Here is a 115,343-nt window from a genome sequence, read left to right as displayed (position 1 = left end):
AACGGCTATACAACTGGAATCACAGCGGCGAAGAGACCTCAACAATTGTCGTTAGTGACATTTCACCAGACAACAACTTTGCCCTCACCGCAGACCCTGCGACTCTAGTCCTGTGGGACACCAAAACGGGGGAAGGGCTTCGCTACTGGACAGCCCCTGGTGAGATTCTGTCCGCAAAACTCAGCCCCAATGCACGCACAGCACTACTCGGCCTAAGCGATCACTCCGCGGTTTTATTTGATATTCAACGCGGCGGCGTGATCCACACATTCAAACACGGCAATCGTGTTCGCAGCGTAGATTTAAGCCGCAACGGCAGGCTGGCACTCACAGGCTCAGAAGACGGTACCTCGATACTCTGGGATGTTGCTTCAGGCAAGGAGCTCGCCCGACATAAATTTGATGCCGAAGTGAAGCTGGTGAAACTCTCACCCGACGGCAGCCTTGCTCTTTCAATGAGCAAGTTCGACAGAGCTCTACTCTGGCGCACACGCAGCGGCGAAGCCCTAGGGGAAATCCCCCTCGGCTCAGAGCGCCTGAAACGCGGGATCAGTTTTAGCACGGCAAACTTCAGTCGCGATAACAGACTGCTGCTGACCGGCCGCCCCGATCAAGTTGTGCAACTCTGGGATTTAGCTTCCCTAACTGAGATTACGCGCTGGAAGATGCCAAAACGCAGCGCATGGAAACCTACCAGCACCGCCGTGCTCGCAGTATCTTTTGGTGAAAACGAAGGCGAATACAACGCCATTGCTTCAAACGGTTTTATTCATCAACTAAAACTGGCCGAAACGCCCCCCTAGGACACACATAAAAAAACCCCCTGGCAGCAAAAGATGACAGGGGGTTTTTATTGGTCCAGCTTAGCGAATTATTCCGCTGCTGGCGCTTCAGGCTTTTTAGCGGCCGATTTAATTTCCAGCAACTCAAGATCAAAAACTAGAACAGCGTTTGGCTCAATATCATATTCACCCGTTTGACGGTTCATCTTGCCGCCAACGCCGTAGGCTAATTCACCAGGAATATAAAGCTTCCACTTTGAGCCTACTGGCATCAACTGGAGAGCTTCAACCCAACCAGGAATCAAGCTACCTACTGGGAATTCAGCTGGCTCACCGCGCTCGTAGGAGCTATCAAACTCATCACCCGCTAAATTCGCGCCGCGATAATGTGCAACAACCTTGTCTTTCGCTGTTGGGATTGCGCCATCACCGGCCGTGATAATTTCGTACTGCAAGCCAGACTCGGTTTGTATTACACCCTCTTTCTTAGCATTTTCTTCCAAGAACGCTTTGCCATCCACGAGATTTTTTTCGCCTAGCGCAACGGTCTTTTCTTGACGCTTAGCATTTTGCTCTGTTTGGAATGCGCGCATAGTCGCCTGCATTTCCTCATCGGAATAACGCTGCTCAGTTCCAGCGTTAACCTCAGTTACCGCAAGAGCAATCAGCTCGGGATTAATAGCAAAATCAAACTGCTTAGCCTGTCGAGCCATATTGAAACCCAACATATAGCTGACCTGATCATCCAAACTGGAAATTTCAATTGCTTTGCTTTCTTTCTTAGCGGCATCTTCATTACAGCCCGCCAGCAATACTGCCGTTGCAACGGCTGCAAATATAAGCTTCTTCTTCATGGTCCATACCTATAGTTATACGAATATTTCTTGTAAGCGAAACACCTAAACTTCCGTAAGGCGCTACTACTGGGCGATCCTACAAGCCAAGGCCGTCGAGTATACCTAAGCACCGCGTCAGTCACCAGCGCGCCACCTCACATCCAGAGGAATTTGGCCCCGCCAAATAGACAGCTATTTTTACGACAATATCCACAAAAACACACTTTTTTATATCAACGACAATCAGCTAGGCGCAGACAAGCTAAAATAACAACACTCATACCGCAGCATACGCCAAAAGTTGTACAATTTTTCCCCGAACGCGGTTATTATTTTCAACGCTTTCGCCCGTCAACGCTCAACTTACACCTCAGGACTTCATCATGGCAGCCAAAAAGAAAAACTCGGTATCCATCGCGGATATAGAAAAGCAAATTGCCAAAGCCACAGCCCAGCTCGAAAAAGCTCGCGCTAGTGCGCTCACCAAAGCCGATAAAACCGTAAAACAAAGTGTTACCGCACTATCCAAAGCCAAAACAGCACTCGCTAGTCAGCAAAAGAAAGCGGTCGCAGCTACTAGTGCATACGCTAAAAAGAAAACTGCAGCAAACGCCAAAAAGGTAACCGCAACAAAAGCGGCTGTGTCCCTCCAAAAAACTCAGGTCGCGAAACTAACGGCTGAGCTCAATGATGCCAAAGCCGCTCTAGCGACGGTCAAGCAAAACCTTAATTCAGCAAAAATGCTGACTTCTATCGCCGCCAAGGCAACTAAAGTTTTCCTAACTAAAAGCAAGACGAAAAAGAAGTCCAACCCTAAAAAGGCACCTGTCAGCCAAGCAACTGGGGAAAAAGGACCGTCGAAAAAACTGCCCGCAAAAAAAGTGACGGCTAAAAAGGCCAGCGCGGCATTAGCTGCGAAGCCGGTAAAAAGCCCCACTAAAAAATCTACGGCTAAAAAGGCTACTGCTTCAAAAGCAACCAAAAATAATGCCGCGATTCAGACTGAGGCCGTAAAAAAAAGCCCCGCAAAGAAAAAGACCGTTAAGAAAATTATTAGTGCTCCGCAAACAAGTGCGCCCCTATCCAGCGCGACAAAAGCGAAGCCTATCGCCGCCAGTAGCGCTGTCACAGCGAAATCAACAGAGGCAAAGCTTGTGAGCAACATTGGCACGGCCATAAGCACGCCCCCCCCAAGCAAAGTTGAGACCACCACTGAGGCGACCCCAAAAACTGTTACTCCTGCGAAAACACAAGAAACCAGCAAACACGAAGCCACTCCAAGCCCTAAGAGTATTCCCCGCGAGACCTCAGCCATAGAAACACCAGCAATACAAAAAGCACCACCGCTAATCCTGCCTTCGGTAGCCGAATCATCTATAGAAAAACTTAAGGCGGCAGTTGCTGCGCAACACGAAGAACCAAACAAAGAAGCCGTAAAGACAGAAGATAGCAACGATCTTCGACCTCGCGGCAACAGCCTATTCGATTCAGAATAGAGCTCTAAGTATTAGCAAGACACTAGTGAAGCCCACTTACATCGACGCCAGGATGTAAGTGGGCTTTTTTATGTAATGAGGTAGCGCCGAACGTCGCCGAATAATGGCTGAGGTATGACAGAAATATTTAGTTAACACGGAAGAAAACCGAAAAACTAGATTTACACGCCACAACACTTCGGCACCATAGCCAAAAGCGCCGCAGCTAACTGTAACTACTGCGCAGCTTGCACGCGGTTTGCACCATACGCGCCAATTGCGGCGCATCGGGGATCCCGAGAAACTCAAGGTAGTAGCGCAAACTTAAGGGGGCACGCTCGTCCCGCATTAGGATTGCAAAGCGACGAGTGAGATCCTGCATTCGGAACAACAGAACCTTTTCAATGACCAACTCTGCATTTAAAAGTTGCTTGGTGATGACTTTCGACTGGGTGGGGGTAAAACTTGCGGTGTTTTTAAGATAACGCCGCACATCTCGAATTTTTAACAGGGTGGACTGACTAACGGTATCAACAGAAATCAAAATATCATCTAGCACTTCACAGCTAAGAGGGATGCCCTCACTATCCAGCCAGCAGCACCAGAGAATAATATCCACGTTTGCATAATATTCGTCCTGCATATCCAACACCAGGCTCTCAACTTCTTTATGAGCGTAGACTCGATTCGCATAATCCCATAGCGATTCCACCCAAAGTCCTGCTGCTTTTACTTGCGTCATTAGATTATGGTTCTGCCGTAAACAAGACCTACATGGTAATAGTCGCACTCCTGCAGCTCTAGTAGCAATGCTGTTTTTTTTGGAGTGGTGAACACTTTTCGCCCAAAGCGTTTCTTTTCTAAGCGCTGACTAATCGCACCGTCGAAAGATAAGATCCCAAACGCCATGCCCCAAGCGCTCACCACGAGCTTCAAATTTTGTATGAGGGCGATAGTCAGGCTGGTCGGCGAAGCAATATTCGTCAACACTGTTTTGGTAACCTTCCGCCAAACACAAAAACTCCATCGCCTGATCGGCATAATCCTGCCAATCTGTTGCCATATGAAATACGCCACCAAGTTTCAGCAAACGCCGGGCCGACTGAATAAAAGCAGGCTGTGCGATACGGCGCTTCTGATGTTTCTTCTTATGCCACGGATCAGGAAAGTAAAGCTGGAATCGATCAAGGCTCTCAGGCTGTATACAATCACTCATAACATCGTTGGCATCAGCCATATAAACACGTAAATTTTTTATACCCGCCAAGCCGGCGGTACTGATTAAACGGCCAACCCCAGGCGGATGTACTTCGATGCCAATAAAATCCTTGTCCGGCTCAGCTTGTGCCATTTTAAGTAACGAATCGCCCATACCAAAACCAACCTCCAGCACAAGCGGCGCTGCGCGGCCAAACACCTGCTGCTGATCTATAGGGCCATCAAACAAGCTCAACCCATACTCCGGCCACCAATCATCAAACGCCTTTTTCTGGCCGTCTGTCATGCGTCCAGCGCGAATTACGTAACTGCGAATCGATTTCTTCTTAAACTCTGGTCTCATCCAACTTTCTTCACTGTACCAATAGCGACAACCAACATCGTCCAACCCAAAATAAACGACAGCCCACCAAGCGGTGTAACTGGCCCCAACCAGCGTGGACCGCCAAGCGCCAGACCATACAAGCTGCCACAAAAAAATATTAATCCACCAACGAAGCCAAGCGCAGACCAGTGCAGCCAGCGCTGCGGCGCGCCCTGCTGCAACAAGATCCCGACCGCCATCAATGCCAACACATGATAAAAATGGTATTGCACGGCGGTGTGCCATGCGGAAAGTAAATTGTCAGCCAAGCGTCCCTTTAAAGCATGGGCGCCAAAGGCCCCCAGCACTACCGCCACCGCACCATTTGCAGCAGCGAACAACAGAATTAGCTTGCTATACATTAAAAACAACCTCGACAGGGACCTGCAAATGGCTCTCAAAAAAAAAGCCGCAGACTCTGCGGCTTTTTCAGACTAGTAAGTACATCAATTATCGCGTCAAAAATTTTCAACGCAAGATGTAAACGATTTAGGCTTCCATAAAAACGCGCATTTTTTTCATCGCATTTTTTTCTAACTGACGAATTCGCTCTGCCGAAACGCCGTACTTATCGGCAAGATCGTGCAAAGTTGCTTTACCATCATTTAGCCAGCGCTGCTGCAAGATATCGCGACTGCGATCATCTAGCTGTGCCATCGCGCCTTCTAAGCCAGCGAGACTATTCTCAGTCCAATCGGCTTTTTCCAGCATGGTAGACGGATCGTAGCGTCGATCCTCCAAGTAATTTGCCGGCGCTTGGAATGCGGTATCGTCATCTTCGTCTGCGCCCGCATCAAAAGACGCGTCATAAGCAGACAAGCGGCTTTCCATTTCCCGGACATTCTTAACATCTACATTCAAATCTGCCGCAACGGCTTCAGCCTCAACGTTGTTCAACCAACCCAAACGCTTCTTTTGACCGCGCAGATTAAAAAACAGCTTACGCTGAGCCTTCGTAGTGGCGACCTTCACAATACGCCAGTTACGTAAAATGAATTCGTGCATCTCGGCTTTAACCCAGTGCACAGCAAAAGACACCAAACGCACACCCTTTTCTGGGTTAAAACGCTTAACAGCTTTCATTAGCCCAACATTACCTTCCTGTATCAGGTCCCCCTGAGAAAGGCCGTAACCCGCATAGGATCTTGCAATGTGAACCACAAAACGCAGGTGCGACATAACTAAACGACGCGCCGCTTCCAAGTCTTCGCGATAGTACAGGTCTTCGGCTAACTGCTTCTCTTCTTCCGCAGTCAACACTGAGAAACTGTTCACGGCCTGCATGTACGCATTCAGGTTTTGGCCCGGCGCCAATACTTCAACAGTCTGTAAACTCGTGCCCATGGGCAACGTCCTCCAAATCTAGTTTCGGTTGGCATTTCGCCCAACCCTAGCTCACCAATCACTGTTATCGCAGCTTACTGCCAATAACAGCGGGGTGAGAGTGTAACATGTTCGACGTAAATGCTAACAGTTCTTATCTAGAGCTCAGATCAAGAACATCCACTCGAAACAACCTTATATAAGGTCTTTCTATATAAGATCTCCCTTGCTTTACGTGAACGGTCAAAATAAAGCTCATGCTCAAGACGCTATTTAGAGCTTTATTAACCTTGTTCATTCTGTGGTCGCAATCGATCACCGAGATTACAACACTCAGCGTGATGATCTTAGGCCGAATTTACGCTTTTTCAACCCTCAGCACTGACATTTCTATCGAAACAGGGATCGAGTTAACGACCAAGCTCACATCAGAAGACACATTTCACGGTCAACAGTTCAGCAATTGGGTCAAAGACAACAACGAAAGACTAGGTAAAATCACCGAGCTAGGCAAATCTCGAACAAATAACAACCAATTCGGCCATATAACCAACTTTATGTTTCAGGCCGACAAAAGCGGTATAAATATAACAAATCCCGCATTGACATCAAAATCAACATCTGCACGTTACCAAATAGAACACACTTGTTACCCTTGGTACCTTTGTTACCCAAGACGGGGCCCCGTAACAACCCCGAGACAGAAAGTAACGAATTTAAATGCTTTTTTATAATAACGAAATAGTCGAAAAGTCATATCTGGTTGATTTATATAACAAAAACAAAGTTGGCACGAGACATGCTCTGTTAAGCGATACAATAACAACAATAAAGAATAATAAGAAAAGACTAAATAGCGAATAACAACAATAAATAATAAAAACAAAAGTAAACAAACATAATAACAACAACAAATAATAAGAAAGTTAAGCGTATAAAACTGACTTGTGTGCCTTTGGAGAGGTGTTGCTTTAAACAGCAAAGAATATCGGACAAGGAAGTGTCCGACTGAGTTCAAAAAACTTAGTTCGACGCAGCCGAAAAAAAACGATAATAAAAACTAAAATATTTGTAACGGGAAAGCCAAGGCTTTCCCGTTTTAGTTTTAGAGCAACAAGATTACCCAAACGCTTACCGTCACAAGCCTTTTCAGCCCCCGAGAAAGAATCTTCAAGGGCTTCACAGTAGATGTGTTAGACTGGCTGCCATTCCCTACACCCCAACCACCGCAATCACGCCAAAACCATGTTAAAACGGCTGCTACAAATAAATAAAAACCTGTCTGAAAAACTGTTCGACAAAGGTGCTTCTACGCCTACACAGAACGCCAAAGTCATCGGTGAAAGCGATCACGGCATCAATCGTGCCGATGTCAGTCGAAACGCCATCAGCGTAATTGAACAGCTGCAGCAAGCTGGCCATAGTGCCTATCTGGTCGGCGGTGGGGTGCGCGATTTACTCCTAGGCAGCAAGCCAAAGGATTTCGATGTGGCAACAAGTGCCACGCCGGAGCAGGTTAGTGAAATCTTTCGACGGTCGCGAATTGTTGGTAAGCGTTTTCGCATCGTCCACGTGCGGTTTGGGCGAGAAATTATTGAGGTTACCACTTTTCGCGCCAACCACACCCAATCCGAAGGCGAGGGTGACGCTAAACAGTCCGAGCACGGGATATTGCTGCGCGACAATGTTTATGGCGACTTAAAGTCCGATGCTGAGCGTCGTGATTTCACCATTAACGCCCTCTATTACGACCCAACGACCCGCGAGCTTTTAGAGTTCAGTTCCGGCTTAGAAGACTTACAAAAACGTACACTGCGCATTATTGGCGACCCAGAAGCTCGCTACAAAGAAGACCCTGTAAGATTACTTCGGGCAGTCCGATTCGCCGCAAAACTCGGTTTCTCGATCGAAGCCGCAACCGAACACCCCATTCGAGAACATGCTGACTACCTCAGCCATATTCCGTCAGCACGCTTATTTGAAGAGGTCTTGAAGCTGTTTTTATCCGGTTCAGCGACCGCTACTCTTACCAATCTGCGCGACTATCACTTGTTTCAATACCTATTTCCGAGCACCGATTACTGCATGGAAAACGGCAGTGATTTTGATCGGGAAATCGTTTTTAGCGCCACCGTAAATACCGACAAACGCATTCGCCAAGGCAAACGCGTTACCCCAGCATTTATTTATGCGGCATTCCTCTGGCCCGCACTGCAAGCTAGCATGCGCCATTTGATGCACGACAAAAAGCTATCGGCGCTCGAAGCCCTAGGCCAAGCCTCACAAGGTATTATTAGCCAGCAGCTGTCCTACACAGCAATCCCCAAGCGCTTTCTAGTACCCATGCGCGAAATCTGGGACTTGCAATTACGTCTTCCAAAGCGCGAAGGAAAGCGAGCATTCGCAAGCTTGGAGCACCCCCGCTTTCGAGCCGCCTACGACTTTATTCTCCTGCGTGAACAAGCCGGTGAAAATATTGAAGGGCTCGGCGATTGGTGGACCAAGTTCCAAACGGCGGACGAAGAAACTAGGCAGTCCATGATTACGGATCTCGGACGCGGTCAGCCTCGACAAAAGCGCCGCCGCAGTCGACGTGGCCGCCGCGGCGGTCAGAATGCCTCAGCCAATACCGGCAACGCCGGAAATAGCCCTACCGATAGCGGTAACAGTGGTGGAGAAGGCTCCAGTCCTAGCAGCTAACGCAGCTTTAGGTACAAGACCACTCTACAGAGTCGCGGAGCAGAGGTAGACCAAGTCTAGATGAACGAAAATCACGCCACAAACACACAGCGCTCGGCGATTAAACACGCCCTCGCTAATAACACCGCCGCCACCGCCTTCATAGGTCTTGGCAGTAATCAGCAACACCCTCAACTTCAAGTCATCCGCGCCTGTACCAGCCTAGCCCTGCACCCCCAAATTCAGCTTCTCGCCGTATCGCCATGGTATAGCAGTAAAGCGGTGGGACCAGAGCAACCGGACTACATCAATGGCGCAGTCAAAATTTGCACCTCGCTTGCCCCGGAGCCTCTGCTCGACGCTTTACAGACGATCGAGAATCAACAGGGTAGGGTTCGCACCCAACACTGGGGGCCGCGCACGCTCGACTTAGATTTGCTACTCTACGGCGAACAAACCATCAATAGCGAACGCCTAAAGGTACCTCATCCCTATTTAGCGGAGAGAAACTTTGTGTTACAACCGCTGCTGGCCATTGAACCCAGCCTGCATCTACCCGATGGGCGTGCAATCAACACAATTGCGTGGCAAATCGGTACCGAAAACTTATTTCAGCTGTAACTTTGGGAGTTCCAATTGAACGAGGACATGGCGGACAAACGCTGGCAACTAGATTTAACCGGTAAAAAAATTCCACGCTATATCGCCGTGGAAGGCCCTATCGGAGTCGGCAAAACCACCTTAACCAAACAATTAGCGCAAACCTTCAACTACGAGACACTGCTCGAACGCGCAGAAGAAAATCCGTTTTTGGAGCGTTTCTATGCCGATGAAAAAAATTCGGCGCTGCCCACTCAACTGTTTTTTTTGTTTCAGCGTATGCAGCAAATTAATGACCTACGCCAAGACGATATGTTTGAGCCAGTGCGTGTCGCCGACTTTTTAATTCAAAAAGACAAGTTGTTTGCCGAAGTAACTCTGGACGACCACGAACTGCGACTCTATCAACAGGTGTACGACCACCTAACCATAGATGCGCCAGCACCAGATCTGGTTATCTATTTACAAGCTCCCGCACAGGTACTTTTAGAGCGTATCCAACAGCGCGGCATCACCTCCGAACGCAGTATCGATGCAACCTATCTAACCGAGCTCAACGATGCCTATACCCGGTTTTTTCACTACTACGATGCGTCACCACTTTTAATCATTAATGCCGCCGAAATAGATTGGGTTAACAACCCAAACGATTACCGCAACCTTGTCAATTACATGCTCGATATTACTCGCGGTCGCCATTACTACAATCCGCAACCGGCGATTGATTTCTAAGCCGAACGTCAACCTTGCAAGACACTTAATAACATCGCGCTAGGCTCTGCATAGCGCAAGGAACAAACACTATGGTCTATGTTGGTAACACCGAAGCACTGGCAAAGCCGATCACCATTAATACTCTGGCAGCGAAAAAACGCGCTGGGGAAAAATTCATTACCGTTGCACTTTACGATGCCCCTATGGCCGCCATGGCGGAAAAGGTTGGCGTAGAAGTGGTCTTAGTTGGCGACAGCCTAGGTATGACCGTACTTGGCTATCCCAGTACCATACCAGTGACAATGGAACAGATGATTTATCACATCGAAGCCGTCCATCGCGGTAACAAGCGATCACTCATTATTGGTGATTTGCCCTTTATGACCTACGCCACTGAAGAGCAAGCGCTGCACAATGCGGCGCGAGTTATGCGTGCCGGCGCCAACATGGTGAAGCTAGAGGGCGGCGCATGGCTCGCCAATACCGTTCGCATGTTAAGTGAACGCGGTATCCCCGTATGCGCGCACCTTGGCTTAACACCCCAGTCGGTTAATAAATTTGGCGGCTTTCGGGTTCAAGGCCGAGCTCAGGAACACGCAGATCAAATTTTAGACGATGCTAAACGTCTCACCGACGCAGGTGCAGACCTTCTCGTTCTCGAATGTGTCCCCGCTAAGCTAGCAAAAGCCATAACCGAGGCCATTGCCATCCCCACCATCGGCATTGGCGCTGGCCGCGACACCGACGCGCAAGTTCTGGTCATTAACGACATCCTTGGGTTAACTGAATCGCCGCCCAAATTCGCCAAGAATTTTCTTATTGAAGCAGGGGATATTCCAGGCGCGCTGCGAAAATACGCCGATGATGTTAAGTCCGGCGTTTTCCCAGAGGACAGCCACATTTTTAATTAGCCAAAACTGTAACGCTTGCGGGCTGTGACATTAGCTCGCGACCCAAGCACGTCTCCAGAACGGCTTATGTAAACACCACATTTCCCTAGGTACATTTTTGTGATCGCTGTAACCTAGGGTAACATTACGGCCGATAGTGAATTCACTCGATATACGGATCCCAACTATGCAAAAGTTACCAGAAACCCTACGCGACAATGTCCGCCTACTAGGCGAACTTTTAGGCGAAAACATTCTAGAACACGAAGGGCATAAGCTGTTTCGCAAAATTGAAGAAATTCGTGCCTTATCTAAATCGCTCGCGCAGCAATCAGTCGTTGGAAACGCTAGCATTGACTACAAACCGTTAGTCGAAGCCCTCAGCCGTTTAGAAGACAAAGACATACTACCTATCGCACGCGCGTTCAATCAGTTTCTGAATCTTGCCAACATCGCCGACCAGCAATATTTTTACGGACCAGAAGCGCGCAAAACCGACACGTTGGAACCCGTGCTGAACGAATTGACGGCCGACCTCGGCAAAGACGACATGTTCCAACTCATGAACAAGTTACGCATCGATCTCGTGCTAACCGCCCACCCGACAGAGGTCTCGCGACGCACCTTAATCCGCAAATATGAACGACTCGCAGACGTTTTATCCGAATTAAAACGCAGCGACCTATTCGAGCACGAGGTTGCCCAGCTCAACGCCGAGCTGTACCGCGTTATCGAAGAGATTTGGCACACCGATGAAATTCGAGCAGAGCGACCTACCGCGGTAGACGAAGCGAAGTGGGGGTTTGCCGTTATTGAAAATAGTCTCTGGCACGCCGTGCCGGACTTTATCCGCCACCTCGACACCGCTTGCTGTCGCCAGCTCGGCAAAGCACTACCTCTAGAAATCCAACCATTCCAATTCTTCTCTTGGATGGGCGGAGACAGAGATGGCAACCCCAATGTTACCCACGAGGTAACAGAAGAAGTTATTTTACTGGGGCGCTGGAAGGCCGCCGATCTCTACCTGCAAGACTTACAGATTCTGGCCGGCGATTTGAGTATGCACAGCGCCAGTAGTGAGCTGATTGACGCCGTAGGCTTCACTAGCCGCACCCCCTACCGCGAATTCCTCCACGGCTTGCGCGGCCGCCTTCAAGCTACGCTCGACTGGGCCGATGCGCGTATTTTAAATCCGAAGCTGCCCGAGCCAGCCGAGATCATCCACACTATTGAAGATCTTTTACAACCGCTGCTTTTGTGTCACCGCTCACTTACTGAAGTCGGTTTGCCGCATATCGCCAACGGCGCACTTACCGATATTATTCGCCGCGTACGCGCTTTTGGTATCAACCTAGTCCCCCTCGATATTCGCCAAGATGGCGACCGTCACGTACAGGTGTTGGACGAACTCACGAATTATCTAGATCTAGGAAGCTATCGCGAGTGGGATGAGGATGCCCGACAGGCGTTTTTGCTAGAGCAGCTCACCAGCAAGCGCCCGCTTTTGCCAGCCAAATGGCCACTAACTAAAGATTCCGCCGAGGTGATCGACACCTGCCGTGTTATCGCAGCTCAGCCCGAGGAAACGCTGTCTCACTACGTGATTTCCATGGCCAAGCAACCTTCCGACGTATTGGCCGTAGCCCTATTGCTGAAAGAGTGCGGTGTTACTTGGAACATGCCAATTGTCCCCCTATTCGAAACCCTAGACGATCTCGACCGTGCGCCACGCGTGATGAACCAGCTCTGGCAAAACCACTGGTATCAAGGTTATATCGACGGCGAGCAAACCGTCATGATCGGATATTCCGACTCAGCCAAGGATGCCGGTAAATTCGCGGCAACTTGGGCGCAGTACAAGTCGCAAGAAAAACTGGTGAGTCTGTCGGAACAGCACGGCGTCGAGCTCTTCCTGTTTCACGGTCGCGGCGGCACCGTTGGCCGTGGCGGTGGTCCAGTTGAAAAAGCCATGGCATCACAGCCACCCGGTTCCGTTAAGGGCCGTATTCGCGTTACCGAACAGGGCGAGATGATCCGCTATAAATTCGGCCTGCCACGCGTTGCCTTCAGTAGCCTCAGCAACTATGTAGCAGCTACTTTACGGGCCACAGTTACACCGGCACCGGCACCCTCCGAACCTTGGCGTGCGCTTATCGAAGATATGGCCCAAGCGAGTCTCAAGGCCTATCGAGATATTGTGCGCGGCAACGAGATGTTCGTGCCCTACTTCCGCAGCCTGACTCCCGAGCAAGAGTTAAACAAGCTCGCACTTGGCTCCCGCCCAGCTAAGCGAAAAGCTACCGGCGGCGTCGAAAGCCTGCGTGCTATTCCTTGGGTATTTGCCTGGATGCAAGTGCGGCTAAACCTGCCCGGTTGGTTGGGCACCCGCCAAGCCTTAGCCTACGGGCTTGAACACGACCCCAAAACACTGGAAGACATGTTCAACAACTGGCCATTTTTTAGCAGTTTTATCGACTTGCTAGAGATGGTGCTAGGCAAAGCCGACACTGCTATTTGCGCGCACTACGAACAACAGTTGGTCGACCCACAACTACACAGCTTGGGTAAACAACTACGTGAAGACTTGGAAGCACTGGCGGTGCAGATAAACACCATGAAAAACCAGAACGACCTACTCGATACCACGCCAATGCTGCAGCAGTCCATCGACGTTCGCAAACCCTATATCGACCCTCTCAACTACCTGCAAGCAGAGCTACTTAAGCGTGAGCGTAAGTCTGGAGAAATCGGCCCAGAGTTAGAACAGGCCTTGAAAGTAACCATGACGGGTATCGCCGCGGGTATGCGTAATACCGGTTAAGCCGGTTTACCCACGACACGCAAGGGGTTAATAATTCAGTATCTATTTGTTCCACGAGGGAATAGGCAATACAATGCCGACCTCCCTTGGGCGCAAACCTCTGGAATTTTGCCCCTGCTAAGGCATGGCCGCCATTTAGAGCTTTAGCGAAGTAACAGCTATAGCTCGACCAAACAGCAAGAAAAGACTGTAAATGTTTGACGAAATCCCTCTGACACGCCCGGCCACGCCGCTGCTCGACACCATAAACAGCCCTGCGGACCTGCGTTTACTCGAAGAAAAGCAGCTCAAGCAGCTCGCTGAAGAATTGCGCGCGTTCCTACTGTTTAGCGTAGGTCAAACCGGCGGTCACTTTGGTGCTGGACTTGGGGTCGTCGAACTCACCATTGCCTTGCACTATGTTATGAACACCCCCGACGATCGCTTGGTCTGGGATGTAGGCCACCAAACCTACCCCCACAAAATCCTTACTGGTCGTCGCGAGCAACTCAGTTCGATTCGTCAATTAGACGGCTTAGCCGGTTTCCCAAAACGCGGCGAAAGTGACTACGATACATTTGGCGTAGGCCATTCCAGTACCTCTATCAGCGCCGCACTCGGCATGGCACTTGGCAGTCAACACAGTGAGATTGCTCGCAAAACCGTGGCCGTTATCGGCGATGGAGCCATGACCGCAGGGATGGCGTTTGAAGCACTCAACCACGCCGCCCATACCGGTGCCGATATGCTGGTGGTGCTAAATGACAACAATATGTCCATATCGAAAAATGTGGGCGGCCTAGCCAATTATTTTTCGAAGATTTGGGCCAGTAAAACCTATACCGCGCTGCGCGAAGGCAGTAAGCGGGTGTTAACCAAGATTCCTCAGGCATGGGAATTGGCCCGTAAAACCGAAGAACACATGAAAGGCATGGTGTCGCCCGGCACCTTGTTTGAAGAACTTGGCTTCTACTACGTTGGCCCTATCGACGGCCACGACCTGCCACGCTTAGTTCACGATATTGGCAATATGCTAGAAATCAAAGGTCCGAAGCTTCTGCATATCATCACCCGTAAAGGGAAAGGTTTTGCGCCGGCAGAACTCGATCCCGTGGGTTATCACGCACTCAATAAAATTGAGCCAAAAACCAACAAGCCAACGCCACCAGCCGGCATCAAAAAGCAAAAGTATCAAGACGTTTTTGGCGAGTGGCTCTGTGATATGGCCGAGTCCGATAACAAGCTCATCGCCATTACCCCCGCCATGTGCGAGGGCTCTGGCATGGTCGAATTTGCCAACCGCTTCCCCGAGCGCTTTCACGATGTTGCGATTGCCGAACAGCACGCGGTAACACTCGCCGCTGGCCTTGCCTGCGAGCAGACCAAGCCCGTAGTAGCCATTTATTCAACCTTTTTACAGCGCGCCTACGACCAGCTTATTCACGACGTAGCACTGCAAAACCTCGACGTTACCTTTGCAATCGACCGCGCCGGCCTCGTTGGCGAAGACGGCCCGACACACGCCGGCAGCTTCGATATATCCTTTTTGCGTTGCCTGCCAAAAATGATTTTGGCTACACCCAGCGACGAACACGAATGTCGGCAACTGCTGTTTAGTGCTTATAACCACCCAGGTCCTGCGGCTGTGCGCTACCCGCGCGGCACGGGTACTGGAGCCGAAATCGAACTGCACGATTTAAAATGGGCGGTCGGCGAAGGCCAGATGCTGCGCGGCGGTAAGCGCCTGTGTATTTTAAATTTTGGCGTACTCTTGCCAGAAGCTCGCGCCATCGCCGACAAATATAATTACAGCCTCTGTGATATGCGCTGGGCGAAACCTCTAGATCTCAAACTCATCGAGACTATGGCGGCAAATCACGACTACTTGGTAACCCTAGAAGAGAATGCCGTGGCCGGCGGCGCTGGTGTAGGTGTAATGGAGTACCTCGCGACTCAAGGCTTAGCCAAACCTCTGCTCCCCATCGGCTTACCCGATGCCTATTACGACCACGGTAAGCGACCTCAACTGTTGGCCCAAGCTGGACTAGACCAAGCCTCAATAGACGCTAACATTCAACGCTGGCTAAACAAGCTCACCAACAGCGGCAACGTTACTCAAAACTTTTCCGCTACCACCACATAGCGCAGCGGGCCTCCCGGCACCAGCGCTGCAAATGGGTAGCAAGTAATCAAGTGCAGCTGATCTCTCTGAGAATCTATTTGCCAATCTCCCAAACGGCTGTCGTGTACCTCAGTCGCAACGACTTTATAGCGATGCCAATTGCCGCCGCCATCTTGAAGCTGTAACAGCTCACCCAATTTAATCGACGCCAAAAAGCTAAAATGGGTATCGCGATGACCACCTAGAACTGTGGTGCCACTCGCGCCTATCGACGCCGACCCCTGCACACGACCAGGCCCAAACGCGAGGCTCTCTCCCTGCGCGCCTTCCAACACATAAAAGCTTTGTTGTTGATAGCGCAACTGTGCCACCGGCCAAGTATCTGCCCAGGGCCAAGGGCGCTGCGGCCGAAATGATGGGCTGGATGGAGCGATATCGTGCTCCGTTCCTTCAAAGTGATACTGCAAACTGCGCTGCCACGCTTGGGCAATCAGTTGCTGAGCCAACTGCGCCTTCGCCAAGATATAAAGCGACTGACCGCTAAAGCTTAAGCCGGCAATGATTAGCAGCAGATAAACCCAACCGCCTTTCTCTGCGAGCCTCGGCAAACTCAAAGCCAACCCCCTCAAGTTCGATCCGTTAGAACTACAAGCGTGCAGCGGGACAAAAAGCGGTAAAGTGCAGCGGCAATAAAACACAGTACACCTACAAGTGCGTACAACCACCTTGGCGTCGCCGTCTTAGGGTAAGAAACTGTCTGCAGCTGTTGCCCTCGGGCAACAAGATTAGCGACCGGCGAGCTTACTAGACGATTATCGAACGGCCTTGCCACGGCTTTTTCTTGCGCTACAAAACTGGTGTACGCGGTAACTAAACGATGCCGCAAGCCCAGTGCGACAACCTCGCGGCGCACTTCGTCAGGGTTACGTCCTGCAATTTTTTCGTCTTCTAAAGCCGAAATTTTCGCGCGCGCCCACAGGCTCGCAATCCCCGGGTTTTGCGGCAACGTCTGTAATTCATCTAGATTAAATTCGCGTGCCCAATGTTCACCTCCAGCAACGCCAGAGTTATCGCCACCCCCAACAGCAGTGGCAAACCCGCCGGTCAATTTGACCACTCCATTGACCGCATCGAGTTTGGCCACCGCAACCAAAGGTTCACCGGCATAGAGATCCGGAATTTTGTTTGGCCACATTTCTGCTGAGGTCGGCCACTCTAAATGAAAGTTACTGCCAATAGCTGAATCCAGCTTGGCAAACAACTCGTCCATTTTTTTCGACACTTCGTGGTTATTACCGATATAGGTAAAAGTACCGCGACCAAATTGCGCCGCCTTGCGCATAAAATAGCTGTTCGGAGCCGAGCCGATCCCCACAGTAAACAAGCGGCTGTTATTTAACTTTTGTTGAATGCGGGCAAACAGTTCCGTTTCATTGCCAACGGCGCCATCGGTAATAAATATAATTTGCTGTAGCTGTGAGCTATCGTTTTGCATTTGCGACAGCGCTGCATCCAAGGCTGGTAACATTTCCGTGCCGCCATCCGCTTGCAATCGATCCACCCAGCGTTGCGCTTCGGCAACCGTATAGCTATCGGCCGGCTGTAATTGTGCAAACAAGCTCGAATAGCTGGAATCAAATTCAATAATATTAAAGCGATCTTCTGGTCCTAGTTGTTGCAAGGCTCGCTTTAAACCCGCGCGCGCTTGTTGCATTGAAGTTCCAGCCATTGAGCCAGAGGTATCTAAAATAAAAATTAAATCCCGCGGCAAAGCAGCGTTGCGTTTAAATTCCGCCGCTGTGGTTTGCGTTGGAGGAACTAGCATCAGCAATAAGTAATCTTCATTATCTAGCGTCTCCCGAAAGAGGGCTGCCGCCGGCGTATCGTTGTTGGCGCTGCGCCACTGCAACACAAAGTCTCTATCCATGCTTTCGGCACCAGCCGCGAGTGCAATACTGTGCCCCTGTGAATCTTTGTTTACCGCTATTTGATGATAAGGCGATTCGATTTTTGCCAGCGGAATGCCCGCCGCTAAATGAATATCAATAGAGATTGGATTATCCGGCAGGCCTTTTTTTGGCACGACCAAATTGCGCATAAACGGCGATATACGATCGGCATCTGACACCTGTGTTGTCGGTAGAGACCAGCCGAGTTTGTTGATACTGATTGTCGAATTTTGTTCGTGCCCAGCCGCAAGAAATGGGCCTGGCATATAGCGGGGTGTAAGTGTTGTCGGTAGGCGCCAACTAAATTGGCCAGCGCTATAGCCAATTTGTTCAACGTAACGCAACTGCACCGCGAGCGTTTCGCCAGGGGCAATATTGGCAACTTTTTGAGTGAACAGGTTAGGCCGCTCCTGATCGAGCAGAGCGGCTTTTTTACCCGCGGTTTTTGCCGCTTGATAAATGCGCTGCGCTTCGCGCTTCTCTTTTATTTCGCCAACAATTTTGCGTTCACCAATTTGAATTTCCATATAGTTTATCGCCGCGTTTTCCGGCAAAGGGAATACATATACGGCTTCTTGCCACTGATCACTTTCATTCACAAATGTTTGCTGATACCACACCTCCGCGACCAAACCACTAACCGTAACTGTGGCACTGGTCTGAATATGAATAGCGTTTGTAAATTGGTTTTCGTCCTGCACAAATAGAAGTTGACCAGCTTCTGGGTGATAACGATTGGCATTGCCGGAGTTTATTTCGTCGGCCCTAGCTGGCGCGGCAACGAGAATATTTAACAGTAAGGCGATAAGGCTGAGCACGAGCCAACCCGCGCCCTGAGACCAGAGTGTTTCTAAATGGCGACCGAGATCGCGACGGCGAATATTAAACATGATTTTTCTCCTAATCGCCTAGTGAGTGAGGCGCTAGAAGAATTACAACAAAGAATGGTGTCGCCGCTTGGCCGCAACACTGTCGAGCTAGGGATCAATTGTGGCAAAAAATGGCAGCACCCCAGCGAAGACTACTCTTGTCGCCAAAATGCTATTTGTTTGCGAACAATCTACTTAGGGTGCCGGTTTAGTGGCTAGCTTAGCTTGAGTTAAAAGTTTAGCCTGAGCTTTATCTAGCAAAGCGCCGGCATAGTTCATGATATGGAAAATCACATTTTGCTCATGACTGCCGGAAACCAAATAAGCCGCAGGGCCGCGCGCATAGATGCCCACATCTTCGCCGCCATGTGTTTCAGCCACCAAGGGCACAAGTGCCTGCTGGTGGTAGTCAGGGCTAGTGGTATCGACGTCGGTTAAGTCGATGCGCTCACCATTGTTATGTGTTTTAAATGCGGTTCGACCATTGGCATAGCTGAGTGTGGTGTAAGGCTTGCCGTCGGCGGCATTTTCCAGCTGTGGCTTGCCCTCAAGATTACCGTTGTGAACCTTACCTAAAATAGGGTTACCCCGTTTCGGGTAGCCGGCCATGGTGAGAACATGGCTGTGATCGGCGGTAACAATGATCAAGGTATCGCGCTCGTCTGTTAAGGCTGCCGCAGCAGCCACGGCCCGAGACAGTTCAACCGTGTCATTAAGCGCTTGGTAGGCATTGCCATCGTGATGTGCATGATCAATACGGGCAGCTTCCACCATCAAGAAGTAGCCGCCGGGTTCTGCCGCTAATCGCCTAATAGCGGCCTCAGTCATTGCCGTAAGGCTGGGTTGACCTGTGCCGCCAGACGCCTGTGCCGCCGCGTAGGCCATGTGAGAATCACTAAATAACCCCAACATTTTTTCCGGTTGAGTCGCTGAAGCAGCCGTAAATTCCTCCCGATTGTCGACAAACACACCATTTGGGTTTTGTGCCAGCCATTCGGCAATCAAGTTGCGACCATCGCGGCGTTCGCCTCGACCGGCTTTGCCACTGGCTAAACGCGTCTCGCCAAGGGGAAGAAACTTGCTTAAACCTCCACCCAAGATTACCTCTGGGCCGTCGATATAATTCAAATCCCATTGACGTGGGGAGCCATTTACTTCAGCGCCTGTGAGCGCACGCCGCCTCACTAATGAGCGTATTCGGCTTGGGTACTCAACCAGTTGTTGGGCGATATCAGTGCAATTAAAGCCCGGTTCGGCGGTGGGCATTCTGGCGTCGCTCTCCCAGTCTCGATTGGCACTTTTCGCATAGGCCCCTGCTGGTGTCGCGTGGGTAATACGGGCGGTAGATACAATGCCCGTGGCCAAACCGGCGAATTCGGCGATATCGAGTAAACTAAATAACTCGTTGCCGCGACTGCTATCGCAGTTACCACGGATAACCTCGTCGTTGATATTCAACACCCCCGCCTTGGTTTTAACCCCCGCCATAAGCGCGGTAATAGTGCCGGCGGAATCGGGCGTTTGCATATCGGTGTTGTAGGTTCTGGCAAGGCCAGTATAGGGAAACAGGTCAAACGCTAGCTCGTATTCTTCACCGCTTTGCCCGAGCTGTTGCCCAGCATAAATACGCGCGGCGGTAACCGTGCTGATACCCATGCCGTCTCCCACAAACAAGATAATATTGCGCGCCCGACCATAGTCATCGCGGCCTTCGCGGCGAACCGCACGCTGCACCTTGTCGGCCGCGGCGTTATACCAACTGGCAGCGACGGGAGGGTATTCGGTTAACCATGGGGGGCTCTTCTCAACTGCACGATTAATACTCGGCGAGACCTCGTCATCAATACGCATACCGGCTTCACTAAGCTTTAAATGCAGTTTTTCATCACGATCAGACGTATCGATACCACTCACGACACTAGCATCGGCCGCATCCGAACCCTCGCCAAGCTCTGGCCGGCCATCACTACAACTGGCAACTGACACACAGAGTAACAACGCTAATGCGCTTGAATAAAACCACATAAACGGCCTCGCAAAAAAATGACAACCACAAGAGTGGCTAGTTATTTAACAAAGATAAGGGCTAGGTAAGCGTATTAAGACTAGCCAGAAGCAGGAAGGCAGTATGCAATCTGATGAAGAAATAAAAAACCCCCGCCTCTTACGAGAGCGGGGGCAAAGACTTGTGAATTCCTGTGCTGGATGACTATCGGTTACAGGGCATCAAAAATGCGCGCGCAGTATAGCCCTCGATGACTGGCATTTAAAAGGTTATTTTCATTTGTTTGCAAATAACGATATTTTGCGCCGTTAATACTTGCCCCTAAGTAGCACTCGGCTTGCCGCGCTAGGTTCAATTCCTCTATAGTTCGTGTCGCTATTAGCTTTAGCGGGTCATCAAATTTATACCTGCTATTCTTGGCCAAAAGATTCTAATTCATCTCCATTCACTGCTCTCTTAGGTTTGCCCATGTCTCGCCAATTTCCCGCCACGCGTTTACGTCGCAATCGCTTCGCCGAATTTTCTCGCCGCTTAGTTCGCGAAACCGAGCTATCTGCCAGCGATTTTATCTACCCCATTTTTATTCTCGAAGGGGAAAATCGGCGTGAAGAGATCGCCAGTATGCCCGGCCAATTCCGATTAAGTTTGGACGAGCTAGAAAAGGAAGTAGAGCAGTTGGTGGCCTTGCGAATACCCGCGATCGCACTCTTCCCAAATATCGACAGCTCGGTGAAAACACCCATGGGCGAGGCGGCGTTCGACAGTGACGGCTTAGTGCCACGCGCTGTACGTCGAATAAAACAGCGTTTCCCAGAGATGGGGATAATTTGTGATGGAGCCCTCGACCCCTATACCACTCACGGCCAAGACGGCATTATCGATGATAATGGCTATGTGCTTAACGACGCGACCATCGTCGCGCTACAAAGGCAGGCATTGGTGTGCGCTGAAGCGGGTGCCGATGTGATCGCGCCGTCCGATATGATGGATGGCCGCGTTGGCGCTATTCGCGCGAATTTGGATCAAGCCGGCTTTATTAACACGCAAATTATGGCCTATTCCGCCAAGTATGCATCTGGCTATTACGGCCCGTTTCGCGATGCAGTCGGTTCTGCTGGTAACCTTGGCAAGGGCAATAAATTTACCTACCAAATGGATCCAGCCAACAGCGACGAAGCGTTACACGAAGTGCGCATGGACATAGAAGAGGGAGCCGATATGGTGATGGTAAAGCCTGGGATGCCGTATCTGGATATTGTTCGCCGCGTTAAAGATGAGTTTGGCGTACCCACATTTGCCTATCAGGTGAGCGGCGAATACAGCATGCATAAAATGGCGATTGCCGCAGGAATACTCGGTGAGAACGTTATTCTCGAATCGCTACTGTGCATCAAGCGCGCCGGCGCAAACGGTATTTTGACCTACTTCGCCAAGGATGCAGCTCGTCTACTACAGCGCGGCGAGTCCAACTAGGCCCATTAACTACAACAGATTAACGGCCGCCAGCTAACGTCAAGTTCACCTGCGATTTTTGCAGAGAGCAATTGTGTAAAATGGAGCTACGCGAAATACACAATTGAGCGTCGCAAAAATTGTCAGGTACAGCTTTTTGTTATGTTTATATTTTTATATAACTGTATCCTTGTTTTTGCAACTCTAATATCCTCAGAACTCCGCCTTGCTTCAACTGAACGACACCACCAATTAGTATGTCAGGTCTTAGATTGTTTTTGAGCATTGATGTACTGCAAGCACCTATAATAACTCCCTTACTTAACAGGCCTTCGAATTCAGTACTTAAATCACCATCTTTAGCCAAGCGAATTATTGCTGAACTATGTATTACCACTTCAATCTGATTTTCTGGATTTGATTTCAATAGTTCCTGTACGCTTGATATTAGAACGCCAGCCTTTTCTCTCTCATTCAAGTGATATACCACTTTTAACGTATCGCCTAATAAGGCGCTGCTATACATGAAAAGACATATACTAAAAAATATTTTCTTCATCTAACTGCTCCTCAAACCAACAACACTAATACAGGCTGCTCAAATCGGCACCTGCAGCCTGCTCTACCTGTGCATTTGCCTTCTCTTTAAGCTTGCCCGCATCGAGCCACAGAATAGGATTGTCGACTGGCGTTTTGGGCGGCAACTGCGGGTTTACTAATGGGAATACTTTGCGCTCTGCCAAATTAGCCTTACTGATCACATCTTTAATTTGCGGGTAACTAAAGAAAAATTCATCGAATGCACCCGCCTCTATGGCGCGAATTAACGTCGCCTCCAGATCGATTGCCAGTGCGCGGTTATCTCGTCCGGTAAATAGGTAGTAAGGCATTTTGTAAACCAGTAATAACTTTTCCTCAACCGTCAGCTGCAGCTCCGGGCGCAACTGGAGTTCCTGCCAAGGTTCTTGCACGCCACGGGGAAAGGCATCAAAACGACCGCCTTCAACCATATGAAACAAGCCGCCATATTTCGTTGCCACAGTAACTTTAAGGTCGTTAGCTTCAAGAATCTCGACATCGCTCCAGCCCCGGCCCTGACCGAGACTAAACCGCTGCAAGTCCAACAGGTTATCAACTTGGTCAAAACGGGATTGTAACGAGGGGTGAATAATAAACACGCGATGGCCGAGTAAACCTTTATAGAGCGGCACGCGAATTGGGAGCAATTGTTCTTCGAGTTCGTTATTGGTAGCGGTCCACATTAAATCGAAGTTACCGCCTTTGATCTCTTCGATTAAACGAGGCACTGTAAAACTAATGCGCTGTAAATCTAGCTGGTAGTCCACATTGGAAAAAGGCAGCGCCATACGCAACAAAGCCACCACGTATTCGGCTGTTGGAGAATCTTCATAACTAATACGTAATACTTTCCGCTCTGCCCAAGCCGATGAGGCCAGAGCCACACTCAACACCAAGACACCACATCTCAACCACCGAATTGACAAAATCACGGCTCCTTAATCATTAACTGAAAAAAGCTAACTGAAGTCCAACTCATTGTGGATGAGATACAACGGCCTCATGAACAGCCCAAAGTCATTTTAGTGTAGTAGAGGATTGTAGAATTGGCGTATCAGTTCTCTATCGATTTCGCTCAAAGGGCCTACTCTGAGTACCAGCCGCCGTCGTCTTTACGGCGTATAAAGAGGGTCGAATACCAATAAAAACGACCACCTCCCGCAGCGGCGGTGCAGGTATAGCGACTGCGTCCAGCAGACAGCGGGCGATTAGCTTTAGTGGTTAAACTACTGCCACCTAGCGCTACCGCAAGCTGACCCTGACCGCTAGCAAAGCACTGTGCCGCTCGCACCAGTCGCAATATTGGCGATTGCAGCTGCAATCGCGGCACAGTTACAGCCGGCGGCAATTCTGAGCCATTCAGTGGACGACCTGCTTCGTCGGACACTAAAACGTCAAGGAGCGGGAATGGTAGGCTCATCACCTTGTCGGCAAAATCCTGCGGGCGGCCATAGGGGCCACCGAAGACAAAACGAGGCAACAACTGTGGGCTACTATTCGCAGCTATTGGCCCGGATATCTGGGTAAAGCCCAGGTAACCCTTAGACTCCAGCAGTGCCACCAGTTCGTTGTTGTATTCGCCAAAGGGGTAGGCAAAAAACGGCGCCGCAGGGCCGCCGATCTCTTTGCGTATGCGCTGTTCGGTAAACTCGATTTCATGTGTCTGTCGAGCCAACCACTGCTTAGCTGACTCGCCATCTAAGCGCCGAATCATATGCTGATGGCTATCGCTGTGATTCGCGATGGTGGCGCCCTCAGCGGCCATCTCGCGAAGCTGCTTCCAACTGGCGTATTGAGGGTTCTTCTGATCGTGCGGTTTGCTGTTCACAAACACCGTAAACGGCCAGTTACGCGCTTTCAGCAACGGAAAAGCCTGCTCGTAAATAGAGCTATAGCCGTCGTCAAAGGTGATTACGGCGGTACGGTCTGGTAGGCTTCCGCTCGGTTTTGCGGCCTTCAATAAAGCCGGCAGCTCGGTAATCGCAATAACGCGAAAGTGCTGCTGCTCCAAAAACGCCAGGTGCTCGCGGAAACGCTCCGGTGTAATACTGGTCGCGGCTGGTGTTTCGTTATCGATATGGTGGTACTGCAGCACCACCAGTGCTTGCGCGTTGGACGCGAAACAGATCACCCCAAATAAAATAGACAATAAATACACAATCAAATGCTGCAAGAGTTGGCATCCTTCGACTAAACTAAACCGATAACATTTAACAAAAATGGTGGTAACAACCAAGAATGAATTGGCCTCCTGAAACTGGCGCAAGCCACACAATCGGCGCGACGATGCGCTGGTGTGCTAGCCTGTTGTGGATGCTTATAGCGCCATTTGCGCCCTCCACGTCATTTGCCGCACCGCCGACCACTGCCGTCACCACCTCGATCGCTCCCACTTTTCAGATTAAATTTTGGGTGGGTGGCATGAGTTCTTCTCTGCGTGACTATCAAGTGGAGTTAGTCGAAGCCGCGCTCAAACTGACTGACGCCGACTCCCCACCTTACTACATTAGTTACGATCATCGCCCCATGAGCGCCGAACGCTCAAAAATCGCCACCGAACGTGGCGAGTCGATACACGCCCACTTCTCCTCGGAGTGGCACGGCGATTTCGTCAATAAAAAAAACGTTTACCTGCTGGACTACCCATTCTTAAAAGACCGCTTAGGCCTGCGCAAATGTATTACCCTACGCAAAAAATTACCATTGCTTAGCAGTATCGATAGCCTAGAAAAACTGAAAACACTACGAATAGGCCAGCAAAGCGACTGGAGCGATATTATTGCCTACAGCAATCAAGGAATGGAGGTGGTCACAGCAGAAGACCTCCACAGCCTATTCGGTATGCTCGAACGTAATCGTTATGATTGTATGCCGATGAGCATACTGGAGATAGATCGTACCCTCGCCGATCAAATCGATGAACACCCCGAGCTGGTGGTTGCACCAGATCTCTATGTGTTTTACCCAATCTCGGTGTATTTGAGTGTTTCAAAAACTCAACCGCTGCTCTATCAACGATTAAAGTTCGGATTGGATCAGCTATTTGCCGACGGCACCGCCGCCATGCTCTTTAACAAGCACTACGGCAAGTTCAATACTGAGTTAAATACACCATCACCACGCGTATTCACCCTCACCAACCCATTACTACCGAGTCGAAAAAACAACTCTATTATCAATGCCTTTAACAATCGAAACCTATCCGACAACAAACAATAACGCGTTTTTCTAAGCCTACTCACTAGGTCAGCGTAAGGTTTTTCATCCAGCGGCGCACGCCGATACGGTGTCGAACAGGGATGAATTTGGCCACATCTTCCAAGTACATCAGTGTATAAATTGTTAGGAACGAAAACCCACCGAGAAAAATTGCCGCGGTGTAGATAGGAATCCCAATTACCCACATCACAATGGTATCGGTGATCAGGCAAAAGCGATTGTCCCCACCGGCGCGCAACACTCCAAGTATTCGAATCATATTCAACACTTTTACCCAGATAAGCAGGCTGAAAATAGCCAGCGTATCGGTTAACAGCTCCGCCGTAGCCGCATCGAGCTGATCAAAAATAGCGACTACCCAATGGCGCGACAACCACAGCCCCGCGCTAAGCGCGACTACCAAACCAAACGACAACTGATCAAAAAAGCGATGTAAACGCCAGGCTTCGTCTGTTTGGCTGCCCCCCAAGGCGCGGCCAATTAATACCGTAGAGGCATTTGAGATACCCACGAAAAGTGAGAAAAATAAGCTTTCGATGGGCACTATCACCCCCATTACAGCAAGCGCTTCAGTACCCGCATAGCCGGTCATAACATGGTAGGTGGCATTGCCGACCGCCCAGATAACATGGTTGATAACCAAGGGGGTCGCAAACCGGGTAAAGCGCAACAAGGCGTCTTTATCCAGCGCCGCTTTAAAGTGCTGTAAGCGCAAGGCGAAATGATGACTGCGCAGATATAACCACAACAGAATGCCAGCCAACTGTATTCCCCGTGCGATTAACGTCGCCCAAGCCGCGCCTTCGACCCCCATGGCCGGCATTCCCCAATGGCCAAAGATTAACGCGTAATTCAATACCACGTTTGCCGCAGTGGCTATGGCGCCCATTAGTAGCGGCAGGCCGGTATTGCCCATGGCCCGCAAGCCAGACTCGAACACCACCGACAGCAACGTCAGCAACACCACAAACGCAGTAATGCGCAAATAACTCGCGGTTAGCGCGACCACTTCTGGGTCTGGGTTGATCAAGGAAACTACAGTTTCGCCGCCCAATAAAAACAGCAGCGTGAAGGGGATCATACTGGCAACACCAACCATAACGGCCAGTGCCAGAGTGCGCTGGGTTGCAGCGAGATTGCCGGCACCGCTGTATTGCGCAACCAAAACACTCGCACCAGCGCCAATACCGGCCATCATGACCAAGAGTAAAAAATGTAACTTGGCGGAGAGACCCACCGCCGCAATCGCAACAGGGCCAAGCTCTCCTACCATCAATACATCCGCCATTCCCAATAGCGATTGCAGCATCATTTGCAGGGCGACAGGCAATGCCAACAACGCCACACTGCCCCACATACTCGGAGTGCTGCCACCGAAAAGGTCAGCTGTTTTTCGTTTAAAAAATGCGGTCAAGATAATCTCTACTTCTATTTGCGATTCGAAAGGACGTCGTTGCGGATTTTAAGAAAAAGAATAATCGCGGCCAGCACGAAGGTAACGACATTCGCCAAAACAATCACCGCGTCTTCGCGCATCAGGCCGTAACCGATCCAGAGCAGTACGCCAAAGGTGAAAATCACGTACATCGCCAGGGATAACCCCGAGGTATCGCCCGTTTTGATAACTTTTAATGCCTGTGGCGCAAACGAGAATGTGGTACAAATTGCGGCGATAAGGCCAATCACTTCTGTCATGGTCAGAATAATCCTAGGTAAAATCAAAACTCTTTAAGCGTTAGTTACTATAGGTGCTAGAACTAAAACTGGCTATGTTTTAACCTATCAAAACCATTTTCAAAACTATCATAAGCTGCTCGCACCACGCAGCAGGGGGCATTTTAGCCGATGCAAGGTAAACACTGGGAAGACTCTTTAGAGCTGGGGCCGGACTGCTATGAACGTTTTCTGCACCGCGACAATGTGCCCGAATTACTCGCTATGGGCATTGGCTACGCTGGGGTTTCGGAGCTACGCGGGCGCTACTGGGTTGGGCGGCGCAAGCCCGACTATCACACCGCACTGTTTACCCTAGAAGGGCGCGGTAAGCTCGAACTAGACTGCACCAACTCTATTGCAAACAACCCCGATTGCACCGAGCAATTTATTGAACCCAACACCTTAACCCTATTGCCGCTCGGCAATCCGTTTCGATTTTCTTTAGCCGCCGAACGCTGGGCAACGGCATGGTTTTGTTTTGACGACACCCCGCAATGGCAGCATCTCACCAGCCAGCACCCCGGTATTCGCTACTGCCCCAGCAGCGCGGCTATTTTCCACCTCCTGTGCCAACTCTATTATGAACCCCGCCGCAGCATGCGCGATAACGCAATCCAACAGCTACAAAATTACCTTAGCCAAAGTCTTAGTAACGAAGGCAGCAGCAACCAAGACGGCCTCGAACAACAGCGTCGCCTAGAAACCCTCTTCACCCTTGTTCAGCAGCAACTACACGCCCCTTGGACAATTGAGAAAATGGCCGACACGGTACATTACTCTGCGCCGCATCTACACCGCCTCTGCAAGCAACTGTACGGCCAGAGCCCTATCCAACGGCTGATTTACTTTCGAATGGAACGCGCCGAAAACCTTCTCAAAGATACCGACTGGTCACTACTGCTGATCGCCAACAGTGTTGGCTATCAAGATGCGTTTAATTTCTCTACCCGCTTTAAAAAGTCACTTGGGGTCTCACCATCGGAATATCGCCGCCAGAAAAGTGCCTAAAGCGCAAGATGTGCACCACCGTAACCGGCAAACCATCACCCCCCCGCAAGCAAGCGTAGGCGGCCGCGCCTAAGCTCGGTATAATCTCGCGTTTTTAACGCTTCGGAAAAGTCAGTTATGCAAATCGAAAACAACAGTGTGGTGTCGTTTCATTATGTTTTACGCGAGCAGGGCGGCGAGAATATTGAATCTAATCAAGACTCAGTACCTATGGCTTATCTGCACGGCCACGGCAATATTCTTGCGGGCTTAGAAGATGCAATGGTTGGCTTGACTGTCGGCGACAGCAAATCAGTGGTGTTGTCCCCCGAGCAGGCTTACGGGCCACGCCGCGAAGGCGCCGTGCAAAAAGTGCCGGTTAAGCATTTGGCTGGCAAATATAAGCGCCTGCTTCCAGGCATGGTAGTGAAGGTGAATACCGAGAAGGGTGCGATTAACGCGCGCATTATCAAACCTGGCAAGTTTATGGTTGAGCTCGATATGAACCATCCATTTGCGGGTAAGACACTGGAATTCGATATCGAAATAAAAGCAATACGTGCAGCCAGTGAAGAAGAAATTGCCCACGGTCACGCCCACGGCGACGGCGGTCACCATCACTAGCGCAACGCCCGCCGCCGTCAGCACCAAAGCTATCGAGACGCCCAAAGCTTCCGGTACTGACCTTAGTAGTACAAATACTAGCGGCATCAAACCCATCGGGGCCAAGCTTAAACCGCTTAAAATTGCCCTGTTAGGTTATCGCAGCTCGCCCTTTGTCGGCGGTCAGGGTATTTATATTAAATATCTCAGCAAGGCGCTCAGCGATCTTGGTCATCAGGTCGACGTTTTTTCTGGCCCACCCTACCCAGAACTGCCCAGCGGTGTGAACTTAATCGAAGTTCCCAGCTTAGATTTGTACGCCTCAGTTGATCACACTCGGGCGCTGCGCTGGCACCATTTAAAATCGTTTACCGATACTTGGGAATGGTTTGCCATGCTTACCGGTGGCTTTGCCGAACCCTACACCTTTGGGCGACGCATCGCGAAAGTGTTGGCGGTAAACAACTACGATATTATTCACGATAACCAAAGCTTGGGTTACGGCTTGCTGCAGCTACAAAACGCCGGTCACAAGGTTATTAGTACTATCCACCACCCCATCCATCGCGACCGCGATCTCGCCTTGGCCGCCGCCCCAGACTGGCAGCATCGCCTACTTATTAAACGCTGGTATAGCTTTATTCGTATGCAAGAGCGGGTGGTAAAAAAACTACACCACATCACCACCGTCTCCGAAAATTCGAAACGCGATATCGAACAGTATTTTCAAAGCTCCGGCGACAATGTTTCGGTGATCAGTAACGGTATCGATACGGATTTATTTAAACCCATCTCGACCGCTACACGGGTTCCGTTTCGCTTAATTACCACAACCTCATCCGACCAACCCATTAAAGGCTTGGCCTATTTATTAAAAGCATTGGCTCAACTGCGGCAAGAATTTCCCGCTGTTCATCTCGTTATAGTCGGCAAACTTAAACCAGGTGGAGTTAATGAGCAGCTTATAAAAAAACTTGGTTTGAACGACGCCATTGAATTTCGCTCCGGCATTAGCCACCCACAACTAGTGGAAGAATATTCACACGCCTGTATTGCCGTGTGCCCATCACTCTATGAAGGATTTGGCTTACCTGCAGGCGAAGCCATGGCTTGTGAAGTTCCCGTTGTTAGCAGCGACGGCGGCGCCCTACCAGAAGTTGTCGGCGACGCCGGTATTTTGGTTGCCGCCGGCGATGAGCAGGCGCTTGCAAATGCGATTGCTGTACTGCTTCGCGACCCAGACGGTACCCGTGCCTTAGGTGTTGCCGCGAGACAGCATATTCTGGCAACGTTTTGCTGGCAGCGCGTCGCAGAACAGCTCAGCGCTTACTACCACTCACTGTTAAAGAACTAAGCCGTGCTCACCCTGCAACCGCCATTATTAAAGCTAGAAGCCGGTTCGCGTTTGCTCGACTTAGGCTGCGGCGAAGGCCGTCATGCACTCGGACTCGCCTACCTCGAAGCGATCGCCGAGCGGCCACTGGACTACCAAATTTACGCAGTGGATTTAAATCGTAGCGATCTCATCACGGCGCGACAGCGGCTAGACGACATACATAATTCATTCGCCACAGCAGCAAAAACCGCTGCCTGTGACGTTAACTTCAGTCAAGCCGACGGCACACGCCTACCCTTTGACGATGCCAGTTTTAGCCACGTCGTTTGCTCGGAAGTGTTGGAACACATTCCCAACTACCCACAAATGCTCGCAGAAATACAGCGCGTATTAAAACCTGGCGGGCGCCTCTGTGTGAGCGTACCACGCGCATGGCCAGAACGTATCTGCTGGGCATTGTCCGCAGCCTATCATCAGGTGGAGGGCGGCCACATTCGAATTTTTAAAGGGGCTGCATTGCGCCGTGAAATTTCAGCCAGTGGCTATCGCTTTACTCACGGCCACGGCAGCCACGCACTACATGTGCCCTATTGGTGGTTGCGCTGCCTATTTTGGCAAAAGGGAGAAGACTATTGGCCAGTGCGTATTTACCACCGCTTTTTAGTTTGGGATCTATTTGAAAAACCGTGGCTAACTCGCTGTCTCGATTTTTGCCTAAACCCGATTATGGGAAAGAGTGTGGTCTACTACTTTGACAAAAAGACGTCGGAATAGAAAACATTAACGATCTATGCCGGCGTGACTTTTAGCAAAACTAAAACCGGCACAACATTTCGGATGAGTCTCAATGCATAACAGCTTAAAAGCAAAACTCCCCGCTTGGTTCGACCTAGAAAAAACCGCACAGTTTATTTTAAGTTGCCAACAACCCGACGGTGCCATCCGCTGGTTCAGTGAAGGCAAGCTCGACCCATGGGATCACATCGAAGCCGTCATGGGGCTTTCTATTGCTGGGCATTATACTGCGGCAAAAGCGGGCCTAAATTGGTTGGTAAAAAATCAAAATTCAGACGGAAGCTGGCAGGCCAGCTATCTCAGCGAAGATTCCACTCGAATCGAAACAAACTTTGTTGCCTACCCAGCAACCGGCGTCTGGCATTACTACCAAGTGACTCAGGATCAAGCCGCGCTGCTGGAGTTTTTTCCTATGGTCGAAAAAGCTATCGACTATGTGCTTAACCTACAAACCAGTGAAGGCGACATTCAATGGGCCCTCGACACTAGTGAAACGCTTGGAAAAGACGCACTGGTTACCGCTTGCGCGTCTATTTTACGCAGTATCGAATCCGCATTAGCCATTGCTACCACGCTAGGACTACACAAACCTCACTGGCTAACCGGCTACCAAGCCTTAAGTGACGCACTGCGCAATAAACCCTGGCGCTTTGATCGAACCTGGGAAAGTAAATCGCGCTTCTCCATGGACTGGTTCTACCCCATCCTCGCGGGAATTTATTCATCGGAAGAAGCACAATTACGCTTAGACAAGCGCTGGGCTTTTTTTGTCGAAGAAGATTTAGGTTGCCGCTGTGTAAGCGATGAACCCTGGGTAACGGTTGCCGAAAGCTGCGAATTAATTTTAGCTTGTATCGCTGCAGGCCGACGCCCACAGGCGCTCGATATTTTTAAATGGCTTGCCCAGTGGCAGGATACAGACGGCGGCTATTGGACGGGTTACAGCTTTCGCGACAAGGTTATCTGGCCACAGGAAAAAACCAGCTGGACCGCCGGCGCAATGTTACTCGCCGCCGACGCGTTATTTAAACTAACACCTGCGGCAGATATTTTAACCCGCCGAAGTCGGTTTTTAGAGTAACCTCGCACCGACCATACAAAGATTACAGATGACTTAGATACTATATCTCTACTACAAAGACACTATAGCGTTACCAGAAAGAATCTATACGATCCGTGCTTTTATACGCTGAATCATCGCCAACGAATTTACCCGGCCACGCAACACAAAATCGCCCTCGGCCAGTACCGCTTCCATCGCCCAATAAGGGCCTTGGCCACCATCACTTGGCTTTTCAAAAATATCGTGAATTGCCAAGCAACCACCTACGGCAATTTTTTCGCTCCAGCTAAGACAATCTTGGCGCGACATTTCGGGGCTATGACCGCCGTCAATAAAAACTAAACCCAATGGCGTTGCCCAGTCTTTTGCCGCCACGGCGGAACTGCACACCAAGGGCACAACGGTTTCTTCTAGCTCGGCGAGTTGCAGGGTTTTTCGAAATAGCGGGAATGAATCGATGCCACTATTGGTGTGATTTTTTAGATCGGCGTCGTGATACTCTTCACCTATCTGATGCTCTTCCGAGCCTCGATGGTGATCAACGGCGTAGAGTGTGTTATTCATAGCTTTACAGGCCATACCTAAATAGACTGTCGACTTACCACAGTAACTACCCACTTCCAAACAGGGACCAATTGGCGCAGCGGCCATAGCAATTTGATACAAGGCTTGACCTTCATCTTCGGCTAGAAATCCCTTGATCGTATGTTGCTGAAAAAACTCTATGACGGCATTCGACACGTGACACCCTTTTAATCAATTAGAACCTAAAAAATCAGCACAGGGCTGAATTGAGAATATTTAATTATCATGCGAAAAGATCTGCGCCCCAACAGTATTCGCGCGCTTACCGGTGCTTATAATCGCTGGTATATCCAACGTTTTATTCGCCCGCAATTCGACAGCCTCGGCGAGGCTTGCGCCATTTTAAAACCTAAATATTTGCGCCTGCTCGGCAACAATATTCACGCTGGTAAGTTTCTGCATATTATTTGCGACGCGGCGAAACCGGTAAGCATTACCGCGTGGAAGAGCAAACAACAACATGGCCGTATTACTATCGGCAACTACTGTTTAATTTCCCCCGGCGTAAATCTGGCTTCAGCCGAAGCTTTAACCCTAGGCGACAATTGTATGCTCGCCGCCGAGGTCACGATTTCCGATAGTGACTGGCACGGCACTTACAACCGTGTCCGACCTTTTCGCTGCTCCGCGCCGGTAACACTTGGCAACAATGTGTGGGTTGGTCACCGCGCTATTATTGGTAAAGGTGTCAGTATTGGCGACAACACCATCGTCGGAGCTGGCGCCGTGGTAACAGCTAGCTTACCTGCAAACGTCATTGCCGCAGGCAACCCCGCTAAAGTGGTAAAACATCTCTCGCCAAATAAACGCATGCTAAAACGCGAATTTTTGTTTGATCGGCCAGCTGATTATTGGCAAAGCCAACAGGAACTAGAGCGGGCCTTCGGCACTGGCAATAGTTTTATTAATTGGTTTCGTTCGCTATTCAAACCGAATCAACACGACTAGTTTTACCCAAGGCTTGGCCTTGCCTATATCGCTTCCGAGTAGGCGGTACCCGCGTTAAACGACGCATCCATTGCCGTTAAACGCGCAACTGGAATATCGTACTTTTTAGTATACTTTTGAAATCGCTTAAGCTCCTTGGCCGCCTTCTTTTTATTCCCCGCGGCAAGATACACCGCCAGCTGCGCTTCTAGGCGCGACAATTCATCGGCGTAATCTTCCTCTAAATTATCTAAGTAGGTCTGCGCAATAGCGGCATCAGCTTTGTTTGTCGAGCTAGCCGTCGCCAGTAACCATGCGTAGCGAACCTGGGCATGATTAAAGCCGTTGTCGGCAGCGTCTTTGATGACCGCCATACCCTCAGCGATATTTTGGCTGTAGTGAATGCCCTGCAGCTTGGCCATACCCAACATATATTTCGCGTCTAGAATATTGTCCGCAGCCGCTCTCTCTACCCAAAGGTAACCGTTCGCAGGGTCTTCCTTACATTGCGAACCATAACTCATGCGGCGACCCATTTCGTATTTTGCTAAAGGGGAACCGTAACGAACCGACTCCACGAGCCAATCCGTCGAACGATCTAACTTTTCAGCAGGCTGATCGTCTCTACCGCCAAGCATAGTTTCGAGCATGCTTAACGTATAAGCATACGCGTATTTTTCCTCACTACCGCCAATTTCCGCCTGTTGTTTTAGTGGCTCAACAAACTCTTTAAGAGCCTTATCGTCGACTTCGCTACCATACATTTCAAATATATAGCGGTTCTTCATCCCTAACTGTACAACTGCACTGCCATCCGCTGTAGCCGGTTCGTAGCGACTTTTCCTCAGGGCTTCTAATGAAGCTGAGATAAAGCTTTTATTTGCAGTTGCAAATACCGTTATATTTCGGATAGTGCCATCTTTTTCAATCGCGAACTGCGTATCAACAACACCACCTCTACCAAGAGTTGCCATATCCTTAGGATACTTAGGCGCCATCATTTTTAGCCGTCGGGCTTCAGAAAAAGAGGTTTGAGTAGACACTCCGAACACCGGTAGGGTTTTAGCGAAGTTACCATCTTTTCCGTACACGGCAACAAGCTCTTCAAACAATACATGTGCCTGGCTCATCTCGCTGACAGATAATTTTTTTGCGACTTTTTCGAGTATTTTTTCCTGACCGGCATCGCCGCCAGAATCTACCGCTAATTTCATCCACGCCCATGCGGCGATCATGTCCTTTTGCTTGAACTCGCCACGTGCGTGCATAACACCGATATTAAACTGAGCCTTGGCATTACCATATAGTGCCATTTCTTCAAACACTTGATAGGCTTCTTCGTATTGCTTGGCGTGATAATAAGCCATGCCCTGCTCAAACGTTTTTGCCGTCGCTGTGAGCGACACAAATAATATTACAGTTGCGGCTACCGTCAGCTTTAAAACCCTATTCATTATTTAAACCCCGCATTCGTTATTGTCGCCGTCCCCAAGACCTGTAACATGGCATAGTCTACTTTACGTTCGGTAGAAAACGAAAAACGTTGGCCATTAAATTCCAGACTATGGTTATAACCGCCGTCTTCCCGCTTACGTGAAACATTAATCACTACATCGATGGTCTCCGGCCATGGAATCCCTGAAAACCCATATTCGCTTTTACCGTAACCGTCTTTATGGGCGTACCAAACCTTAGGACTAAATTCGCCGGTACACTCCAGATCGTGAAAGGTTAGCGTAGCTAAAGGCTGACCGACTTTTTTTGGATACAAGTACACAAAGAAAGCCGGTACATCGAGCTCCGAGGTGGGCTGACTTAAAACGGCACTAAAAGAAAATGATTTGTCGTCACGCTTAAATTCAACTTTCTCTTTTACTTTTAATGTTAAATCGAATTCACTTTCGGTTTTTCGATTAAATTCGACAACCTCATCCCATACAGCTATAGCGTTGGCGCTACTGAATGTAACCATAAAGTAACAAAGCAAACCGATTGTACGAAATAAATTAGCGCATATCGTCGTAAATTTTTTACCCAGAACTCTAGACTCCATTTTTTTAAGATCCTTGTGGAGGGCAATTAATCTATATTGTTATTATTATTTTTTTGGCTATTTGAAGAGTAACTTCTGTAAGGAGATTATTTAAATTTTTAACATAGGCGTCATAGCTATCGTTTTCGCTGGTCTGTGTAACCTTTTCCAAACCGGACATGACAACAGTATCGCCTTTTTGCGAGAGCAGCTTCCAGCGCGCTTGCAGTCGTACATCACCACCGAGCACACCGGCAAATTCTTCGAGATTAATCTGCAGCTGATAATCTGGGCGCGAGCGCGTATCCCACGGAAAAGCCCAAACCTGTTCCAGCTGCAATGCCGCGGACAAATTTCCCGTTACAACGCGCAGTACAGCGGCATCTAAACTACCCGCCCAAGCGCGTGAGCCAGAAATTCGCAGTTGTTGACCCTGCGTAAAGCTAACAATCGCGGCGTTGTCTAAATACTCGGGCAATACAACGGGTGCTACGCCGATAGATAGCGTAGGGCTAACAGCTGCTGAATCGTTTGCAATACCCGTTATTGGCTCTGCGAATAGTGAATAATAGGTAACTTTACCGCCGGAAGAAACACAACCCGTTAATGTTATGGTTAGCAGGCACGTAAATAATAATGTTTTAATCATCTTTTTCAGACCCGTAGAGTAAGGCATTGGGGTTTCGATTTAGCTCGTCCAAGAAAAGCTCAAGCGAACTAGCGGCTTCGTTTACGGACTTAGCCATTTCGGTTATCTCATAGCGCATTGCCGAATCAGGCGCGAGAGCTTGATCAATGCTTCCCATAGCGCCAGCCATTTGCTCCAGCGCGGTATTGGCAGATGCTAGAGTTTTTTCTAAGTTGCCAATAGCGCCATCAATTTTTTCGGCGGTATTTTGTTTTTCAAGCGTTGCCAATAGTTTATTTAGATTTTCGAGCGTGCCGGCCAGTTCGATACCAATTTTATCGAAGGGGATTTTGCTAATATTGGCGAGCATATCCGTAGCGGTACGACCGAGATCATCCATAGTGTCATTTACCGTGGGAATCTCTGAATAATTTTCAGCGACCAATAAACTCGCTTCTTCGGCGTCTTTAGCAAAAAATAGGTCGATAAATTTTGAACCAGTCAGCAAGCTTCCGGTTTTCATTTGCGCGCGTAAACCTTCGTCAACCATGGTTTGCAATCGGGCATCAACCTCTTCACGTGTTGGTGAGTCGTCGGGCTCTAAGCGCTGCGGCTCCATAGAGATATAAACATGTAGATTACCGCTGCGGTTTTCGACGTTGTCGAGTATCACATCAACAACCTCGCCTATTTTTATTCCCTGAAATTCTACCGGCGCTCCAACCGTTAAGCCGCGCACGCTACCGGAAAACTTTAATCGATAGTAGTAACGAATATTAAACCGCCCCTCCAATACCGATTGGCGATCGGGATAGAGGTAGAATTTATGGCCACCGCGTGCAACTTCTACATTTTCAAAGCCGGCGGCGTTATCGAACGCTATACCACCATTAATAAATGATGCAAGCGACTCCATTCGCGCTTTCATACCGTCGGCACCAAACGTCACCCCAAACCCACTCACATTCCAAAAACGACTGCGCGTTTGAATCATTTCATTGTAAGGCGAACGTACAAATACGTTAACTTCAACGCTGTCCATTGCGTCGGACAGCCGGTAGCCTGTCACTTCGCCGACACGAATTTGGCGAAAATAGATCGGCGAGCCAATATCAAGCGAACCAAGTTCTTCTGCCTGCAAAATATATTGCGCGCCGGGCTCATCCGATTCAAAAATGGGCTGCTCGGTTAAGCCGGTAAATTCTGTTTGATAGTTCCCCGGCTGACCGGGATCCATCACAATATAGACACCCGAAATTAAGGTGCCGAGATTAGAAACGCCTGCGGCACTTATACGCGGCGTTACCACCCAAAAGCGCGAGTTCTCGCTAATATGATTGGCAACATCTCGATCCAGTTCTGCGGTTACCTTTACGTGACTGAGATCGCCACTTAGTTTTACCTGCTTGACTATCCCGATCTTTACCTCGTTTAATTTAACTAGGGTTTGATTGGCAATAATATCGGAGGCTCGATCAAATAGGATTTCAACCTCTACGCCCTTTTCCATATGCGCGCGCACCGCAAGCCAGAGCGCAATAATTAATGCTATCGCGGGCACAATCCAAACCGGCGATACGGTTTTGACTTGTTGCACAACCGCTTTATTCAAACTCTTTTTCATTTACTGCATCCCAAATTAAACGCGGATCAAAGGTTTCTGCTGCAATCATAGTTAACACTACCACAGTGGCAAAGGCGATAATCGCTGGCTCAGGTTCTACGGTATATACGAAACCAAACTGCACTAGGGCAACCAAAATCGTAACCACATACACATCGAGCATCGACCAGCGGCCAACCAATTCGGTAAGGCGCAGTAAAAATGCTCGATGCTTCGCGCCCGATTTAACGCCAGCTTGCACCGATAGAAGTAGGTAAATCAAAATAATTAACTTCGCCATAGGCACCAAAATACTGGCGACAAAAATAATACCTGCAATTCCCCATAGGCCCTGAGCAAGTAATTCAACTACGCCCGAGAATATGGTGTCGGTATCCACATCACCGAGTGATGAATAGGTCATGATCGGCAAAATATTGGCAGGAATATAAAGTAGCCCAGCGGCAATAACTAACGCCCATGTTTTTTGAATACTGTTAGGAATTCGCTTATACACCGCTGAGTTACAGCGCGGGCAAGCGTGGCGTTCATCGACCAGCGATTCACCCACCATAGCCTGGCAAATTCGACAGTCGTAAACTATTTCGTTTTGATCTTTAGCGAAATAGTTGTTGGTATTTAACCAACTCCATAACCTGCGTCGATTAAGCTTCATAAAAGTCAAAATGAGTACGCCGACTAACGCGAAAAATGTGTAGGCACCAATCTCAAGCTTAATGACCGCCATATCAGCAAGTTTCACCGCAGTAACCACCAAACTCAACATAAACACTTCGAGCATACTCCACGATTGCGCGCGTACTAGCCAGCGTAAGACCGGCGCCTGGCCGGGCAGATGTTTTTGGTAGGTGTAGGGAATAAGCAGATACAGGAACGCAAAAATTTCGGCGAGAGGAAAAAGGAAAATCGTGGTAATAACGAGGCTCGCCAATACCCATTGATTGCGATCCATAAGCGCCCAGAAACCATCGAGGATAGTTGTCGACTGACTTTGGTCACCAATATAAAGCGTAATAAAGGGAAACCAATTGCTCGCTACAAATAATATTAGCGCCGTTACCGCCAGCGCCGCCGCCGATCGCACCCGACCAACTGCCCCAGAGTGCAAAACTTCGTCGCAGTTGTAGCACACCATCTCATGTTCTGGAGACAAGGCGACAACTTTTTGTAGCTCACCGCAGGAATGACACAACAACCAATCTTTGTGTACGGCGTGAGCGGTTACAGAGGCGCTTCCCGAAAGTGCTTGGAAAGGCTCTTCACTGGTGAGTTCATTGGGCAATGGTGTCGCCTCATGTCCTTTAATATTTTTTCTAAATTTGATGCGCTAAATCTATAGCGCGGCTTGGCCACTCGCGATTTTACTTAGCTGCTTTTTCAGAAATGTCTGCTTATTCATAAATGACATCCCACTATTGCGCAACCAGCGTATCGCCGGGTCGTCGGCGCCAAACAAACGTTTAAATCCTTCCATGATTAACATTGCAGAAAGATTGTGGCTTTTACGTGCGCGCTGGTAACGACGCAAAATAGAATAGTCGGACAAGGGTAGATGGCGTTTACAGGCCCGCCCAATTTCATCGGCAAGCGCGGCCACGTCGTAAAAACCGAGATTTACTCCCTGCCCAGCAAGCGGATGGATTGTGTGAGCCGCATCGCCAACCAAGGCCAGACCAGGACAAACATAATCTACCGCATGGCGTTGGCGCAGGGGAATTGCGTGGCGCGCGGCGACTTCGACAATTTTACCTAATCGATGCTCAAATGCGCTGCCAAGTGCCGCGCAAAATTCAGCATCATCCTGCGCCATTAACACTTCACTTAACGGCGTTGCGGCAGACCAAACCAGCGAGCAGTAATGACCGTTCGACCCGTCGAGCGAGCCATGAGCGTGCGTATTTGCTAATGGTAATAGGGCGATCGGGCCATCTTGGGTGAACCGCTGCCAACAGCTAAATTGATGAGGCTGTTGCGTTTTTACCGTGGTAACAATCGCCGTGTGACCGTAGTCCCATTCCCGCACCGGCAACGCAGCTAAGTCTCGCAATTGAGAACGTGCGCCGTCGGCAGCGACTATCAACCTTCCCTTAATGGACATTGCAGTCCCACTTAAATCGAGACTCAATAAATTCCAGCTCTGACCTTCGTGGTCAGAAATATTGGGCTGCTCGTCCATTAATGTAATGTCGGTAACGCGCGCACCGGTCATCAAGATAATATTTGCGAAGCTGGCGACACGACGCCGTAACGCGGCAACAATTACCGAGTTTTCAACTATGGTGCCTAAACTATCGGCGTGCAGGTCATCGCAATGAAAATCGATACTACCAGTGCCCTCTGCGTCCCACACGTGCATAGCCACATAGGGACAGGCGCGCTGCTGAGCTATATCCGACCAAACGCCAAGTGCAACCAACAACTGCCGAGACTGATCGGAAAGCGCAACCACGCGCGGATCAAAAAGATTGTCTTCGACCGCTGTAGGCGGATTGAGATCGGTGGCTTCTACTAAGGCAATTTTGAGCTGGGCGCAGTCATCGCGGCTGGCGATATCAACCGCCAACGCTAAGCCCACCATCCCACCACCGACAATAACAAGATCAAACTGCTCGCTGCCACTGCTGTGGCTACTGCCAAAGTTATACTCGCCAGTCACACCGCCACCTCGTCACTTGTCGCTGTGCGCGCTAAATTTGCGCGGGCATTACCACGCCCCATCATTTGGCTAAAAAATGTTGCCTGTAATGGCGAGCATAACGTCATGGCAATCAAACCCATATTGCGGCCTAACTGCAATATGGGATTAGCACTGCCAAATAACCGAATAAAATTGTGACTCAGAATCGCCGTCGCATCCTGATCTTTTGTCTGCAAAGCGAGGTATCGATTAAGTACGTCGAGCGACCCCAACTCTGCGGCAGACGCACCAGCTATTTGAGCGTCGCGTAAACAGGCAACCAACTGAGCACAATCGCGCAAGGCTAGGTTAAACCCCTGCCCCGCGACCGGATGTAAAAAGTGCGCCGCGTTACCCATTAAGGCAATCCCCGATCGAACTTGCTCCTTGGCAAAAATCATTTGCAGCGGGTAACTTTGACGTTCGCCAACGCGCTGGATATTGCCGAGCCTATAGCCAAACTGTTCTTGTAATTTTTTGATAAAGTCTTGGTCGGATAGATTGAGCACGCTGGCTAATTCAGCTTCTGGCTGCGTCCAAACTAATGCGCATCGACTGCTGGCAGAGTTTTTATAAAGACTCGGTAAGGGTAAAAAAGCGAGCGGCCCCGAGCGCGTAAAACGCTCAAATGCCTGCCCTTGGTGCGGCCGATCAAATTCAACATTAGCGATCACAGCCGCCTGGCCGTAGCGATGCTGCTCAACCGCAATACCAAGCGCTTGGCGCAGTGGCGACAATGCGCCATCGGCAATCACAACCAAAGACGCTCGACGCTCAATCGGTGCAACATCAAGTTTACTCGACTGTACTTTATATTCGACGCATTGCGCGCGCTTACGTAATTCCACGACGCGTGCCGAATCGACTAAATGAATATTCTGTTGCGCTCGCGCGGCCGCCAACAAAGATCGTCCCAACCATTTATTTTCAATAACATAACCGAGCGAGTGCCCGTCGTTATCCTGTTTGGAAAATGCGGTTTGGCCGATATGACCGCGATCAGAAACATGCACCAAATCGATAGGATGAGCGCGCGTTTGCATCAGCTGCCACAAACCAAGTTGCGCAAACAGGTCTACACTCGACGCCGAGAGCGCCGTGGATCGCTCGTCGAAGCTCGGCTGCAACAGCGCTTGGTTTTCTGCAGCGAACGGCTCAGCTTCATAGATCGCAACGCGTAATTTCGGCAACTGCTGAACAATAAGCAGCGCCAAACTTAAGCCAACCATGCCACCGCCAACAATAGCGATATCTGGGTTAAGCCTCGACTCATCGCAATTGCTTGCGCTCGATACATTCTCAGTCACGAAATTAACACCTGCATTAGGCCATTAACTTTTCAATTTCAGCGACGGTTTTCGGCACGCCAATCGTCAACACCTGACAACCGTCTTTGGTAATCACCACGTCATCTTCAATACGCACACCAATACCACGCCAGCGCGCGTCGACCTTTTTATTATCCGGCGCCACATAGATACCGGGCTCTACGGTCATCACCATTCCGGGCTCTAACACACGCCATTCACCGCCAACCTTATAGTCGCCAACATCGTGAACATCCATGCCCAGCCAATGGCCGATACGATGCATGTAAAACGCTTTGTATTTTTCTGTCTCAATAAGTTTATCAACCTTACCTTTTAATAAACCCAGCTCGACCAGACCTTCGACAATAACCCGCACCGAGGCATCGTGTGGCGCATTCCAATGATTACCAGGGCGAACTTCGGCGATCGCGGCCTCTTGAGCGGCTAATACAATGTTGTAGATGGCTTTTTGTTCTTTCGAAAACTTTCCACTTACGGGGAAGGTGCGGGTAATGTCGGAAGCGTAATACTCGTACTCGCAACCCGCATCGATTAACACTAAATCGCCGCTCTTTAGTTTTTCGGAGTTTTCAATGTAATGTAAAACACAGGCGTTTTTTCCGCCGCCAACAATCGAGTTGTATGCCGGTTGCCGTCCACCGCGCAACGCGCAGGCATATTGGATTTCGGCTTCCAACTCGTATTCATATTTTCCAGCTTTACAAACTTGCATGGCTCGCACATGGGCGTCGGCAGAAATTTCAGCGGCTGATGCCATCAGGCGGATTTCGGCTGCGCTTTTGTACAAGCGCATATCATGGAGAAAATGGTCAAGATCTAAAAACTCTCCGGGCGGGGTTGCGCCCGAACGCACCTTAGCGCGAATACTATTTACCCATGCCATCACGTGAGTATCAAAACCGGCATCCTTCCCCATCGCGTAATAAACGCGCTCTCGGCCTTCGATTAAACCCGGCAGAATCTCGTCGATATCATCTATAGGAAAAGCGTCGTCTGCACCATATTCTTTACACGCGCCTTCTGGACCTGCGCGATAACCATCCCAGATTTCTTTTTCAGGATCGCGCTCACGACAAAACATCACCACTTCGCCATGCTCGCGGCCGGGCACCAACACCAATACAGCATCCGGCTCGTTAAAGCCGGTAAGATAGAAAAAATCGTTGTCTTGGCGAAACGTGTAGTGAGTGTCGCGGCTGCGAACTTTTTCCTTTGCTGAAGGTAGAATTGCGATGCTATCCGACTCCATCATCGCCATTAATGTTTTGCGACGTCGGGCGAATTCTGACTTGCTAATACTCATATTCAACAACTCTTGAAATTGTGGCTCAATACAGGATGTTGTATTGGCGAGTGTAGAGACCAAATCTGCTTACTAGTCCAAATAGTGCTGACAATTAATGTAGTGTTGGCTCGGCCGAATCACCCCCAGCAGGAGGGGCCAGATTAGCATCAGCCTCACTCAATTCACTATATACGGTTAATACGGCTACACGCAGATACTCTACCAATTCGGTCCAATAAATTTCATTTTCTTCTGATTCGAGATCTTCATCTAAGGCAACTTGGGTAATATGCGCCATATCACGCAGAGCGTCAGCCACCTCAGGAACCAACTCCTTGTCACCAGCACCTGACTTGGAGGAACTACCAATACCGCGACCGACACCGTGCAAAAACCCCTCACACCAGCCTCCCAGCTCTTCGGCGCGGCGGGTAAGGCTAAGTTCGTCATTAGGCAGCAAGGGGTGAAAGCCAAAACTCAAATCGGCTAGGCTCTTTTTCGAACCTTCTAACAAAACATCAAACACCGCGCAATCTGTCTCACCGGCTTCTAGATCATCCAACCCCAGAAACTCCATGGCCATAACATGCCACTTGTCGCCCTCAAGCTTTAAACCGGCACTCAAGCAACCGCAGAGCATGCCCTGTAGCTGGGAAACCGTGTTAATCGCTCCCATATTCATTAGTTCGTCGTTAAGAAAATCGTACTGAAATGTATCACTCATTGGTTAACTACCTGATTTGAAGCAGAATTTTACGGCGACGAGAAGGGTTTATCGCTTCTGTTCGGCGAAAAGCACTATACTTTTGCTGATTACGTATTAAGATTCAGTGGCTGACACCTAGAATTGGCGCCGAACTTCGCAGGGTTGTCCGCTTCAAACGGCTAATGTTAAGCCGCTGAGCGGTAGCCGAACCGCCGACAACGCTCAATCAAACCACTAACAAACAGTCAAACTACGAACAAATCTCTGAAAAGAGGCCATGAATCGGCAAAGTCGCCCGACATTATATAGAATATTGTCGCCGAACCCATGAAAACTCGGAGAATACCCCACAGACACCCATGGCAAACCCACTTTTAAACGACATCGAAACCAAGCTCGACGCACTTATTCATCTATGCAGCCGCTTGCAGCGTGAAAATGCGGAGCTTCGCGCAAAAGAAGGCGGCTGGCAGCAAGAGCGTGTTCGCCTTATCGAAAAGAATGACATTGCCCGAACGCGGGTAGAATCCATGATTGCTCGCCTCAAGACCCTTGAAGCAGAGTCTTGAGTCAGTACCTAATTTGGAGCAGTGCGTGGGAGATATAAAGGAAAGCAGCATGAGCGAAAGTCAGCGTGTGCACATCAACATTCTCGAAAAAGACTACCAGATAGCCTGCCCCCCAAACGAGCGGGACGCCCTGCATCGAGCCGCGGAAGAGCTGGACGAACGCATGCGTGTTATCCGCAGCAGCGGCAATGTCATTGGCATGGAGCGCATCGCCGTGATGGCGGCACTTAACCTCTGCTACGAACTGCAGCAGTCGCACGGTAGCGAAGGCGGCAATCTGGATTCCGCAGCGCTAGAACGTATCACCAAAAAACTTAATAAAGCGCTGGAGGCCTGACACTACAAGCCCCTCAGCCATTTCGCCTGAAAATTTATCGGGCTTTTGAAATGTCAAGACTGTTCAGTTACGGCGGCGGTGTTATACTTTTCATCAACCTGGGTTGCCCGCCAGTTGGCTGAATCCCTGAGCCGATAAATGTTTTACCGGAGGCTACTCGCTCGTGTTGTGTGCATGTCCGCGCGTCGGAAAGCCTAATTCACGGCAGTCCCCTCCCCCTTGAACCGTCGGGTTCAAGGTTACGTCAACAGCGGCAATTCCGGGGGATTATTTCTTTTGCCCACCTCTACAGTGCAACGATCATCGCTTCGCAAACAGCTACGCGCTGAACGCCGAGCACTTTCAGTCAGTCAACAAGCCGCTTCCAGCCTATCCCTGCTCGCGCAACTGCGTCGCCAACGCGTAATCCAAAACGCTAACACCATAGCACTTTACTTTGCCTGCGACGGCGAGATCTCTCCGCACCTTTTTGCACGCTGGGCACTTCGACACAATAAGATACTCTGTTTCCCCTGCGTCAACGCTTGCCAGCAGATGGTGTTTCGCCGGTTTATGGGGGCCAACAAGCTGATCCGCAATAGATTCAACATTTTACAGCCACACCCAAGTGGCGCCGCCGTCCCTGCCGCCAACATTGATGTTGTACTTATGCCGCTGGTTGGCTTTGATCGCAGCGGGAACCGCTTGGGAATGGGCGGTGGCTTTTATGATCGCTATTTCGCCTACAAACGACGTCGCCCTCACGCTCGCCCCTACCTGATCGGCCTTGCGCACAGCCTGCAAGAAATAGAGTCATTAGAAGGAGAGAACTGGGATATACCACTAGACGCCATTGCGACTGAATCTGATTTTTTGAAAATTGTCGCGAGCATACCTGCGCCCAAAACCACACCGAAGTTAGCCTACCCAAGCCGAACAGACCTGCGTAACAATAAATAACGCCCAAAAGAAAGGGCTCCCATTGGGAGCCCAAAGCGTGGAGCTTTCAACAACAAGAAACCAAAAACGTAAAATACTAAGCAAGAAATCGTGGCCAAAAACCTACCATCTTAGTGCAGCGGCAAACTCCCAGCGCATCAAAGTTTCGCCGAAGGATTATCGGCAACCCCCTGCATTAAAGCGGATGGGGAGTCCGATTCTTCAATTCCATCAGTTAACCCTAAACCACTCGCCAACAAGCCGACCACAAAAATAATTGCGGCAAAAGTTAGAACATCTGTCTTCATTTAACTTCCTCTTGGCGTACATGGGCTAAGAGCTTCGCTCTGGCAGAAAACTCGCTAGAACAACTAGTACCCACCGAAGGTAGCGCTTTTAAAAAACCACCTTGCAACAAGTTTCACTTTTGGCCGCTATTTAGCGCTTAAAGCATTACCTGGGTGTGACAAGTTTCTTACAACCGACGCACTTACCAATATCTAATTAGTAAATAGCATATAACGTGCCGATTTCTCCAAATGACTCTAAAAATCGTCAAATCACAATGAACCAACCTTTATTCTAGCCCCCTGACATCCCACTTAAAGAGCAACAACCCCCTTATTTAATAGGCTTCACAGTTTAAGTGAATACTTACTTAAATTTGTGCGCCAGTAACGCAATTAAGATCATTTTGACGACACCAGTACCGCTAGTAGAAACTAATCCAAATTAGCATCATGAGTTTTTATGCCCTAAATCAAAGCAATGACACGCGAGAGGCCTAAAATGCATCATCTAGGCGCCTCTTGTGAGCCCTCTAATTCTCTCTATTTGTGTCCTGCTGATTAGCGTCAAACCGATACAAATAATTTCTTGCGAGTCGAGAGCAAAGAGACGATAATAAGAATGATTATTAACTACAGCTAGATTTACACTTAGTTTTGCTTGTCCTTCGTGGACCAGTAAACACATAGCTAGCGCGTTATCCGCCAGCTACAAACATTTAAGGTAAGCCTGTATGAAGCTCAGCGATCTACCCACTGGCTTGAGTGCCATCATCAATGCCCTATCCGCAAATAATGCCGCCTTGCTGCGTCAATGCGGCGCCTTGGGGATTAAACCGGGTGAGCGCATACAGGTATTGCACCGCAGCGGTAGCAAAGGCCCGATGCAAATTCGCTGTCGGGGCACTTTATTCGCGATTCGAGCTGATGAAGCTGCCGAAATCGCGGTACTCGCCGAGGCTTAAACCTCTCAGATTGAGTTATACGTATTGAGTTATCTGTGAAAGAAATCGCCCTTATTGGCAGCCCAAACTGCGGCAAAACAACCCTATTCAATCGTCTCACGGGCACCCGCCAACGCACCGGCAACTGGCCCGGCGTTACTGTTGAACGCAAAGATGGCCGGCTGGAACTCGGCAACGAAAAATATCGCCTAGTTGACCTCCCCGGCGTCTACACCCTACACGACGACATTCAGGGCATCGAAGCGCGCGTCGCCCACAATTACATCAATAGCAACACCCCCGAGCTAATCCTATTTGTGCTGGATGCCACTCGGCTGCCACGCCAGCTCGAGCTGCTGCCAGAACTTGTCGCTTCAGGTAAGCCAGTGGTCCTTGTAGTCAATATGCTCGACAGCGCCAAGGCGGAAGGCATTTCTGTCGACCTTGCCGCACTAGCGCGCGAAAGCGGCTTGCCGGTGGCAGGCGTAATTGGCTCAACCGGAGAGGGTATTGATCAGCTCCGCAAAACTATTGCAAACACCTTTATCTCCTACCCTGCGGTTGCAGCCAGCTCACTGAATGTTGAGAAGATCGCCGCGGCGGCATTCAGAGAAGACGGCGGTGTCAGCCGTACCGAAACCCTCGACCGCTGGTTTTTACACCCTCTCCTAGCCCTGCCTATTTTCCTGCTAGTGATGTATTTACTGTTTACCATATCGGTAAATCTCGGCGCGGTATTCATCGACTTTTTCGATATAATTCTCGGCAGCTGGTTTGTTGACGGCACCCGCTGGTTACTGGCAGGCATCGGCACCCCAGAATGGTTACAAGCGGTATTGGCAGATGGCGTGGGCGGCGGTATTCAGCTTGTCGGCACCTTTATTCCAGTGATTGGCTGTTTATATTTATGTATGTCGGTACTCGAAGACTCCGGCTACCTGTCGCGCGCGGCGTTCGTCATTGATCGCTTAATGGCTAAGATTGGCTTACCCGGGCAGGCGTTTATTCCATTAATTATTGGCTTTGGCTGCAACGTTCCCTCGGTGATGGCATCGCGCTCGCTCGGTCAAGCCAGTGCGCGCCTTACCACTATTTTTATCGCGCCGTTTATGAGTTGCGGTGCGCGCCTATCGGTATATGTTTTTGTCGGCACTGCGTTCTTTCCCAGCCAAGCCCAAAACGCGATTTTCGCCCTCTACCTACTCGGCATTCTGGTCGCGATTGGCTCAGCGTGGATCTTGCGCAGGAAGCTCTTCGGAGGCTTGGTGGGCGCCAACATAAGTGAAATGCCCGCGTATCACAGACCACTGATACGGAATGTTCTGACCCAAACCTGGCACCGCTTGTATTCATTCATCTGGCGCGCCGGTAAGCGCATCGTTGTTGTAGTGCTGTTTTTGTCAGTTTTTTCTTCCTTCGGGACCGATGGAAGCTGGGGCAACCAAGATACCGAAAAATCTGCGCTTTCGGCGACCGGCAAGGTGTTGACACCGATGTTCGTTCCCATGGGAATCGGCGCAGACAACTGGCCGGCTACCGTAGGCTTGTTCACCGGCTTGTTTGCCAAGGAAGTCGTAGTGGGCACACTCGACACCCTCTACACTCCCAGCGATAGCGACAATCTAAACGCTGACGCCATGCCAGACTTCGCCGCCGACATTACTACCGCGCTGCGCTCTGTAGTCGATAACTCCGCTGGATTGGTTAGCGCATTGACCGACCCACTTGGCATCAGCTCGGCACAGGTGGACGCAGAGTCATCACAACCAAGTAGTTACAAAGCTATGCAAGCGCTGTTTCCGTCTGCATGGGGCGCGTTCTGCTATCTTGTGTTTATTCTGCTCTACGCTCCCTGCGTTGCCACCATCGGCGTAATGCAGCGGGAAGCTGGACATGTTTGGTTGGGCTACTCTGTGGCATGGAGCCTGCTGCTGTCCTACTGGATGGCATCGGTACTTTGGCATCTAAGCCTGATCGCTAGCGAACCAGTGGCGGCCATCACTTGGATTGTTGGCGCCACAGCCGTTCTGTACGGCTGCTACGTCGCCATTCTTTATCATATGAAACGCGGTATCGCCGACCATATTCCCGCCATGAACATCTAAAAGTACAAAGCAGGACACCTCCTGCTTTGTCAATTGACTAAAACAATACTCGGCAACGAATGGTGCCAGCAATCTCCCGCAATTGCTGTACAGCCACCTCACTGTATTCACTTTCTACATCAATCACCACATAACCTACTTTTTCGTTAGTCTGCAAATACTGGCTGGCGATGTTAATGTTGTTAGCTGAAAACACTAAGTTAATCGCGGTGAGAACACCTGGGATATTCTGATGAACATGTAGTAAACGGTGCACATTGTGATGGCTTGGCAAAGCAACTTCAGGAAAGTTAACCGATGATGTAGTGGTACCATTATCAGAATATTTAATTAACTTTTCAGCCACTTCCACACCGATATTTTCCTGCGCTTCCATGGTCGAACCGCCAATATGCGGCGTTAGAATTACGTTATCAAAAGCTCGCAGTGGGCTGACGAACTCTTCGGCATTACCTTTCGGCTCTACCGGAAATACATCGATAGCCGCACCCGCTAGATGCCTTGACGCCAGTGCCGCAGCAAGCGCATCGATATCGATTACAGTGCCGCGTGAAGCGTTGATCAAAATACTATTGGGCTTCATCGCTGCCAGCTCAGCCGCAGCAATCATGTTTTTTGTCGCTGGCGTTTCCGGCACATGCAAGCTAACGATATCAGACTGCGACAACAGCTCGGGCAGTGTTTTACACTGCGCAGCGTTCCCCAGCGGCAACTTACTAACCACATCGTAGAACAGCACATGCATACCTAAACCTTCGGCCAGCACGCTAATTTGGCTACCGATCGAGCCATAACCAACCAAGCCCAAAGTTTTGCCGCGAATTTCAAATGACCCATCGGCAGATTTACTCCATTCGCCGCGATGACAGCCAGCATTCTTGGCCGGTATATCGCGCAACAAAAGAATCGCTTCGGCGATAACCAATTCCGCAACACTACGTGTATTCGAAAACGGCGCGTTAAAAACGGCAACGCCATGCTCACCAGCCGCCGCCAAATCAACTTGATTAGTGCCAATACAAAAGCAGCCAACACCTATTAACTTTTGCGCATGGGCGAAAACATTTCGAGTTAGCTGAGTACGCGAACGCAAACCGATAAAGTGTGCGTCTTTTACCCGCTCGATTAATTCGTCTTCGGCCAACGCCGTTTTTACGTAATCAATATTGGTGTAACCGGCATCGTGTAAACTGGCCACGGCCGTCTGACTTACACCTTCAAGTAATACGAATTTAATTTTGTCTTTACCAAGGGAAAAATGTGAGGCCGCCATTTGAATTCTCGTTTTAATTCGAAAGTGATAGTAGTAATCGCAATTTGAAAAAAATCAATCAAGCTTGCATGGCGCGCAAGGTTTGCACGCCGGTTGAAGTGCCGAGCAACAATACATCGGCTGCACGCAGCGCAAACAAGCCGTTGGCAACAACACCAACAATTTGATTGATTGCTGTTTCCAGTGCGATTGCATCGTGAATTTGCATGCCGAACACATCCAATATTTGATTGCCGTTATCGGTGGTGCAACCCTGCCTATGAACCGGATCTCCGCCTAGCTTAACAAGCTCGCGGGCAACGTGAGCGCGCGCCATCGGGATAACCTCAACCGGCAGAGGGAACTTGCCTAAGGTTTCAACCCATTTGCTTTGGTCGGCGATGCAGACGAACTCGTCACTGCATGCGGCGACAATTTTTTCTCGTGTTAGCGCCGCGCCACCGCCCTTAATCAGGTGCAGCTGCGCGTTCGACTCATCGGCGCCATCGACATACACCGCCAATCGATCCACTGCATTTAAATCGTAAACCGGTATTCCGTGCTGTCGCAAACGCTCAGCAGAGGCTTCTGAACTCGCAACGGCTCCGTCGAATAGCCCCTTATGTTCAGCGAGACTATCAATAAAGTAATTTGCAGTTGAACCCGTACCGACGCCAACAATCGTGTTCCGCTCTAATCTCGGTAATATGTAGTCCACTGCGGCCTGTGCTACGGCTTGTTTAAGCTGGTCTTGATTCATCTTGAGCGGACCTTGATTAATGGCGACTTTTATTCGCAAAGGGTTAGAAACAGGCCTAAAACCAGGCAATGCTTTCGGCTTGCTTTTCACTTAGTACCGAGCAAAACCGATACGGACTAATGTCGTATCCTAACCTTGGAGCGGCATTTTACAAAATGCCGCTCGCGCACGCATGTATAATTCGCACTCTTATCGCAATTAACCCTAAAGCCCATGACTTGCCGGGGCCCATCCATTAACATGGCGACTGATTTTTAATCACCTACAGCTCCAACGGCTTCATCATGTCGTGTAATCAACAACGATCGAATACCAAGCTATTGCGACTAAACAAAAACCACGAAAATCAAGCAGACCCAAATTTATGCCCCAGTCCTATATCAAGCGCATCCTAGATGCCCGAATTTATGACCTTGCCGTTGAAACACCGCTAGATGCAACGCCGCTTATCAGCAGCCGCACAGGCAACAAGGTCCTGTTAAAACGCGAAGACCTACAACCGGTGTTCTCGTTTAAAATTCGCGGGGCCTACAACAAACTACTGCAACTCAGCGATAAGCAGCGTGCCGGTGGCGTGATTGCCGCCTCGGCGGGCAATCACGCACAAGGGCTCGCTCTCGCAGCTCAACACTTGGGCGTAAGTGCCACCATCGTAATGCCGCGCACCACCCCTGCCATCAAAATCGAAGCGGTCAAACGCCGTGGCGCCAAAGTAGTACAGGTAGGCGACACCTATGACGAGGCCTCCACCTTCGCCAAGAATCTCGTCAAAGAGAAAGGCATGACCTACGTCCCCCCATACGACGATGCCGACGTCATCGCTGGACAAGGCACGGTGGCAATGGAAATCCTACGTCAGCACACGGGTAAAATTGACGCGATATTCATACCGGTTGGCGGCGGCGGGCTCTGTGCAGGCATGGCCGCCTATATCAAATTTGTTCGTCCCGAAATCAAGGTATTTGCGGTTGAGCCGGTTGATGCCGCCTGTTTAAAAGCCGCACTCGAAGCCGATCGCAGGGTCACCCTTCCGCAAGTGGGTATCTTTGCAGACGGTGTAGCCGTCGCTCAAATCGGCAAAGAAACCTATCGAGTCATTAAAGAAACCGTGGATGGTGTTATCACCGCCTCGGTAGACGAGATCTGTGCGGCGATTAAAGATATTTTTGAAGATACCCGCTCCATCGCTGAACCTGCGGGCGCGCTCTCACTGGCAGGGCTGAAAAAATATGTCGCCGATACTGGGGCCAAAAACCAGACTCTAATCGCAATCGACAGCGGCGCCAATACCGACTTTGATCGACTACGCTATATATCGGAACGCACCGAGATAGGCGAAAAGCGAGAAGCAATTTTCGCCGTTACTATTCCAGAACAGCCAGGAAGCTACAAAAAGTTTTGCAGCTTGTTGGGCAAGCGCTCGATCACCGAGTTTAATTACCGTTACGCCGATAATCGCGACGCCCATATTTTTGTTGGTATGCAAATTTCTCCAGCGAAAAATGATCGCCAAGAAATTATGAAAACCCTGACTGAGAAAGGCTACAAAGCCGTAGACATGACCGACAACGAGATGGCCAAGCTCCATATTCGTCACATGGTCGGAGGCCATGCACCGCAAGCGCAAAATGAAATCGTCTACCGATTCGAATTCCCAGAGCGACCCGGCGCACTATTAAACTTTCTTAACAAGTTAGCGGACCAGTGGAATATTTCGATGTTTCACTACCGTAATCACGGCTCGGCGTATGGTCGCGTACTAGTTGGAATGCAGATTCCAAAGGGGGATCGCAAGCGCTTGGAAGCACTGCTTAAAGATTTAGGCTACAACTATTGGGAAGAGACTCAAAACGACGCTTATCAATACTTTTTAAGCTGAGTAATTACTAGACCATACAGCCCGCGGCTAGGCCAGCCTAGCCAGCGAGGTATGGCTAAAGACAGTCCTGACTAAAGATCAATTGGTCGCGGCATCGGATTGCTTTTCCAGCTCCTCGCCGCGTTTGTAATCGAGCAAATCATCATCGTAACGTTGCGCGACTTCGGTTTTTTCGTGCTTACGACTTTCGAGTAGCTCGTTGGCAATTTCCACTTCTGCGCGTAAATCGCTCAACAGGCTTAAAAGGTCCTCCGGTACTTTTGTTCCGCGCCGCTCGTAACCTGCCGCCTTGTCCATAACCTTTTCTATCTGATTGTCGAGATTATGAATATTACCTTTCAAAATTGAAATATTGGTGTCGATATTCGCTAAACGACGCTTCTTAGCCCCTAGAATCTCGCGGCTGGCACTGTAGCGACGCTTCAACTGCGCATAGCGCTCGCGAATGGATCGCTCCTCAGCGTTGCGCGCAAGCTCTTCCTCGGAGGGCGCGGGTGGCACAACCTTTACCACCTGACCAGATGCATTCAGCACTTCGTAGCCCTTTTGCGCATATTCAGATGGGATAGTACTGTTTAACACCTTTACGCCACCCTCATCGACATAGCGGTAATAAACGTGCTGGGCTTGTGCTTGTGCTGCAGCCAAACAGGCTAACACCAGTAGCAACCGCCCGAGAAATACAGACGCCGTCCGCGCTAACACTGCTGATAAACTAATCGAAGCTAAATTCATCTACTCTGTACCATATTGTTCGCGATAACGCTGAACCTGTTCCAACGTCTTTTTGTCACCTGCTCTTTCAAGATAGGCCATGATATGACTTAGGTCGACAATACTGATCACAGGAACTCCAGTTGCCTGCTCTAACTCTTGAATTGCCGACAGCTCGCCCTGCCCCTTTTCCTGTCGATTTAACCCAATAATTACCGCCGCTGGCGTAGCATTCGCCTGTTGAATTAAAGACAACACTTGGCGTATCGCAGTTCCAGCGGTTATCACATCATCGACAATCGCAACTCGCCCTTGCAGTGGCGCCCCCACCAAGGTACCGCCTTCGCCATGGTCTTTCGCTTCCTTGCGGTTATAGCACCAAGGTAGGTCGCGCTGATGATGGTCCGCAAGTGCAATACTGGCCGCCGCCGCCAAGGGTATACCCTTGTAAGCAGGGCCAAATAACAAATCGACCTCAACGCCAGAATCTACCAGCGCCTGCGCGTAGGCTCTACCGAGCCGAGCAATTTGCGAGCCGGTGCGAAACTGGCCCGCATTAAAAAAATATGGGCTCACGCGGCCAGATTTTAAGGTGAACTCTCCAAAACGGAGTGCGTTGCTGGCAATCGCCATGTCGATAAAGTCTTGCTGATACGGCTGCATCAAGGCTCCAATGTTGCATAGTTTAAAGAGGACTTCGCCGCTATTCAGTGAAATAGTTGCGCTAGTTAATAGACAGACGGGATCTTTTTGGCGTGCCAGTCCCTACTTCGGGGAAATAAGCGTCTATTATAAGAACAAGACCCCGTTGCGGCTAACAATAAATGACGGAACCTGAACCTTAGATGAAACTTGTGATATTTGGTGTCACCGAATTAAAAAGATCGCTATCATACCAACTCGCTATAACGAGGGTGGTATGAGAGTAATTAGTCTTAGCGTAGATGGAATACATCAGGCGGCACAACGAGGTCTATACGATTGGATCGCAGAGCAGGACGCTGACATTATTTGTCTGCAGGATTTGCGTGCGCTCGAATACGAGCTAGATGCCGACATTTTTCACCCCGACGGCTATTTTGCCTATTTTTTTGATTCAGGTATTAAGCACTACAATGGTGTCGCGATATACACTCGGCACCAGCCTAAGGCATTGATTTATGGTTTAGGCTTCGCCAGCGGCGTCGATATGGAAGGTCGCTATTTACAAATAGACTTCGAGCGCTATTCCATCGGCTCCCTGTTGGCGCCTTCGGCGATGTCGGAGCACGAATCGCAAGAAGTGAAAATAAAATTCTTTGACGATTTCCAGGCCCTGCTTCATAAAATCACGCGCAAACGTCGCGATTTCATATTCTGTGGCAACTGGGCTATGGCCCATACCAGCAAAGACGTCGAGAATTGGCAGAAAAATGACAGCCAGTCCGGCTTTTTAGGGCACGAACAGCAATGGATGAATCAGCTTTTTAAACAGTTGGGTTATGCCGACGCATTTCGGCTCGCGGTGCCGGATGACGGCGAATATAGCTGGTGGCCTACGGGTGAAATCGGCTTGGGTGACGGCTGGCGCACCGACTATCAAGTTATCTCTGAAGCGCTTGGTCGACGCGTAGAATACGCCGCAATCTATAAAACGCGACACTTTTCCAGCCACCTACCTGTCATTGTTGATTACGATATCGACGATCTCTAAATGACTCCAATAACTTAACCCTTCGCTTAAATAGCCTAGGGTTAAGTCATTAAAAGCTATGTCATCATGGGATAACTTAGTAAACATCTCACCGCAACAACGACTACTTCTACACCTAACGCAGCGCTAGAGCATCTTTAGCGCGCGCTACCGCCTTGCGCACCTGTGCTGGCGCCGTGCCACCAATGTGGTCGCGGGCAGCTACAGAACCTTCCAGTGTCAGCACATCAAACACATCCTCGGCGATCACATCTGAAAACTGGCGCAGCTCTTCCAAACTCATTTCCGACAAGTCTTTTTGCTGTTGTATACCATAGGCTACAGACTTACCCACAACTTCATGAGAATCGCGAAATGGAATGCCTTTGCGCACCAAGTAATCGGCCAAATCGGTCGCGGTGGAAAACCCGCGCTTAGCCGCTTCGTACATTACCGCTTTGTTCGCGGTTAAAGCAGGAATCATATCGGCAAAGGCTCGCAAACAATCTTTGATCGTGTCTACGGTGTCGAATAGCGGTTCTTTATCTTCTTGGTTGTCTTTGTTGTACGCCAGCGGCTGAGACTTCATCAAGGTTAGCAACGAAATTAAGTTGCCCGTGACACGCCCCGTTTTACCGCGCACTAACTCCGGAACATCTGGGTTTTTCTTTTGCGGCATAATTGATGAGCCGGTACAGAAGCGATCGGGCAAATCGATAAAATTAAATTGCGCCGAAGTCCATAGCACCAATTCTTCACTGGCGCGCGATAGGTGAGTCATCACCAGTGCGGCAAAAGCGTTGAACTCAATAGCGAAGTCACGATCGCTAACCGAGTCCAATGAGTTGCGCGTTGGCGCGGCGAAGCCCATAAGCTCTGCGGTTTGCTCGCGGTTGATCGGGTAGGTGGTGCCAGCCAGCGCAGCCGCACCCAACGGGCTTTGGTTTAAGCGCGCGCGGCAATCCACTAGGCGACCGTAATCGCGATCCAGCATTTCGTACCAGGCCAGCAAATGATGGCCGAAGGTAACCGGCTGTGCCGTTTGTAAGTGTGTGAAGCCCGGCATAATGGTCTCGGCTTCGCGCTCCGCCAACACCACTAAACCGCCCTGTAGGCGGGTTAATTCCAAGGCAATCGCGTCGATTTCATCGCGCAAATACAAACGAATATCGGTGGCAACCTGATCATTGCGCGAGCGCCCGGTATGTAACTTTTTACCAGTGATACCAATGCGCTTGGTTAACTCGGCTTCGATATTCATATGCACATCTTCGAGCGCAATCGACCAAGTGAAGTTGCCGCTATCGATGTCGGCTCGAATAGCTTCCAAACCACTAATAATGGTATTTTTCTCGTCTTCAGTGAGAACACCAACCGAGGCCAGCATGGTCGCGTGGGCAATTGAGCCGTTAATATCGTGATGATAAAGGCGCTGATCGAAAGTAACTGAAGCCGTGAAGCGCTCCACAAACGCATCGGTTGCTTCGCTAAATCGACCACCCCAGGGTTTTACAGAACTGTCATCTTGGCTCATAGTAAATTCGAAACCTGTATTTGAGAGTAAGCGCGCGCATTATACAGAAGCCCTAGCCGCGAGCACACTAACGACCGTCGCAATCGTGAAAACAACCGGCACAGCACCGACCGACAAAGGTGGAAACTAAACCAAGCCACCAAATTCGCTCATTTACGTCAACAATAATTAGAAACAGCAATGACCACAGAAGCAAACAACAATACCACTAGCGAACAAGAGCTACTCAACGAGTTCCTGCCCGACTTGTGCAGCGTTCAACCGGTGCTGGCACTGGTACTGGTTAGCGAGCTGGTCATCGCTGGTTTGCTGCTCGGCACCACAGGGCTCGCCGAGTTTAACTTCAGTGACTTCGGTTTGATCTCAATGCGGGTGCAATGGATCGTACTCTGCAGCGCCGGTGGCTTGTGTATGTTGCGGCCGTGGTTTCGACAACAACCGGTTATTGTTGCCGGTACCGTTAGTTTTGGTCTCACGCTAATTATTACTGGAATATTTGTCGCGCTCAGCCATTGGCTGTTAGAGGGTAACCTGCAGAATCTCAACGATGAACTGCTCTCTTGGATTTTGATGGGGGCAGTGTTCGGTGGCATCGCCCTGCGCTTTTTGTTCTTACAACAACAGCTTCGCAACCAGCAACGTGCCGAGTTACTCGCGCGACTACAGGCCCTGCAGTCACGAATTCGCCCGCATTTTTTGTTCAACAGCATGAATAGTATCGCCAGCCTTATTGCGATCGACGCCACGGCGGCGGAACGCATGGTTGTCGACTTAGCACACCTGTTTCGCGCTAGCCTCAGTGAGAGTGGACTAGTATCGCTAAGTAATGAGCTAGAGCTGTGTGAACGCTACATTGGCATCGAACAATTACGATTAGGACAGCGCCTCGAAGTCGAATGGCGTTATCAACAACAAGATCAAGACAAGGTAATTGCACCACTCAAGCGAGACAACACGCTGCTGCAACAACTCACCATTCCCAGCTTTTTACTTCAGCCCTTGGTCGAAAATGCGATTTGCCACGGTATCCAGCCACTGCAGCAGGGCGGCCGAATCAGTATCGAGCTGGTATTAGATGCGCACAATGTCACCATCTGCATATCCAACCCAATGCTTTCGGCCGATCAAAAACGCAACGCACATATGGACAACAGTGGCAACGGCATGGCGTTAGACAACATTAGAAATCGGCTAGCCGCCTACTATGGCGATAAAGGCGAGTTGAAAGTCGTGCAGCAGGCCGAAGAATTTAGCGCTATTGTCCGCTATCCTGTGGCGCTTGCTGTCAAATAAGCCAAACTTAAACCGAACTGGAACTCGAAAGGAATCCGCAATGCATATATTGATCGTCGACGACGAACCGCTTGCACGTCTGCGGCTAGAACGCATGATCGACAGTATCGAAGGCTATGAAGTCGTGGGCAGTGCCGATAATGGCGCCGACGCTATTATCGCTATCGATAAGCTCGACCCCGACATCGTCCTACTCGATATTCGCATGCCTGGCGAAGGTGGACTGGAAGCTGCCCGCAAGATTGCCCAAATCCCAGAACCTCCTGCGGTTATTTTCTGTACCGCCTACGACGAATACGCCCTAGAGGCTTTCGAAACCCTCGCGGTTGGCTACCTCTTAAAACCAGTTCAAGAGCAGGCGCTGATCAGCGCACTGGATAAAACCCGCAAACTGAACAAACTGCAACTTTCCGCCGCCCGCCTAGAAGAACCAAAAGAAACCACAACCAAGCAAAGCCAGAGGCAAAATATTAGTGCGAAAACCCGCCGTGGCGTAGAGCTTATCCCGCTGGAGAGCGTTTATTGCTTCATAGCCGATCAGAAATACGTCACCGTGCTACACGCAAACGGGGAAACGCTAATCGACGATACCTTAAAAGAGCTCAGCGACGAGTTCGGCGAGCGCTATGTGCGCGTCCATCGCAACACCTTGGTTGCCGTAGAGCAGATAGAAGGGCTCGAGCGCACCCATAACGGCCAGTACGAACTGCGGTTGAAAAGTACCGACTACCGACCAGTTGTCAGCCGCCGTCATGTTGCCAGCCTTAAGGAGCTACTAACCGCGCTCTAATGATGTCCTTGGCTTAACCTCAAATCCACACAGTCTCACGCCAGCTTAGGACTAGACCTACCAACACCTTTTTGCCGGCACACTTCAAACCGAAAATCGCCAGTCGGGCAAACGCCACCGACTGGCGCAGCCTCACGTTCATCTGCGAGCCCTTTTGTGGCTGTGTTACTATTGCTGCCAAACTAACCCCCCGTACAAGACCCAAATGGGGCTTTGTGCGTATTGCTGGTATTCACGCAGACGAGGACGCCAGCACCCGTTCCGAGGATTCAATTTCGTGAGTAAAACCCTTCGCATTGCTACCCGCAAAAGTGCTCTCGCACTTTGGCAGGCCGAATACGTAAAAAGTCGATTAGAGCATTTTCACCCGCAACTGACTGTCGAGCTAGTGCCACTCACCAGTCGAGGCGACGTTATTTTAGATGTCCCCTTAGCAAAGGTCGGCGGCAAAGGTTTGTTTGTTAAAGAATTGGAACAGGCGATGCTCGATAACGAAGCTGATATCGCCGTGCACTCTATGAAAGATGTGCCAATGGAGTTCCCAGAAGGGCTCGACCTAGCGGTAATTTGTGAGCGCGAAGACCCTCGCGACGCGTTTGTCTCCAACCGCTACCCCAACATCGACGCTCTGCCACCACGATCCGTTGTCGGCACATCCAGCCTACGCCGCCAATCTCAGCTGCTGGCGGCACGCCCAGATTTAGAAGTGACCTTTCTACGTGGCAACGTTAACACCCGCCTCGCAAAACTAGACGCAGGTGAGTATGACGCGATTATTTTGGCTGCAGCCGGCTTGATACGCCTAGAGATGGGCGATCGTATCCGCAGTTTTATAAGCCCAGAGTTTATGCTTCCCGCTGGCGGCCAAGGCGCTGTGGGTATCGAATGCCGCAGTGCCGACAGCGATGTCCTAGAGCTGCTACAACCCCTTCACCACACTGAAACAGCCCTGCGAGTTAGCGCCGAGCGCGCGCTAAACAAACGTCTTAATGGCGGCTGCCAAGTACCGATAGGCGCCTATGCACTGTTAGAGGGAGAGCTTCGCGATCAAATTTGGCTGCGCGCACTGGTCGGCGACCCCGACGGCAGCAAAATTATTCAACATGAATCGCGTGGACCAGCGAAAGACGCCGAACAACTCGGTATAGACTTAGCTGACACCCTGCTCGCCTCCGGTGCCGACATCATCCTAAACAAGGTGTACAACAGCTAATGTCTAGCGAGCGCGCCTCTGCACAATTACGGGTTATCGCTACGCGGCCAAAAGAGCAAAATGGCGGCTGGATCAAACAGCTGCAAATGCACGGGTTCGATAGTTACAGCTTACCGCTACTCGAACTCAGTCCAGTAAAATCTGTGCAACAGCGGCAAGCTATTAAAAACTTGATTCTCGAGCTGGACAGTTATCACGGCATTATATTTGTCAGTCAAAATGCGGTAGCTTACGCCTGTGATTGGATTGAAGACTACTGGCCGCAGCTACCCATCGGCCTCGGTTACTTTGCCGTCGGCAGCAAAACCGCCAGTGTTCTGCGGAATCGCTTGCAGCTAGACGCCATTGCCGCAAACAGCAGCATGGATTCCGAAGCGTTGCTGTCACGGCCAGAATTGCAGGGCAATAGAGTTGCAGGGCAAAAGTTTATGATCTGTCGCGGTGTTGGTGGTCGCACCACACTCGCCGACGTGCTGACGAGTCGCGGCGCCGAAGTTCACTACTGCGAACTCTACCAACGGCAGTGCCCGCAAAGCGCAGCGAACCAGCTGACACAAGTTAAAATAGATCCACAGCGCGACATTATTGCGCTATTCAGCGGTGAAACACTCAACAATCTTATAGACTCAGCAAAGAGCGTAACCGCAAAATCCGATACACTTACCAGCTTGCAACGACTGCAACTGTTAGTGCCTGGGCAGCGGGTTGCACAACTGGCACGCGATGCAGGCTTTTTACGGTTAATCATTTCCGAAAACGCATCGGAAAACGCTATGCTTGAAGCACTAACACAGGCAACCAAAACCAATTAACGACTCTAATTAGCTACAATCACTAACCACAATTATTACAGACAATAATTAACATAATAGTTAGCCACAAAACTTAGCCCGTACATCAGCCCTTTACATTGGCCCCTATAATTCCCGCGAGAATTGCGCAATGACCGACAAAAAGACAATCACATCCGACAGCGACGAATCTAGCGCAAACGCAGCCGGCTCGAATCCAGCCGCTATTGATAGCGCCTCTGCGCTAAGTAGTGATACCGAGGCAACTACAACGCCGGAACCGGAAAGTAAAACCGACAACCTCGCCGGTACAACAGCCAAGACCGAAGCTAGCTCTAAAACGTCCAGCGCGACAGAAAAGAAACGCCCTCGGGCTAGTGAAAATAAAACCGCTAAGGTACAAGCTGACATCAAAGATAGCGCTCCCGGTACAGGTATCATCAAAAACATCATACTGGTCTTATTCATACTACTGCTGATCGTCGCCGGCGCATATGCGGCCTACTGGTACGGTCAGCAATACTGGCAACAACTGCAACAAAAAACCGGTCAATACCAACAACAAATCGAAACACTGCAACAGCAACTTAATGCCCAAAGCCAAATATTAAATCAACTCAAAACCCAACAGGCGCAACAAGATGGCTCCCTATCGGAACGCCTCGAACCATTCAACCAACGCCTTAACTCCGCCGAACAGCGCCTTGCGGCACAAAACAAGCGTCTGCTCTCCATGTCGACGGTTACTCGCGAAGACTGGTTACTAGCAGAAGCGGAATACCTGTTAAAACTCGCCAATCAGCGCATCCTTATTGAGCACAGTGCCGAGGGCGCTGAAGCACTACTAACTGAAGCCGACGCGATATTACGGGATCTAAATGAGCCTGATCTGTTCCCACTGCGACAAGCCGTGACCCAAGATCTAGCCGCTCTGCGACTTACCAACAAAATAGATGTTGAAGGTATTTATCTAACGCTACAGGCGTTAATCACCAAAATGCAGCGCCTACCCACCCAACCAACACGGGATCAGGTATTAACCAATATCGCTGCAACCGAAATAATTTCGGCGACGAATAATGGTTCAAGCACTAACGCAAACAATGCCGTGAACGATAAAAACTCGTCACTATGGACTGAAATAAAAACGGGATTCACTGAATTTGTTGGCGCACTGAAACAATACGTCCATATTTACAAGCACACAGAGAAGCCGGTCGCCATGTTGCCGCCGGATTCAGCGCAATACCTACAACAGAACTTGCGCTTAATGCTGGAACGCGCACAACTCGCGCTATTGCGTGAACAAGTCACCATCTACCAGCAAAGCCTACAACAAGCGGACCAATGGATCGCGGACTTCTATCCAGCGTCTGAACCCGTTGCACGATTTCGTCAGCAGCTACAGGAATTAGCGGCAAAAGAAATTGTAGCCGAGCTGCCCGACATTACTCAGTCCCTTGAGCTTTTGCACAGTTATATCGAAGCGCTACATCAATTGCGCGGCGCCAAGCCTTCTGCAAGCGGGGCAAATTAAACCCATGAAACGACTTTTTCTCTACACAGTTGCTTTTTTTATCGGTGGAATATTTCTAATCGAATTAGTTAGGCGCGATAGCGGCTATGTGCTCATTAGCTTGGGCGATACCACCATCGAATCGAGTTTTTGGTTTGCGGCCATAGTCTTTATTGCAGCACTATTGCTCTTTAAATTTGGTTTGCGCATCGCCGGAAAAACATTGCGCTCGATTGGCGAAAGTTTTTCACTGATTAGCGAAAGCCGCCAAAAACAAGCACAACGTCGTACTAATAGTGGTTTGATTCATTACATTGAAGGCAACTGGCGCGCAGCAAAAAAAGATTTACTGAGCGCGGCAAAATATAGCGAGCAGCCGTTAGTACATTACCTAGCCGCAGCCCACAGCGCCCAACAAATGGGCGACAAAGATGAAAGCCAACAATTACTTTTACAAGCCGAACAAGTCGCGCCAGAAAATTCACTCGCCATTGCATTAAGCCAAGCAAAAATTTACATCGCTGACGAGAAATTTGAACAAGCGCTCGCCACTCTAGAACGTATTCGCGATCAACATAGTCAGCACCCAGTGGTGCTAGACTTGTTGCGCCAGGTTTACACACAACTACACGACTGGCAGGCCCTTAGCTCTCTGTTACCTCAACTTCGGCAAACCAAACTCTATTCAAGCGAACGCCTAGCCGCATTAGAAATTGAAGCGCACTGCACCCATTTAAACGAAGAGAATAAAATGGGCAACACGGATACCCGCCTGCAACGTATTACCGCTGTATGGCAAAAAATTCCGAAAGCCTTACGCAAAGAACCCGCACTAGTTGCAACCTATACCACAATACTCATTGCCGGAACTAGCGATCAAGATCAACATGAAAAAGCTGAAATATTGTTGCGCCAAACACTCAACAAAAATTGGCAGCCGTCTCTCGTTCAGCTCTATGGACGCACCAAGCCAAGCCAAGCAAGCGAACAAATGCTGGTAGCCGAACAATGGTTGCGCGCCCATCCCGGCGATGCGATATTACTGCAGGCACTAGCGCGTATTGCGATGCGCAACCAGTTGTGGGGCAAGGCCCGCGGCTATTTTGAAAATAGCTTACAACTACAAGAAAAGCCCGAAACCTATGCCGAACTTGCCGCCTTGTTAGCACAACTTGGTGATCACCAAAAAAGCACCGACCTCTATCAAAAGGGATTACTCCTTAGCACCCATAGCGCCAGCTAAGCGTGTAACCAGCCATCACTCATTCGTAAATTTAAAAGTGTATTAATATGAAAAAAGATCTTTCCAATAAATGGGCTTTTGTTACAGGCTCAAGTCGCGGTATCGGCCAACAAATTGCCTTGGGGTTAGCGCAGCTAGGCTGTAACGTGATTATTCACGGCCGCAATCTCGACAACACACAAAAAACGCTAGAGCTATTAGCGCAATACCCTACCAAAAGTACCGCAGTTGCCGGAGAGTTAGATAGCGCCGCGAGTGTCGCAGCACTAATTTCTGAAGTTCGAAAAATCCAGCCGAATATCGATATTCTCTACAACAATGCGGCAATAAGCTGCACCTCCACCCCTGTATTCGAATTTGATATGGCTGTGTGGGAAAAAGTTATGCAAGTCAATGTACTGGCCCTTGCGCAACTTTGTAATGCCTTTGGCCCAGGTATGAAAGAACGCAACTGGGGTCGAATTGCCAACCTATCATCGGGCATCGCCGACCAACCGAATTTAGCGCCTTACAGTGTTTCTAAAGCTGCTGTAGACAAATTAACTAAGGATTTGGCTTTCGAATTTAAAGACACAGGCGTACGAATCAATTGTATTGACCCAGGCTGGATTCGTACCGACCTCGGTGGGCCAGATGCATGGGAAGCTGTGGAATCAGTTTTACCCGGTGTAATGGCGCCACTCATCATTGCCGACAACGGTCCCAATGGCGAATATTTTTGTGCGCAGGACTATAAATTTTTCGACTAGCCCCGTTTATTCGACGAACACTTACTATGTGTTTATTTCAGCAACAAAATAAAAACTGACAATCGACCTTAGGAAATCCCATGAGCGATTTACCCAACTGCCCCGCATGCAGTTCCGAATTTACCTACGAAGATGGCTTGCTATTCGTTTGCCCGGAGTGTGCTCACGAATGGCCGCAGGACGCCAGCGAAAATGAAAACGTCATTAAGGACTCAAACGGCAACCCACTTACAGATGGCGACACCATAACCGTAATCAAAGACTTGAAGGTGAAAGGTTCATCGTTAGTTGTGAAGGTTGGCACTAAGGTAAAAAATATTCGTTTGGTCGAAGGTGATCACGATATTGACTGCAAAATCGATGGCATCGGTGCGATGAAACTTAAATCCGAGTTTGTTAAGAAGGCTTAAATCTTTGTAAGATTTCGCTAGGCAACCTACTTATCCAAGCCGTATCCCACATCCAATGCACTAGAACATTAAATTCTTAACTGTAGGGATGTGGGTTTTAAATCGCTAACGACATTAAATTAGACCTAAAAATTACAACTCTCATCACAAGGCCGCGTAAGTTTTCTAGGCTCCACCACCCTATTTAAAGATTGCCAAAGATTCCCAAAGACCATCTATTTTTTCTTTTACCTGCTTGTCCATTTCGATCGGGCGACCCCACTCTCGCGAGGTTTCGCCTTCCCATTTATTGGTAGCATCAATTCCCATTTTCGAGCCCAAGCCAGAAACAGGCGAAGCGAAGTCAAGATAATCTATCGGTGTATTGTCGATTAACGTGGTATCGCGGGTAGGGTCCACCCGTGTGGTAATGGCCCAGATCACATCCTCCCAGTTGCGCGCATTCACATCGTCGTCGGTAACAATGACGAACTTAGTGTACATAAACTGGCGTAAAAAAGACCACACACCTAACATCACTCGCTTAGCATGACCAGGATACTGTTTCTTGATGGTCACAATTGCCATGCGGTAAGAACAGCCTTCTGGTGGCAAATAGAAATCGACAATTTCAGGAAATTGCTTTTTCAGTAATGGGACGAACACTTCATTTAGTGCGAGGCCCAAAATAGCGGGCTCATCCGGCGGGCGACCGGTATAGGTGGAATGGTATATCGGATCTTTGCGGTGGGTCATGCGCTCAACGGTAAACACCGGAAACTGATCAACCTCATTGTAGTAGCCAGTGTGATCTCCGTAGGGGCCTTCGTCGGCCATTTCGCCAGGCGCAATATAGCCCTCAAGAATAAACTCCGCCGACGCAGGAACCTGTAGGTTGTTGCCAATACTTTTAACAACCTCCGTTTTACTGCCACGTAATAAACCCGCAAAGCCGTACTCACTCAAGGTATCGGGCACTGGCGTTACGGCACCAAGTATTGTTGCCGGGTCAGCGCCGAGGGCTACCGATACAGGGAAATTTTCGCCGGGATGCTTCTGCTGAAATTCACGAAAATCCAGTGCGCCACCACGATGACTTAACCAACGCATAATCAGCTTGTTCTTGGCAATTAGCTGCATGCGATAAATACCGAGGTTCTGCCGATCCTTCTCGGGGCCACGCGTTATTACTAAGGGCCAGGTAATTAACGGCGCAACATCGCCAGGCCAGCAGGTCTGAATCGGCAACCGAGTTAGATCAACCTCATCGCCGCTTAACACCACTTGCTGACACGGCGCTTTGCTAACCTCTTTAGGCGCCATATTCAAAACTTGTTTGAAAATAGGCAGCTTATCCCAAGCGTCTTTCATTCCCTTTGGTGGCTCGGGCTCTTTTAGAAACGCAAGCAACTCACCCACTTCACGCAACGCCGCCACGGACTCTTGCCCCATGCCCAACGCTACTCGCTCTGGCGTACCGAACAAATTGCCTAACAGCGGAATATCATAGCCTTCAACATTTTCAAAAAGTAACGCTGGGCCACCGGCGCGCAGAGTGCGATCGCAAATTTCAGTAATTTCTAAGTTGCAGCTAAGTGGTTGTTTAATTCGCTTTAGCTCACCGCGCTTTTCGAGCAAGTGAATAAAATCTCGCAGATCTTTAAATGCCATAGTCTTTTTACTGTGTCTAAATGAAAGTTAGTACCCATTGTTTACTAGCCGTTAGTTACTGCTCAGCTAATTACTCTTTAGGTCATGACTAGAAAAGCAGGTAATTCTTGCAAATGATGGCTGAAGTATAACCCGCCGCTATTAGTCCTGCGAGCAGGGCTGAAGAAGGTCACCTACGCAAAAACGCCGATCACTATTTCTAGAGATCGGCGTCAAGATCAGTCTATTTGCCACAACTGGCAGACTAGAGGCTTATTTAGACTTCATCGACAAGAAAAACTCATCGTTGGTCTTAAAGCCTTTTAAGCGATCAGATAGGAATTCCGTTGCATTGGTATCTTCCATTTCGTGCAACAGTTTACGCAGAATCCATACCCGCGAAAGCTCTTCTTCACGCATTAGCAAATCTTCACGACGTGTACCAGAGCGGCGAATATTAATCGCTGGATAAACACGTTTTTCAGAGATTTTACGATCAAGGTGTAATTCAAGATTACCTGTACCTTTAAACTCTTCGTAAATAACTTCGTCCATTTTAGAACCGGTATCGATCAACGCCGTAGCGACAATCGAGAGACTGCCACCCTCTTCGATATTACGTGCAGCACCGAAAAAACGCTTCGGGCGTTCAAGTGCGTGAGCATCAACACCACCGGTTAACACCTTACCGGACGATGGAACAACGGTGTTGTACGCCCGCGCTAAACGCGTAATCGAATCAAGCAGAATTACCACGTCTTTTTTATGCTCAACCAAACGCTTAGCCCGCTCGATAACCATCTCTGCAACCTGCACGTGGCGTGAAGGCGGCTCATCAAACGTAGAGGCCACTACCTCACCGCGTACCGAGCGCTGCATCTCCGTTACTTCTTCTGGACGCTCGTCAATCAATAGTACGATAAGGTGGATTTCTGGATTATTACGCGTGATCGCCTGAGCGATATTTTGCATCATAATCGTTTTACCGGCCTTTGGAGGCGCCACAATCAAACCGCGCTGACCTTTACCGATAGGTGAAATTAAGTCAATAAAACGGCCGGTAAGATCTTCTGTAGAACCGTTACCGGTCTCCAAGACAAGACGTTCGGTTGGGAAAAGAGGGGTGAGGTTTTCAAATAGAATTTTGTTGCGGGAACTTTCGGGCTTATCAAAGTTAATTTCATTAACTTTCAAAAGTGCGAAATAGCGTTCGCCTTCTTTAGGTGGCCTAATCTTGCCAGAAATTGTGTCGCCAGTACGCAGGTTAAAGCGACGAATTTGACTTGGCGAAACGTAGATATCATCTGGCCCCGCTAAGTAGCTCGCGCCAGCGGAACGCAGGAACCCAAAGCCATCTTGAAGGATTTCTAACACTCCGTCGCCGTAGATATCTTCGCCACTGCGTGCGTGTCGTTTTAGAATGTTGAAAATCACATCTTGCTTACGCGAGCGAGCTAGGCTTTCCATGCCGTTCTCTTTTGCGATTTCAATTAGTTCTTCGATAGGTTTTGTTTTTAAATCGGTCAGGTTCATAAATGTTTTACTACGGTGGGCTGAAAGCGAATGGCGATATGCCAAAATTCTGTTGGTTGTTCTACTGTTTGTATAGTTTTGACTCAGACATTTGAGGTGCTCGCTCCAAATTACCAAGGGCGTAACACCAAACTCTCACTTTAAAGCTGCCGCATCGAAAATGACCGAGGGCGTAACGTAAGAATAGTAGAAGGTAATCTGAATGGACAATTATGCTCGTAAATTTCCGATCATCGGGTTGCTATAAGTCGGGATAAATTTGACTGCAGGGAGTATGAGCGGAGGCGCAATTATGCGAGACAATCGCAGTATAGCCACAAATTCACGGTGTTGCAAAGAGTTAAAAAAAGATACTAAAGGGCGCGCGAAAGCTTATCGCACGCCCAATCTGGGTGCTATAGATTAGATTCGATAAACTCTTTTAGTTGCGCCTTCGACAAAGCCCCAACCTTAGTGCCTTCGGCGTTACCGCCTTTAAAAATCATCAGGGTCGGAATGCCGCGAATGTTAAATTTGGACGGTGTCTCTTTATTTGCATCAACGTCCATTTTGCAAATTTTAATCTTGTCACCATACTCTTTCGACAACTCATCCAACACTGGAGCGATCATTTTACAGGGGCCACACCAAGCTGCCCAAAAGTCTACTAGTACGGGGCCATCGGCCGACAGTACGTCTTGTTCAAAACTTGCATCGCTAGTGTGCAGAATTGCGTCACTCATATCTTAATTCTCCATGAGGAAGTTGAAGCGGGGGGAGTAATAATAAGGATAGCTGCTGCCAGTAACAAGGCCCAGATCAAATCTCAGCTATTTTCGCGTATATGCCACCAAAATGGCGCCGTTTTTTGTGATTTCAAGGCTCAGCGTCACGTCGAAGCTGTGTTTTAGGTAGCCAAAGAGCGCAATAATTCGGCTTGAACAGAAATTGCAGGGCCGTCAACATCGCGACCAACCCGAACATAGGTTCCGTCGGAACGCAGTTCCCAGCTTTGCATGTTGTCATCTAAACACAATCGCAGGTCATTATAGACACGCTCTGCCATCGCGGGCTGGTCGATTGGGAAGCACGTTTCAACCCGATGGTTCAAGTTTCGCTCCATCAAGTCCGCGCTCGCGCAATAAACCGTATATTCCGCATTGGAGAAATAATAGGCCCGCGTGTGCTCCAAAAAGCGGCCAACGATTGAACGGACTCGAATATTATCAGAAACTCCGGCAATACCAGGTCGTAAACAACACATTCCACGAACAATTAAGTCGACTTTTACGCCAGCCTGAGACGCTTTGTACAGGGTCTGGATCACCTTCGGCTCGGTTAAGCCATTACATTTCAAAATAATATACGCTGGCTTGCCGTCTTTGGCTGCCTTTATTTCACCATCAATCAAACGAATCAGCTGTCTCTTCAGCGTAAACGGCGCGTGATAAAGCTTTTTCATCCGCTCAGTTTTACCCATTCCCGTCAGCTGGTGGAAGACGCGGTGAACGTCCTCGCACAGTACGGGGTCTGCAGTTAGCAGCGAATAGTCGGTATAGAGGCGCGCGTTACCTGAGTGATAATTCCCTGTTCCAAGGTGAACATAGCGCCGCAGCAGGTTGCCCTCACGGCGTACTATCAGAATCATTTTGGAGTGGGTTTTGTAGCCAACAACACCGTAGACAACTACAGCACCGGCTTCTTGTAAGCGGCTCGCTAGCTCTAGGTTTTCCTCTTCGTCAAATCGTGCTCGCAACTCCACAATTGCGGTGACTTCTTTACCATTGCGAGCGGCGTCTATAAGGGCATCGACTACTGACGACAGCAACCCGCCTGAGCGATACAGGGTTTGTTTGATGGCTACAACCGCAGGGTCTTTCGCCGCCTGACGTAAAAACTGAATAACGGGCGCGAAGGATTCAAATGGGTGTAGCAGTAGATAGTCTTTGCGCAACACTGCGTCAAATATATTGTCTTTTCGCGTTAAGCCTTTCGGCATACTCGGTGTGAATGGAGGGTAAAGCAGGTCGGAGCGTCCAACAATCGAGGGCACATCCATTAACCGCTTCAAATTTACGGGGCCATTCACTCGGTACAGATCACGCTCGGTTAAACCAACTTCTTTCAATAGAAAGTCCGTTAACTCGGTTGGGCAGTTGTCGGCAACTTCGAGCCTAACGGCGGTGCCAAATCGACGTGAGTGAAGCTCACCGCGCAGAGCGCGCGCCAAATCGGCTATACCTTCTACATCCACATCGAGGTCGGCATTGCGAGTAATACGGAACTGATAGCAGCCCATCGCCTGCATGCCGGGAAACATTTTTTCTGCGTGGGCGTGAATCATTGACGACAGAAAAATAAAATTATGCCCTGTTTTGCTAAGTTCAGGCGGCAATAGAATAACCCGCGGTAGAGTGCGAGGTGCTGGCACAATCGCGTAGTTGAGGTCGCGACCAAACGCATCCTTACCTTCGAGCTCAACAATGAAATTTAAACTTTTATTTACCAACCTCGGGAATGGGTGAGCGGGATCAATGCCAATCGGGCTGACAATCGGCAACACTTCGTTGTCGATAAAGTTCTCTACCCACACCGCCTGCTCCGGCGTCCAATCTTCACGACGCAGAAATGAAATCCCCTCCTGCTCCAGCTCTGGGATCAAAATATCGTTCAGTATCTGGTACTGCTGCTCAACGGTTTGATGACAAATCTCGCTAACCAGACGCAACGTCTCGGCAGGGTGGATCCCATCCAAACCGGTGGTTTCTCGCTCGAATTGAATACTCTGTACCAACCCAGCGACGCGTATTTCAAAAAACTCATCGAGATTGGAGCTGAAAATCAACAGGAACTTTAGCCGCTCGAGTAACGGATGGCTGGTATCAAGCGCCTGGGCAAGTACTCGCTGGTTAAAAGCCAAATGGCTCAATTCACGGTTGATATAGAGTTCAGAATTATCCAATACCACGGCTTCCGGCTCAGCTGCGGCAGTCGCAACCGAGGGAACAGTGGCAATAGGTGTGATATTCGAATCAGACATCGATGTAATCCAAATTAGGACAGTTAACAAGCTAAATCAAAAAGGCGTAGACCCGTAAAAAAATACTTAGGGCCGTTAGTCCCGCCGTATTTTACTTCCGTATTTCGCAACCTGCTGGAAACGTTGACGTATAGATTGGCCGGAACATTGTCGCACGAGCTATATGACAAACAGATGTCGCCGCTATCCACTACACAGACTACTCACTGAGCAGACCAACTGAAACTAATGATTCGTGCAGTTTATCCCGCGTTACTGGCTTAGTGAGAAAATAATTCATCCCACAGTTAAATACGCGCTGCCGATGCTCAGCCTCAACATGAGCAGTAAGAGCGATTATCGGTATAGGCGTTAACGCCTTGTTGCGTTCAACCTCACGGATTTTCATAGCCGCACCATAACCATCTAATTCCGGCATTTCGCAATCCATTAAAATCACATCATACAAGGTTTTTGTGGTCATGAAGTACTCGACCGCTTCTTTTCCATTTTCCGCAAACTGCGGTGTGATGTTCAGCTTCCCCAGCAAACCTTCAATCACCATCCGGTTTACAACATTATCCTCAGCAACCAATACATTTAACTTCTGGTTAGGCGCCAAAGCACGACTTTCCATGGAGATTAGCGCGTTAAGGCTTACTCCGGTTGCCTCAGCTAGAAGTGTAGATTTTAGGGTGAAGGATGTCAGCGGCCTTGGAATAACGGTATTCACAGGCATTATTTGTTCAATGGTGAAGCTAGTGGTGCGTTCATGGGTCAGCATAAGAATTGGCGTATCCTCATAGACCTCGAGTTTACGTACCTCCCGCGCCAGCACAAAGCCATCAAAATCCGGTAGGGTTTGATCTATAAAAATAAAATCGTAGGCTTTCGCTGCACCAAGTGCACGCATACGCTCAAGCGCAAGCTCACCACGATTCAAGTAATGTGCCGTAAGATTGGAAGCTAGACACTGCGCCTCAAAAGCTAGATTGAGTATTGGTGAATTGTGAATAGATAAGATTCGCTTACCCGACAAGGCCAAGCTAGAGCTTGGCGGAGTATGGTTACTATCGGCATCAGGGTATTGAAATCGGGCACTAAACCAAAACGTCGAGCCCGAACCTGAGCGGCTATCGACACCAATCTCTCCGCCCATCAGATGCGCTAGCTGTTTACATATTGAAAGCCCCAACCCAGTGCCGCCAAACTTTCGCGTCGTACTGGAATCGGCCTGACGGAAAGCATCAAACAGGTAACCCTGCGCTTCTTCGGAAATACCAATACCACTATCAAGCACCTCAAATCGCAATACCGGAACTTCGGTCGAATGGGTAGGTGCCAACATCACCTTAAGGTAAACAAAGCCTTCCGATGTAAATTTAAATGCGTTGCCGATGAGATTCACGCAAACTTGACGAATTCGCGTTGGATCGCCAGTCAGTACCGTCGGCACATCGGGCTCTATGTTCGCGACTAGCTCAATTCTGCGTTTATGGGTGGCTGCACTAAATAACTGCAAACAATCATTTACCAATTGATTGAGGTCGAACTCAACCAGTTCCAACTCCATCTTACCGGCTTCTATTTTCGAGTAGTCTAAAATGTCGTTGATAATATTGAGTAGTGACTCCCCCGAACGACTAATGACATCCAAATAATGCCGCTGTGTGTCATCTAGTGAAGTATCTCGCAACATTTCAACCATACCAATAACACCATTCATTGGCGTTCTAATTTCATGGCTCATGGTGGCTATAAATTGACTCTTGGCACGGCTAGCGTTTTCCATTCGCTCAATTATTTTGCGGTTCTGGAGCTTATCGTCCTTTTCTTGTAACAGGGCTCGCTCAATATCGCCTCGCTGTTCACGATCCGTCACCAAGCTATCGCGTAGATATTCGAGAGCATCAACAACGTTATCCAGATAATCATCTACTGCTATCGACTTACTGCGTAATGGGCTTACTGTGGATGCTAAATTATCGAACGAAAGATCTCGAGCTTGCCGAGCAATTTCTTTCAGTCGGATATAAGGGCTGTATGCACACCAAGCCACCGCAAGTAACACGAGCGACACCAAGGCTACGTCTAGCGCTAGACTAAAAAAGATAAAATAAGAAATGTCGAGCTCAACCAACTCTCGGTAGAGTAGGCTTCGCAACGCAATGCTAACCGAAACTAATAGCACAGCAATAGCGACTACCCGAATAGCCAAACGGCGGGGCAAGGACAAATGCTGATAAAATTTACAGAGATATGTCATATCTTAACTAAAGCTACATCGATAGCCTTGAGTTTAGACTGAATTCAGGAAATTGCGCTGCCCCAGAGCTGGCACCGAATACAACCAGAATTTAATAAGCACTCAGCGTGAGGGCTTGTGGTTTATCAATTAACAAGGATACCGTGAACAGCGTGATGCCATTGCTCCCGCCAGCCCTCGGTGGGCATTCGCTTGAACTCGCTGCGTACATACTGGGCCATTTTGCCATCGACTATCGCCAGCAAAAGACTCACTGTCGCAGCAATACTCATACCGAAGTGCAAATTTTCTTTTAATTCCGCTTGACGAAACATTTGTTTTAATTCTGCTTCTAACCGGTTAAAGAGTTGCACCACTCTCTGTCGTAAACGGCTAGTTTCTCCAGCCAATGCATCACCCGTGAGAATTCGAGTTATACCTGGGTTACGCTCAGCGAAAGCTAGCAGCAACTGCATAATTTTTTCGCAGCGCTCGAGCGCGGGTATCTCTTCGTTTGCAATGATCGATATGCGCGTAAAAAGTGTCTCTTCGATAAATTCGATAAGACCTTCGTACATTTTCGATTTACTGGGGAAGTGACGATAAAGCGCTGCCTCAGATACACCGACAGCTTTCGCAAGTGCTGCAGTCGTAATTCTCTCGCCAGGGCTAACTTCTAACATGTGCGCTAGCGCTTCAAGAATTTGCTGCCGCCGTGAATTTTTATTATTAGTACTCATGCAATAACATTTTCTTGCGAAGCGCTATTGCGCCCAAAGTAAGGGCGCAGCCAAAAAAGGAAGCCACATAAAGATACCGCTAGAGTACTTTATGTGACAAAGTTTCTCTATCCTAGCCCTTAGCTCGCAAAGCATCAACAACTTCTTGTGGCTTTTAAACAGATTGGTTCGTAATTAGTGTTCCCACGCCGGCATCTGTAAAAATTTCCAACAGTACAGCGTGCGCTACACGCCCATCGACAATATGAGCGCTTGAAACACCGCACTTTACAGCATCCAATGCACAGCGAATTTTCGGCAGCATACCACCGTAAATAGTCCCATCAGCAATCAGTTCATCGACACGCTTAGTCGTTAGGCCGGTTAGCACATTACCCTGTTTATCCTGCAAACCGGAGACGTTAGTCAACAGCATTAATTTCTCAGCTTGCAATACTTCCGCTATTTTTCCAGCCACCAAGTCTGCATTAATATTATAAGACGAACCATCGTCACCCACTCCTATCGGAGCAATAACGGGAATGAAATTTCCATTTACCAAAACGTCAATTACATCACGATTAATCGACTTCACTTCGCCCACATGACCTATGTCGATAATTTCAGATGCTTTTATTCCTGCTTCAATTTCCGCACTCGGGGTTCTACTTAAATGCATTTTTCTTGCATGAATTAGATTCCCGTCTTTCCCCGTCACCCCAATTGCTTGACCGCCAGCACTATTTATTAAACTCACAATTTGTTTGTTTACGCTTGCACCCAGCACCATTTCAACAACATCCATAGTCGCGCTATCGGTTACTCGCATTCCTTCAACAAATGTTGACTCAATATTTAATTTCTTTAACAGTTCACCAATTTGCGGGCCACCACCATGCACTACGATAGGGTTCATACCCACGAGTTTCATTAGCACTATGTCTCGAGCGAAACTTTTTTCAAGTGCTTTATCTGTCATCGCATTCCCGCCGTATTTAATCACAACGGTTTTACCGGTAAATTTTTGAATATAGGGGAGGGCTTCAGTAAGTACTTCGGCCACTTTGGTGGCCTCACTTAGTGCGGTACTAATATCTTTCGAGAGCATATAGAAATTAAGTCCAATTAACGTGAATAGAGCTATCAATTTTGCGCAGCTCGCGTACGAATAGCGCTTTTAATTTATGTAGATTTTCGTCAGTATCTGCTTCAAAGCGCATAGTTAAATGAGCCGAGGTGTTTGATGCGCGCACCAAACCCCAGCCAAAACTAAAGTCTGCTCGCAAGCCATCTAGGGTTGTTATTTTACCGTCACCAAAGTCTCCCTCATCTAACAGCTTCGCTATAAAACCAAATTTTTTATCTTCGGGCACGTCAATTCGAATTTCTGGTGTAGATGGCGACTCAGGGAACTCGGCAAACAATGCATCGAGATCCTCGCCATGCAAGCTAAGCATTTCAATTAATCGAGCGGCAGCGTAGAGGCCGTCATCAAAACCATACCAACGGTCTTTAATAAAAATATGGCCTGAATATTCGCCTCCCACTAAAGCGCCGGTCTCGATCATTTTGTTTTTCATTGGCCCGTGTCCGGTTTTCCACATAATCGGACGGCCGCCAACCTCAGTAATACAGTCAATTAGATGCCTTGTACACTTCACATCGAATACCACATCGGAACCGGGATTCCGCGAAACGATATCGCGTGCAAACAACATCAACAAGCGATCCGGCCAAATGATTTTCCCTTGAGGCGTTACCACCACTAGTCGATCACCATCACCGTCGAGCGCGACACCGAGGTCTGCCTTAACTTCTTTTACCTTGGCGATTAGTGCCTGTAAGTTAGCCTCGATTGTTGGATCCGGCGAATGGTTTGGGAAATTGCCATCCAGCTCACAAAAAAGTGGCGTTACCTGACAGCCCAACTCCTCGAACAATCTTGGCGCAACAATACCGGGGACAGCATTCCCAGCATCGACAACTATTGATATATCGCCAGCCAATGCTACGTCTGAGAATATGGTGTCGATATAATCGGGAATTATGTCGTAGCGATGTTCCTCACCGGAGCCCTGATAAATATTGTTGCTGAGGATTCGCGCGCGCACCGCTTTCACGCCTTGTTCGCTTGCGGAACGGCCCTGCATGACCATTTTAAAACCATTATCAGCGCCAGGATTGTGACTAGCCGTCACCATCACACCACTCGAGGTTTGACTTAACGTTTCCGTTGCAAAATACATCAGGGGTGTCGGTACAGTGCCAATATTAAGAACGTTACATCCAGTACTAAGAATGCCGCGAATTAGATATTCAGCTAATTCTGGGCTGCTATTCCGTGCGTCACGCGCGACGATCAAGGTATCTTCACCTACATCCATAGCTTCACTGCCCAGCGCTTGCCCCACCTGCTGAGCAAGGGAGTTACTTACCTCAGTGCCAGCCAAGCCGCGGATATCGTAAGCTCTAAAAATACTTTCTGGAATATTGTGAACCGCTGCGGGTGCTGACTTATGCTCCGACCTATCGTCCGACCTAACTTTATCCGAATCACCAGACTCTAAACCCAACAATGCCTCATCTTTCTTTTCAATCTCAAGATCTAGCATGTCGGTTTTTTGGAACATAGGATTGGTAAGCCGCACCCCATCCTTATCGCTCTGGCCATTGACCATCGCTTGCAAGGTTGCCGATACACTATTGCGCTGCACCTTGACGTAACGCCGGCCTAACCAACCACCGCCAACTAGGGAAAGCACCAACAATACTGTGGCGCAGATAAAAAATGGGATGATAATAAGCAGTACATTGATATGGGTTTGATCACTTAGCCGCAACGACGGTGTAAACTCAACCACCCACTGAGGGTGACTCGTCGGCGCTACCGCAACATCACCGATAGCGCCACCTCCAGCAACAACGAAGGTTCGCGGCGGAACATTCGGAAGCCGCTGAATCAATTTTATTTCGCCCATACCGGCATTGTTTTGCAGCATTACTGATTGCAAGCTTTCGCCCACTAGGGTCAAAACTAAGGTACCGAATATAGTATTAGTGTCAGCGGCTTTTACTGGAACCACACTGGTAATCAACCATGTTTTACTGATTAATGCCGCCTCCGGCAATGTCGCCTGCCCCTGCTCCGCTTTTTTTATAAGGTCGACTTCAGAGAACCGAATCGGCGGGTAGATTGTTTCGTCGAGCTGAACCTTGCCCTTGGGGATAAAGCGCACCGCTATAACGCCATCGAGCTCTTTTTTAATAACCTCAGCTTGCTTTGTTAACGCCGCTTGATCATTGAGCCGCATAGCATTGACCACGGAAGGCCTATCGCTATAACGAGATAGCAGTGTTTCAATTTCACTCAAGTACACGCTGATACTTTTTGCCGTGAGCTCTGCACGCTGCTGAGTGAGAAGCCGTAACTGATCGGTTTTTTCAGCAACAATTAACGCCTGGTAAATAAGATGGCCAACCGTCACAATCACAGCCGTGGCAATCGCCAACATCAGTAGTTTACTGACGACGATTGGCGAGAGGCTTACCTTGAAAGGAGACTTTTTCTCAACCTCCTGAGGCTTCCTTATTGCCCGATTCGGATCTGAAAATTTTTCAAACTTTTCTACCACTGAAAATTCCTTACTATTCATTGTGCATAGCTAACCGCTTTGCAAAGTAATACTGCGAAGCTATTACGCTAGTAACCTATAGGGGCATTTAGACGTCCATTCACCGTTCGACGCTGTTTAAAAACCAGCGGTGCCAGCGGCTTTAATTACTTACCCTCACTGATTTCGGCAAGTAGAATTGATCTTACTGGCCAAATCAATAATGAGAGCACGCGCTAACTTGGACTTAGATTGCATTTCAAACGACTGTGATGCGCCATCGCTATAGAGCAATACAGCTGCATTTTGGTCGCTATTAAAGCCACCCAGCTCGCTTGAAACATCATTCGCAACTATCGCATCCAGCCCTTTTCGCTCAAGCTTACTTTGTGCATACCCCAATAGATTTTCTGTCTCTGCGGCGAAGCCTACGGTGTAGGGCCTTACCGGCTGCGCAGCGACTTCAGCCACTATATCGGGATTTTCTATCAACGCTAAACTGAGAGTTTTTGTCGCGTCTTTCTTCAGTTTAGACTCAGAAACTGAGATCGGCCGATAATCTGCCACCGCGGCGGCGGCGATAAACAAATCGGTACCCGTCAATTCGGCCATTACCGCAGTACGCATATCTTCTGCACTTATTACCGCCAAAGTTCGCGCGGCTTGCGGCGCCACAAGCGCAACTGGGCCGCTCACCAACACTACTGTCGCACCAGCATCAACCGCGGCCTGCGCTATCGCGTAACCCATTTTCCCAGAGCTCTGATTGGTCAAGTAACGCACAGGATCGATCGCCTCGCGCGTCGGCCCAGCCGTAATCAAAACCTTTTTGCCGGCGAGCACACCAACCTCAAACAATCCTGCAAGCGCTAGACGCAAGTCGAGCACGTCCAGCATTCGCCCCATACCGATATCACCGCACGCTTGTTGACCGGCATCTGGCCCAAAAATATGGACCCCACGCTCGCGCAGCTTAGCGACATTCTGTTGGGTAGCCACATTACCCCACATCGCTTGATTCATTGCTGGCGCTACGGCAAGCGGTGCAATACTAGCCAAACATAGGGTGGTCAAAAGGTCATGAGCCTGACCCATAGCCAGCTGCGACAAAAAATTTGCGGTCGCAGGAGCCACTAAAATCACATCGGCCCAACGTGCCAACTCTATATGCCCCATTCCAGCTTCGGCATCAGTATCGAGTAGCGAGGTGTGCACAGGCTTTGCCGATACCGCCTGCATGGTAAGCGGGGTAATAAACTCTTGCGCCGCAGCCGTCATCACCACGCGAACTTCCGCTCCCACATCTATTAAACGCCGTACCAGCTCCGCGGCTTTGTAGGCCGCTATACCACCGGTCACACCTAAAAGCACACGCTTGCTGACCAAGCTCTGTAGATTAGAAGTACTGGAATTCATCTAGTGATCTCTGCAGGCCTCATATCAGGCGATTAAATCATGCTAAGCGGGGGGAGCGACGATATAAATAGGTGCTACTAATATCGTTGATGTAACTTGTAATATCGTTGGTGTAACCTGCCGAGATTCTGCATAGGCCTTAACAACCGCGAATAGGTCGCGATATGAGCGGAAGAAACCTAGACTGATCGAAAAATTGGCATTTCGTCATAAGGCCGATAAGATACCACTTTCTAAAGTATGAATGAATGCCGAACAGCTGGTTCCGGCGTTAACTGCTTAGCATGGATAGCATATGGCTCGCTAAAGTAACGACTAGAAGTTCGAGCGAACGCCAGGATAAACGACACAAGGAGTGTGCACTATGGCAATCAAGGACTGGCCTGCGGACGAGCGTCCGCGAGAAAAACTACTCAATAAAGGCGCTGGCGCCCTATCCGATGCAGAGCTGCTCGCCATTTTTCTGCGCACAGGCTGCGCCGGTAAGTCTGCGGTACAACTCGCACGCGAGCTTCTCAGCCAATTTCAGGGTTTACGCTCACTTCTCGGCGCTTCGCGCACGGAGTTTTGTCGCGCTCACGGCCTCGGTGATGCAAAATTTAGCCAGCTGCAAGCCGTTCTAGAAATGTCGCGACGCCATCTCGCAGAAACCCTAAACCGCGAACATAGCTTCAACAGCAGCCAAGCCGTAAAAAACTACCTCAGCGCTCAACTGCGAGATCGCCACGCCGAGGTGTTTGCCGTGCTTATGCTCGACTCTCAGCACCGCCTCATTAGTTACGAAGAGCTATTTCACGGGACTATCGATGGCGCCGCAGTCTACCCTCGAGAGGTGGTTAAAAAAGCCCTCAGCCACAATGCCGCAGCGGTTATTTTTGCTCATAACCATCCGTCAGGCGTTGCCGAACCAAGCGATGCCGATCGCAGCATCACCCAGCGCCTGAAAGACGCGCTGCAGCTAGTAGACATCCGCACTCTTGATCACATGGTCGTCGGCGACGGTGAGGTGGTTTCCTTTGCTGATCGCGGCTGGATATAGCGCACCTCTCGCTGCATTTCAGTTACGTTTTTCTCGCACTGCGGTTGGGACCCGCGAGAAGCGCGTAACCCATATCACAGAAAACGCCTATACTTGCCCCTAGCCAAAACAACAACGAAGGCAGAACCCATTCCGGCCCGCAACAAAATGGCTCTACAAACAACGACAACGAGAGACTTTATTATGCTTCAGCTCTTACAACGCTTAATTCTTATCCTGCACCGGTTCCGTGCAACGGCTTTACCAATCAAAAAAATAGCGGTTGCAGCCCTTGCCCTAATGTTATGGGCGCCCTCGTCGAGCTTCGCCAGCGATGCTGTAAAACCCGCGAAAGGCGAGTGGTGGAATCAACCTTACCCTGAGCGCTTCGCACCAGCCAGCCTCTCAAACAAGATGGACTTCATCTCAGTGAAAGGTAACAAACTTGTCGACGAGTCGGGCAATACTGTCATTTTGCGTGGTGTTAACATCTCCGACCCCGACAAACTTACCAAGAACGGCAAATGGAGCAAAAAGCATTTTGAGGCGGTAAAGTCTTTTGGGGCTAACGTCATTCGCGTTCCCGTTCACCCAGCCGCATGGCAGAGTCGCGGGCCGACGGGCTATTTCAGACTTTTGGATCAAGCCGTGCAGTGGGCTAACGAGCTAGAGATTTACCTCATAATCGACTGGCACTCGATCGGCAACCTTCACTCAGAGCTCTACCAACACCCCATGTACAACACGACCAAGGCTGAAACCATGGAGTTTTGGCGCAAGGTGGCCTTCCGGTACAAAGGGATTTCGACAGTCGCCGTCTACGAACTATTTAATGAGCCAACTCTGTACAACGGCCAGCTTGGCGAAATGAGTTGGGACCAGTGGCGCGAGATCAACGAAGAGATTATCACCATTATCTACGCCCACGACACCAAGGTAGTTCCACTCGTTGCAGGCTTCAACTGGGCGTACAATCTTAACGAAGTACGGGAAAAGCCCTTTCGTAAGCCCGGCATCGCCTACGCCGCTCACCCCTACCCAACCAAGACTTGGGCAGAGGCCGACAAAAAGCACATCGACTGGGAGCGTGACTGGGGCTTTGTTGCCGACACCTACCCTATGATCACTACCGAGATCGGCTGGATGAACGCCGACCTGCCCGGCGCTCACGAGCCCGTAAAAGATGACGGCAGTTACGGCCCCGCAATATTGAACTACCTCAATAGGAAAGGCGCCTCATGGACCGTCTGGTGTTTCGACCCTGACTGGCCACCGCAAATGATCTCTGACTGGAACTACACACCGACCCAGCAGGGCGAGTTTTTTCGCGATGCCATGCAGAAGCTAAACAAATAGGCTAAGTCGCTCTGCATTAGATCCAAATTGCCAGCAGATCGACTACAGAACAGCCCCACCTAAAATCAACTTAAGGTGGGGCATTGATCGCGACCCAATAATATTGGCCGAAATACTGCGGCAACCTGTTACCCCGCAAAGAACACCACCGCTACCCCAACCAACCCCCTAGTTTGAAGATTAATCCTACTAAAATACGCCTCTGAGTTGATATTATTTAATCAGTCTGGTATAAATCGCGTCCCTTTCGACCCACCCTGCGCCCGAAGCGCAAAATTTGGTCGATACCAAGAGTCGAAGAATCGAATTTTACTCGAATTAACATAGCTACCTGCCTTGAGGCTGTAGCTTCATACTGAATGTAAAGAGGCACGACCATGTCCAAGGTTTGTCAGGTAACCGGAAAGCGCCCGGTAACCGGAAACAACGTATCTCACGCAAAAAACCACACCAAGCGTCGTTTTTTGCCTAACCTGCATAGCCACCGTTTCTGGGTAGAATCAGAGAAGCGTTTTGTGAAACTACGTGTTTCCGCTAAAGGCATGCGTATCATTGACAAAACTGGTATCGAGTCTGTTTTGACCGATATCCGCTCTCGCGGCGAAAAAGTTTAATTCGCGGCCGAATAGAGGAGAATACTCATGCGTGACAAAATTCGTTTGAATTCAAGTGCCGGTACAGGTCACTTTTATACTACTGATAAAAACAAGCGTACTATGCCAGGAAAAATGGAGATCAAAAAATTTGATCCCGTTGTTCGCAAGCACGTAATGTACAAAGAAGGCAAAATTAAGTAAGTCTAGGCCTACTTAATATCGCTTCAAAAGAACCCGGCCTTCGCCGGGTTTTTGCGTATCTGGGCAGCTATTACCCGCACACTACATATGGACAACAGCAACGATCAGTCCAAGCCCATGCCACTGCTATGTACTAGCGCAGGATCCGCCAACACGAAACTACCTAGAGCAGAGCCGAATGCCAGAACTACCAGAAGTTGAAACCACCAAACGCGGCATAGAACCTCACATTTTGGGCAAGACTATTCGCTCAGTGGTGGTGCACAACGCCAGTTTGCGCTGGCCGATACCCGAGGATTTGGCAAGCCTCGCCAGCGGCCAAAAAATCACCTCCATTAGCCGTCGTGGCAAATATATTTTGATGGGACTGGCTAGCGGCGACTGGCTAATTTGGCACCTCGGCATGTCTGGAAGTATGCGCATTACCGACCCCAAGGAAGCGATAAAAGCGCACGACCATGTCGAACTGATATTTAATAATCGATTGGCGCTTCGCTTCTACGACCCTCGCCGCTTTGGTTCCTTATTACACAGTCGAGCGCCCTACCAACACAAGCTTTTGGCGAACCTAGGCCCCGAACCGCTCGAAGCGCACTTCAATGCAGACTACCTCTACAAAAGATCTCGCAAACGCAGCGCAGCAATTAAAACCTTCATTATGGACAGCAAGGTCGTTGTCGGCGTAGGTAATATTTACGCGAATGAAGCGCTTTTTAACAGCCACATACACCCGCTAAAAGCCGCAGGAAAGCTTTCTAAAGCAAAGTACGAGGTATTTGTAGGGGAAATAAAACAGGTGTTAGCACGAGCGATAGAACAGGGCGGAACCACCCTAAAAGATTTCGTTGGCAGCGACGGCCAACCGGGATATTTTGTACAGCAACTTAATGTTTACGGTCGCGGCGGGCAACCCTGCGTTCGCTGCAACAAACCACTAACCGAGAAACGACTGGGACAGCGCACAACCGTGTACTGCACCCAGTGTCAAAAATAACCTCAAGTAAAAGTCCAACCAAAAAACTAGGCGGAAACTTAAAAATCGAGGCTTAAATACCTCCTGCAGCCAAGCGCTCGTCGCGACGTGGCATTAGGCGTGGCACTTGCGATGCAACCTCAACAAACACCTCACTGGTATAGGCCGAGACAACCTCACCTTTGGTGCTGACCCAGCGCGCTTTGTAGCCGTAAACACCATTTTCACGGACTAACTCTGACAACGCCGTACATTTAGGCCCCGCCATAATACGCTGGTAGCTACCGCCGTCTTTGTTGCGATATACCTCTATTCTGCGACCTTGGCGCTCCGCCTGAAATGCCGCTTCACCGCCGTCAATACGTAACACATAGCTACCATCCCGAGAATGAGCAGGCACCTTCAATACCAAGCTTTCACTGGCGGCCATAACGGCGCCAGCGAAAACCGATTGCACCAAAATTACGCACGCAAGCAATAACCTACGCACTCCACCTCTAGCGACAGCTCGCTTCAGCAGCTCAGCCGAGATAGCAGCCCTGTCTATATTAGTTAAGATCCCCATATTTCACTCTCTTTCCTAGCGTCCTGCACTAATAAACGTTGTATTTTTATAATCAATTTCGCTTTCAGCCCAGTAGACCGCTATAGACATTCGCAGTCTAATCCATAGCCGATCCAGCAATCGCTCAGCATCCATCCCCGATACGAGAGCAAAAGACATACCACTCACAGTTGTGGCAAACACGCCCTGCGCCTTATTTTAGATGCCCCTCACCTAAAATATCGCGTATATAAACCCCAAAACTTCACACCCACCATGCTGCAATAGGCGACAACAAGCGCCATTTTACACCATTAAAGGTAGTACGCTCTAACACCAGTCTGTACCCATTTGTAAATCTGCGAGTGACTCAACAATTATTGAGCCAGTGCGTCGCGCTGTAACTGATTAAGCTCCGCAATACCCTTTTTCGCTAAACCAAACATCTCGGCAAACTGCGCCTCTGTAAAAGGAGCCTTCTCTGCAGTGCCTTGAATCTCTATCATGCCGCCAGCTTCGGTCATAACGATGTTCATATCTGTATCCGCTGCCGAATCCTCTGGATAATCCAAATCCAATACCGCCTGCCCCTGGTAAATACCAACCGATACCGACGCGACCATATGTAGCAGCGGATCAGTCTTAATCATTTTATTCCGCTGTAAATGACGCAACGCATCAACCAAAGCCACACAGGCACCAGTAATCGACGCGGTACGAGTGCCGCCATCCGCTTGAATAACATCACAATCCAAAACGATGGTATTTTCACCTAGGAGCTCCATATCGACAGCTGCCCGTAGCGAGCGACCAATCAATCGCTGAATCTCTACCGTGCGGCCACCCTGCTTGCCCCGCGCCGCTTCACGATCCATGCGCGAACCGGTCGAACGCGGCAACATGCCATACTCAGCCGTAATCCAACCGCGACCAGAGCCCTTCATAAACCTTGGCACTCCCTCTTGCACACTGGCATTACAAATAACCTTGGTTTCACCAAAACTCACTAACACCGAGCCTTCGGCGTGACGAGTAAATTGGCGGACAATACTAATATCTCGCAATTGGTCAAGGGCGCGGCCACTCGGTCGATTCATACTAAATTCCTAGAGTTACAATGAGGTAAATTATTAGGGGCGGTATTATGCTACCTGCGAGCGCGTATTAATATCTCTGTGTTAACATGCGCGGCACAAAATAATAAATAACGCGCACGTTAAGGATTTAATTTTCTCCGTCAATTCCTAGAAAATTGACGAGATTCACTTGAGAAAACAGCATCCCCGCGTACACCGTTGCAACGAGGAAAATTTATGCCACGCAGCATGACCGGCTTCGCCCGCTTGGAAGCTCAACACCCTTGGGGCTCGCTCTCCTGTGAAATTCGCAGTGTAAATCACCGCTACCTAGAACCCACTTTACGTCTACCCGATACCCTACGCCGACTCGAACCACACTTGCGCGACCAACTTCGTAAGCAGCTGAGTCGCGGTAAGATTGAAGCGGGTATTCAGTTTAAAATTGATAACAGCGAAAATTCCGATCTTGAACTAAACCAGAAATTTGCGAGCCAAATTGCAGAACTTGCGCAACAGCTTCAAACCCAACTGAACAACCCCGCGCCACTGAACGCTTTAGATATTTTGCGCTGGCCTGGGGTGTTACAAGCCGCTGACGTAGACCCAGAACTGCTTGGCGAAGCCGCATTAAAGCTTTTTGGCGAGACGCTGAAAGTACTTATAGAAAATCGCCAACGCGAAGGCGACGAGTTGCAGCATTTTATTCAACAACGACTGGATAGCATTGCTGGCCACGTTGTAACCGTGCGTCAACTTATGCCCGAATTAATATCGCAATACCGCGACAAGCTGCGCGCTCGCGTGGAAACACTAAAGATAGAAGTGGACGAAGAAAGATTTAATCAAGAAGTGGTATACGTTTGTCAAAAATCGGATGTCGCCGAAGAGTTGGATCGCCTCGATGCACACCTCCAAGAAGTTAAGTTAGCACTCAAGCAAAAAGGCCCTATTGGCCGCAGATTAGATTTTTTGATGCAGGAATTGAATCGCGAAGCCAATACACTTTCGTCGAAATCCATGTCTGCAGAAACGACCCAGATTGCTGTAGATTTAAAAGTATTTATAGAGCAGATGCGGGAGCAGGTTCAGAATATCGAGTAATCGCCATCACTCAGCAGCCGGTCCAAAACCAACTTACTTTAACAACCTTTCGATTGCCGGCTGCATCGCTGCGGCCCACAAGGCGTAGCCCTCGGCGTTGGGATGCAAGTAATCCGGCATAAGATCCGCCCTAATCGTGCCATCTGCAGCTAGGAAAATATTCCCTATATCTAAATAGAAGATATTTTTCGCATCGTCCAAATCGGAAATCTTCTTGTTTATTTCAACATTTCTTAAGCGCATTTCGTTGTACGGAGAGTAAGCTCTTGGAAAAATTCCCAGTAAAAGTATTTTCGATTCAGGCAAGCGTTCACGTAACTCGGTGACGATGGCAGAAACACCAATTGCTGTATAGGCCGCAGGGTCCATTCTATGGCCAGTATTGTTAGTGCCTATCATCAATACGACGAGTTTAGGCGAAATTTCTGCTACAGCACCATGCTCTAGTCGCCACAACACATGCTCGGTACGATCGCCGCTAAAGCCCAAGTTAAATGCGTTTTTATCGGCGTAGTACTCCTGCCAAACATCGGCGCCATCGGTCTCCCAAAAATGGGTAATGGAATCGCCAAGCATTACAATATCGACATTGGCGCTAGCTGCTAGGGCTAACTTTTCGTTGTGCCGTGGCTCCCACCAGGATACCGCCCAACTATCGGTTTGCATTGCAGGCTTATCGACAAATAAGGTAGGAAGCGGCGTATTAAATGGCTTAGCGCTACTGGCGCAACCACTCAGCCAGACTACAACCAACAATATGGTTAGTTTCAATTGCACAGTACTCAACATAGTTATTTTATTCTCTTATGATTCACGTATATTTCGTTCACAGTCGCGATTACACCAATATTTAAAACTGGCACACCTCCCTAAGCCCAACTCCAACCAACATTAGGCGACCGAACTAAATCTTATCGTCGCCCTAAATTAATGTTTATTTATAGGTAGCCATAGTGTAAATGTGGAGCCAGCGCCGACTGTACTTTTCGCCGTAATCTCACCGCCGTGTAACATTACCAGTTCTTGTGCTAAGGCAAGCCCAAGCCCCGTACCAAGCTCGCCGACATTGGCGGAATTAACAAGCTGCTCGTAACGGCGAAATATTTTTAACAAGCCCTGCTCGTCCATACCTCTACCAGTATCTGACACTCGCAATTCCAAACCGGCTTTCCCCTGCCTTTCCGCCAGCACCCCATCAATCGTAATAGCGCCTTCGTCGGTAAATTTAATGCCATTCGACACAAGGTTAATCAATATTTGTAGCAACCGTGTTCTATCCGCCCGAATACTTTCAATGGGAATTACACCAATATTTAACGTTAAAGATTTTGCTTCAACTAGCGGGCTTGCCAGCTCGCGTAAGTCATCAAGTAACGGCACGAAATACACATCTTCAAAAATGAGTTCCATACGGCCAGCTTCAACTTTAGATAGGTCAAGAATCTCGTTTATCAGGGTAAGTAGGTGCTTGCCATTTCGCTCAATAATTTCTAAGGAACTGCGTAAGCGCTTATCCTTTTCTGCATCTGCCGTACGCAAAAGGCGTACGCTAAATCCAATAATCGAGTTAAGCGGCGTGCGCAATTCGTGCGACATACTCGCCAGAAAATCCGATTTAATCTTGCTGGCTTGCTCCGCCTTTATTACGGCAGCGTTTAGAGCCAATGTTTTGGACTCAACCTCCTTTTCAACAAATGCTGCCCGACTTAGGAGCAAGAGAAAAAACAAACCGAAAATGGTGACCAGTACAAAGCCGCACACCAATACGACCCATACGGCAAGCGTTTGGTTTTCATGTATAAATTCATCCGCCTGCGTATAGCTGACAATCCATTTTCGGCCTAAAAATTCAATTTCTTTAGATATACTAGCACCGCGCCCCTCAATACCACTTACGTAGAAATACTCACCCTCACGCGCAGCGGAATCGCGAAAGGTAATTGCGGCATAGCGACTAATATCAGCCGGAAGTGCCGCATCAAGAACGTCTTTCGCTCTATACACAGTAGAGACTAGGCTAGTTACTATTTTTCTAGCTCCACGCTCCCTAGCACCGCCCTCAGCTACAGACTTAACTACCGGTGACAACAATAAGATCGAACTCGAGCTACCCTGCTCTTGTACCAAAATTATCGGCTCAGTCACTAAAGAATTTTGGCTTTCGATCACCTTAGTGATGGCGGCTAGGCGCTTGCCGTCCGATCCTAAGTCGTAGCCAAGTGCAGCGGTATTGGTGGCATAGGGTTCAATATAGAAAACAGGGTAGTAGACCTCACGTTTAGCGGCAGAGATCAACCGCCCCTCAACGTCTCGCTCACTAAATCCGATGGAGTCATTCGCTACTCGATATAGCTGCTGCTCATAATTTTCTCGCTGACTTGCAGATACTATGGGAATCCAAGAAAGCGCCTGACTACCGGACGTATGCGCATACACCCCCATCGCATACTCAGCGAACTGCTCTCGCGTAGGTTTGCCGAATGTTGTAAAAACCGACACTAGGGTCTGGCTAGCGTGCTCCATATTTTCTAGCTGTTTCAACAGTGCAGAATGTACGCCTTCCACTTTTTCTCTAAACAACTGCTGTAACTTTAATTGTTGAGAGTCACGTGCCGCCACGAACAGCAGCATCACGATTAACACCAAGCCTAAATACACCGCAAAAAAGAGCGTTAATTTACGCTTTTCGCCCCAGTGAATACCCAAGTGAGGGGCAAGAATTATCGGCGCAAAAATGAGCACCCCAACCGAATCACCAATCCACCAGTTAAGCCAATTTAGCCCCGCAGCATTCGCAGGCATAACACCAGCGGCGATTAAACTGGCAACACCGATCGACGATGAGAGAATGCAAGCCAAAGGGCCGGCGAGCAGTCCGATTAACAACGCATCGTTGCCGTGCCGAATAACATCGGGAAAGTGGGTGAAGCGCAAGGTTAACCAGCGCGCCGCCAGCGTTTGCATGGCTGCACCAAACGCTATGCAAAAAGAAGGGACAAATACCGGGGATGGCTCTAGTAATGATGCGCCAGCGAAGGACAGATTAATCAGGAAAGATGCACAAAGCACACCCAACGCCACCCACTTGCCGCGCGCCAATACCATAAGGTACGCGAAGCCAGCAGCAGGCCAAATCGGGCTGGCGAAGCCCGGAGGAATAACAAGAAATCCAGCCGCCAAACCACACAGCCAGTACCCAACGCCAGCGATAAACACAGTCTTAAGAAAATTGGGCGGCAACAAAATAGATCCTGCTATAGCCGTAAAAGGTCTAGCTTAGTATTGCACAGGTTTTCACTTGCTGCGCTCCAGACACAACATATTCAAAGCCCTAATTCGATCGCGCTTGAGCGCTAAACTGCAATCGAAAACCTTTCATTCCTGTTTGTCTAGGCGACTCGCGCCCGCAAAGCCCCTATAATGGCTACCAACGTCACTCGTACTGCGTCATCTCCGTTAGGTGTCTATACTGAGTCGAACAACGTCAAACCCCTCAGCGAAACCAACATATAACAAGATCATGAGCTATCAAGGTACCCTTTACACTGTTTCCGCCCCTTCCGGCGCTGGTAAAACCAGCTTAGTTAACGCACTGGTTGCGTCAACATCCAGCATATGTGTCTCGGTGTCTCACACCACACGCTCAATGCGCCCCGGTGAAGTTGATGGTGTTAACTACCATTTCGTAAACCAAGAAACGTTTCAAAGCATGGCTAGGGGCGGTGAATTTTTGGAGCACGCACAAGTATTCGCCAACTATTACGGCACCTCACAGGCATGGGTTGAAGAGGCGTTAGCAGCAGGGAATGACGTTATTCTAGAAATCGATTGGCAGGGCGCGCAACAGGTGCGCAGACTAATGCCTAATGCGGTCGGGGTATTTATTTTACCGCCTTCTCGAAGCTGCTTATTGGAACGCCTTACTGGGCGCGGTCAAGACGATCAAACCATTATCGACGCGCGTATGGCCGAGGCAGTGAGCGAAATGTCCCACTTCCCCGAGGCGGATTTTCTCGTCATTAACGACGATTTCACACAAGCGCTGGCGGAATTTCAAGCAATTGTAGTTGCTCAAAGACTGCACTTAGCAAAGCAGCAACAGAAACATGAGCATTTACTGCAAAATCTATTGTCGTAATTGAGCAATTTGCGTACACTTCCCGCCCTTTTCAGATCAAAATCAAGTAACCTTACAGGTAACGGAAACGAACATGGCAAGAATTACTGTTGAAGATTGTTTAGATCACGTAGATAACCGTTTTGAACTCGTTATGGTTGGCAGCAAACGCGCTCGTCAGCTCGCTGTTGGTGGTAAAGAGCCAATGGTAGCGGAAGAAAACGACAAACCGACGGTAATCGCACTACGCGAAATTGAAGAAGGCTTTATCGACGCCAGTATTCTGGAAGAAGTGGACGAGCCAATCGTTCGCCCAGTGGCTGTAGCCCACGATGAGAACGCTGACCAAGCAGCTGAATAACATTATGAGAGGGGTGTCTTGTTAACTATTGATTCATTAAGTCACAGGCTCTCCTCTTATCTTGAGCCACCTCAGGTTAACCGCGTTAAGCGCGCCTACTACTACGCCGAGCAAGCTCACACAGGCCAATTTCGGCGCAGCGGTGAACCCTATATCACCCACCCCCTCGCAGTAGCCAATATTCTCGCCTCCATTCACATGGACCATCAAAGCTTGATGGCCGCCATGTTGCATGATGTCATCGAAGATACCGGTATCGGCAAACAAGCTATCGTTGAACAGTTTGGGCAACCGGTAGCTGATATTGTTGATGGGGTGAGTAAGCTCGCCAAAATTGAATTCGAATCCCAAGCAGAAAAGCAGGCTAAAAACTTCCAGAAAATGGCGCTGGCCATGGCGCAAGACCTCCGTGTTATCGTGGTCAAGATGTCCGATCGATTACATAACATGCGCACCCTCGGTGCTCTGCCGCCAGAAAAAAAACGTCGCATTGCAAAAGAAACCCTCGAGATCTATGCCCCCATCGCCCACCGCCTGGGAATGAATGACTGGCGTATAGAATTTGAAGATCGCGGTTTCGCGGCCATGCACCCGCTTCGCGCAACTCGGCTACATGCCTCGCTGCAAAACATTCGCGGTAATCGCAAAGCGGTAGTAGAAAAAATTCAGTCCACCATCGAAACTCGCCTGCAACGCGACGATATTCAGGGCTTGGTTATTGGCCGTGAAAAGCACCTGTTCAGCATCTACAACAAGATGCGCAACAAGCACAAAAGCTTTAAAGAAATTATGGATGTGTATGCGTTCCGCATTATTGTGGAAGACATAGATACCTGTTACCGCACACTTGGCTCGGTGCACAATTTATACAAGCCCAAGCCTGGCGAGTTCAAAGATTACATCGCCATTCCAAAAGAGAACGGCTACCAATCATTGCACACGGTTGTGATCGGCGCTCAAGGCGTTCCCATTGAAGTGCAGATTCGCACTAAAGAAATGGACGAATTAGCCAGCAGCGGTGTTGCTGCACATTGGCTATATAAATCTGCAAACGACGACGAGAGTTCCCACGGCAGCTACGATAGAGCTAACCGCTGGATCAAACGTTTGCTCGAGATCCAACAGCACACCAACAGCTCGGTGGAGTTTGTCGAAAGCGTTAAGGTCGACCTGTTTCGCGACGAGGTTTACGTATTCACACCGAAAGGCGCAATTATCGAATTGCCTGCCGGCTCTACCCCTGTCGATTTCGCCTACGGTGTACACACCCAAGTGGGTAACACTTGTGTTGCCTGCCGTATAAATGATCGCCCCGCGCCCTTGTCGCAAGTATTGGAAAGCGGTCAGAAAGTTAAAATAATCACCTCAGAAAAGTCCCAACCCAACCCCAACTGGTTGAACTTTGTGGTTACCGCTAAGGCCCGCGCTGCAATTCGTCACTACTTAAAAAATCAGCGCCACATGGAGTCGGTTGAACTTGGCAAACGTATGTTGTCGCGTGCGTTCACTCAGTACAATATGAAGCTCAGCGAGTTGACGCAGCCGCAAATCCAGCAGCTGCAAGACCAAACGCTTATTCAATCTCTGGAAGAACTCTATGAGAAAATTGGCCTCGGTCAACTGACCGCACTCACGATTGCACAGATGCTCAGCCCCGATGGTGAAATTCGCAGTTTAACAGGCTCGCCAATCGCTATCGATTCCGCTGATAGCTTACTCATTCAATTCGCTCGCTGCTGTCGACCGATTCCGGGTGATCCGATTATCGGCCACCTAAGCACAGACAAGGGCATTGTTGTGCACCGCGACGCTTGTCGTAACCTCAATGATTTACGCAATAAAAAAGAGAATCTTTCCGATATCAGCTGGGCCGCGAATGTGCAGGGTGAGTTCCTCAGTCAGATTAGAGTTGAGGTGCAAGCGGAGCGAGGTATTATCGCATCGCTAGCGACTCGCATCGCACAGACCGGCACTAGTATCGAAGGTATTCAAGTAGAAGAGCGCGATGCCGAGCACAGTGTTATTACGCTAACTATTGCCGTCACCAGCCGCGTACACCTTGCCAATGTAATGCGCTCGGTACGCACCATGCGCTCTGTTACCAGCGTAACGCGCGCAAAACAATAATATTTATTATATTCCCAACAATTTAATCACGAGACTTAGTTATGCCCAACCGAGCTATTATTCATTCTGACAACGCGCCAAAAGCAATAGGCACATACTCCCAAGCCGTAAAGGTGAGCAATACAGTTTACCTTTCGGGCCAGATTCCGTTGGTTCCAGAAACTATGGAAATGATTGAAGGCGATTTTGCTGCGCAGGCCGAACAAGTTTTTAAAAATCTTAGTGCAGTCTGTGCCGCGGCGAATGGCAACTTACAAAACATTGTTAAATTGAATATTTTCTTAACCGATTTGAGTTATTTCCCCGTTGTTAACGAAGTGATGGCGAAATATTTTAAAGAGCCCTACCCAGCCCGTGCCGCGATTGGCGTAAATGAATTACCGAAAGGCGCATTAGTAGAAGCCGACGGTATAATGGTTGTTTAAATCAGGTCTGTGCAGGCGCCAGTAGACTGCCTTTACATATTAGAAAATAGAAAAGCCCGTCGACTTAAGTTGGAATCGACGGGCTTTTTTTCAGTATTGTTTTGCTGTTATTTATGACTGAGTTTTAACCCCACTTACGCATCGGTTTTCTTACAAGCCATTGATAGCACCCAATAGCCCCCGATCGCCGATACAAATGAACCTGCCAAAATACCGAGGCGCTCATCAAATATGTATGTCATATGCGATTCACTAAATGCCAACGAACCAATAAATAGGCTCATGGTAAAGCCGACACCGCACAACAAGCTTACGCCGTAAAGCATTGAGAGCGTCATTGCTTTCGGTAACTTCGCAATCCCCAACTTAATTGCCACCCAGGAGAATAGGAATACCCCTATCTGTTTACCAACGAACAAGCCTGTCGCTATACCGAGCGGAACGCCATGTAACATTCCCGCCACGCTCAAGCCCAGTAGATTCACACCAGCGTTTGCGAAAGCAAAGATCGGCAGCACCAAAAATGCGACCGGCGCATGTAAAGAGTGCTCTAAAAATTTTAACGGCGATGACGGTCGCTTAAACTCATGAGTGCTCTTTTTATTTGTCTTGGGTATCGTAATCGGAATAAACATTGCCAAAAGCGCGCCCGCAAGTGTGGCGTGGACACTCGATTTCAATAACGCTACCCACATAATTAAGCCGATTACCGCATAAGCTCGCAAACTTGTTACACCTAAATAATTAAATGAGAACAACACGAAAATACACACGGCAGCAACGCCTAGCGCGATAAAGGAGATATCGTGAGTATAGAACAACGCGATAATAATGATCGCACCTATATCATCAAATATAGCTACCGACGTTAAAAATATTTTAACTGCGAGCGGCACCCTTGGCCCAAGTAAGCTCAAGATACCTAAAGCGAAGGCGATGTCGGTTGCGGCCGGAATCGCCCACCCTTGAATGGTTACCGGATCATTTGCATTGATAGCAGCATAAATTAAAGCGGGTATTAGCATACCGCCCAATGCTGCCACCGCGGGCAATACTATATTTTTGACATTGGACAGCTCGCCTTCTAGAAACTCGCGTTTTAACTCCAAGCCCACCAACAGAAAAAAGATGGCCATCAAACCATCGTTCACCCATAAAAGTACGGGCTTTCGAATTGCGAAGTCGCCAATTGCGACGGCAATCGGCGTATCTAACAGAAGATTATAAATTCCATTTAGCGGGCTATTGGCTAACAGCAAAGCCAAAACGGCCGCGAGCAGTAACATGATGCCACCAGCAGCATCGTGAGAGAAGAAACGCTGCAATCGTTCAGCAAGAGTCATAAGCTTTTCCAAGTTAGATAATTAATCTGCGCGATTTAGTTCGCAACCATTAGTTCACAACCATCAGCTCGCAACTATAGTCATTTAGCGGAGTGGCTCGCAACGCAAAATCAAAACAGTTGAAACGCAAGCACCAGTCAAAATCACTTGCTGGGCTCCACGGCTGGTTTGGATCAAAAAATCGCTGCGAATAAGGCGATGCCCGCAGCTCATCAAGAATTTTCGGCTCATCAACAGGCTGCGCCAACAAAAGGGCCTCTAGATAGTCCGCACAAGCGCTATCTTCATCGCTCGCTTGCTCTGCATTCAACCCCATACGCACAAGAGTAACACGCTGTGGCTGCAGGGCCTTGATGGCCAACACCGTAGCTTTAGCATTGACCAAAGCGCCGGTAAAAATGGCACTAGCTTGAGTGGCATTAACTAAACCCTGGGTGCCTGCGTGAGTGGTATGAACAATCGTTTTGCCGGTCAAATCCACCGCCGCCACATCGGTCGGCGAATTACCAAAATCAAACCCTTCGATACGCTTACCAAACCGCTCCCCCAGCAACAATGTGTTATCGCCCCGACGCAAGCCTAAAGCTTTATCACTATTACCTACGGCAACAACACGCTGAGCGCCCTTCGCAAAACATACACATGCGGTTGTGAAGGCTCGGAATACATCAATCACCACAACTACACCTGTTGCAGCTTTAGCACCTTTAACAAAGTCGACTTTTACAATTTCCAAACGTTACTCCTGTTTTGAAGCGTCAATATACCGCAAGCCTACCGACGCCCTTGGGTTAGATTGGGGATGAATCATAAATTTAAAGCCACAAAACAGTGGAAAAGCGAATCGTATAACAACACGCTTTTGTTGACGGTCACGGCTGCACAAAAATAGATCAAATTTATTTACCTCCCCAATGCATTAGTGTAGGCTTATCAAATAATACAAATCGATAGGTTTTACAATGACTCTAACAGAACTGCGATACATCGTCACCCTTGCCCAAGAGCAACATTTTGGCCGCGCCGCAGACCGCTGTCACGTGTCACAACCAACCCTGAGTATCGCCGTAAAAAAACTCGAAGAAGAACTAAACACGGCTATTTTTGAACGCTCCAAAACCCGCGTCTCGCCCACACCGATGGGGGAGAGAATTATTCAGCAGGCGCAAAAAGTGTTAGAGGAAGCTGCAACAATTAAAGATATTGCCAGCTCCGGTAAAAACCAACTTACCAGCCCGTTCCATATAGGGGCAATTTTTACCATTGGCCCCTATTTGTTCCCCCACCTAATCCCGCAACTTCAGGCTTTAGCGCCCGACATGCCGCTATACCTCGAAGAGAGCTACACAGCCACCTTACGTCGCCGCATTCGTCAGGGTGATCTAGATGCGATCGTTGTGGCACTACCGTTTACCGAGGCCGATGTTGTAACTCAACCACTCTATAAAGAGCCGTTTGTAGTCTTGATGGGTAAAAACCATCCTCTAGCCAACGAACAGGCTATCGAGCCAAGCATGTTGGATCAGTGCAATATTTTGTTATTGGGAGAGGGGCACTGCTTTCGCGATCAGGTCTTGGAAGCCTGCCCTAACCTAAAACCTTCAATCGACGACCCACGCGGTAACATACGTACCGCTGCTGAAGGCAGTTCCCTAGAAACCTTAAAGTACATGGTCGCATCAGGTTTAGGCGTGACCATCTTGCCGCAGTCGGCCGTAATAATCGGCAACTATCCAGCCGGCGAGCTAATCACTCGTCCATTTGTCGACCCGATACCTTACCGCACTGTCGCGTTAGCGTGGCGCGCAAGTTTCCCTCGCTTGCAGGCCATTGATATACTCCGCGCATCAATTACAAACTGTAATATCGGCGCAGACTTAAGTCAGCACTTAATTGACAATGCTAAATAGGTTTAACCTTTAGCAACATTGGAATCAGCCACAGGTAAGATCATTAGCGCTGGCCAACAAACTTAGGAAACAATTTTCATGCAGGTTCGATCAGCTCTAGCAGCACGGAAATCCGTCAGGGCATTTACCGAACAAACGGTAGACCCAGTCACTGTAGAGAAGTTGATTAGCTTAGCCGGCAAAGCGCCCTCAGGCACCAACGCACAACCTTGGCAGGTCGCGGTGGTAAGCGGTAAAGCCAAACAGCGTTTAGACGAACAATTGATTGCCGCACACAATCGCGGCGATGAAGAAAAAATGGATTATCTCTACTACCCAACAGATTGGGTAGAGCCGTTTCTAAGTCGACGTCGCGCCTGTGGCTTACAGCTTTACACCACCTTGCAAATAAAACGCGAAGACAAAGCCCGTCAATTCGCCCAGTGGCAAGCCAATTATTCCGCCTTCGGTGCACCTGTCGCTTTGTATTTTTTTCTGCACCCTAAAATGCAAACCGGATCTTTCATCGATTACGGTATGTTTTTACAGTCGTTTATGCTCGCAGCCGTAGAGGAAGGCTTGGCAACCTGCCCGCAAGCGGCATTGGGTCAGTACCCACAAATTGTTAAGCGGGAACTCGGCTACCCAGAAGATTCCATTCTAATTTGCGGCATGGCGTTGGGGTATGAAGACTCAACCGCTAAAATAAACAGCTATCGAACCCCGCGAGAACCCGCAGCGACCTATACCCGTTTTTTTAACGATTGAGCTTTGTGACAGCGCTTTACCTAAGACTCTGCTAGCGTGCCTGCGTTGTAGTCGGCAATGGCTTGATTGATTTCTTCAACACTATTCATTACAAACGGCCCGTGCTGAACAATAGGCTCGCGTAAGGGCTTACCCGCAAGCACCACTACGCGAGCAACGGCATCACTGGCATTACTCACCAATACGTTATCACCATCGACCAGCCGCGACAGTGTTTGCGCCTTAGCGGGAACATACTTGTCGGTTAGGGTTACTTCGCCATCGTAGGTATAGACCAACGCGGTGTAACCTGAAGAAACCGGCACCGACAATTCGAAACCCGGCTGCAAATGTATATCCATAAATTGAGCATCGGTATCTTCTACAGAAAAATACCCTTTCACCGTCGAACCCAACAACTCCATTTCACCTGCTATCGCTTTTACATAAACGCCTTCCAGCAAATATTCAGGTATGAGGTCGGCCTGAATATCTTTGTAATAGGCTGGCGACATTTTTTTACCGCTTAGCAGGTTCAACCAGATTTGAAAGCCACGCATCTTACCTTCGGTTTGCTTCGGCATTTCTGAATGAATGATGCCGCTACCGGCGTTCATCCACTGCACAGCACCATCATTTAGTAATCCGACATTACCCATATGATCACGGTGTTCCATTTTACCCTGTAACATATAGGTTACAGTTTGAAAGCCACGGTGCGGGTGAGGTGGAAAGCCGCCGATATAGTCATCCGCAGTTTCTGAACCAAACTCATCCAACATCAAAAAGGGGTCGAATCGTTCTGGCCCCTGCCCGCCGAACACGCGCAACAATTTCACATTGGCACCGTCGGAGGTCGCACGCGCGACAATCTGCTCCTCTACTCGACGCCCCTTTGAGGCAACTTCGGCCTGAGCCGACTCCGCCGTACGATTACTGATCATGCCACTTCTCCTTGCTCACTTAATGCGCTCACTAAGTCGCTAATTGCTGCCTCCGCTTTAGTTATCGCTTGCTCACGTTGGCCGCCGGAAAGATTTAAACCTTCAGCGTACACAAACTCAATATCCGTCAGACCGAGAAAACTAAAAAAGTTTTTAATAAAGGGGGTTTCAACGTCGCTTGGCTGACCGAGATGAATACCACCGCGCGTTGCCAACACAATAACCTTTGTGTCGCTCAGCAAACCCACTGGGCCAGTTTCAGTATACTTGAAGGTCGAACCCGCACGAGCAACATGGTCCATCCAAGCTTTTAATACCGATGGAACACCAAAGTTATACATAGGCGCGCCAACAATGAGCACATCCGCCTCGACTAGCTCAGCGATTAATGTATCGGCTAAGGCCGCCTTACCTTCGGTAATATCGGCAATTGTAGAGGCATCAAAGTGCGGGATCGGATCAGCTGCTAAATCGCGTTTGACCACCACAACATCATCGTATTGCGCTTTTATTTTAGTCAGTGCGAACTCGGCTAGCTGTGCCGATACACCAGCACCACCAAACAGGCTTGAATCGATCTGTAAAATACGTGTAGTCATAATAGGCTCCAAACTTGACGTTATTCGCCTGCCCACTGCAGGACGATCAATGAACCCAGATTACACCAATATTTATGATTAATTGTTCGCGATTCATGCATTAACTGATCTACTTTATAGATGTATAATTCAAAAACTAGCTATTTCAGCGTCTCCAAACAGCAAGGTTAGCCTGCCGAGTAGCGGCCTAAATTCATAAACGTCTCCACTGCAACCACGAAAAACAGGCCAATACCGACAGGGTCGATACCTCTATCGACTTTTCAGCAAGCATAACCCGCACGGAAAGGCGTTCATTTGTTCAAATTTGACGGTTTAAACGCCACAAGACTTAATCGCAACACACCCTACGCCTTTATCTTGTCTACACTTAGATGCAACAGGCGCAAAATCTTCAGTTTTCAACACTGATCGATACCGCCCCCGTCCCATCGAAGACCGACAATACACATTTATGTCTGATTTACTGGCCTCCACAGCGTCGCTACAGTCTTTGCTCCAAACGACCGACGCCCAAAAAACGGATTTCTCGTTGGCACACAATGAGTCGCTGTTGCGCCTTTTTTTAGAACATTCCAGCTCCGCTATCGCCGTTTTTGATTGCGACATGCGCTACCTAGCCGTAAGCAACAAGTGGGTTCTTGATCAGAACCTTAAAGCAGAACAGCTGATTGGCGAGATCTACTATAGCGTTCACACTGACATTCCAGATCACTGGCGAGGCATTCACGAAAAAAGCCTTGGCGGCGAAATTCAAGTTGTACAAAAAGATCGCTGTGAAGATGAGCAGGGGCGAGTTCGCTGGAAAAACTGGGGGGTATACCCCTGGTATGAACAGGAGATAATTGCCGGTGCAGTTATCTTTAGTGAAGACATTACCGAGCAGGAATTGGTTAACCAACAGCTACTTCAAGCCGCTAAACACGATCCACTTACAGGCTTACCCAACCGAGCACTCCTGTTTGAATACGGCGCACTGCATTTAACCGAGATGCAACGTAGTAAACAAAAGATGGCCGCACTCTATATCGATTTAGACCGGTTTAAACCCGTGAACGATGCACAGGGTCATAACATTGGCGACAAGCTGATCCAAAAAGTGGCCGAACGTTTACGTAAATGTATTCGCGAGGGTGATCTAATTACCCGTATCGGCGGCGACGAATTTGTCGTGCTAATTTCTCAAATTAGCGCCTTCCGCACTATGTCGGTGGTTATAGCGCAACATATATTACAGAGCCTACGACTACCGTTTAACATTGATGGCAATCACATTAATATCAGCGCCTCCATTGGTATTAGCTGCTTCCCGCAGCACGCTAAAAATATCGACGATTTAATACACTCGGCCGACTTGGCCATGCACCAAGCCAAAAAGTCGGGTGGAAATCGGCACCAGGTATTCGATGGTTTTTTACAGCGTAGCGCGAGTGAATTTCATCTGCTTGAGAAAGCGATCATTGACGGTATCGAAAACCGCACATTTGAATTGTTCTATCAGCCAATTGTAAGCACCACAAATTCCGAAGAACTTGCCGCCGAAGCGCTGCTGCGCCTACCGAACAGTAACGGCGGCTTTTACAATACCGAAAAAATCATACAGGTTGCCGAAACGACTGGGCTCATCTCAGATTTAGGCGACTGGATTCTAAGCCAATCATTTCGGCAGCAACGTGCTTGGGTTGAAGAGGGTTTCCCTCCTTTACAGCTCAGTATCAATGTATCGGTAGTGCAACTGCAAAATATCGATATTGTCGAACGTATTCGCACGCTATTAGAACGCAGTGATGTAGCGCCCCGGTTCTTTCAAATTGAAGTTACCGAAACCGCCCTAATGGAATGTGAGACCGAAGTGATTAGCGTGCTCGGTGCAATTCAGCAACTTGGAATTGAAATTGCCTTGGATGATTTCGGCAAGGGTTATTCAAGCCTTTATCGATTACGCTTACTCCCCTTGAATAAATTAAAAATTGACCGATTTTTTACCGCACAACTGGATACCGCCTATGAAGATGATGTTGCCGAAGCGTCTTCCATTATTAAAGCGATTTCAGAACTCGGTAAGGCACTACAACTAAAAACCGTCGCTGAAGGTGTCGAAACGGCAGCCTCACTCGCGACCTTAGAAAAAATTGGTTGCGATCAAATTCAGGGGTACTTTATTTCACGGCCATTGCCGGTCGATAAGTTTACCAACTGGATGAGTGACCGCCTGCACCAGCGCTAGTAGTTTCCGCACCGCTCCTTTATAGTTATTTCCCTAACCATTCCCACCACTCGGCATATTTGCCGCTATTATCGCTAAGTTTTTCAACGAGCTGCGCCCATGAAAATCACTCTCGAGCAATGGCAGACATTTAAAACGGTGGTTGATGAAGGGTCATTTGCGAAAGCCGCAGATGTACTGAATAAAAGTCAGTCTAGTGTTAGTTACATTATCGCCAAGCTACAAGAGCAATTGCCTGTAGCCGTATTGCAACAACAAGGACGCAAAGCAGCGTTAACGGAAGCTGGCAAAGTGCTCTATCGACAAGCCAACCACTTACTGCAACAAGCAAGTGAACTTGAAAAGTCTGCACAATACTTAGCCAAGGGATGGGAAGCGGAAGTAACGATTGCTGCCGACGCACTAGTGCCAATCGACGTACTGTTGTGCGGCCTACAAAGCTTCTCTAAAACCAGCCCAATAACCCGCATTAAACTTCTCGAAACCACACTCTCGGGTACCGATGAAGCACTGTTTACTAAACAAGCCGATATTGCGCTAACACCAAGGGTTCCACCAGGGTTTATCGGCAGGCCTTTGCGCGAAGTTAGAATGATACCTGTGGCCAGTCTCGATCACCCCCTAAGTCGACAGACTGAAGACGTCTCCGAACAGGATTTACGTCGGCACCGACAATTAGTTGTGCGCGACTCTGGGATAAAACGCAACCAAGATGCGGGTTGGCTGGCCGCAGACCAACGCTGGACTGTGACCTATTTGTCAACCAGCATCGAAGCGATTAAAGCCGGCTTGGGCTTTGGCTTTATTCCTGAACATCGCATCGGTAATGAATTAAAAACTCAGCAATTAAAAAAGCTAACCCTCAGCAATGGCGGCGAGCGTATTATTCCGCTGTACTTGGTTCTCGCTTCACCCGACAACGCCGGTCCTGCGGTAAAAGCGGTCGCCGAAGAACTCAGCACTCACCTTACTGTTTGAGTTGCGATCGTTTTAGCTTAACTAATTCTGCACCGCTACTTTAATCTCTAGGAATGCGTCGAGTTCGGCCAGAGTCATCAATGGCGACGTAAACAAATTCCCCCTCGGTTACCTTTTGTTGCTCCGAACGCTTGTAGGTTTTCACCCAAACCTCGATCAGGGTTTTAATCGAGGCCCGCCCAATTTCAAGCACTTCACAGTAACAACTAACCGTGGCACCAACTGGTACCGGCAATAAAAACGCCATACTACCCACGGCAACAGTAGTGACTCTGCCCTGCGCAATTTCACGAGCAGCAATCGCCCCCCCTAGATCCATTTGTGACATCAACCAACCGCCAAAAATATCGCCGTTGGAGTTGGTATCGCGCGGCAAAGCTAAGGTCTGTAAAACCAGCTCGCCGTTGGGAATTGGATCTTCATCAATACTTGACATACATGCCCCTTAAATGTGGCCGATTGGCCTTAAAACTTTGATAGGTACCGCGCTGGTATAGCCTAATTAGATGGCATTTTCACTACAGATTTTGTGGCAACCAGGTTGCTAAGGCCGGCCAAAATGACAACAAAATCAAAGTGAACAGCTGCAATACAATAAACGGTAGTACACCGCGATATATCGCAAGCGTCGATACGCTGTCTGGCGCTACACCGCGCAAGTAAAATAGCGCGAAACCAAATGGCGGCGTTAAAAAGGATGTTTGTAAGTTGATCGCAATCATTATGCCAAGCCATACGGGGTCAATACCCAACCCCAGTAAAATCGGACCGACAATTGGAATAACAACAAAAGTAATTTCGATAAAGTCGAGAATAAACCCCAGTAAAAAGATCGCAACCATCACCACCAGCATAGCGGTGAATGCACCGCCAGGTAGACTCTCGAAGAACGCCGCCACCAAGTGGTCGCCACCCAAGCCCTGAAATACCAGCGAAAATAACGATGCGCCCAACAAAATGGCAAACACCATGGCGGTCACTCGGGTAGTAGACTGCACCACCGATTGCAGCGTGGCCCAACTTAGCTGGCGTTTGATTAACGCCAAGATTAACGCTGCCAGCGCGCCTACACCAGCCGCCTCAGTGGGCGTGGCAACACCGGCCATAATCGAACCCAATACCAGTAAAATCAACAGTATGGGCGGGGCTATACTAATCAACAGTTGCTGTACGGAAACGGCCTCTTGATCTTTGAAGGCTGGCGCTTGCTGGGGGTTAAAAATGCCGACAAACAACAAGTAGCCTATATATAAGCTCACCAACAACAACCCCGGAACAATGGCGCCAAGAAATAGATCGCCCACCGATACTGGCGCCGCGTTAAAAACACCCAAGTTAAGTTGAGCCTGCTGATAGGCACTGGAGAGCACGTCGCCCAAAAGCACCAACGCAATAGAGGGGGGAATAATCTGGCCCAGCGTACCCGTAGCGCAAATCGTGCCCGCTGCCAGCTCAGGGCTGTAGTTACGCTTTAACATGGTCGGCAGGGACATAAGCCCCATAGTCACCACCGTGGCGCCAACAATACCAGTGCTGGCGGCCATCAATACGCCCACCAACACAACCGAAAGACCCAAGCCTGCCGGAAAGCGCGAACACGCATGAGACATACGCTCTAAAAGCTCTTCAGCAATTTTAGAGCGTTCCAACATCACCCCCATGAAAATGAACAGCGGCACCGCCATCAGGGTGGTATTGGTCATAGTCCCGTAAAGCCGGTCGGGATAGGCCAACAGTAAATTCGGGTCAAACGCGCCGAGCAACACGCCAATCCCCGCGAATAGCAAAGAGCAGCCAGCAAGCGTAAAGGCTACTGGGTAGCCCAACATTAGTGCGGCGCAGATGAAAGCGAACATAAAGAGGGGGAGTAGTTCTGTCACATTTATCCGTTATTGTTAGTTGGCGCTAGTGCGCTGGGTAGTCGTTGTTAGCCGCATCTGATTCGTTAGAGAGGGTTCTCAGCGAGGTGGCTACTATCTGATTCCGCCATGGTATTGCGCCAACTGATAATCAGCAAATTGCGAGCGACCTCGCTTAAAGCCTGCAATGCGAGTAGCACACCAGCCAAGGGCATAAGTGTTTTTAGAACAAACACAAAAGGCAGACCGCCTGGATCGGCTGAGGTTTCACGAATAAGCCACGAGTGAGCGACAAAACGCCAACTGGCCAAAAGTAAGAACAGCGCGAAGGGTATAAGAAAAACAATGCTGCCGACGGCATCTACCCACGCCTTTTGCTCGCGTCGAAAACGCCCATAAAACACATCGACACGTACGTGGCCACCTTGCTGTAGGTTGTAGGCCAAACACAGGGTTAACACTATGGCATGCAAATAGGTAACAGATTCTTGCACCGCGATTGAACCAACATTAAACAGTGCTCGCGCAATCACAATACCGGCCACCAAAATCACCATTAATAAGGTAAGCCAAGACAGGGTGTTGCCCAAAGCTGCACTGAAGCGGTCCACTCCCGAACTAAAGGCACCCAGCAGGCGGGCAAATACTGGAGTATTAGAAGTAGGAAGATTCGACATAGACTCAGCTTTAATCAGGAGATCGTTATTTTTGGGTTATGCGTTCTCTACTCGGCTCTAGCCTTGTAACAAACAGCGCCATTATAGACCGATCCTCTAGGGTTACGTCGATTTATCGTCGCCAGCGGTGGATACCACAAGCGCGATAATTTGCAAACTGTCATATATCCGTAATATATCCGTCATAAGATGCTCGGCTATAAGGTCATGAGGCACCTATTTAGTGCTTTCTGGCTGAACACACTAACGATTCAACCAACAAAACGTCTCTTAAGGAGATCTCTGTGAAAAAATTACTAGCTCTGACTCTGGCGGCCGCCACAACTATCGGCGCCTCATCTGCGTTCGCAGCGCGCGATTCCATTAGCATTGTCGGATCCTCTACCGTATTCCCATTTTCTAAGGTTGTTGCTGAACGTTTTGGTAAAGCCACTAAATTCAAAGCCCCGACCGTTGAATCTACCGGTACTGGCGGCGGTTTTAAAAACTTTTGCAGCGGCGTGGGTGCAAACTCTCCGGATATGTCTAACGCTTCTCGTCGCATTAAAGCGGCTGAGTTTGAAATGTGTCAGGCCAACGGCGTTACCGACATTGTTGAAGTATTGATCGGTTACGACGGTATCGTGATAGCCAATTCGATAAAAACCAAGGCGATGATGCTAACCAGCAAAGACTTGTTCTTAGCTCTCGCCAAACAAGTGCCAAACCCTGACGGAACAGCTACCACCATCGCAAACCCCTATAAAACGTGGAAAGATGTAAACCCAACACTGCCAGCAACAGCTATCGAAGTACTAGGGCCGCCACCAACCTCTGGTACCCGCGATGCATTTGTTGAGTTGGCAATGGAAGGCGGTTGTAAAAAATTCGGCTGGATCAAAGAGCTGAAGAGTTCCGACAAGAACCATTACAAAGAAATTTGCCACATCATGCGTGAAGATGGCCCTTTCATCGAAGCCGGTGAAAACGACAATCTAATCGTACAAAAGCTGGACGCAAACCCTAACGCATTAGGTATTTTTGGCTTTAGCTTCCTCGACCAAAATTCAGACAAGGTACAAGCTGCTCACATCGACGGCGAAGCACCTACCTTTGAGACTATCGCCGACGGCAGCTATCCTGTTTCACGCCCGCTGTACTTTTACGTTAAAAAGCAGCACGTTGGCCTGATTCCAGGAATTGCCGAATACCTTGCCGAGTTCACTAGCGAAAAAGCTTGGGGCGATGAAGGCTACCTGACCGAGAAAGGCATGATTCCTCTCAATAGCGCAAAACGTAAGAAGATTGGTGCTGCGGTTAAAAACTTGGAAGTACTTAAGTCTCTATAGTTTAGTTGGCTGTCACAAAGACTACATCCAGACGGATTAGGATCTTGATTGATGGACCAAATTAACCAGAGCAGAGCTGCATTTATATTCGCACTCCGCTCGATACCAACGTCTTAAGGGATGATGAGATTTAGGTATCAGCCCTGACAAAGGGTATAATCTTGCGCCGAGCCCAGCCCAATGCTGGGTTTTTGCTATAGAGCACATCAATATTGAGGCCGCGGCTTTATGGATTTTTCGTTGTTATTGTTACTGGTTGCGGCTGGCAGTTTTGCCGCCTTTACGCTGGGCCGAGGGCGCTCATTAAAGCTCGCCGAAACTGTTGGCGGGCCGCGTTACCTAAACTCACTTCCTTACTACTACGGCATGCTTACGGCGCTGTGGGCACTGCTCCCCGCCCTAGCGCTACTCATTGTTTGGATGATATTCGAGTCAACCATTCTCGAATCCATGGTAATTAGCCAGCTTCCCGCTAATTTCCACGATACCGACCCCGCCGAACAAGGTTTGATTCTCAACCAAATCTATAACATTGTCGCCGGTCAAGTCGTGGACGCCAATATCCCCCAGTACATGACCGATGCCGCACAGCACGTGCATAGCATGAAGGTCACCAGCAACTGGCTACTCGCCAGTCTAGCCTGCTCCGGCATGCTGTTGTTTGGCCTGTTCGCTTGGCGCCGAGTAGCGCCCGAGCTGCAAGCCCGAGCGCGCGTAGAGCGACTATTCCGCTGGGCGCTATTGGGTTGTTCAATGATCGCCATCCTCACCACGGTTGGCATTGTCATGTCGGTGCTGTTCGAATCTCTGCGGTTTTTTCACGCCGTTCCAATTTCCGACTTTTTATTCGGACTGGAGTGGAGCCCGCAAACGGCGATTCGCAAAGACCAAGTAGCCGGATCTAGTAGCTTTGGTGCCATACCACTATTCACCGGCACCCTACTGATCGCGTCTATTGCAATGATCATAGCCGTGCCTACAGGGCTTATGTCGGCTATTTACCTATCAGAATACGCGTCGAAACGCGTGCGTAGCTATGTGAAACCATTGCTCGAAGTACTCGCCGGTATTCCCACAGTTGTTTATGGCTTTTTCGCCGCCATTACCGTAGCGCCCTTTATTCGCGACGTCGCGGTTTCGATTGGCTTAAACGACTACGTCAACGTCACCTCTGAAAGCGCTCTAGCCGCAGGCATGGTAATGGGCGTGATGATTATCCCCTTTATCTCGTCCCTTTCCGATGACGTAATCAACGCCGTGCCACAATCACTGCGCGATGGTGCGCTTGGCCTCGGTGCCACCCACTCAGAAATGATTCGTCAGGTCGTCATTCCCGCGGCCTTACCCGGTATCGTCGGCGGCGTACTACTTGCGGCGTCACGCGCTATTGGCGAAACCATGATTGTGGTTATGGCCGCTGGCCTCGCCGCAAAGCTCACCGCAAACCCACTGGATTCTGTTACCACTGTAACCGTGCAGATCGTCTCACTGTTAGTTGGCGACCAAGAATTTGATAGTCCAAAAACACTCGCTGCCTTCGCCTTGGGGTTGATGCTGTTTTTAGTCACACTTGCACTCAACTATTTCGCACTTCACATCGTGAAAAAATACCGTGAACAATATGAATAAATCATCTCCCGATACCTCAACCTCTAACGGCCTGTCACATAGCGATTTGGCTGCCGCTATGGAGCGCAATCTGAAGCGACGCTATCGCTCGGAGCGACGCTTTAAAGCCTTCGGCATTGCCTCGATCGGTGTCGGCTTGCTCGCACTATTAGTGTTATTTACCGAAATTATCGGCACCGGTATGGGCGCCTTCCGGCAAACCTACGTTACCTTAGAGGTAACCTACGACACTGAAGTACTCGGCATTGAAGCGGTAACGCCTGAGTCGCTTGCACTTGCCAACTTCGATGGCATTGTGCGACGCGCCCTGCTTAATCAATTACCCGAAGTGACTGGGCGCACCGCCAAACGTCAGTTATACGCGCTGATTAGCTACGCCGCAGGCTATCAACTGCGCGCTATGCTGGAACAAGACCCTAGCTTGCTCGGCGAAACGCGCAAGGTAACCATGCTGGCCGACGATGATCTCGACACCTACGTAAAAAGCGTGCGCGCCGACGACCCCTTTATCGGCAGGCTAAGCGAACCGCAAGTGGAGTGGATTAATCAGCTCGAAGCGCAGGGCCTAGTGGAACTGAAGTTCAACACCAACTTCTTTACCTCGGGCGACTCCTCTGAGCCAGAACAGGCCGGTATCTTAGGTGCGGTGATGGGTAGCCTGTTCACCTTAATCGTAACGCTTGCTCTATCCTTCCCCATTGGAGTCGCCGCCGCTATTTACTTGGAAGAGTACGCATCCCGTAATCGCTTTACCGATTTTATCGAAGTTAATATCAACAACCTCGCCGCTGTACCCTCGGTAATCTTTGGCCTACTAGGTCTAGCAATCTTTCTCAATTTTTTCCACTTCCCACGCTCGGTGCCCTTGGTGGGTGGTTTGGTGCTAACTCTAATGACCCTGCCAACCATTATCATCTCAAGTCGTGCGGCGATTAAATCGGTACCGCCATCGATTCGTGAAGCGGCGTTGGGAATGGGTGCATCAAAGATGCAAATGATTTTGCAGCACGTATTACCCCTCGCCATGCCGGGTATGCTAACCGGTGCAATCATCGGTATGGCGCAAGCGCTAGGCGAAACAGCGCCACTGTTGATGATTGGTATGGTCGCGTTTATTGCCGACGTACCCGGTGGTATTACCGACCCAGCAACCGTACTCCCAGTGCAAATCTTTTTGTGGGCCGATAGCCCCGAACGTGCTTTTGTAGAACGCACCTCGGCCGCCATTATGGTGCTATTAGCCTTTCTCATAACCATGAACACGATGGCCATTTGGCTGCGTAAACGCCTAGAAAGACGCTGGTAATCGCGTAAACTAGTGAGGATTAGAAGATGGATATGACCGAACAACTCGAACCCATTAGCGCGCTTCGCGCGACCAACGAACAGCCCCAAGAGCAATCGATGAACGACGCACTTAATTCCGAACAATCCACCTCGCAAGAGAAGTTCAACACTGTTGGCAAACCGCTTTTAAATGGTGCTAAAGCCAAGTTTAAAATGCGCGATGTCGACGTATTTTACGGCGAAAAGCAGGCTGTATTTGGCGTTGACCTCGATATCGGCAAAAACGAAGTGATCGCCATGATCGGTCCTTCTGGCTGTGGTAAGTCCACGTTCTTGCGCTGTTTAAATCGAATGAACGACACCATTGAAATTTGTAAGGTAAAAGGTTCCATCGAGCTGGACGGCATGGACATCTACAATTCCAAATTAGACGTGGTGCCACTGCGTGCACGCGTTGGTATGGTGTTTCAAAAACCCAACCCCTTCCCGAAAACAATTTACGAAAACGTTGCTTACGGTCCAAAAATTCACGGCCTCGTACGTCGCCGTTCAGAAATGGACGAAATTGTGGAAACCAGCTTGCGTCGTGCCGGTCTTTGGAATGAAGTTAAAGATCGTTTACACCAGCCAGGGACAGGATTGTCGGGTGGTCAACAGCAACGTTTGTGTATTGCGCGTACTATTGCGGTTAGCCCCGAAGTTATTTTAATGGATGAGCCTTGCTCGGCACTGGACCCTATCGCAACCGCTAAGATCGAAGAGCTTATTGCTGAACTTAGTCAAAATTTTACCATTGCGATTGTGACCCACTCGATGCAGCAAGCGGCACGTGTTTCCAGTCGTACCGCGTATTTCCATATGGGTAAGTTAATCGAAGTGAACCCCACCAAAAAAGTGTTCACTAATCCCGAACATTCACTAACTGAAGCCTATATTACTGGCCGCTTCGGCTAAGCTTACTCTGCTGTAGACATCTAACCGTAGAAACCTCATTAGAGCCGACGCCTGTTAACATTTTAGGACCAATACAATGGACAAACTCCAGCTGGACCAGCATATCTCGCAGCAATTTAACGCCGATTTGGAAAACCTTCGCACCGAACTACTCGAAATGGGAGGCATGGTCGAAAAACAATTAATCGACGCCGTGCTCGCTATTGAAACAGCGGATGCCAAACTCGCAGAAAAGGTGCTCGAAAACGAAAAAGGCGTAAATGACCTTGAAGTTTCCATCGACGCCGAGTGCACCGAAATATTGGCTCGACGCCAACCGGCGGCATCGGATCTGCGTCTGGTACTTATCGTAAGTAAGGCAGTACGTGACTTGGAACGAATGGGCGATGAAGCCGCAAAAATAGCGCGCATGGCATTAGAGCTCAGCCAAGAACCCGCACCGGTTCACGGCTTTATCGAACTGCGGCACCTTGCCGAAAATGTTCAAAAAATGATGAACGACGCCCTCAACGTATTCGCACGTTTCGACGTTAACGGCGCGATTAAAGTTATGCGCGAAGACAAAAAAATCGATCGCGAATACAAGTCCGCTATGCGTGAAATGATCACCCTAATGATGGAAGACCCTCGCTCAATCTCAAGAGTATTGAATGTTATTTGGGCTCTGCGATCACTAGAGCGAATTGGCGACCACGCTCGCAATATTGCCGAGCACGTTATTTATCTTGTTCACGGTCGCGATGTTCGTCATGTATCCATTAAGCAGATCGAAAAACATATTGAAAAGCAGATCGATACAAATAGCCTGTAACCTCATAAACTACTCGGCGAGTGCGGTCCCGCACTCGCCTTATTCCTAGATTCCAACTGCAGCAAACGCGTTTCCCGCTTAAAACCGGAGAAACACGTCAAATTTTGGCTTTTTTTTCATCTTCGCAGCGCTTCGAGTTCACTTTTTGCACTGATTTAGTACATAATGCCGCGCCAAACCAAGGTCGGTTGCACAGAGCAGGTCTTTTTTACGCGCCTGTCACATATATGTCATACAAGAGCCATATATTGGCCACAAATATTTCATCTAAGTGAAACAAGGCTGTCATAACAACCCCTCTGGTTGTCGTGACAGAATAATCCAACAAAAATATTGGGGATAAATATGAACAAGAAATTATTAGCCGCATTGGTTGCCATGAGCGTAGCCACTACAGCAAATGCTGAAACCACTATTTACGGTAAAGTAAATGTATCTTGGCAGTCTGCTGACGAAGGCGAATACAACGAACTAGAACTGCGTAACAACGCATCACGTTTGGGTTTTAAAGGCACTGAAGACTTGGGTAATGGTCTAACCGCTATTTACCAGTTGGAAACCGGCGTTAACTTTGATGACAAAGGCAGCTTCAGCAAGCGCAATACTTTTATCGGCCTAAAAGGTAACTTCGGTACCGTGCGCGCCGGTTACTTCGACACACCAACCAAATCTGCACAGGGTAAAGTAGACCTGTTCAACGATATGGAAGGCGATATCGCGACCACACTTACCACTAACGACGTGCGCGCTCAGAACTCTGTTGCCTACACCACGCCAAGCAGCTCACCTGTAGCGGTTAACGTTCAAGTTGTAAACAAAGAAGAAGCCGACGCTAACACTGGTGTTTCTGTTTCTGGTACCTACACTGGTGGCGGTTTATATGTTGCCCTAGGTTACGACCAAGACGTTTACAGTAACGAGTCCAATGCATTACGCGCTGTTGGTATCTACACCCTTGGCGCCGTACAGTTAGGCTTACTGGTTGAAAAATCTGAGGACGATGCGGTAGTTGACAACGATGCTGAAAACGGTTTCTTGGCGTCTATTCAGTATAACGCTAACGATGCATGGGCACTGAAAGCTCAGTACGGTACTTCCGACATTAAATTTGTTGATGGAAAATCCTTAAGCGTTGGCGCTGACTACAAGCTAGCCAAGAACTTTAAGTTACAAGGTTATATCACTCAGAACGAAGGGACTACTCGTGATGACCAGCCAGCTGAAATCGACAACACTTACGTTGGTGTTGGTGCTGAGTTAAAGTTCTAGTCATTAATTTAGGCTAAAACACTAAAAAGGCGATGCAACTGCATCGCCTTTTTTATATCCGAGGTTTTTATAACCGTGCCATTCTCCGCAAACCAGAGTAATTGCCATATAACGTCAGAACAGTAAGGGCTAAACGTTTTCGCTTACTTTTCATCCACTGCTCAATAACACTCTGCAGTTCCCCTCGCGGCACGCAAACCTTCAATATCTCTACTACAATTAGGCCATAGTTCACGCTTTTCACTTTTAAACTTCACGGCTTACTGGAGACTCGAACGTTATGCGCGCGCTCAACCCCACAATTTCACTGCTCAGCTGCTTAATTTTCACCCTAACCTTAACTGCTTGTGGCAAAGGCCTTGGCTCTCTCACCAACCAAGAGCTGGTTGCTAAAAATGATGAGTGTGTTCAGGGTAACCCTACTTCGCCCGGCCGCGTTACCGCCTGTGAAAACATCAAAAATGAATGTGCCAAGCGCCGCAAAGACGGTAACTATGCCTGCTAGGTGATTACCCTCAACCGCCCCAGCATTTCGCCCCCCTAGTACAAAGATCCGTCTAGGCTTTAATTAGCGGCCGGCGCGCTCTGTAATTTCTGTAATTTCGCTTGGGCTTCGGCACCAATATCGCCACCACTGGCAGCTGCGTATTCATAATATTTTAACGCCGTCGTCAAGTTGCCTGCACCCTCTTCAATTTGGCCCATACGGTACACCGCGATTTGCGTGGGCATTAAATTCAAACTGCGCTCCAATGAACTCTTCGCGGCACTAAGGTTGTTGGCGGAAAATTGGGTTAAGCCGAGCCCTAGGTAGCCCATAAAGTAATTCGGGTTCTTCTCTACCGCGCGCTTAAAAGCTAACTCGGCATTTTTCGTATCCTTTTGCGCGGCGAGAATCTGGCCTTTAGTGATATAGAACAACGCCTCATCGCCTTGCTGCTTCAGCGCTTGCTCGGTCAATTGCAGCGCGCTATTAAAGTCTTTTTTGGCCAAGGCTTGCAGCGCCTGTTGATTCTTTTCATACGCGGGTAGGTCGCGCTTTATCTGCGCAATGGCCTTTTGGAATTCGCTGCGATTACGTTTGCCGGAGGCTAGCTTGGCCGCCTTAGCACGGTTTTTGTCGACTCGCTCCTGCGACGGTGGGTGACTCGCAAATAAACGATTTACCATATCGCTGCTCTGCCCTTGCGACAGCTTTACAAAGGTTTCCTGCAACTCTACCGCGGCTTGCGGTTCATAGCCGGCCTTCACCATTAGATCCATACCGTAAAAATCTGATTGTAACTCCTGCGTTCGACCATAATGGGCTTGATAGGCCTGAGCGCCAATCGCCGCACCCGCGCCGATCAATTGCGCATTTTGATTATCACCAAGCGCGATGGTACCCAGAGCCAAACCGGCACCAATCAACTGCGCATTAGTCATTTGCGTAGCGCCATGTTCTGCCGCTGCGTGAATAATCTCGTGCCCCAGTACGGCCGCCAATTGCGCTTCGTCGTCCAGCAATACCAACAAACCGCGATTGATAGCTATTTTGCCGCCGGGTAGCGCCCAAGCGTTCGGCACATCGTTATTCAACACCACAAACTCATAGGGCAGGGCATTGGTACTAAATGCCGCTAAACGGTCGCCAACCGACGTTACATACGCACTAAGATTAGGGTCGACTTTATATTCACCACCCTGTTGCTGCTGTGACGGCCCATAGTTTTGCTCACCCATTTGAATTTGTTGCGCCTTGGGTACCAGCGAAAGCTGCGATTCACCGGTAACCGAGTTCGTACTGCAACCTACAACCGAAAATATTAGCGCAAAAATAAGGGCTTTAAGGCTAATTGACGAAAAGGCCAATAGCTTAGAAGGAGAATTGTGCATACTGCATCCTCTGCAAAAGTTAATTTAGGTTTTAACTGCTCGCGCTAATACGCCGAAGGCGAGAAATCTACGCGCTAGGGCGAGATTCGGGTTGATGTCTATTATAATGTGTCTCACATTTACCATTTCAGTTGTTTACGAGTTTTATTATGACGGACACCCCAAGCAGTTCACAAATCGACCTTATCGCTGGGCAGCATCCCGACGGCTCACCGGTAATGGAAAAATTACAGGTTTTAACTTTGGAAGACGGCAATCTTCAATTGCAGCGTTCACCTGCCTTTTTGCGCGGTGTCGCGCGTGGCGACTTAATCGTTGTCGACAGCAGCAAACAAACCCATACCCTTGTGCGACGCTCTGGCAACCTGTGTATTCGCGTTATCGCGCGCAGCAATATATCGGATATCGCCACCGAACTAACCCCAGCATTGGAAAAAATGGGTGCAACGCTAGACTTTGAGAACGCGCGCATGTTGGTTTTTAGTATCCACGTTAGCTGCGGTTTTAGTGCCATCGAAGATGTTCTCAATCGCTATAGCGGCCAAGACGGGCTAAGCACGTGGTTTTACGGCAATGTTTACGACCAAGATATGCAGCCTCTCAATTGGTGGCAGGATATCCTCAAAGGCGAAAATTAATCTCGTCTTTGAGGATAGTATTTATTCATTTAACGATTAGCCGAGAAACACCTGAGCACTAAAAGCTCACACAAAATCGACCATAAATTACAGGCGAATATCACGGGTGGAAACAGCACCTGCGTTATCGCCAAGTACGGCGCGTAAACGCTGTTGAATTTTTTCGGCCGTTTTACGGTAGGCGGTAAGTTTACCGCCATATATTGCGAGATAACCCGGCATCTCATTTGCACTACTCGCCTTTAAACCGCACTCAACAAACAAGGTATCGCGCGAACGCTTGTTGGCACTGCCCGCCGCCATCGGCAATACCCGCAAGCCTGCAAAACGCTCCACGATATGACTTTCATTAATCTCCTCGCTAGCATTGGCAACTACCGCTGTGTTCATGCAGTGGTTGTAAACCTCAAGTAAATACTTTTCCTCTTCTTCGCTTGGCGCAACGTCTGCTGGGTCACCGCTAAACAATTTCTCGGTGGTGCCAACCATGGTTTGACCGTACCAAGGCAACACAAACACTGGCCGTCCATCTTGTGGGGCTTCGCAATAGATACAGGCGGGAGGCGCAGGCAAGTCTAAAATTATATGCGTTCCCTGCACCGTCTCTACGGCTATTTGCGCGGGTTTAGTTTCGACTTTTTCGGCGACCCGATTTACCCAAGGGCCCGCCGCATTAATCAAGCATCGACAACTCGCATAGGGCTCATCTTCCCCTTCACGGTACAGCAGGTATTGATTTCCGCTAACCTCCGCGCGCGCCAAATTGAAATCAAACTTAACCTCGGCACCAAAAGTTTCAGCGGAACGCAATACCGCTTCGGTCAATTTCCGATCGTCGGTTTGTGCATCGCGATACTCCAATAAGGCAACTAAATTGCTGGCCTCAATTTGCGGGTAGAGCTGCTTAGCTGCACTTGCCGAGCGCCACTTAAAAATGGCACTCGCTCGCCAGCCGGTTAAAATTTTGTAGAGCAGTAAACCGCAATAAATGACGAAGGCAGAACGCTTACTGCTGCGGTAAACAGGAATCAAAAAAGTTTTTAATTTGACCAGATCGGCGGCATTTTGCAGCAGCAGTTCACGCTCCAATAAG

The 115,343-nt window shown here is 49.2% G+C and carries 104 protein-coding genes and 1 other RNA gene (2 of these 105 running past the window's edge); 54 read left to right on the top strand and 51 right to left on the bottom strand.

Annotation, left to right across the window (positions count from 1 at the left end; translation table 11 throughout):
* Nucleotides 1–803, top strand: partial view of a WD40 repeat domain-containing protein gene (locus tag IDZ20_RS15380; RefSeq protein WP_188152326.1) — the 3' portion only. 220 nt of this gene lie to the left of the window's left edge; 803 of the gene's 1,023 nt are visible here — the last part of the coding sequence; its start codon lies beyond the left edge, outside the window; the stop codon is at nucleotides 801–803.
* A 68-nt stretch (nucleotides 804–871) separates the two neighbouring features.
* Here the strand turns inward: IDZ20_RS15380 and IDZ20_RS15375 are convergent, their stop codons facing one another.
* Nucleotides 872–1,636: an FKBP-type peptidyl-prolyl cis-trans isomerase N-terminal domain-containing protein gene (locus tag IDZ20_RS15375; RefSeq protein WP_188152325.1), complete on the bottom strand. Its 765-nt coding sequence runs from the start codon at nucleotides 1,634–1,636 to the stop codon at nucleotides 872–874.
* Between the two features lie 365 nt (nucleotides 1,637–2,001).
* Between IDZ20_RS15375 and IDZ20_RS15370 the strand changes: the two genes are divergently transcribed.
* A complete protein-coding gene (locus tag IDZ20_RS15370) occupies nucleotides 2,002–3,114 on the top strand; it encodes a histidine kinase (protein ID WP_188152324.1) in 1,113 nt (370 codons plus the stop codon).
* Between the two features lie 205 nt (nucleotides 3,115–3,319).
* Here IDZ20_RS15370 and IDZ20_RS15365 read toward each other — a convergent pair whose 3' ends face one another.
* The 4 genes from IDZ20_RS15365 to rpoH all read right to left on the bottom strand — a co-directional run bounded on the left by IDZ20_RS15365 (nucleotide 3,320) and on the right by rpoH (nucleotide 6,019).
* Nucleotides 3,320–3,835 carry a TIGR02444 family protein gene (locus IDZ20_RS15365; protein ID WP_188152323.1) on the bottom strand — a complete coding sequence of 172 codons (516 nt, stop codon included), beginning with the start codon at nucleotides 3,833–3,835 and terminating at the stop codon, nucleotides 3,320–3,322.
* Between the two features lie 129 nt (nucleotides 3,836–3,964).
* The gene (trmB, locus tag IDZ20_RS15360; RefSeq protein WP_188152322.1) at nucleotides 3,965–4,654 is read right to left on the bottom strand and encodes a tRNA (guanosine(46)-N7)-methyltransferase TrmB; all 690 of its coding nucleotides are present in this window, start codon (nucleotides 4,652–4,654) and stop codon (nucleotides 3,965–3,967) included.
* Nucleotides 4,651–5,037 (bottom strand): DUF423 domain-containing protein, encoded by a 387-nt coding sequence (locus tag IDZ20_RS15355; protein ID WP_188152321.1) that lies wholly within the window; start codon nucleotides 5,035–5,037, stop codon nucleotides 4,651–4,653. The genes trmB and IDZ20_RS15355 overlap by 4 nt, the downstream gene beginning before the upstream one ends.
* Before the next feature lie 127 nt (nucleotides 5,038–5,164).
* Nucleotides 5,165–6,019 carry an RNA polymerase sigma factor RpoH gene (gene rpoH / locus IDZ20_RS15350; RefSeq protein WP_188152320.1) on the bottom strand — a complete coding sequence of 285 codons (855 nt, stop codon included), beginning with the start codon at nucleotides 6,017–6,019 and terminating at the stop codon, nucleotides 5,165–5,167.
* Nucleotides 6,020–7,243: 1,224 nt separating this feature from the next.
* Here rpoH and pcnB point away from each other — a divergent pair.
* The 6 genes from pcnB to dxs all read left to right on the top strand — a co-directional run bounded on the left by pcnB (nucleotide 7,244) and on the right by dxs (nucleotide 15,824).
* Nucleotides 7,244–8,698, top strand: a complete 1,455-nt coding sequence (gene pcnB / locus IDZ20_RS15345; RefSeq protein ID WP_188152319.1) for a polynucleotide adenylyltransferase PcnB — start codon at nucleotides 7,244–7,246, stop codon at nucleotides 8,696–8,698.
* Nucleotides 8,699–8,758: 60 nt separating this feature from the next.
* A complete protein-coding gene (folK, locus tag IDZ20_RS15340) occupies nucleotides 8,759–9,298 on the top strand; it encodes a 2-amino-4-hydroxy-6-hydroxymethyldihydropteridine diphosphokinase (protein ID WP_188152318.1) in 540 nt (179 codons plus the stop codon).
* Nucleotides 9,299–9,325: 27 nt separating this feature from the next.
* Nucleotides 9,326–10,009 carry a deoxynucleoside kinase gene (locus IDZ20_RS15335; protein ID WP_188152359.1) on the top strand — a complete coding sequence of 228 codons (684 nt, stop codon included), beginning with the start codon at nucleotides 9,326–9,328 and terminating at the stop codon, nucleotides 10,007–10,009.
* A 71-nt stretch (nucleotides 10,010–10,080) separates the two neighbouring features.
* A complete protein-coding gene (gene panB / locus IDZ20_RS15330) occupies nucleotides 10,081–10,902 on the top strand; it encodes a 3-methyl-2-oxobutanoate hydroxymethyltransferase (RefSeq protein WP_188152317.1) in 822 nt (273 codons plus the stop codon).
* Nucleotides 10,903–11,068: 166 nt separating this feature from the next.
* Nucleotides 11,069–13,702 (top strand): phosphoenolpyruvate carboxylase, encoded by a 2,634-nt coding sequence (gene ppc / locus IDZ20_RS15325; RefSeq protein ID WP_188152316.1) that lies wholly within the window; start codon nucleotides 11,069–11,071, stop codon nucleotides 13,700–13,702.
* Nucleotides 13,703–13,895: 193 nt separating this feature from the next.
* Nucleotides 13,896–15,824, top strand: coding sequence for a 1-deoxy-D-xylulose-5-phosphate synthase (gene dxs, locus IDZ20_RS15320; protein WP_188152315.1), 1,929 nt, complete (start codon nucleotides 13,896–13,898; stop codon nucleotides 15,822–15,824).
* On the opposite strand, the gene IDZ20_RS15315 is transcribed toward dxs, so the two are convergent.
* From IDZ20_RS15315 to IDZ20_RS15305, 3 genes are all read right to left on the bottom strand, one after another.
* Nucleotides 15,797–16,411: a class GN sortase gene (locus IDZ20_RS15315; RefSeq protein WP_188152314.1), complete on the bottom strand. Its 615-nt coding sequence runs from the start codon at nucleotides 16,409–16,411 to the stop codon at nucleotides 15,797–15,799. The two genes, dxs and IDZ20_RS15315, sit on opposite strands and share 28 nt — an antisense overlap.
* A 17-nt stretch (nucleotides 16,412–16,428) precedes the next feature.
* Nucleotides 16,429–18,642 (bottom strand): marine proteobacterial sortase target protein, encoded by a 2,214-nt coding sequence (locus IDZ20_RS15310; protein ID WP_188152313.1) that lies wholly within the window; start codon nucleotides 18,640–18,642, stop codon nucleotides 16,429–16,431.
* A 174-nt stretch (nucleotides 18,643–18,816) separates the two neighbouring features.
* Nucleotides 18,817–20,646, bottom strand: a complete 1,830-nt coding sequence (locus tag IDZ20_RS15305; RefSeq protein WP_188152312.1) for an alkaline phosphatase — start codon at nucleotides 20,644–20,646, stop codon at nucleotides 18,817–18,819.
* 448 nt (nucleotides 20,647–21,094) lie between these two features.
* Between IDZ20_RS15305 and hemB the strand changes: the two genes are divergently transcribed.
* The gene (gene hemB / locus IDZ20_RS15300; RefSeq protein ID WP_188152311.1) at nucleotides 21,095–22,099 is read left to right on the top strand and encodes a porphobilinogen synthase; all 1,005 of its coding nucleotides are present in this window, start codon (nucleotides 21,095–21,097) and stop codon (nucleotides 22,097–22,099) included.
* Nucleotides 22,100–22,244: 145 nt separating this feature from the next.
* Here hemB and IDZ20_RS15295 read toward each other — a convergent pair whose 3' ends face one another.
* The 3 genes from IDZ20_RS15295 to IDZ20_RS15285 all read right to left on the bottom strand — a co-directional run bounded on the left by IDZ20_RS15295 (nucleotide 22,245) and on the right by IDZ20_RS15285 (nucleotide 24,830).
* A complete protein-coding gene (locus IDZ20_RS15295; RefSeq protein ID WP_188152310.1) occupies nucleotides 22,245–22,637 on the bottom strand; it encodes a DsrE family protein in 393 nt (130 codons plus the stop codon).
* 25 nt (nucleotides 22,638–22,662) lie between these two features.
* Nucleotides 22,663–23,583 carry a diguanylate cyclase gene (locus IDZ20_RS15290; RefSeq protein ID WP_188152309.1) on the bottom strand — a complete coding sequence of 307 codons (921 nt, stop codon included), beginning with the start codon at nucleotides 23,581–23,583 and terminating at the stop codon, nucleotides 22,663–22,665.
* Nucleotides 23,584–23,741: 158 nt separating this feature from the next.
* Nucleotides 23,742–24,830 carry a polysaccharide deacetylase family protein gene (locus IDZ20_RS15285; protein ID WP_188152308.1) on the bottom strand — a complete coding sequence of 363 codons (1,089 nt, stop codon included), beginning with the start codon at nucleotides 24,828–24,830 and terminating at the stop codon, nucleotides 23,742–23,744.
* 65 nt (nucleotides 24,831–24,895) lie between these two features.
* On the opposite strand from IDZ20_RS15285, the gene IDZ20_RS15280 reads away from it, so the two are divergent.
* Nucleotides 24,896–25,876, top strand: a complete 981-nt coding sequence (locus IDZ20_RS15280; RefSeq protein WP_188152307.1) for a type 2 periplasmic-binding domain-containing protein — start codon at nucleotides 24,896–24,898, stop codon at nucleotides 25,874–25,876.
* 22 nt (nucleotides 25,877–25,898) lie between these two features.
* On the opposite strand, the gene IDZ20_RS15275 is transcribed toward IDZ20_RS15280, so the two are convergent.
* Together IDZ20_RS15275 and IDZ20_RS15270 are read right to left on the bottom strand one after the other, a co-directional pair.
* On the bottom strand, nucleotides 25,899–27,233 hold the full coding sequence (locus IDZ20_RS15275) for an MATE family efflux transporter (protein ID WP_188152358.1): 1,335 nt from the start codon (nucleotides 27,231–27,233) through the stop codon (nucleotides 25,899–25,901).
* 71 nt (nucleotides 27,234–27,304) lie between these two features.
* Nucleotides 27,305–27,571, bottom strand: a complete 267-nt coding sequence (locus tag IDZ20_RS15270; RefSeq protein WP_223144986.1) for a SemiSWEET family sugar transporter — start codon at nucleotides 27,569–27,571, stop codon at nucleotides 27,305–27,307.
* Nucleotides 27,572–27,721: 150 nt separating this feature from the next.
* Here IDZ20_RS15270 and IDZ20_RS15265 point away from each other — a divergent pair, with 150 nt between their 5' ends.
* The 5 genes from IDZ20_RS15265 (at nucleotide 27,722) to IDZ20_RS15245 (ending at nucleotide 32,394) form a co-directional block, all read left to right on the top strand.
* Complete coding sequence (locus tag IDZ20_RS15265) at nucleotides 27,722–28,600, top strand: AraC family transcriptional regulator (protein ID WP_188152306.1); 879 nt, start codon at nucleotides 27,722–27,724, stop codon at nucleotides 28,598–28,600.
* A 117-nt stretch (nucleotides 28,601–28,717) separates the two neighbouring features.
* On the top strand, nucleotides 28,718–29,203 hold the full coding sequence (locus IDZ20_RS15260) for an FKBP-type peptidyl-prolyl cis-trans isomerase (RefSeq protein ID WP_188152305.1): 486 nt from the start codon (nucleotides 28,718–28,720) through the stop codon (nucleotides 29,201–29,203).
* 85 nt (nucleotides 29,204–29,288) lie between these two features.
* Nucleotides 29,289–30,536: a glycosyltransferase family 4 protein gene (locus tag IDZ20_RS15255; protein WP_188152356.1), complete on the top strand. Its 1,248-nt coding sequence runs from the start codon at nucleotides 29,289–29,291 to the stop codon at nucleotides 30,534–30,536.
* Nucleotides 30,537–30,539: 3 nt separating this feature from the next.
* A complete protein-coding gene (locus tag IDZ20_RS15250; RefSeq protein WP_188152304.1) occupies nucleotides 30,540–31,292 on the top strand; it encodes a class I SAM-dependent methyltransferase in 753 nt (250 codons plus the stop codon).
* Nucleotides 31,293–31,365: 73 nt separating this feature from the next.
* On the top strand, nucleotides 31,366–32,394 hold the full coding sequence (locus tag IDZ20_RS15245) for a prenyltransferase/squalene oxidase repeat-containing protein (protein ID WP_188152303.1): 1,029 nt from the start codon (nucleotides 31,366–31,368) through the stop codon (nucleotides 32,392–32,394).
* Between the two features lie 84 nt (nucleotides 32,395–32,478).
* Here the strand turns inward: IDZ20_RS15245 and IDZ20_RS15240 are convergent, their stop codons facing one another.
* Nucleotides 32,479–33,117, bottom strand: coding sequence for a class I SAM-dependent methyltransferase (locus tag IDZ20_RS15240; protein ID WP_245792354.1), 639 nt, complete (start codon nucleotides 33,115–33,117; stop codon nucleotides 32,479–32,481).
* Nucleotides 33,118–33,186: 69 nt separating this feature from the next.
* Between IDZ20_RS15240 and IDZ20_RS15235 the strand changes: the two genes are divergently transcribed.
* Nucleotides 33,187–33,909: an acyltransferase gene (locus IDZ20_RS15235; RefSeq protein WP_188152302.1), complete on the top strand. Its 723-nt coding sequence runs from the start codon at nucleotides 33,187–33,189 to the stop codon at nucleotides 33,907–33,909.
* Nucleotides 33,910–33,932: 23 nt separating this feature from the next.
* On the opposite strand, the gene IDZ20_RS15230 is transcribed toward IDZ20_RS15235, so the two are convergent.
* The 9 genes from IDZ20_RS15230 to IDZ20_RS15190 all read right to left on the bottom strand — a co-directional run bounded on the left by IDZ20_RS15230 (nucleotide 33,933) and on the right by IDZ20_RS15190 (nucleotide 44,189).
* On the bottom strand, nucleotides 33,933–35,342 hold the full coding sequence (locus tag IDZ20_RS15230; protein ID WP_188152301.1) for an energy transducer TonB: 1,410 nt from the start codon (nucleotides 35,340–35,342) through the stop codon (nucleotides 33,933–33,935).
* A complete protein-coding gene (locus IDZ20_RS15225) occupies nucleotides 35,342–35,941 on the bottom strand; it encodes a hypothetical protein (protein ID WP_188152300.1) in 600 nt (199 codons plus the stop codon). The genes IDZ20_RS15230 and IDZ20_RS15225 overlap by 1 nt, the downstream gene beginning before the upstream one ends.
* A 31-nt stretch (nucleotides 35,942–35,972) precedes the next feature.
* On the bottom strand, nucleotides 35,973–36,569 hold the full coding sequence (locus IDZ20_RS15220) for a PqiC family protein (protein ID WP_188152299.1): 597 nt from the start codon (nucleotides 36,567–36,569) through the stop codon (nucleotides 35,973–35,975).
* A complete protein-coding gene (locus IDZ20_RS15215) occupies nucleotides 36,562–38,172 on the bottom strand; it encodes a PqiB family protein (RefSeq protein WP_188152298.1) in 1,611 nt (536 codons plus the stop codon). Before IDZ20_RS15215 ends, IDZ20_RS15220 begins: the two co-directional genes overlap by 8 nt.
* Nucleotides 38,153–39,454: a paraquat-inducible protein A gene (locus tag IDZ20_RS15210; RefSeq protein WP_188152297.1), complete on the bottom strand. Its 1,302-nt coding sequence runs from the start codon at nucleotides 39,452–39,454 to the stop codon at nucleotides 38,153–38,155. The genes IDZ20_RS15215 and IDZ20_RS15210 overlap by 20 nt, the downstream gene beginning before the upstream one ends.
* 51 nt (nucleotides 39,455–39,505) lie before the next feature.
* Nucleotides 39,506–40,828: a UbiH/UbiF/VisC/COQ6 family ubiquinone biosynthesis hydroxylase gene (locus tag IDZ20_RS15205; protein ID WP_245792353.1), complete on the bottom strand. Its 1,323-nt coding sequence runs from the start codon at nucleotides 40,826–40,828 to the stop codon at nucleotides 39,506–39,508.
* Nucleotides 40,825–42,156, bottom strand: coding sequence for a 2-octaprenyl-6-methoxyphenyl hydroxylase (gene ubiH / locus IDZ20_RS15200; protein ID WP_245792352.1), 1,332 nt, complete (start codon nucleotides 42,154–42,156; stop codon nucleotides 40,825–40,827). The genes IDZ20_RS15205 and ubiH overlap by 4 nt, the downstream gene beginning before the upstream one ends.
* Before the next feature lie 16 nt (nucleotides 42,157–42,172).
* A complete protein-coding gene (pepP, locus tag IDZ20_RS15195) occupies nucleotides 42,173–43,483 on the bottom strand; it encodes a Xaa-Pro aminopeptidase (protein ID WP_188152296.1) in 1,311 nt (436 codons plus the stop codon).
* Nucleotides 43,484–43,577: 94 nt separating this feature from the next.
* Entirely contained in the window at nucleotides 43,578–44,189 is a 612-nt protein-coding gene (locus tag IDZ20_RS15190; protein WP_188152295.1) for a UPF0149 family protein, read from the bottom strand.
* A gap of 341 nt (nucleotides 44,190–44,530) precedes the next feature.
* Between IDZ20_RS15190 and IDZ20_RS15185 the strand changes: the two genes are divergently transcribed.
* The 4 genes from IDZ20_RS15185 (at nucleotide 44,531) to IDZ20_RS15170 (ending at nucleotide 46,016) form a co-directional block, all read left to right on the top strand.
* Nucleotides 44,531–44,740, top strand: coding sequence for a TIGR02449 family protein (locus IDZ20_RS15185; RefSeq protein ID WP_188152294.1), 210 nt, complete (start codon nucleotides 44,531–44,533; stop codon nucleotides 44,738–44,740).
* Between the two features lie 49 nt (nucleotides 44,741–44,789).
* Complete coding sequence (locus IDZ20_RS15180; protein ID WP_188152293.1) at nucleotides 44,790–45,077, top strand: cell division protein ZapA; 288 nt, start codon at nucleotides 44,790–44,792, stop codon at nucleotides 45,075–45,077.
* A 92-nt stretch (nucleotides 45,078–45,169) separates the two neighbouring features.
* A non-coding RNA gene (gene ssrS / locus IDZ20_RS15175) (6S RNA) lies at nucleotides 45,170–45,347 on the top strand.
* Between the two features lie 6 nt (nucleotides 45,348–45,353).
* Nucleotides 45,354–46,016: a 5-formyltetrahydrofolate cyclo-ligase gene (locus IDZ20_RS15170; RefSeq protein ID WP_245792351.1), complete on the top strand. Its 663-nt coding sequence runs from the start codon at nucleotides 45,354–45,356 to the stop codon at nucleotides 46,014–46,016.
* Nucleotides 46,017–46,153: 137 nt separating this feature from the next.
* Here the strand turns inward: IDZ20_RS15170 and IDZ20_RS15165 are convergent, their stop codons facing one another.
* Nucleotides 46,154–46,303, bottom strand: coding sequence for a hypothetical protein (locus IDZ20_RS15165; RefSeq protein WP_188152365.1), 150 nt, complete (start codon nucleotides 46,301–46,303; stop codon nucleotides 46,154–46,156).
* A 713-nt stretch (nucleotides 46,304–47,016) separates the two neighbouring features.
* Here IDZ20_RS15165 and IDZ20_RS15160 point away from each other — a divergent pair.
* Complete coding sequence (locus IDZ20_RS15160; RefSeq protein WP_188152292.1) at nucleotides 47,017–47,247, top strand: FeoA family protein; 231 nt, start codon at nucleotides 47,017–47,019, stop codon at nucleotides 47,245–47,247.
* A gap of 35 nt (nucleotides 47,248–47,282) precedes the next feature.
* Nucleotides 47,283–49,331 (top strand): ferrous iron transport protein B, encoded by a 2,049-nt coding sequence (gene feoB, locus IDZ20_RS15155; RefSeq protein WP_188152291.1) that lies wholly within the window; start codon nucleotides 47,283–47,285, stop codon nucleotides 49,329–49,331.
* A gap of 37 nt (nucleotides 49,332–49,368) precedes the next feature.
* On the opposite strand, the gene serA is transcribed toward feoB, so the two are convergent.
* Together serA and rpiA are read right to left on the bottom strand one after the other, a co-directional pair.
* Nucleotides 49,369–50,604 carry a phosphoglycerate dehydrogenase gene (gene serA, locus IDZ20_RS15150; protein ID WP_188152290.1) on the bottom strand — a complete coding sequence of 412 codons (1,236 nt, stop codon included), beginning with the start codon at nucleotides 50,602–50,604 and terminating at the stop codon, nucleotides 49,369–49,371.
* Nucleotides 50,605–50,662: 58 nt separating this feature from the next.
* On the bottom strand, nucleotides 50,663–51,343 hold the full coding sequence (rpiA, locus tag IDZ20_RS15145; RefSeq protein WP_188152289.1) for a ribose-5-phosphate isomerase RpiA: 681 nt from the start codon (nucleotides 51,341–51,343) through the stop codon (nucleotides 50,663–50,665).
* A 364-nt stretch (nucleotides 51,344–51,707) separates the two neighbouring features.
* Between rpiA and ilvA the strand changes: the two genes are divergently transcribed.
* Nucleotides 51,708–53,222 (top strand): threonine ammonia-lyase, biosynthetic, encoded by a 1,515-nt coding sequence (gene ilvA / locus IDZ20_RS15140; protein ID WP_188152288.1) that lies wholly within the window; start codon nucleotides 51,708–51,710, stop codon nucleotides 53,220–53,222.
* Between the two features lie 78 nt (nucleotides 53,223–53,300).
* Here ilvA and IDZ20_RS15135 read toward each other — a convergent pair whose 3' ends face one another.
* Nucleotides 53,301–53,957 carry a DUF4124 domain-containing protein gene (locus IDZ20_RS15135; RefSeq protein WP_188152287.1) on the bottom strand — a complete coding sequence of 219 codons (657 nt, stop codon included), beginning with the start codon at nucleotides 53,955–53,957 and terminating at the stop codon, nucleotides 53,301–53,303.
* The gene (pyrE, locus tag IDZ20_RS15130) at nucleotides 53,958–54,599 is read right to left on the bottom strand and encodes an orotate phosphoribosyltransferase (protein WP_188152286.1); all 642 of its coding nucleotides are present in this window, start codon (nucleotides 54,597–54,599) and stop codon (nucleotides 53,958–53,960) included.
* 256 nt (nucleotides 54,600–54,855) lie between these two features.
* On the opposite strand from pyrE, the gene IDZ20_RS15125 reads away from it, so the two are divergent.
* Nucleotides 54,856–55,629 (top strand): exodeoxyribonuclease III, encoded by a 774-nt coding sequence (locus IDZ20_RS15125; protein ID WP_188152285.1) that lies wholly within the window; start codon nucleotides 54,856–54,858, stop codon nucleotides 55,627–55,629.
* Nucleotides 55,630–55,744: 115 nt separating this feature from the next.
* Here the strand turns inward: IDZ20_RS15125 and argH are convergent, their stop codons facing one another.
* Entirely contained in the window at nucleotides 55,745–57,142 is a 1,398-nt protein-coding gene (gene argH, locus IDZ20_RS15120) for an argininosuccinate lyase (RefSeq protein WP_188152284.1), read from the bottom strand.
* 180 nt (nucleotides 57,143–57,322) lie between these two features.
* Between argH and IDZ20_RS15115 the strand changes: the two genes are divergently transcribed.
* The 8 genes from IDZ20_RS15115 to IDZ20_RS15080 all read left to right on the top strand — a co-directional run bounded on the left by IDZ20_RS15115 (nucleotide 57,323) and on the right by IDZ20_RS15080 (nucleotide 65,147).
* A complete protein-coding gene (locus tag IDZ20_RS15115) occupies nucleotides 57,323–58,435 on the top strand; it encodes a sensor histidine kinase (RefSeq protein WP_188152283.1) in 1,113 nt (370 codons plus the stop codon).
* 40 nt (nucleotides 58,436–58,475) lie between these two features.
* Nucleotides 58,476–59,225: a LytR/AlgR family response regulator transcription factor gene (locus IDZ20_RS15110; RefSeq protein ID WP_188152282.1), complete on the top strand. Its 750-nt coding sequence runs from the start codon at nucleotides 58,476–58,478 to the stop codon at nucleotides 59,223–59,225.
* 277 nt (nucleotides 59,226–59,502) lie between these two features.
* Nucleotides 59,503–60,438, top strand: coding sequence for a hydroxymethylbilane synthase (hemC, locus tag IDZ20_RS15105; RefSeq protein WP_188152281.1), 936 nt, complete (start codon nucleotides 59,503–59,505; stop codon nucleotides 60,436–60,438).
* Nucleotides 60,438–61,250 (top strand): uroporphyrinogen-III synthase, encoded by an 813-nt coding sequence (locus IDZ20_RS15100; RefSeq protein ID WP_188152280.1) that lies wholly within the window; start codon nucleotides 60,438–60,440, stop codon nucleotides 61,248–61,250. The genes hemC and IDZ20_RS15100 overlap by 1 nt, the downstream gene beginning before the upstream one ends.
* A gap of 130 nt (nucleotides 61,251–61,380) precedes the next feature.
* Complete coding sequence (locus IDZ20_RS15095) at nucleotides 61,381–62,766, top strand: uroporphyrinogen-III C-methyltransferase (RefSeq protein ID WP_188152279.1); 1,386 nt, start codon at nucleotides 61,381–61,383, stop codon at nucleotides 62,764–62,766.
* Nucleotides 62,767–62,770: 4 nt separating this feature from the next.
* Entirely contained in the window at nucleotides 62,771–63,988 is a 1,218-nt protein-coding gene (locus IDZ20_RS15090) for a heme biosynthesis HemY N-terminal domain-containing protein (RefSeq protein ID WP_188152278.1), read from the top strand.
* Nucleotides 63,989–64,035: 47 nt separating this feature from the next.
* Nucleotides 64,036–64,737, top strand: a complete 702-nt coding sequence (locus tag IDZ20_RS15085; protein ID WP_188152277.1) for an SDR family NAD(P)-dependent oxidoreductase — start codon at nucleotides 64,036–64,038, stop codon at nucleotides 64,735–64,737.
* 80 nt (nucleotides 64,738–64,817) lie between these two features.
* The gene (locus IDZ20_RS15080; RefSeq protein ID WP_188152276.1) at nucleotides 64,818–65,147 is read left to right on the top strand and encodes a zinc ribbon domain-containing protein YjdM; all 330 of its coding nucleotides are present in this window, start codon (nucleotides 64,818–64,820) and stop codon (nucleotides 65,145–65,147) included.
* 180 nt (nucleotides 65,148–65,327) lie between these two features.
* Here the strand turns inward: IDZ20_RS15080 and ubiD are convergent, their stop codons facing one another.
* From ubiD to coaBC, 9 genes are all read right to left on the bottom strand, one after another.
* The gene (gene ubiD, locus IDZ20_RS15075; protein WP_188152275.1) at nucleotides 65,328–66,797 is read right to left on the bottom strand and encodes a 4-hydroxy-3-polyprenylbenzoate decarboxylase; all 1,470 of its coding nucleotides are present in this window, start codon (nucleotides 66,795–66,797) and stop codon (nucleotides 65,328–65,330) included.
* A gap of 252 nt (nucleotides 66,798–67,049) precedes the next feature.
* The gene (gene rho, locus IDZ20_RS15070; protein ID WP_188152274.1) at nucleotides 67,050–68,309 is read right to left on the bottom strand and encodes a transcription termination factor Rho; all 1,260 of its coding nucleotides are present in this window, start codon (nucleotides 68,307–68,309) and stop codon (nucleotides 67,050–67,052) included.
* Between the two features lie 395 nt (nucleotides 68,310–68,704).
* Nucleotides 68,705–69,031 carry a thioredoxin TrxA gene (trxA, locus tag IDZ20_RS15065; RefSeq protein ID WP_188152273.1) on the bottom strand — a complete coding sequence of 109 codons (327 nt, stop codon included), beginning with the start codon at nucleotides 69,029–69,031 and terminating at the stop codon, nucleotides 68,705–68,707.
* A gap of 164 nt (nucleotides 69,032–69,195) precedes the next feature.
* Nucleotides 69,196–71,328, bottom strand: coding sequence for a polyphosphate kinase 1 (gene ppk1 / locus IDZ20_RS15060; protein WP_188152272.1), 2,133 nt, complete (start codon nucleotides 71,326–71,328; stop codon nucleotides 69,196–69,198).
* A gap of 199 nt (nucleotides 71,329–71,527) precedes the next feature.
* Complete coding sequence (locus IDZ20_RS15055) at nucleotides 71,528–73,573, bottom strand: response regulator (protein ID WP_188152271.1); 2,046 nt, start codon at nucleotides 73,571–73,573, stop codon at nucleotides 71,528–71,530.
* A 125-nt stretch (nucleotides 73,574–73,698) separates the two neighbouring features.
* Complete coding sequence (gene slmA, locus IDZ20_RS15050; protein ID WP_188152270.1) at nucleotides 73,699–74,292, bottom strand: nucleoid occlusion factor SlmA; 594 nt, start codon at nucleotides 74,290–74,292, stop codon at nucleotides 73,699–73,701.
* A gap of 154 nt (nucleotides 74,293–74,446) precedes the next feature.
* A complete protein-coding gene (gene argB / locus IDZ20_RS15045) occupies nucleotides 74,447–75,379 on the bottom strand; it encodes an acetylglutamate kinase (RefSeq protein ID WP_188152269.1) in 933 nt (310 codons plus the stop codon).
* Between the two features lie 7 nt (nucleotides 75,380–75,386).
* Nucleotides 75,387–77,924 carry a phosphomannomutase/phosphoglucomutase gene (locus IDZ20_RS15040; protein WP_223144984.1) on the bottom strand — a complete coding sequence of 846 codons (2,538 nt, stop codon included), beginning with the start codon at nucleotides 77,922–77,924 and terminating at the stop codon, nucleotides 75,387–75,389.
* 135 nt (nucleotides 77,925–78,059) lie between these two features.
* Nucleotides 78,060–79,298, bottom strand: a complete 1,239-nt coding sequence (gene coaBC / locus IDZ20_RS15035) for a bifunctional phosphopantothenoylcysteine decarboxylase/phosphopantothenate--cysteine ligase CoaBC (RefSeq protein ID WP_188152268.1) — start codon at nucleotides 79,296–79,298, stop codon at nucleotides 78,060–78,062.
* A gap of 364 nt (nucleotides 79,299–79,662) precedes the next feature.
* Here coaBC and radC point away from each other — a divergent pair, with 364 nt between their 5' ends.
* From radC to mutM, 5 genes are all read left to right on the top strand, one after another.
* Nucleotides 79,663–80,337: a RadC family protein gene (gene radC, locus IDZ20_RS15030; RefSeq protein ID WP_188152267.1), complete on the top strand. Its 675-nt coding sequence runs from the start codon at nucleotides 79,663–79,665 to the stop codon at nucleotides 80,335–80,337.
* Between the two features lie 183 nt (nucleotides 80,338–80,520).
* Nucleotides 80,521–81,672, top strand: a complete 1,152-nt coding sequence (locus IDZ20_RS15025) for a glycoside hydrolase family 5 protein (protein ID WP_188152266.1) — start codon at nucleotides 80,521–80,523, stop codon at nucleotides 81,670–81,672.
* Nucleotides 81,673–82,049: 377 nt separating this feature from the next.
* Nucleotides 82,050–82,286, top strand: coding sequence for a 50S ribosomal protein L28 (rpmB, locus tag IDZ20_RS15020; protein WP_188152265.1), 237 nt, complete (start codon nucleotides 82,050–82,052; stop codon nucleotides 82,284–82,286).
* A 27-nt stretch (nucleotides 82,287–82,313) separates the two neighbouring features.
* A complete protein-coding gene (gene rpmG, locus IDZ20_RS15015; RefSeq protein WP_188152264.1) occupies nucleotides 82,314–82,469 on the top strand; it encodes a 50S ribosomal protein L33 in 156 nt (51 codons plus the stop codon).
* A 178-nt stretch (nucleotides 82,470–82,647) separates the two neighbouring features.
* On the top strand, nucleotides 82,648–83,463 hold the full coding sequence (gene mutM, locus IDZ20_RS15010) for a bifunctional DNA-formamidopyrimidine glycosylase/DNA-(apurinic or apyrimidinic site) lyase (protein ID WP_188152263.1): 816 nt from the start codon (nucleotides 82,648–82,650) through the stop codon (nucleotides 83,461–83,463).
* Nucleotides 83,464–83,515: 52 nt separating this feature from the next.
* Here mutM and IDZ20_RS15005 read toward each other — a convergent pair whose 3' ends face one another.
* Nucleotides 83,516–83,872, bottom strand: coding sequence for a hypothetical protein (locus IDZ20_RS15005; protein ID WP_188152262.1), 357 nt, complete (start codon nucleotides 83,870–83,872; stop codon nucleotides 83,516–83,518).
* Nucleotides 83,873–84,363: 491 nt separating this feature from the next.
* On the bottom strand, nucleotides 84,364–85,083 hold the full coding sequence (rph, locus tag IDZ20_RS15000; RefSeq protein WP_188152261.1) for a ribonuclease PH: 720 nt from the start codon (nucleotides 85,081–85,083) through the stop codon (nucleotides 84,364–84,366).
* Nucleotides 85,084–85,299: 216 nt separating this feature from the next.
* Here rph and IDZ20_RS14995 point away from each other — a divergent pair, with 216 nt between their 5' ends.
* Nucleotides 85,300–86,166, top strand: coding sequence for a YicC/YloC family endoribonuclease (locus tag IDZ20_RS14995; RefSeq protein WP_188152260.1), 867 nt, complete (start codon nucleotides 85,300–85,302; stop codon nucleotides 86,164–86,166).
* A gap of 33 nt (nucleotides 86,167–86,199) precedes the next feature.
* Here IDZ20_RS14995 and IDZ20_RS14990 read toward each other — a convergent pair whose 3' ends face one another.
* Together IDZ20_RS14990 and IDZ20_RS14985 are read right to left on the bottom strand one after the other, a co-directional pair.
* Entirely contained in the window at nucleotides 86,200–86,955 is a 756-nt protein-coding gene (locus tag IDZ20_RS14990; protein WP_223144983.1) for a platelet-activating factor acetylhydrolase IB subunit, read from the bottom strand.
* 138 nt (nucleotides 86,956–87,093) lie between these two features.
* The gene (locus IDZ20_RS14985) at nucleotides 87,094–89,406 is read right to left on the bottom strand and encodes a CHASE domain-containing protein (RefSeq protein WP_188152259.1); all 2,313 of its coding nucleotides are present in this window, start codon (nucleotides 89,404–89,406) and stop codon (nucleotides 87,094–87,096) included.
* Nucleotides 89,407–89,686: 280 nt separating this feature from the next.
* On the opposite strand from IDZ20_RS14985, the gene gmk reads away from it, so the two are divergent.
* From gmk to IDZ20_RS14965, 4 genes are all read left to right on the top strand, one after another.
* Nucleotides 89,687–90,304, top strand: a complete 618-nt coding sequence (gmk, locus tag IDZ20_RS14980; protein ID WP_188152258.1) for a guanylate kinase — start codon at nucleotides 89,687–89,689, stop codon at nucleotides 90,302–90,304.
* 73 nt (nucleotides 90,305–90,377) lie between these two features.
* Complete coding sequence (gene rpoZ / locus IDZ20_RS14975; RefSeq protein ID WP_188152257.1) at nucleotides 90,378–90,644, top strand: DNA-directed RNA polymerase subunit omega; 267 nt, start codon at nucleotides 90,378–90,380, stop codon at nucleotides 90,642–90,644.
* An 18-nt stretch (nucleotides 90,645–90,662) separates the two neighbouring features.
* The gene (locus IDZ20_RS14970; RefSeq protein WP_188152256.1) at nucleotides 90,663–92,771 is read left to right on the top strand and encodes a RelA/SpoT family protein; all 2,109 of its coding nucleotides are present in this window, start codon (nucleotides 90,663–90,665) and stop codon (nucleotides 92,769–92,771) included.
* Nucleotides 92,772–92,812: 41 nt separating this feature from the next.
* Nucleotides 92,813–93,196, top strand: a complete 384-nt coding sequence (locus IDZ20_RS14965; RefSeq protein WP_188152255.1) for a RidA family protein — start codon at nucleotides 92,813–92,815, stop codon at nucleotides 93,194–93,196.
* Between the two features lie 134 nt (nucleotides 93,197–93,330).
* On the opposite strand, the gene nhaA is transcribed toward IDZ20_RS14965, so the two are convergent.
* Together nhaA and IDZ20_RS14955 are read right to left on the bottom strand one after the other, a co-directional pair.
* Nucleotides 93,331–94,539, bottom strand: coding sequence for a Na+/H+ antiporter NhaA (gene nhaA / locus IDZ20_RS14960; protein WP_188152254.1), 1,209 nt, complete (start codon nucleotides 94,537–94,539; stop codon nucleotides 93,331–93,333).
* Between the two features lie 49 nt (nucleotides 94,540–94,588).
* On the bottom strand, nucleotides 94,589–95,275 hold the full coding sequence (locus IDZ20_RS14955) for a 2-phosphosulfolactate phosphatase (protein WP_188152253.1): 687 nt from the start codon (nucleotides 95,273–95,275) through the stop codon (nucleotides 94,589–94,591).
* A 226-nt stretch (nucleotides 95,276–95,501) separates the two neighbouring features.
* On the opposite strand from IDZ20_RS14955, the gene IDZ20_RS14950 reads away from it, so the two are divergent.
* Together IDZ20_RS14950 and IDZ20_RS14945 are read left to right on the top strand one after the other, a co-directional pair.
* Nucleotides 95,502–96,449 carry a hydrogen peroxide-inducible genes activator gene (locus IDZ20_RS14950; RefSeq protein ID WP_188152252.1) on the top strand — a complete coding sequence of 316 codons (948 nt, stop codon included), beginning with the start codon at nucleotides 95,502–95,504 and terminating at the stop codon, nucleotides 96,447–96,449.
* Between the two features lie 78 nt (nucleotides 96,450–96,527).
* Nucleotides 96,528–97,196 (top strand): nitroreductase, encoded by a 669-nt coding sequence (locus tag IDZ20_RS14945; RefSeq protein ID WP_188152251.1) that lies wholly within the window; start codon nucleotides 96,528–96,530, stop codon nucleotides 97,194–97,196.
* A gap of 20 nt (nucleotides 97,197–97,216) precedes the next feature.
* Here the strand turns inward: IDZ20_RS14945 and IDZ20_RS14940 are convergent, their stop codons facing one another.
* Both IDZ20_RS14940 and IDZ20_RS14935 read right to left on the bottom strand, forming a co-directional pair.
* Nucleotides 97,217–98,119: a pirin family protein gene (locus tag IDZ20_RS14940; RefSeq protein WP_188152250.1), complete on the bottom strand. Its 903-nt coding sequence runs from the start codon at nucleotides 98,117–98,119 to the stop codon at nucleotides 97,217–97,219.
* On the bottom strand, nucleotides 98,116–98,718 hold the full coding sequence (locus tag IDZ20_RS14935; RefSeq protein ID WP_188152249.1) for an FMN-dependent NADH-azoreductase: 603 nt from the start codon (nucleotides 98,716–98,718) through the stop codon (nucleotides 98,116–98,118). Before IDZ20_RS14935 ends, IDZ20_RS14940 begins: the two co-directional genes overlap by 4 nt.
* A gap of 454 nt (nucleotides 98,719–99,172) precedes the next feature.
* Here IDZ20_RS14935 and IDZ20_RS14930 point away from each other — a divergent pair, with 454 nt between their 5' ends.
* Together IDZ20_RS14930 and IDZ20_RS14925 are read left to right on the top strand one after the other, a co-directional pair.
* Entirely contained in the window at nucleotides 99,173–100,945 is a 1,773-nt protein-coding gene (locus IDZ20_RS14930; RefSeq protein ID WP_188152248.1) for a putative bifunctional diguanylate cyclase/phosphodiesterase, read from the top strand.
* A 99-nt stretch (nucleotides 100,946–101,044) separates the two neighbouring features.
* Nucleotides 101,045–101,923 carry a LysR family transcriptional regulator gene (locus IDZ20_RS14925; protein WP_188152247.1) on the top strand — a complete coding sequence of 293 codons (879 nt, stop codon included), beginning with the start codon at nucleotides 101,045–101,047 and terminating at the stop codon, nucleotides 101,921–101,923.
* A gap of 40 nt (nucleotides 101,924–101,963) precedes the next feature.
* On the opposite strand, the gene IDZ20_RS14920 is transcribed toward IDZ20_RS14925, so the two are convergent.
* The 3 genes from IDZ20_RS14920 to IDZ20_RS14910 all read right to left on the bottom strand — a co-directional run bounded on the left by IDZ20_RS14920 (nucleotide 101,964) and on the right by IDZ20_RS14910 (nucleotide 104,459).
* Nucleotides 101,964–102,359 carry an acyl-CoA thioesterase gene (locus IDZ20_RS14920; protein WP_188152246.1) on the bottom strand — a complete coding sequence of 132 codons (396 nt, stop codon included), beginning with the start codon at nucleotides 102,357–102,359 and terminating at the stop codon, nucleotides 101,964–101,966.
* A gap of 82 nt (nucleotides 102,360–102,441) precedes the next feature.
* Nucleotides 102,442–103,752 carry a TRAP transporter large permease gene (locus IDZ20_RS14915; RefSeq protein ID WP_245792363.1) on the bottom strand — a complete coding sequence of 437 codons (1,311 nt, stop codon included), beginning with the start codon at nucleotides 103,750–103,752 and terminating at the stop codon, nucleotides 102,442–102,444.
* A 116-nt stretch (nucleotides 103,753–103,868) separates the two neighbouring features.
* Nucleotides 103,869–104,459 carry a TRAP transporter small permease subunit gene (locus IDZ20_RS14910; protein ID WP_188152245.1) on the bottom strand — a complete coding sequence of 197 codons (591 nt, stop codon included), beginning with the start codon at nucleotides 104,457–104,459 and terminating at the stop codon, nucleotides 103,869–103,871.
* Between the two features lie 284 nt (nucleotides 104,460–104,743).
* On the opposite strand from IDZ20_RS14910, the gene IDZ20_RS14905 reads away from it, so the two are divergent.
* The 7 genes from IDZ20_RS14905 (at nucleotide 104,744) to IDZ20_RS14875 (ending at nucleotide 112,242) form a co-directional block, all read left to right on the top strand.
* A complete protein-coding gene (locus IDZ20_RS14905; protein ID WP_188152244.1) occupies nucleotides 104,744–105,787 on the top strand; it encodes a PstS family phosphate ABC transporter substrate-binding protein in 1,044 nt (347 codons plus the stop codon).
* Between the two features lie 228 nt (nucleotides 105,788–106,015).
* Nucleotides 106,016–107,416: a phosphate ABC transporter permease subunit PstC gene (gene pstC / locus IDZ20_RS14900; RefSeq protein ID WP_188152243.1), complete on the top strand. Its 1,401-nt coding sequence runs from the start codon at nucleotides 106,016–106,018 to the stop codon at nucleotides 107,414–107,416.
* A gap of 58 nt (nucleotides 107,417–107,474) precedes the next feature.
* Entirely contained in the window at nucleotides 107,475–108,722 is a 1,248-nt protein-coding gene (gene pstA, locus IDZ20_RS14895) for a phosphate ABC transporter permease PstA (protein WP_223144989.1), read from the top strand.
* Nucleotides 108,723–108,820: 98 nt separating this feature from the next.
* A complete protein-coding gene (pstB, locus tag IDZ20_RS14890) occupies nucleotides 108,821–109,657 on the top strand; it encodes a phosphate ABC transporter ATP-binding protein PstB (protein WP_245792362.1) in 837 nt (278 codons plus the stop codon).
* A 76-nt stretch (nucleotides 109,658–109,733) separates the two neighbouring features.
* On the top strand, nucleotides 109,734–110,468 hold the full coding sequence (phoU, locus tag IDZ20_RS14885) for a phosphate signaling complex protein PhoU (RefSeq protein WP_188152240.1): 735 nt from the start codon (nucleotides 109,734–109,736) through the stop codon (nucleotides 110,466–110,468).
* A gap of 345 nt (nucleotides 110,469–110,813) precedes the next feature.
* Nucleotides 110,814–111,737, top strand: coding sequence for a porin (locus IDZ20_RS14880; protein WP_188152239.1), 924 nt, complete (start codon nucleotides 110,814–110,816; stop codon nucleotides 111,735–111,737).
* A gap of 280 nt (nucleotides 111,738–112,017) precedes the next feature.
* Entirely contained in the window at nucleotides 112,018–112,242 is a 225-nt protein-coding gene (locus IDZ20_RS14875; RefSeq protein ID WP_188152238.1) for a hypothetical protein, read from the top strand.
* Nucleotides 112,243–112,301: 59 nt separating this feature from the next.
* Here the strand turns inward: IDZ20_RS14875 and IDZ20_RS14870 are convergent, their stop codons facing one another.
* Nucleotides 112,302–113,612 (bottom strand): M48 family metallopeptidase, encoded by a 1,311-nt coding sequence (locus tag IDZ20_RS14870; protein ID WP_188152237.1) that lies wholly within the window; start codon nucleotides 113,610–113,612, stop codon nucleotides 112,302–112,304.
* Nucleotides 113,613–113,761: 149 nt separating this feature from the next.
* On the opposite strand from IDZ20_RS14870, the gene IDZ20_RS14865 reads away from it, so the two are divergent.
* Nucleotides 113,762–114,250: a DUF4265 domain-containing protein gene (locus tag IDZ20_RS14865; protein WP_188152236.1), complete on the top strand. Its 489-nt coding sequence runs from the start codon at nucleotides 113,762–113,764 to the stop codon at nucleotides 114,248–114,250.
* Nucleotides 114,251–114,337: 87 nt separating this feature from the next.
* Here the strand turns inward: IDZ20_RS14865 and IDZ20_RS14860 are convergent, their stop codons facing one another.
* A protein-coding gene (locus IDZ20_RS14860; RefSeq protein WP_188152235.1) for an FAD-dependent oxidoreductase crosses the window boundary here: on the bottom strand, nucleotides 114,338–115,343 show its 3' portion. 266 nt of this gene lie beyond the right edge of the window; the window shows 1,006 of its 1,272 coding nt (coding positions 267–1,272); its start codon lies off the right edge, out of view; its stop codon occupies nucleotides 114,338–114,340.

The organism is Teredinibacter waterburyi, from assembly GCF_001922985.1.
In the GTDB taxonomy this organism is placed as follows: domain Bacteria; phylum Pseudomonadota; class Gammaproteobacteria; order Pseudomonadales; family Cellvibrionaceae; genus Teredinibacter; species Teredinibacter waterburyi.
The sequence above is the reverse complement of the archived record's forward strand: the minus strand, read 5'-3'. Positions and strand labels throughout refer to the sequence as shown.

What these genes read in the sequence shown, in the direction of transcription:
- IDZ20_RS15160 (WP_188152292.1), top strand. Translation starts at nt 47,017, where the DNA reads ATGAAGCTCAGCGATCTACCCACTGGCTTGAGTGCCATCATCAATGCC.
- hemB (WP_188152311.1), top strand. Translation starts at nt 21,095, where the DNA reads ATGTCTCGCCAATTTCCCGCCACGCGTTTACGTCGCAATCGCTTCGCC.
- IDZ20_RS14930 (WP_188152248.1), top strand. Translation starts at nt 99,173, where the DNA reads ATGTCTGATTTACTGGCCTCCACAGCGTCGCTACAGTCTTTGCTCCAA.
- IDZ20_RS14940 (WP_188152250.1), bottom strand. Translation starts at nt 98,119, where the DNA reads ATGATCAGTAATCGTACGGCGGAGTCGGCTCAGGCCGAAGTTGCCTCA.
- ppc (WP_188152316.1), top strand. Translation starts at nt 11,069, where the DNA reads ATGCAAAAGTTACCAGAAACCCTACGCGACAATGTCCGCCTACTAGGC.
- IDZ20_RS15080 (WP_188152276.1), top strand. Translation starts at nt 64,818, where the DNA reads ATGAGCGATTTACCCAACTGCCCCGCATGCAGTTCCGAATTTACCTAC.
- dxs (WP_188152315.1), top strand. Translation starts at nt 13,896, where the DNA reads ATGTTTGACGAAATCCCTCTGACACGCCCGGCCACGCCGCTGCTCGAC.
- pepP (WP_188152296.1), bottom strand. Translation starts at nt 43,483, where the DNA reads ATGAGTATTAGCAAGTCAGAATTCGCCCGACGTCGCAAAACATTAATG.
- IDZ20_RS15090 (WP_188152278.1), top strand. Translation starts at nt 62,771, where the DNA reads ATGAAACGACTTTTTCTCTACACAGTTGCTTTTTTTATCGGTGGAATA.
- IDZ20_RS15355 (WP_188152321.1), bottom strand. Translation starts at nt 5,037, where the DNA reads ATGTATAGCAAGCTAATTCTGTTGTTCGCTGCTGCAAATGGTGCGGTG.
- IDZ20_RS15230 (WP_188152301.1), bottom strand. Translation starts at nt 35,342, where the DNA reads ATGAATAGGGTTTTAAAGCTGACGGTAGCCGCAACTGTAATATTATTT.
- ubiD (WP_188152275.1), bottom strand. Translation starts at nt 66,797, where the DNA reads ATGGCATTTAAAGATCTGCGAGATTTTATTCACTTGCTCGAAAAGCGC.
- pstB (WP_245792362.1), top strand. Translation starts at nt 108,821, where the DNA reads ATGAACGACGCACTTAATTCCGAACAATCCACCTCGCAAGAGAAGTTC.
- pstC (WP_188152243.1), top strand. Translation starts at nt 106,016, where the DNA reads ATGGATTTTTCGTTGTTATTGTTACTGGTTGCGGCTGGCAGTTTTGCC.
- rpmB (WP_188152265.1), top strand. Translation starts at nt 82,050, where the DNA reads ATGTCCAAGGTTTGTCAGGTAACCGGAAAGCGCCCGGTAACCGGAAAC.
- IDZ20_RS14990 (WP_223144983.1), bottom strand. Translation starts at nt 86,955, where the DNA reads ATGTTGAGTACTGTGCAATTGAAACTAACCATATTGTTGGTTGTAGTC.
- IDZ20_RS15165 (WP_188152365.1), bottom strand. Translation starts at nt 46,303, where the DNA reads ATGAAGACAGATGTTCTAACTTTTGCCGCAATTATTTTTGTGGTCGGC.
- argB (WP_188152269.1), bottom strand. Translation starts at nt 75,379, where the DNA reads ATGCTCTCGAAAGATATTAGTACCGCACTAAGTGAGGCCACCAAAGTG.
- coaBC (WP_188152268.1), bottom strand. Translation starts at nt 79,298, where the DNA reads ATGAATTCCAGTACTTCTAATCTACAGAGCTTGGTCAGCAAGCGTGTG.
- argH (WP_188152284.1), bottom strand. Translation starts at nt 57,142, where the DNA reads ATGAGCCAAGATGACAGTTCTGTAAAACCCTGGGGTGGTCGATTTAGC.
- IDZ20_RS15225 (WP_188152300.1), bottom strand. Translation starts at nt 35,941, where the DNA reads ATGGAGTCTAGAGTTCTGGGTAAAAAATTTACGACGATATGCGCTAAT.
- IDZ20_RS15365 (WP_188152323.1), bottom strand. Translation starts at nt 3,835, where the DNA reads ATGACGCAAGTAAAAGCAGCAGGACTTTGGGTGGAATCGCTATGGGAT.
- IDZ20_RS15295 (WP_188152310.1), bottom strand. Translation starts at nt 22,637, where the DNA reads ATGAAGAAAATATTTTTTAGTATATGTCTTTTCATGTATAGCAGCGCC.
- IDZ20_RS15005 (WP_188152262.1), bottom strand. Translation starts at nt 83,872, where the DNA reads ATGGCCGCCAGTGAAAGCTTGGTATTGAAGGTGCCTGCTCATTCTCGG.
- IDZ20_RS15265 (WP_188152306.1), top strand. Translation starts at nt 27,722, where the DNA reads ATGCAAGGTAAACACTGGGAAGACTCTTTAGAGCTGGGGCCGGACTGC.
- IDZ20_RS14995 (WP_188152260.1), top strand. Translation starts at nt 85,300, where the DNA reads ATGCCACGCAGCATGACCGGCTTCGCCCGCTTGGAAGCTCAACACCCT.
- IDZ20_RS15215 (WP_188152298.1), bottom strand. Translation starts at nt 38,172, where the DNA reads ATGAAAAAGAGTTTGAATAAAGCGGTTGTGCAACAAGTCAAAACCGTA.
- IDZ20_RS14945 (WP_188152251.1), top strand. Translation starts at nt 96,528, where the DNA reads ATGCAGGTTCGATCAGCTCTAGCAGCACGGAAATCCGTCAGGGCATTT.
- IDZ20_RS14910 (WP_188152245.1), bottom strand. Translation starts at nt 104,459, where the DNA reads ATGTCGAATCTTCCTACTTCTAATACTCCAGTATTTGCCCGCCTGCTG.
- IDZ20_RS15135 (WP_188152287.1), bottom strand. Translation starts at nt 53,957, where the DNA reads ATGAATTTAGCTTCGATTAGTTTATCAGCAGTGTTAGCGCGGACGGCG.
- IDZ20_RS15260 (WP_188152305.1), top strand. Translation starts at nt 28,718, where the DNA reads ATGCAAATCGAAAACAACAGTGTGGTGTCGTTTCATTATGTTTTACGC.
- IDZ20_RS14875 (WP_188152238.1), top strand. Translation starts at nt 112,018, where the DNA reads ATGCGCGCGCTCAACCCCACAATTTCACTGCTCAGCTGCTTAATTTTC.
- folK (WP_188152318.1), top strand. Translation starts at nt 8,759, where the DNA reads ATGAACGAAAATCACGCCACAAACACACAGCGCTCGGCGATTAAACAC.
- gmk (WP_188152258.1), top strand. Translation starts at nt 89,687, where the DNA reads ATGAGCTATCAAGGTACCCTTTACACTGTTTCCGCCCCTTCCGGCGCT.
- IDZ20_RS15310 (WP_188152313.1), bottom strand. Translation starts at nt 18,642, where the DNA reads ATGTTTAATATTCGCCGTCGCGATCTCGGTCGCCATTTAGAAACACTC.
- IDZ20_RS15375 (WP_188152325.1), bottom strand. Translation starts at nt 1,636, where the DNA reads ATGAAGAAGAAGCTTATATTTGCAGCCGTTGCAACGGCAGTATTGCTG.
- IDZ20_RS15370 (WP_188152324.1), top strand. Translation starts at nt 2,002, where the DNA reads ATGGCAGCCAAAAAGAAAAACTCGGTATCCATCGCGGATATAGAAAAG.
- IDZ20_RS15180 (WP_188152293.1), top strand. Translation starts at nt 44,790, where the DNA reads ATGAGCGAAAGTCAGCGTGTGCACATCAACATTCTCGAAAAAGACTAC.
- IDZ20_RS15270 (WP_223144986.1), bottom strand. Translation starts at nt 27,571, where the DNA reads ATGACAGAAGTGATTGGCCTTATCGCCGCAATTTGTACCACATTCTCG.
- nhaA (WP_188152254.1), bottom strand. Translation starts at nt 94,539, where the DNA reads ATGACTCTTGCTGAACGATTGCAGCGTTTCTTCTCTCACGATGCTGCT.
- IDZ20_RS14865 (WP_188152236.1), top strand. Translation starts at nt 113,762, where the DNA reads ATGACGGACACCCCAAGCAGTTCACAAATCGACCTTATCGCTGGGCAG.
- pstA (WP_223144989.1), top strand. Translation starts at nt 107,475, where the DNA reads ATGGAGCGCAATCTGAAGCGACGCTATCGCTCGGAGCGACGCTTTAAA.
- rpiA (WP_188152289.1), bottom strand. Translation starts at nt 51,343, where the DNA reads ATGAATCAAGACCAGCTTAAACAAGCCGTAGCACAGGCCGCAGTGGAC.
- IDZ20_RS14880 (WP_188152239.1), top strand. Translation starts at nt 110,814, where the DNA reads ATGAACAAGAAATTATTAGCCGCATTGGTTGCCATGAGCGTAGCCACT.
- pyrE (WP_188152286.1), bottom strand. Translation starts at nt 54,599, where the DNA reads ATGCAGCCGTATCAGCAAGACTTTATCGACATGGCGATTGCCAGCAAC.
- mutM (WP_188152263.1), top strand. Translation starts at nt 82,648, where the DNA reads ATGCCAGAACTACCAGAAGTTGAAACCACCAAACGCGGCATAGAACCT.
- IDZ20_RS14920 (WP_188152246.1), bottom strand. Translation starts at nt 102,359, where the DNA reads ATGTCAAGTATTGATGAAGATCCAATTCCCAACGGCGAGCTGGTTTTA.
- IDZ20_RS15100 (WP_188152280.1), top strand. Translation starts at nt 60,438, where the DNA reads ATGTCTAGCGAGCGCGCCTCTGCACAATTACGGGTTATCGCTACGCGG.
- IDZ20_RS15235 (WP_188152302.1), top strand. Translation starts at nt 33,187, where the DNA reads ATGCGAAAAGATCTGCGCCCCAACAGTATTCGCGCGCTTACCGGTGCT.
- IDZ20_RS15335 (WP_188152359.1), top strand. Translation starts at nt 9,326, where the DNA reads ATGGCGGACAAACGCTGGCAACTAGATTTAACCGGTAAAAAAATTCCA.
- IDZ20_RS15190 (WP_188152295.1), bottom strand. Translation starts at nt 44,189, where the DNA reads ATGAGTGATACATTTCAGTACGATTTTCTTAACGACGAACTAATGAAT.
- IDZ20_RS15220 (WP_188152299.1), bottom strand. Translation starts at nt 36,569, where the DNA reads ATGATTAAAACATTATTATTTACGTGCCTGCTAACCATAACATTAACG.
- IDZ20_RS14965 (WP_188152255.1), top strand. Translation starts at nt 92,813, where the DNA reads ATGCCCAACCGAGCTATTATTCATTCTGACAACGCGCCAAAAGCAATA.
- IDZ20_RS15275 (WP_188152358.1), bottom strand. Translation starts at nt 27,233, where the DNA reads ATGTGGGGCAGTGTGGCGTTGTTGGCATTGCCTGTCGCCCTGCAAATG.
- IDZ20_RS14935 (WP_188152249.1), bottom strand. Translation starts at nt 98,718, where the DNA reads ATGACTACACGTATTTTACAGATCGATTCAAGCCTGTTTGGTGGTGCT.
- IDZ20_RS14870 (WP_188152237.1), bottom strand. Translation starts at nt 113,612, where the DNA reads ATGCACAATTCTCCTTCTAAGCTATTGGCCTTTTCGTCAATTAGCCTT.
- IDZ20_RS15115 (WP_188152283.1), top strand. Translation starts at nt 57,323, where the DNA reads ATGACCACAGAAGCAAACAACAATACCACTAGCGAACAAGAGCTACTC.
- IDZ20_RS14915 (WP_245792363.1), bottom strand. Translation starts at nt 103,752, where the DNA reads ATGTTGGGCTACCCAGTAGCCTTTACGCTTGCTGGCTGCTCTTTGCTA.
- IDZ20_RS15040 (WP_223144984.1), bottom strand. Translation starts at nt 77,924, where the DNA reads ATGAATAGTAAGGAATTTTCAGTGGTAGAAAAGTTTGAAAAATTTTCA.
- IDZ20_RS15185 (WP_188152294.1), top strand. Translation starts at nt 44,531, where the DNA reads ATGGCAAACCCACTTTTAAACGACATCGAAACCAAGCTCGACGCACTT.
- IDZ20_RS15305 (WP_188152312.1), bottom strand. Translation starts at nt 20,646, where the DNA reads ATGTGGTTTTATTCAAGCGCATTAGCGTTGTTACTCTGTGTGTCAGTT.
- IDZ20_RS15245 (WP_188152303.1), top strand. Translation starts at nt 31,366, where the DNA reads ATGCATAACAGCTTAAAAGCAAAACTCCCCGCTTGGTTCGACCTAGAA.
- trmB (WP_188152322.1), bottom strand. Translation starts at nt 4,654, where the DNA reads ATGAGACCAGAGTTTAAGAAGAAATCGATTCGCAGTTACGTAATTCGC.
- IDZ20_RS15125 (WP_188152285.1), top strand. Translation starts at nt 54,856, where the DNA reads ATGAGAGTAATTAGTCTTAGCGTAGATGGAATACATCAGGCGGCACAA.
- serA (WP_188152290.1), bottom strand. Translation starts at nt 50,604, where the DNA reads ATGGCGGCCTCACATTTTTCCCTTGGTAAAGACAAAATTAAATTCGTA.
- panB (WP_188152317.1), top strand. Translation starts at nt 10,081, where the DNA reads ATGGTCTATGTTGGTAACACCGAAGCACTGGCAAAGCCGATCACCATT.
- IDZ20_RS15025 (WP_188152266.1), top strand. Translation starts at nt 80,521, where the DNA reads ATGCTTCAGCTCTTACAACGCTTAATTCTTATCCTGCACCGGTTCCGT.
- pcnB (WP_188152319.1), top strand. Translation starts at nt 7,244, where the DNA reads ATGTTAAAACGGCTGCTACAAATAAATAAAAACCTGTCTGAAAAACTG.
- IDZ20_RS14925 (WP_188152247.1), top strand. Translation starts at nt 101,045, where the DNA reads ATGAAAATCACTCTCGAGCAATGGCAGACATTTAAAACGGTGGTTGAT.
- rpoH (WP_188152320.1), bottom strand. Translation starts at nt 6,019, where the DNA reads ATGGGCACGAGTTTACAGACTGTTGAAGTATTGGCGCCGGGCCAAAAC.
- trxA (WP_188152273.1), bottom strand. Translation starts at nt 69,031, where the DNA reads ATGAGTGACGCAATTCTGCACACTAGCGATGCAAGTTTTGAACAAGAC.
- rph (WP_188152261.1), bottom strand. Translation starts at nt 85,083, where the DNA reads ATGAATCGACCGAGTGGCCGCGCCCTTGACCAATTGCGAGATATTAGT.
- rho (WP_188152274.1), bottom strand. Translation starts at nt 68,309, where the DNA reads ATGAACCTGACCGATTTAAAAACAAAACCTATCGAAGAACTAATTGAA.
- rpmG (WP_188152264.1), top strand. Translation starts at nt 82,314, where the DNA reads ATGCGTGACAAAATTCGTTTGAATTCAAGTGCCGGTACAGGTCACTTT.
- IDZ20_RS15095 (WP_188152279.1), top strand. Translation starts at nt 61,381, where the DNA reads ATGACCGACAAAAAGACAATCACATCCGACAGCGACGAATCTAGCGCA.
- rpoZ (WP_188152257.1), top strand. Translation starts at nt 90,378, where the DNA reads ATGGCAAGAATTACTGTTGAAGATTGTTTAGATCACGTAGATAACCGT.
- IDZ20_RS15055 (WP_188152271.1), bottom strand. Translation starts at nt 73,573, where the DNA reads ATGACATATCTCTGTAAATTTTATCAGCATTTGTCCTTGCCCCGCCGT.
- ppk1 (WP_188152272.1), bottom strand. Translation starts at nt 71,328, where the DNA reads ATGTCTGATTCGAATATCACACCTATTGCCACTGTTCCCTCGGTTGCG.
- IDZ20_RS15280 (WP_188152307.1), top strand. Translation starts at nt 24,896, where the DNA reads ATGAATTGGCCTCCTGAAACTGGCGCAAGCCACACAATCGGCGCGACG.
- IDZ20_RS15110 (WP_188152282.1), top strand. Translation starts at nt 58,476, where the DNA reads ATGCATATATTGATCGTCGACGACGAACCGCTTGCACGTCTGCGGCTA.
- slmA (WP_188152270.1), bottom strand. Translation starts at nt 74,292, where the DNA reads ATGAGTACTAATAATAAAAATTCACGGCGGCAGCAAATTCTTGAAGCG.
- IDZ20_RS14950 (WP_188152252.1), top strand. Translation starts at nt 95,502, where the DNA reads ATGACTCTAACAGAACTGCGATACATCGTCACCCTTGCCCAAGAGCAA.
- phoU (WP_188152240.1), top strand. Translation starts at nt 109,734, where the DNA reads ATGGACAAACTCCAGCTGGACCAGCATATCTCGCAGCAATTTAACGCC.
- ilvA (WP_188152288.1), top strand. Translation starts at nt 51,708, where the DNA reads ATGCCCCAGTCCTATATCAAGCGCATCCTAGATGCCCGAATTTATGAC.
- IDZ20_RS15085 (WP_188152277.1), top strand. Translation starts at nt 64,036, where the DNA reads ATGAAAAAAGATCTTTCCAATAAATGGGCTTTTGTTACAGGCTCAAGT.
- radC (WP_188152267.1), top strand. Translation starts at nt 79,663, where the DNA reads ATGGCAATCAAGGACTGGCCTGCGGACGAGCGTCCGCGAGAAAAACTA.